Origin of the sequence: Prosthecobacter debontii (assembly GCF_900167535.1) — a bacterium.
Lineage (GTDB): Bacteria > Verrucomicrobiota > Verrucomicrobiia > Verrucomicrobiales > Verrucomicrobiaceae > Prosthecobacter > Prosthecobacter debontii.
Map to the genome: position 1 here is coordinate 112,799 of NZ_FUYE01000001.1, position 115,343 is coordinate 228,141.

Below are 115,343 nucleotides of genomic sequence, written 5' to 3' on the forward strand. Positions count from 1 at the left end.
CCTGGCGGTTTCCCACGGAAGCCGCTTATCCAGTCTCTACGACGATCGACATCAACGATCTAACAATCGGTGCAGGCGGACCTTTAGCCTCCGGTGCTCGCCTTGTCGTTGGGAAGTATCCCAATGGAACCTCGCCCACGACAGGGATTTCTAACTTCGGCCTTTCTGCATTGGATCAACCCTTGGACGTGGTCACCCCGTCAATGATCGCGGGTGGTTCTGTTGGAGTTAGATACGACCAAAAGCTTACGGCTGTAGAGGGGTCTCTCGAATATAAATGGTACCTAATCGGTGGAAAGTTGCCAAATGGCCTCTCGATGAACATTGACGGGGAGATTTATGGCTTGCCGACTTTCGCAGGTATTTATGACTTCATTCTCCAAGCCGTGGATGGTGTATCAAGCCCCGTCAGTAGATCCATCACGATTGTGATCGCGAGCACGCCACTCGTGATCACGACCAACTCTGAGCTGTCTGACGCAGGTTTGGACGCCTTTTACTCCGTTCAGTTGATCTCCAAGGGGGGCACAGGACCTTATGAATGGACATTGATCGATGGCACCTTGCCAAACGGCATGACTTTGGATGAAGATGGACTTTTGACGGGTACGCCGACTGCCGCAGGCGTGAATGAGTTCACTATTGAATGCGCTGATGCCGGTGGTCTTAAAGTCGAGCAGACTTTCCGGCTTAACGTTAGGGCTGTTGAAATCGTTTCAAATGCGACCCTCAACAACGCCTTCTTGAATGTGCCGTTTTCTCAAGCTCTCATCGCGCGAGGAGGTAAGGGCGCTTATACGTGGTCTTTGAAGTCAGGTGCACTGCCTGATGGTATGAATCTGAGCTCGCTCGGGGTTCTGAGCTTCACTCCTGGAGCAACAGGAACCTCCAGCTTCACTTTAGAAGTCAAAGATCAGAATGATGCCACAGCCACTCAAACATTCACGTTGAATGTGCTAGGTCTTCTGGCGGTTCCAGAAGTGAACACTCCCTCCTTTGATCCAGTCGATGTCGGAGAAGAATTCTATTATCAGCTCACGGCATCGAACTATGCCAAAAAATTCAGCGCTAAGGGCCTGCCTTCGGGCCTCAAGTTAAATGCTGTTACAGGGGAGATCAGGGGCCGCCCAAAAATCGCAGGTCAGTTTTCGGTGAAAATTACTGCGTCCAATGAAGCAGGGACCGGCCCGATTCTCACCGCAGGGTTACAGGTCGGTGCGCTTCCTGAGGGCGTCGTTGGTACCTTCCTGGGTAGTGTGGCTCACAACATTAGTATGAACGGTAATCTGGGTGGACGCATCGATCTCACGACAACGAAAGTCGGTGGATACACCATCAAACTCACGCAAGGTGGCAAAGTCTCCACCTTTTCGGGAGCGATGACCGTGGTCCGCAATCAGACTCCGAAAATTGAGGCCATTTCAAAAGGAGTTGAGGTCGAGTTGATGTTCGATGTCGCCAATGATTTGCTGACAGGCACAGTTACCAACTTGAGCAACGGTTCGAGTGCGTCGATTGCAGGTTGGAGGCATGTTTGGAACAAGGCGACGAAGCCAGCGAGCACGCGTGAGGGCTATTACAGCATGGGCATCGAAATTGACGACAACACAGCGACCCCTGGAATGCCTGAGGGCAGTGGCTTTGCCAGATGTGTGGTTGGACTTGACGGTAAACTGAAAATCACTGGTAAGACAGCAGATGGTAACGCTGTCACGACCGCTGGTTTTATCGGGCCTAACGGTGAAGCGCTTTTGTATCAAGTTCTCTACGGGAAGCTAGGTTCGTTGGCTGGTCGACTTACCATCGTTGAGGACGAGAACGGATTGTACTACGATAACGTGATCACGGGTATCTTGACGTGGCTGAAACCGCCGACGAAGACTCGCATCTATCCCGCGGGATTTGGGCCATTCTCCATGGATGTCTATGGCAAATATCTCGCACGTGATTCTAACTTCTGGGGGCTTACAGGAATGCCTAATCCGGCAGGATCTGCGGCATTGAAGTTTTTCGGCGGAGGGTTGTCTAGCGCGGCAATCGACCCAAGTGTGGCAGCTTTCACCTTCACGAATGCGGGTAAGGTTGTGATGCCACTTGCAGGAGGTGTGGACAACCCCGGACGAACCAGCTTGGTGATTCCTTTCAGTGCTGCGCCTACCGCAACCAACGGCATGATCAGGGGTAGTTTCAGACTGATCGATGGCCTCCTGGTGAGAAATGTGAAGTATGAAGGTATGATCATCAGGGCTCCAAACAGCACGGACAAGGCCTGTGGTTTCTTCCTCCTTCCTCAAATTCCAACGGGATCTGAGAAGCCTAAAACCAGCCCGATTTTGTCGGGTCAAGTAACGATCACACAGTAAATGCGGACCATGGGCTGGTGGGAATGTCTCATCAGCCTTCACTTCAAGCTGGGCCGGAGTTTCACAGGATGTTCTGAGGCCAGCAACCAATCTCTCCCGAAAATTACTCATGATGACCTCATCCGCCTCGTGTGCTATGGCCATTGGCAGCCTGATGCTCTCCTTCCGCAAGCAAGCGGGAGCTTGGATGATCCTCTGCATTGTGGCGTGTCTTCCACAGCCTGAGGCCAGTGCTGCACCCTCCGCCTTTGGCCCACCGGATGGCCAGGGAGTCTTTGATATTACGGCAACTGTGCCTCCGGGGCATGGCACGGGCTTTTTCGAGATGTCCACGGACGCAAACTTCGGTCTGGAAGTGACCACGAAAGCGGGCGTCCCAGAGACATCTGGATTGGCGGATGGCGCCGCCGCCTTGGCTAAGTTCAGCAATCCGGCCGCTGTGGCTAAGGATGCCTCGGGCAATCTTTTCATCGCGGACAGTGGTAACAATTGCATTCGCATGGTGAGTCCTTCGGGTGTCGTGAGCACCATCGCGGGTTCATCGATCTATGGTTTTGTCGATGGTCTCGGGAGTGTCTCCAGATTTGCCTTTCCTTGCGGCGTGGCGGTGGGGCCGGATGACAATGTTTATGTCTCGGATACCAACAACACCTGTATCCGTAAATTGATCCGCCCAGCAGTTGAAGGTGGTGCTTGGATGGTCACGACCCTGGCCGGCACGAACTCCTCAGGGTTCTTTGATGGCAGTGGCTCTGCAGCGCGCTTCAGTTCACCTCAGGGCTTGGTGGTCGCGGCGGATGGTAGCATATTTGTGGCCGATGCTGGTAACCACCGCATTCGCAAGGTAACCTCGGGCGGCAGTGTGACCACGTATGCAGGGACGGGTTCGGGTGGTGCTTTTGCTGACGGTGCAGCGGCCTCCGAGGCTCGCTTTAATTCTCCTTATGGCGTGGTTCTGGACAGTGCAGGCAATCTTTTTGTGGCTGACCGTTTGAACCATCGAATTCGTAAGGTCACTCCTGGTGGTATTGTGAGCACCTACGCAGGCTCAGGATCTGCAGGTTCCGCCGATGGCACACTCTTGGCTGCGACATTCAATGGCCCTGTCGCCCTCGCGATCGACGCTTTTGACACCTTGTATGTGTCGGATGAAAACAATCACAAAGTCCGTCGGGTGTCGCCAGCTGGTGGTCCTGATGAGGTGACATCGGTTGCTGGCAGTGGTGTCGAGGGGTTTACCAATGATCGGGCCGAATTGGCCGAGTTTAATTTCCCTGCTGGTTTGGTGGTCGCGGATACCGGCGATATTATTCTCGCGGATAGTGAGAACCATTGCCTGCGTAAGATCACTGCGACGGTGGCTGTGGCTGCGGTGGGAAATCCCACTGTTCCTGAAGTCAAAGCGACCATCAATCCCGCGGCTCTTGGAATCCCTCCGGGCACCTATTATTTCCGCTGGAGAGCAGGCGACTGGACGGCTCAAAACGAGGGCCTGAACAAATACATCACGACCGTCGTGCCTGGAGTGGTCACGGCGGCTGCTAATCCTGTGAATGCTGGAGAAGCGACGCTGAATGCGAAGGTTAACCCACGAGGTCTGCCCGTCACTCAGGTGAAGTTTCAATACACCACCGATGAAGATTTCCTAGCCCCATTGGAAGCTTCTGGCTCGCCTCTTCCAGGCAGTGGCAGTGCCGATGAGGATGTCTCATACGTGCTTTCTTATCCGACCAACACTTTGCCTGGCACCGTCTATTATTTTCGGGCAGTCGCCATCAATGATTATGGCACCGCTGTCGCGACGGATATTCTTTCCTTCACCGTGCCCACCACGAAGGTGGTGACTGAAGCGGCCACCAACATCATCCGCACAGGTCTGCTTAGCCACGAAGCAACCTTGAATGCTACGATTGATCCGAAGGGAAGTGCGATGACGGTTTCCTTTGAATATTCAACGGAGCCTTTGTTGTTTGATGCGTGGCAGGTCAGCACGGCCATCCCTTCTCCGAATGCCAGTGGTGCGCGCGGTTTGGCGGTCGATTCGACCGGTCATGCTTACTATTCACGCCGTGAATTGCATCGGATCGATCAGTCTCCATCCGGCCCTAGCATTGGTTCGGGGGCCGCTGGCTTTGTGAACGGTGATTTTACCACCGCTCAGTTTGATAACCCCACGGCAGTTGCGCTTTATAACCCAGACGTAGCGACCAAAATCCTGTATGTCGCGGATGAGTTTAACCATTGCGTCCGCAAGGTGGACCTGATCAATGGAACGGTCACTACCTACGCCGGTTCCGGGATTGCAGGCTACGTTGATGGCGCGGCGGCTTCGGCCCGCTTCCTCTATCCTTCGGGTGTGGCTGTGGATGCTGCGGGTAACGTTTATGTGTCCGATACAGGCAACCATCGGATCCGTAAGATCAGTGTCGGGACAGATACGGTCGTGACCATTGCTGGCACCGGTGTCGCGGGGCTCACGGATGGCCCTGGTGTAGCCGCTCAACTCAGATCCCCCACCGCTCTGACAGCTGCACCTGATGGCACGCTCTACGTGGCGGACACGGGCAATCATCGCATCTGCAAGATCACCACGGGTTATGATGTCACGGGCATCGCTGGTGATGGCACGGCGGGTTTTGCAGACGATACCGATAGCGATCCTACCACCTATTCACGGTTTTCTTCGCCCAGTGGCATCACGTTGGATTCGGCCGGAGTTCTTTTCGTTGCTGACCGTGGCAACCATCGCGTTCGTCGGATCGCTGTGGATGGTACTGTGACAACCATCGCCGGATCTGGCATTGAGGGTAAGATTGACTCTCCGACGACGGGAACGGGTTTGATTCCTGCGAAGGCTACCCGCTTTTCGTCACCGACGGCCCTTGGTGTGGATGGTTCAGGCAATGTGTTCGTCACCGAAGAAGGTTCCAATCAGGATGTGAGGAAAATCTCTCCGATCCCTGTGACGACGGTCACGGTCACCCCTGATTTGATTGCGCATGGTGATCAAGCGGCGAGCAAGGCAACACTCGTCCTCTCGCCTGGAACGACCTATTATTATCGAGCTGTGGGCGACAACCGATTGGACGGGGTGATTCAAGGCGAGATCGAGAGCTTCACCACTTATACCGAGCCTGCCATCAATGTTTATGACGGGGCGACCACGAGTGCTCCCGTCTTAAGTCAGCCTCAGACAACCACCATTGATTTTGGTATCATGGCAATCGCCACGGATACGGTTCGGCAATTCACCATTTCCAATGATGGTGGCTGGCCGCTGACAGTGAGCTCGATTGATGTTCCTGCTGGATACACCTATACCGGAACGATTTCCGTGATTCCTCCAGGTGAATCTCGCACCTTCTCCGTGACGATTACGGCTGCATCTGCGGGCATTTATTCGGGCAACGTCGTGGTCAGTTGTGACGATCCGACACGCCTCAGCTTTGTGTTCCCGATCACGGGTAAGAAGGTCAATCCTCCGATCATTCACTCCGTTGAACTCCAAAACCTGACTCTGACGCCGACGGGTGCAACGCTGGTGGCTGACGTGGATCCGAATGGCGCGGAAACCACCTTTGAGTTTGAGGTTTCACCCGGACCGGATTTTGAAGGCGTGCGGGTGACGACGACGGCTGGATCAACTTCTGGTTATGCCGATGGTACAGGTGTTGCCGCTCAATTTAACAATCCTAAAGGCTTGGTCGCCGATGCTGATGGAAATGTTTACATCGCGGATACGGCCAATCATCGGATCCGTAAAATGACACCCGAAGGAGTGGTCAGCACTGTTGCTGGCACTGGTGATGCGGGTTTTGGTAACGGCCCTGCTCTGGCCGCTCAATTCAATGAACCGATGGGTCTTGCGTTGGGAAGTGACGGCACGATTTATGTCGCCGATAGCAAGAACCATCGTATCCGGGCGATCTCCTCAGGCGGCACCGTGACAACTTATTCCGGCACTGGCGAAGCGAGCTTTACGGATGGTGTTCGTGACGCGGCTCGCTTTTATCATCCCGTGGGATTGGCGATGGATGCAGCGGGCATCCTCTATGTGGCTGATCGCGACAACCATCGTATCCGTAAGGTGGCCTCAGATGGGAGTGTGAGCACGCTAGCGATCTTAGATCCTGCTTCCACACCGACGGGCATTACCGTCAGCGGAGATGGCTCTGTCTATGTCACAGACACGGCTGAGCATGTCGTTTATAAGATTACGAGTATCGGTGCAGTCACCATCTTGGCAGATTTAGGAACTGGTATTCCCGCTGGCATTGTGGTGGACGATGCCTATGAAAAAATCTTTGTGGCCGACCAAGCGGCACACATCGTCCACAAGATCACTCTGGATGGAACCGTGGCCACTTGGGCAGGCACCGGTGTTCAGGGCACGGTCGATAACCTCGGCACCTCAGCTCGGTTTGACACGCCTTATGCCTTGGCACTTCTGAAATCGAGACATGTAGCAGTGGGCCAACTCGGCAATTCGCTCCTTCGCCAAATCACCCCGACAGTAATCAAGGTGCCTGCAGCATCTGTCCTCACGGATCCAGGCGGGATTGTTTCGCTCGAAGTTACCGGTTTGGACCCTGGTATCATCTACTACTACCGTGCCATTGCGGTGAGCGTGGGGGGGCGCACCATCAGCTCCACACCCCATCTTCCGGTGGGGACGGAGTTCACACTTTGGCAGATTGATCACTTCGGTGATGATGCCGCAGATCCCTCCATCGCCGGACCCGGCGCGAATCCTACAGGTGACCACGTCTCGAATCTGTTGAAGTATGCATTGGGCCTTGATCCGAATGTTTACTTGCAGCCCAACGACCCCCGCTTGCCAACGGTCGGCTATGACACCACCGCCCCCGGCTACCTGACCCTCACGGTTCATCCTGATCCTGCCGTAACCAACGTCCGCCTCTTCTTTGAGTCTTCCGCGGATAAGGTCAATTGGTTCGAAAGTGATGTCATCACCACGACTGACATTTCGGGTAATCTGAAGGGAGCTCTGCCTTATGCGCTCCCGCAGAATCCGCCACCGAAACGGTTCCTGCGCCTTGGCGTCCAACTCTTGCTGCCGTGATCTGTAGAATTCCACTCATGAAATGCTCCCCTAACTCGAACTTCTGGTCTGCCCTTGCAGTCCTGACGGCAGGCATTCTTCTGTCGGTTCCTGCTTGGGCTCAAGAAGTGACTCAATCGGTTACGCTCAATCCAGGTTGGAACTCCATATGGTTGGAGGTTGAGCCGACGGGGGCAGACGGTTACCAGAAAGCCCCCGAGGTGGTCTTCAATAACGCGGCGATCGAAATGATTGCCACCCCTAAGCCCCTGTCGAGCACGGCTGAATTCTTCGCGGAAGATCCTGGAACGATCGGCACATTCAATCAGGATGGCTGGCAGCAATGGAATAAAACCGATGCCCCTGGCACGAGCGACCTCACCTTAGTTTTTGGGAATCGACCGTATCTGATCAAAGTGGCTCAAGGCACGGTGCCTTTTTCGATTCCGATCACTGGTAAGGTGCGCTTCTTCCGCCCAACTTGGACGCCTGATCGTTACAATCTGATTGGCTTCGGTTTGCAAGGAACACGCACCTTTAATGATTTCTTCGGTCCGTCTGGAACCAAGCATGCCGTCAGCAAGATCTTCCGCCTGAAAACCAATGGTGATTGGCAACTGGTGAATGGGAGTGACACGATGGTTTCCAATCAAGCGTATTGGGTCTTCTGCAATGGCGCCTCGAATTATATGGGCCCAGTGGCGGTTGATTTTGATTTTTCCAGCTCAGGCCGACTGGATTTTGGTGGTCCTTCAGATGCTCTCGAGGTCGGTCCTAGTGTTCCTCCTGTGGAACTCGATCTCAAAGAAATCGTCTTCACCAACCTCGGAACTACAAGCGCTGTGCCAGAACTCGATCTTGTGGCAGTCACTCCCGGTTTGGGGTCGTTGGCTCTCTTTGTGGTTAACCCATCCTCCACCGGCTTCGGCTACGTGCGGGGCAATCAGGTGGATACATCCGTGGCCGCTGGTTCGAGCGCGTTGGGAGAAACCGTTGCCAGTCAAACCACACGCACTCTGAGTCTTGGTGCTCAGCGTAACTGGACCACGGGTGGTGTTGGCCGCTTGAATCTCTATCGCGTTAAGACCAGTGCCACCGGCGCTTCCTTTTACCTGCCCGTCACAGCGACTCTCAATAACTCAGAATATACGGCGTCCACGACACCTCTTAGTCCAGCAAGCGAAAGAACGGGACTTTGGATCGGTGAGGTCATCGTTGATTCTGCGACCAGCATTGTCGAAAACGGCGCTCCCGTGAAACCCGCGGCGGTTAAAGCTCCCGCGCGCATTATCATTCACTACAATGGCACGACGGCACGTCTGCTTTCTCAAGTGACTTTGATGCAGACCAAGACGGCAGACGCCGATGTCGCCCCCACGCCGGTGCTCGTCGTTGATCCAGCCAGAATTCCTTTCTTTGAAGGGATCAAGGAACGTAACGGCAAACGCGTGGGCGTGAGGATGGAGAGTGTGGCGTATGACATGCCGCGCAAAATGGATGCGACCAGCCAGGCTGCCATTCTCAGTGATCCTGCTTATCCTGGGCTCACAGCTGCCGGCCTTCCGGCCTTCTTGGTGTCTCGCACCGTCCGCCCACCCTCTTTGAAGGAGGTCTATGCTCTGAGCGTGGATCTTGCTGGCACCCTCGGGGCGAGTGGCACTCTCTCTACGATTTCTGGTTCGTTGCATCTGGATCCGTTCCATCGCAGCAACCCCTTCCGTCATCCTTATCATCACGACCATTCCTTCGGTCCCTTCATCTATCGAGATTTGAAGATCGATTTCGATTCCAATCAACCTCTCGGTGATGTTCTCCGCGGAACTTACACTGAGACGATCAAAGGACTCATCAATTCCAATTTGACCCTGACGGGTCGTGTTGAACTCCGGCGTGTCAGCACAGTCGCCACCCTCGAAGGAACCCCTTAGGACTCCCATGATTTCCCCAGCAATCATTTCACATCCAGTTCACAGTGCGATGAGATACCTCCCATTTCGAAACCTTTGGCAAATCCTCGGGGCTGCCCTTTTGCTGGCTGTTTTTGCCGGTGAAGCTTCTGCTGCACCCATCATTGGACAGTCCGGCAATCCGGCTTTCGGCGATGTGCTCATGGGCTCGACGCTGGATCGGACTTTCACCATCACGAATACTGGTGATGCAGTAGCGAATATCAACAGTGTCAACGTCACTGGCTCGGGCTTCGCTTTACAGGGCGCGGCTCCGACTACGGTCGGCGCTTCAGGCGGAACTGCGACTTTTACGGTTCGATTTTCGCCCACCGCCAGACAGGCCTATTCAGGGAGCGTCGTCATTACGAGTCCTGGTTCCACCGGTTCGCCGATTAACATCTCCTTGTCAGGCACAGGTGTGGCTCCTGAAATTGCGGTGAACCAAGGGGCTACCGTTTTGAGTTCGGGCTCGGGCACAACTAATTTTACAACGGTCACCCTCAACGGTGGTCCCAACACGGCCTCTAGCAGCCTCAGTTTCACCATTACCAATAGCGGCACGAGTGATCTCAGTCTCACGGGTAACCCTAACAGAGTTTCTATCGGGGGCTCCCATGCCAGCGATTTCAGTGTGACAACCCAGCCTGCGGCTACGGTGGCTGCGAATGGTGGCACCTCCGCTTTCACAGTGGTGTTTACTCCATCTGCGCGTGGCACTCGAACTGCCACTTTAAGCATCGATAACGATGATCCAGATGGCGGCGAAGACCCCTTCACTATCAATATCAGTGGTATCGGTCAGGCTCCAGAAATTGCTCTGGAGCAGCCGTCGGGCACCGATATTGCCAATAACGGTAGCAGTAACTTCGGCGATGTCGTCGTGGGAGATACGGTTCAACAAACCTTTACCATCCGGAACTCGGGTAACATGAATCTGAATCTCTCGGGCAATCCACGGGTGACAGTGGATGGCACTCACTCGGTTGAGTTTAAGCTGCTGACCTTCCCCTCGGCGATTGTGGCAGGTTCAGGCGGCACCACGACTTTCGTGGTGGAATTCACTCCTGGCGGTCTGGGCACGCGCACTGCGGCCTTGCATATCACCAACGACGACCCGGATGGTTCGGAAACACCTTTCAATATCTCTTTGAGTGGAAACGGCACGGCTCCACCAACGGGCACTGACGGTTTTGGTTATGTCTTCAACAAGATTCCGGCCACGGCCATGACCCTCAAGGAGACAGATCCAGATGTGGTCAATGCCGGCGCATCGCTGCAAGGGGATGATGTCGCTCAAGTCGTCAATTTGGGCTTCAGCTTTTCGTTCTATGAAAACGTCTATACCAACTGTTCCGTCTCGACCAACGGTCTCATCACCTTTGGAGGCTCTTCGACACGTTATACACCTGACCTGACCTTCCCAAATGCGAACGCGCCAGATAACTTGATCGCTCCGTTTTGGACGGACTTGCAGACCAAAGCTGCCAGCAAGATCCTCTACACCACCCGAGGAACGACGCCTAACCGAGTGTTCATTCTCGAATTCCAGAACATGGCGGAATACAACAATGACAGCGCCAATGTTTCTTTCCAGGTTCTGCTTTATGAAGGGAGTAACGCTATCGAGTTCCAATACAAGGCCTTCAGCGGCTTTTCTCCCTCACGGTCGATTGGGGTAGGAATCGAGGACTCGGCCCACATCAATGGCATTGCCGTTCCATTTCCAACCTCTTTCCCGACGGCTTATAAATTTAGCCGTCCTGTCATCGTCAAGGTCGAGAGCAATTACATTCAGCCTGGCAGTGCGACTCCTGTTCCAGTTGGCACGCCCTCTATCGGTCTTAATCCTGGGATTGGAACCACCAAAGAGCCTTATGAATCCACAAAGAGGTTTGAAGCCCCCAGCTACATCTATCTGAGCCGCTCATTTGCTGAGTTACCCGGAGCTGGTGACGTTAACGATCCGAATCCGAACAACATCGCTTGGTATCGTCTCTCCAATGATGGTTATGCCATCAATGGACAGACTGTGCAAGGCGCACGCACCTTTGTGGAGGTGACCCTCAATCGCGATATGACATTCGTCTGGCGATGGGAGCTCGAATATGCGGTCAATATCAAGTTCGCTGGCGTGGGTAACCCAGTGCCAATCGCAGGACGCTCATGGTATAAGGTGAACAGCCCTCTGACAGCTTCGGTGGATACTTTGGTGGATAGTGAGTCCACGGGGGTGCGGCTTAAAACCATCGGCTATCAAACCACCACCTATGGCCCTTCGGGTCCAGGAACTCCGGAGCAAACTTTGTTTGCTGATAATCCAACACTGAGCGTGGGAACCCGCTCCAGCACGAAACCCCTGACCATCGTTGCTCCTCTCGAGATCGATTGGCTCGTGAGTGGTCAGGTGCGCTACCGTTTCAATGCGACCTCCAATGTCAATGGGCAGGCAGATACGCCCTTTGATGGCTTACCCTTTGTGCGGGTTTACAACGGAACCGCCACGCCCGTCACCACCTATGGTAGCGGCAGTACCACCGATGTCTGGATCAATGTCGGAGCAGACCGTCCTAGCAAAGTCGAGGTCGGAGCCTTTTACCGGACGGCTGACGATGCCTTCACCTTGACCGATTTCATGACTCCTCCTGGAGGTGACCTTGCCCCGTTGGGGACGGATATTTCTGGAATGGAAGATTTAACCATTCCAGAACGCCCACCTCTCACTGGTAGCCGAAAGGCCCGCGTTTACACCTTGAGCTGGGGAATGACCACTCGTCCATCGCCGACGGAAATCCGCTGGATTTATCAGCCTACGATCTTCCGTGCCGAAGTTCCCTTGGGCATGCCGTTTGATCCGACACAAACGATTCCGCCTCTGATTCGCACCGTGGCACCATTGACAAATCGTGTTCTCAGTGATGCGGGTCCCGTCGAGACTTCGTTCCAGCCTGTGGGAGACTTCCCAACGGGCAAGAAATCTGCCGGTGCAGCTCTTCGTTGGGACAAGGTGGATCTTAAACTCTACCCAGTTCATCCCTCGTCCAATCGCCTGACATGGATGGACAAGAATGACCAAACCAAGAGCTACAACATTGAAATTGTCAGTGGTTATCCTGGTCAAACAGTCAACCTGACTTCCGAGCGCGAGACAGCGGATGGCACCCGTGAAGGGACGGCTCCTCTTTACGTCACACAGACAACGCTGCCGACCATTGATGTAACTAACCCTGGGGTTGGATTCCCTGGGCAGGCAGGAAACGCTCACTACAATCACTTGTTTGATACCTCCGTGGTACGGCGCCCACCGACGAAGCTGGATCTCAATCAGACCGATGAGTGGAAATTCCAAGAGGTGAGCTATACGGATAACGGCACGGACGGCACGGCTACCGTTGCTGACCCTGGTGTGCCTTTTACTGTGGCGTCTGCTGGCAGAAGCGTTCTGCTTTACAGTTATCGTCCAAATCCTGACGAGATCGCCGACGGTAACCTCAGCCGTGAAAAACTGGCGGTGCGTGTGATTCGCTCGTCATTGATTACCCAACCTCAAATGGTTCAGGCCGATAGCTCCAAGCTGGTTTTAGGGAGGCGTGCCTTGGAATTGGGTGGCGGTTCAACAGCCAATCGTGGAGCCTTCGGCGTCGTTCAGCCCTCAAGCGCGGGCACCGCCAATGTGGATCTAGGCACAAGTTTCCTGATGGATTTCTGGCTGAATCTGAAGGGCCTTCAGGACATCCCCGTGACCCTCACCAATTGCGTCACGAACGGCACGGACACCGTGACTTGCTCGAGCACATCAGGTCTCGTCGCAGGGATGAGCATCAGTGGAGCAACCATTGCCACAGGGACCAAAATCGCTTCCATTACGAATGCGACAACTTTCGTGCTTAGCGAGGCTGCAAATGACTCGGGCACCGGCCTATCCCTCACCGCAGCAGGGAAGCCCGTGACGCTTTTGACCACGAAAAACGACAAGCTTAAAGTGACGCTGGATCCTGAAGGTCCAACCATCACGGTGAGTTACTTTGGAGCTACCGTGACCAAGGCCTATCCGAAGGCGGGTTCATCCTGGCGTCACCATGTCATTCATGTATTTGCCAATCAGGTGCCGAATGGTCCTCAGGCAACCGTGCTGGACTACTACATCGATGGCGTTCGTGATGAGGAAGGTTTCGTCACCACCACGCTGAAGACGCTCACGGATTCGGCTTCGTTTGACGTGACCGACACCTTGACGGCAAATAGTCTGCGATTTGGAGTGGACGCCGATCCGCTCAGTCAATTGCAGATGGACCAATTCCGTCTCTTCACCAATTTCCCGCTTAGCAGTTCGCCTGCTTCTCCTGTGGATCCTTGGCTCTCGACAGCCGACGTTCATCAGCTCCGAGTCATTCGGCGACTGGACACGGGCCTTCGTGGCAGCATGCCTGCTTTGTGGTTTAACTTCGATAAGGATGCCAAGCTGGGAACATCCACCGCTCTGACCAATGCCTTCGCGAACTCAGGGACCATGGCTAATGTCACTGTTGGGCCAGTTGTCGATGACGTTACGGCTGTCTATGCAGGCACTTTGGCCCGCGTGGATATTCAAGAGGTGGCCACTCGCCTGGAAAGCACCCTGGACGATGCTGGTTTTAGCGGCAGCGGCTACATTTTGAATGAGGTGTCCAACTACAACCCAAACATCTACAATCGGGCTGCCGAAGTGGGTGCTTGGGGCACGGTGTATCCGGTCAATGCGAACCAGGTTTTCACCGAGGCTAATAAGCGTCTCGAAATCGCTTACTACGAGAATCCTTATCGGGCTGACCGTTTCTCCCATCCTAACGTGGCATGGCCATACCAAGTGGCTGCCTACACGGAAATGAAATTCCCTGCCTTCGGTCCGCATAAGGACAAGGCCATCTACATTGCCAGCCGGATCGGATCTGAAGGTGTGGACCAACAGGGCCGTGTGCAGCAGATCTTCAGCCTGGACCAATATGCCGATCTGACGATCTACAATCAGCCGAGCCGAACCTTGCCTGGCTTCAACCCCAACGAAGAGCATGCGCTGGTTTCTGCCTCAGGACGTGCGGCGGTGAAGTTGAAGAATCTGGGTGAAGATGGCGCTAACAACCCTGCATTGGCCGCGTTTGCTCTCCAGTCAGACCTCAATGCCAAGAGCTCCCCATACAGCTCGGATCCCTGGGTGCTGATCCAAGTGAATAACTTGGTCAGTGGCGAGCCTGAGATGGCGGCTTATCAGGTGTTCAAGACGCGAGCTGGCACCATCGACTTCCCGCGTCCTTCGGATACCACCGTGACGGCCACTCCTGGCCTTGCTTATGAAGCAGCATCCACTCCTGAGGCTCGCTTCCTGATCACGGACAAGACAAAGAAGTTTAACTTCAAGTATGAATTCAAATACACCGCTTTTGCCGGTGACCTCTTAATCCCCCCGTATCCGCTCAATATCGTCATTGGCAATGTGGCCATGGCGGATGCTCGTGGTAAGAGTATTCAGATCGGTGGTGTGAATCAGCGAACCCTCTGGCGGGATGTGAATAAGAACGCCTGGGTGGTGTCTGGAAACGGCAAGTTCTTCCATCAGTTTTTCTATCCCCTTCGGGCCGACTTCTATCTGCCTACGTCGTCACCTGTCGGCACCCCAGTTGCCTGGGTGCCTGATGCCAGTGGCGGTGTTCGGAATTTCACTGGAGTTGGCTCGACTCTCAACCCGGTGAAAGTGGTTTATGACACCTTCTGGCGTTCGGACTATCCGAAGTTGAAGCGTGGTGAAACCTTGACCTATCAAGGTGGCGAATACTTCGCGGAGACCCCGGGGGCCAATGGTCTGCCAGCGCTGGTTGCCATGAAAGCATCCGAATTGGTCTATGACAGTGCTATGCCGAGCATGGTTATCGGTGACACTACGACCAACCGCTATGCTTTCGCTGACGCCTCAGCTCGTATCATCCGTCCTTTAGATCGTCGTGAAAAAGCATTCACGGTGGCGAACATGGGTTCGGCAGGGTTTACACCTGCGGCCAATACGAAGATCTTCATCGTGGCTGAGCGCTGGTATTTCAAGGAACTGCCAGGCTCCCTCCAGAAGCGCTTCTACTTCGATTCATTGGCGCAAAAGCTCGTCTTCCGCGGTTATCTGAATGACAAGGACAGTGGCAACAAAGACCTCACGGTCGGTCCTGACCCGCTGAATATCGTCGAGCCTAACGTTCTGACTCCTGGGGATTATACGCTCCTGCGTAGCCTCGGCACAACATCAGCTTGGACCAGCGCCATCGATGATATCTATCTGCTCTCACAGAATCCAGATGGAGCAACAGGTGGAAACACATCGGCTACGGCGGCCATTAAAAACCTCCAGGGTTTCAAGAGTAAGCCTTCGGATTACTCGGCCGATTTGATGGAATTCTGGAAAGAAGACTTGTCTGGACCGGCGACTTCGCCATCCCCAGCTTTGGTGCCCCTGGACAGCTTCGGCGTTGGGTCTGCACTGATTCCTAACCAGAATTTGCTGACCAAGGCTCCAACGGGCTCACTTTATATAACCATCGCTGAGAACAATCGTTCTGAGCTGAACGGTGCGCCTGTGAGCCTCCACATCGTAGAGATCATCCCAGATCGTTATCGCGGTGCCATCAAGGTGATCGAAGCAGCCGATGCGTTTAGTGAGAAGGTCTCCCTTCAACACAACGGCGAGTTCGGCGGCAATACAGGTGACCTCTATTACGAGTGGTGGATCCGTGATGCTTCCTCCTTGGACGAAGTGGCCGGGGAAGTCCTGGCTGATGGCACGCTGAAACAGTACGATGCCAACGGAAACACGCTGTGGCAGGAGTATTTGCCAAAAGAGAGGTTAGAAAACAACTCGCTCTCTCTAGCGCAGAAACACTATGGCCTGAACTCGATCGTGTTTGAAGGTCGCCCAGATGTGGTCTTGGCAGACAAGCTCGTGCTCATGCGCTATCGGCACAAAAATGAGTCGAACTGGACCTTGGTGCCCTTCGAAGTCGCGAACCGCGTGGCAGCTTGGCAGCCTGGAACACCTGCGCCGTTCCAATGGGCCGGTGCTGCCAACTCGCCTCAACTCCAGGCGGACGGTAGCAAGCGCTACATTCCGCAATTGGTGATGGGATGGGTGAAACGTGTGCTCGACCGGATTAACCCTTACGAGGCACGTTACACGGACTTCTTCAGCAATGAGAGCCCGGCCACCTATAGCAGTCAGATCCAGATCGCGGGTGCTCCTTATGTGGGCAACGTGGCTCTGAATCCAGACAAGAATGTCATCGAAAATACGGGCTTGATTGAGCTCTACATGACGGTTCTGAATCGTGCTAAGGCTCTGTCCATTGATAATTCCTCCAATGGCGTAGCCAGTGATGGGATCAAACAGGCGATCCTTTTGGCTGCGACTCGCTTGTCCGTTCTTTATGAACTCTTGGCCAGTGAGGCCTACAGCGACGCTCAAGACTCCACCATCAATGCGGGTGAGGACGGGTCGCTCATGGGCATCGCCTCCTACACGCATGCCTTCCAGAATATGGAAGCGGATCTGATGCATGAGGAACTGGCCCTGCTCCGCGGCACGGACTTCCTCAAGAGCTATCCTGTCTATAACCGCTTGTTCTGGAACTATGCCAAGGGATTGGGCGAGGCGGCGTATAACGTGAACTACAACATTTATGACGCCAACTCCGACGGCTTCATCAATGAGAACGATGCCCGCAAGCTTTACCCACAAGGCCACGGCGATGCCTGGGGGCATTACCTGTCAGCGGTGGGGATGCATTACACCTTGCTTCAGCATCCGGGTTTTAGCTGGAAGACACGTTCTGAGCTCTACTCGCTCATGCAGAATGTCTTGGAGGTTGATTACCTCGATGAAAAGTCGTTCGCCAAACTTGCGGCGGCGAAGGCACGCACGGGCCGTGACATTGTGCGCGATACCTATCGCCTGAATTATACTCAGAATCCCGATGGGCAGTGGCAGGGCTACACGGATGGTGCTGACCCAGCGCGTGCTTGGGGTGTCTCGGAGTGGGCGCATCGCGCTGGTCAGGCCGCGTGGTTTGATTGCGCTGTGGCCAACGCCATCCTGCCGGACCAAGCCGCTGGTAACAATCCTGAGAACCTTGATCTTCTTGAACGTTCAGCGGCGGAAGCTGAAATCGGAGAAATCGCCGGTGGTCTTCATGAGATTCAGGTGGCGATGGATGAAGCGAACAATGGCGTCAATCCGCTTGGATTCGATTCCGATGCTCTTACCTTCGACATCGAACTTCAATTCTACGATAACTCTTCCGGGGGAGATCGCCGCTCTCACTTTGAACAAGTGCTGAGTCGTGCGCAAGAGTCTGCAGGGGGAGCGCTGGCCGCTTTGGAATACGCCACACAGGCCGGCAACAAACTGCGTTCATTGGGTGATGATACCGAAGCCCTAATCCAAGAGGCGATGAGCCAGGATCTCGATTTCCGTAATCGGCTGATCGAAATTTTCGGTCGCCCATACGATGGCACGATTGGTTTTGGGAAAGCCTATCCAGAAGGTTATGAAGGCCCGGATACCTTGCTGTTTGCCTATCTCGATAAGACCAAGATCAACCAGATCGTGCCTGCTATTGAGGTGGCCAATAGCAAGACCATCAACTTCAACATGCTGGTCAAGCAGGTCACTGGTGCAGAGATCATGAACAATGCTGAATTGGTGCGTCTTTATAACAAGATGGACAACAATGGTCGCACCCAAGCATTCCAGTCTTTGTCAAGAGATGCGGCCGAGTTTTATCTCGGTAATCAGCTTACCGATCTGAGCCTGACCTACACCACCGCTTCACGATATGGCTTCCAGGCCGATCCGACCTGGGGACAGCGCACCAGCTACGGCACGTTACAGACAGCCTTGCTCGATATGCTCTCAGACGAGATTGAACTCGACTCTGCAGTGGCAACCTACGTGGCCTACCTGGGCACTTTTGAAGAGAAGATCCATCGTCTCCAGAATGAGCTTGAGATCAATGCTCAGAAGGAGCGCAATAAAGATGTCATCGTTGGGATCAGAGCTGGGTTCACCTCGGCCATCGCCGCTATCGACGTGGGTCTTGCGATCGCTAACATCGTCAAGAAACCTGTTCTGATTACTGCTAAGGCCCTTGAAGCGGCCTTGCCGACATCGATCGGTTTCTCCAACGACGTCACTTCGGCTGCACGCGGTGCCGCCGCTGCGGCATCTTATGCCGCTGTCGAGGCCTACAGCTGGGTGGATCAGGCTGCCACCATCGCCAAGACCATCTTGGAACTCGTTCGGGATGAGATCATCGCTCGAAAAGAGCGTGACAACGAGCAGTTGGATTCCATTCGAGAGATGGAAGGTATCATTGAAGATATCGAAGGGCACATGGGCAGTGAACGTCCTTTGCGAAACGCTATTGGCACCGCTTTGCAGAATCTGGAAACCCATCGCCAAGCCTATGTGACGGCGCAGGCTGCTGGTTTCCGACTGCTTCGTGAGCGTGAGGCCTTCAACAAGATCCTCGCCGCCAAGGTGCAGAAAAACCGCTATCAGGACATGATCTTCCGCTTGTCCCGCAATGAGGCGGTCAGCAAGTATCAAACGGCCTTCAATAACGCAGCCCGTTATGCTTGGTTGGCGGCACGTGCGTATGACTACGAGACCAGTCTGGACGTGGGTCATCCTGCGGCTGCGGGCACCCTGCTCGACAAGATTGTGAAGGAGCGTCAGCTCGGCCTTTGGGTGGATGGAGAACCCCAGGTGGCCAATGGTGGTTTGGCTGAAATTCTCGCTCAGCTCAAAGCCAACTTCGGCGTGCTGAAAGGACAGTTGGGCATCAACAATCCGCAGCCAGAGACAGAACAAATCTCTCTTCGTAGTGAGCTGTTCCGCATCATGTCGTATGATCAGGAGGTTTATGATGCCTTCGACACGGCACCGGCTCAACGCACACCTGAACAGGAAGCCTTGGTCACCGAGAATCCTGATGCTCTGGGTAGCCGTGCCCGCTGGCAGGATGCCATCAAAGCCCGGATCGTCCCTGACTTGAATAAACTGCCTGAGTTTATCAGCCATTGCCGTCCCGTGGGCACAGGTGTCCAGCCTGGTATTGTGATCCGCTTCCCAACTTGCATCGAGCCGGGGCGTAACTTCTTCGGCCAGCAATTGGCCGCTGGTGATCACAATTACAGTAGCGCCAACTTTGCCACCAAGATTCAGACCTTCGGGGTGCAGTTGGAGCACTACACAGCTGCTGGGCTTTCCATTTCCCCGCGTGCTTATCTGGTGCCCGTGGGTAATGATTACCTCCGGACATCGACCTCGACCACGCCGGTTACACGCACTTGGAGCATCGTTGAACAGCGCATCCCTGTGCCTTATACCATTAACTTGAGTAACCTGTCTTCACCGAATTACATTCCATCACTCAATGGTGTGGATGGTGTCTTTGGAGAGCGGCGTCGGCATGGTGATTTCCGCATGTATCACGACGACGGTGACGAGGAGACCCTGACGGCAAGCAATCGCCTCATCGGCCGTTCGGTGTGGAATTCGGAGTGGCTACTGATCATCCCCGGGATTGGGCTTCACTACGATGCCAATCTGGGACTCCAGCAGTTCGCAGACTCTGTTTCCGACATTAAGCTCTATTTCCTGACTTATTCCCACACCGGGCAATAAATGAACTCACGGTCTAATTTCCTTCATCAACGCTATCCGATGAGAACCCTATTTGCATTCCTCACCGCCTTCATCTGCGGCTTCCTTGCCACTCCTCAGGTGGTGCAGGCGCAAGGCTTCACTGAATCCGACGCGGTGTTCTTTGGTGAAGTCCGCAAGGCCTCCGGAGGCCAGACGTTTCTCCTGCAGTCAGGGCAATTGAAGATCACGTTCGTCAATCAGACGGACAGTGTGAATCGTGTGACCTTGACGACCGATCTCCGCCCAACAGGAAATGGCGATCACAAACCCTACTCGTATGCACTGAAAGTGCCTCTGGCTTACTTGCCTGAAGCGGGACGTATGCAGGAGTTCTTGTCGATCAATACATTGGCGACCAAGTTCAAGGTGGAACAGATCACCATTGATGGGGTTCCTGCCACTCTCCCAGATGGGAGTTCCGAGTTTTATGTGCTGAATTTTGCCAGCCGTGCCAGCCAATATCGGTTGGATCTTTTGGTGGCCGGAGAGAGCAATAGCACGGCTAACGATGGCATCCCTGACTGGTGGAAAAGGCTGTATGGTCTTCCAATCAACGCCAATGTGGCCAATGAAGATCCCGATGGCGATGGCTGGTCTAACCTTCAAGAATTTCTTCGCGGAGGTGATCCGACCAAAAGCAATCGGAGTCCCCAAATGGTCACCAGTGAGTTTCTTGTGCCTGAGTCGGGTGAGGCAGGGGTCTACATGCAGTTCTTGGATTCAGACACCGCAGACACAGACGTTCATGTCTCTGTATCGGGTCTTCAGGACAGCGGTTTCGCCTTGAAGTTGGATGGCGTGCTGCTTGCTAGCGGTGCAGCCCAGAATCTCTCTTTCGCTGATCTCAAATCGGGTCGCCTTACGGTGACTCATCAGAATCGACTTGCGAATGAGGCGACGGTCTTGGTCCAATGGAATGATGGTGGCGATGACCAGTTCTCAGGAGAAGTCGTCGTTCGTGCACAGACTCCCAGCACGGAAGACGGCGGAGAGTCCTCTCTGTGGTTGGATGGATATGATCTCCCGGCCGCTGGTAGCAAGATCACCAATTGGAAAGATCGTTCCGGCCGCAGCCGCCCTGCGGTGCAGCCTTCGCCGGAGTATCAGCCGGTGGTCGCAGGTCATGCGGCGGATTTCTCGACCAATCGTTCCGCGCACTTGTTCTTCCAGGACATCAGTTTGCCGACCGGAGATCACACAGTGTTAACAGCCTATCAGGCTGCCGCTTCTTCGGATGAAGCCCAAACAGTGCTTTCGAGCAATCGTGGGTTCCTTCAGGTGGCTCCCACTACCCAGGCGATTTCATATCCCGGTGCTCCTGTTTACCAAATGGATGCCCTCGCCGTTCGTGGTTATGAAAATACGGCGGGCAAGGTGACCACTTCGATCTTCCGTCGTCAGTCCAACGTGATGCAAAACATCTATGGTTTGAGCTATGATGGAGAAGTCTCTTCCAGCACGGAGTTAGAGCCGGTTCTCCCGACATTAGGTGCCAAGCGCGTGGCTGTGCCGACAGGGGGCACTCTCACTGAGGCGGGGCTTTTTGGCCGGATTCAAGAGATGCTCATTTTCCCCACCGCCCTGCCCGAACAAAAATTGCGTGGGGTGAACGACTATCTTCAGTCGAAGTGGAGTAGTGCCGTGATTTGGAATTTCAGCACAGAACTGAAAAATGTGACCCTCGCCGTCGGACAGGGAAATTACTCGCGGATCATTCGCGGTGGATTCGGCACGGATAATCTGAGCGGCGGACCAGGCGACGATATCATCTCTGGGGGTGGTGGTGATGATGTTCTTACTGGCGGAGCAGGCAGCGATACGTTCGTGTTCGGTGCCGTGGATGTGGGGCGTGATATCATTACGGATTTCGACCTCGTCAAAGACACCGTCGATGTCTCTGCGCTATTTTGGGGTCTGAGCGGTGATGCCCGTAACTATATCTCTGTGCGGCAAGAGACCGTGACCGTGAATGGCGTGCCTTCCTTGGATAGTGTGCTGACCGTGAAGCGTGTCGATAATTCGTTGCTTGAAATTGTCCTGCGGCAGAAAGTGATTACCACAGCTCAACTGATCCCTCTGATCACGGAAGGCCGTATTCGCATGGGCAAATTGAGCATTCCTACCGAGGTGCAGCTCTCCCTGGCCTCAGCCACCACCCCGGTGGATAAGTCTTTGAATGGCTCCTTTAAAGTCAATGTAACGCGCAGCGGTGTGGGTGTTCCTGCCGCCATGGATGTGCCTGTGGGCTTCTTCCAGGATGGCGCTGAAGGCCGCTTTGTGGTGGAGGGAGCTTCCTCCTCAGAGGGACAACGTTCGGTGGTGAGCTTCGCTCGTGGAGAGACGACGAAGACTTTGACCGTTTATCCGGTTCAGGATCTCGATGTGAGTGGTCAGTCCAGTCTTCAAGTCTCCGTCTTGCCTAACTATAAGTATTCGATCAATGGGACGGCTGTCACCCAGGCCATCACGGACAACACCAAGGTATGGCTGGAGGTTGCTCAACCGAATGCCATCGCCACACCGGCTCAGTCGGGCCGCATCATGATTCATCGCACGGGAAGTTTGGTTAAGAGCTTGGTTGTCGATTTGAAGATCAGCGGCACAGCCGTGAATGGCACGACCATGACCAAGCTGCCCACAAGCGTCACCATCCCTGCGGGTAAGGATTCGTTTGAGATGCAAGTCGTCGCCCGTTCGGCGGGTTTGACGGGAGGCCCGAAAGTGGTGGCCGTTCAAGTGGCACCTCGTGCACGTTATTTGTTGGGCAATCCGCATGAGGGTATCGTTTACATTGGCAACACCGCTCAAGACACCGAAGGCGTCGGCTTTAACCGCTGGTTGGCTTCGGCAGGGATTGGCGCTGACCAGACCTCGGGTCTCATCGGCCTCTCGGTGGCTCCCAATCGCCTGCGCGACTACGTGCTTGCTTACTCGATGGGACTTGATTCGGTCGCGGATCTGAAGCGTCATCACATGCAGTTCAGCATGGTGAATAAACGCCCCGAACTCTCGAACCTGGGACCGCTGGCTGCCGCGGATCTTCATTGGACGGTGCAGGCATCCCCCGACAAAACGTTGTGGAGTGATGTCAGTTCCACCTTCACTCGGGTGCAAGACACCTCAGGCGTGCGCTTGGTCGGTCCAGCCAAAGGAGCGAATGAAAAGAAAAAATACTATCGTCTCAGCATGACCGTGGATTCAGCCCAGGTGCTGGAAACGAACATTTCTAGCTTGGGAGCTACCCGCTACGGGATGCGCGGAAACGCGGCTTGGACCGCGGATGAATCCTCTGGTGATTTGGTCAGTTCGGGAAGTAGCGCGGGGGACATCAGTCTTCTGATGGTAGAGATCCAGACTCCTCGTGCACTCGACTTTGAGATGGCCATCCCAGGTGCTGGAGCTAAAGATTCCCTGGCCTTTTATGTGGACGGTGTGCTACAGACCAAGACGACGGGAGCCTCGACGAGAGTGCAGCGCACCTTCTCCACGCCGGGGACCCGTCTCCTCATGTGGGAATTTACACGCGGCACTGGCAATGCGTTGATTCGAAATCTTGCTCCGTGAGATTTAACGGCCAAGGATAGCGGCTATCATTCGCTAACCGCCCTCCATGCTCTTCCGCTTACCATCCACTTCACGGTTTCGCCTTCAGACCTGCCATTGGCTCATCCTGGCGTTGATGTTCGGGTTGACCGCCTGTGATCAAAAATCGGAGAAAGCCGAAACCGGCAGCGCAAGGGAAGGGGAGCAGGCGCTCGTAAAGGTCGGTTCTATCTCGATTTTCGAGTCGGACCTTGCTCTGCACTTGAAGGAGAAAGGTATCCTTCGTGCCGATGAGGACATTCGGCTGGAGGCCCTTCGTCAGCTCACCTCGCGTGCACAGCTCGTCCAGGCAGCCTTGGATGCGAAGCTGGATCAAGACCCCGTGGTTCGTGCTGAGTTCGCTCGGATTCTTTCCACTCAATACAAAGAGCACGCGCTTTTCCCGCAACTCAAGAGCATCGCTCCGCCTCTGCCTGAGGCACGTTTACGCGAGTTATATCAGGCGAACGAATCCCGCTACAGATCCAATGAAAAACGGCAGGCCGCCGTGCTTTGGTTGAATGCTGGAAAAGACGTAAATCGTCAAAAGCAGTATGAAGAAAAACTTGCGGCAGCACGTGAGTGGTTCTTCAAAAATAGCGATCTCGAAAAACATCCTGAGCAGGGTTTTTCCATGCTCGGTATCGATTATTCAGAGCATCAATCCAGTCGTTACAAGGGCGGTATCGTTGGATGGATGGAGCGTGAGGGTGGCATGGATGGCTGGACGAAAGCCGTTGCAGAAATCGTCTTCTCTCTCAAAAATCCGGGGGATGTCAGCGGAGTGATTGTGAGAGATGAAGGCGTCTTCTTGGTTCGTTACCTTGCCATGGAGCCCGCCGTTCTTCGTCCTTTCGAATCTGTGTCAGATGAGCTTGAAAAAGCCGAGATCAAACGTCTGCGAGATGAAGCCGAGGCTAGTTTTATGAAGGCTTTGGCCGACAAGTATCCGAGTCAAAAGCTCAGTTCGGCTACTCAGGAAAGCCAGTGATAAGAGCCTTGGGAAAGATGGCTGAACCCCGTGAATGCTCCTGGTTTTGATGAAATCAAAATTCGTCAATACATACCAGCTAACAATGAATAGCTTCTCTTAGATGGGCTGTTACTTGAACAGCTTCTTCGCTTCGGTGGTCATGATGGGCAGTGCAGGATGAGCGAGATTGCGGTCCAAGGTGATGAGATAGCAGGGGAATCCGCAATCCACGGGTTGCCCGATGGCTTGCAGGCCATACCGCTCAGCGGCCTCCTGCAATAGAGTCGCCGTCACTGGGGTAATGCCGAGACCATCTGCGGCGGCGGTTTTCATTAAAGCGGCGTCATCGAATTCGGCGACGAGGTGGGGATGAAGTTGAGTGGCTTCAAACCAGCGGTCAAGTTCATGCCGCCAAGCGGTGCGCCCCGAAGGGAGAAGCATAGGGGCCTCATGCAAGGATGACGGAAAGTGGCGGTGAAACTTTTTAGCCAATGCAGGAACTGCGCAGAAATGCACCTGAGGATGCCCCAAGAGACGGCTGTAAGCTCTGACCGCATGAGAACTGGAAGCTGCTTCGTCAGATAAAATAACGTCTAGCCTCCCTGAAGCTAGATCTCCAAGGAGTTCCTGAGAATGTCCCTCTGAACAAGAAAGCTGTAGATTGGGGAAAGCCTGGACCATCGGGTTCATCAACCGCCAAGCCACTAGCTTGGGAAGGGAATCGGTAATCCCGATGTTTAGCCGCAGGGTTCGTGCCTCGCTGTGACTCTGGAGAGACTGGAGTAACTCGGCTCCCAAGGAAAAGATTTCGTCAGAGCGTTCCATGACGAGGCGGCCTGCCGCAGTCAGTTTCAGCCTGCGGCCAGTTCGATCAAAGAGTGACTGGGCGAAGGTTTGCTCCAGAGCCTTGATTTGGGTACTGATGGTGGGCTGCGACAAATGCAGCTTGGTGGCAGCCGCCCGCAAGCTGCCTGCCCGTGCGACCTCCCAGAAAAGCCGCAAGTGGTGATAATTGAGATCCGCAGGATTCACTTGATTAGATTTTATCTAAAAAACGATTCGAAACATCGAAATTGTCAAACAACCTGCCAATAGTAAATTCGTCCTATCTAGACTACCCCTCGACGCATGTCCGCCACCCCCTTTGCCATTTCCATTCCGCTGCTGGCTAGGCTCGCTGCGATCACGGGTTGTGAATTTGATCCCCAACGTGCGGATACGGCTGTTAGAAACGCCATGAGGGTCGATACAGAGCCACTTGCCCTTCTAGCAAGGGCTGCTGCGGAGGTTCACATGCAGGTTTCACCTGCGCGGATGCCCTTGGCGGAACTGTTGTGGCATGCCAATCACGAGGCACCAGTGGTGTTATGGTCTGAACCAGAAAATCGCTGGTTCATCATCACATTTACGGGATGGTTCAGTCTGCGTGTGGCGGATCAAGAACATCTCTTCCAGCACAGCACGCTATCGAGAGCGGAATTAGTGAGGAAGCTGGGGTTAAAGACGGCCAATGATACCGTAGAGGGAGGCATCGTTCACGCAGAACGACTGGCCCAGGGGATGAGTGCCCGTAAACTGATGGGGCAGTCGGACCATGGTAAAGGCCACGGCATTGGGCACGATCATCACCATCCTGAGATCTCGCCTGCAAAGCGTTTTTTGAGACTGCTGAAAGCGGAGCGGCAAGACATCTTCACCCTTTTGGTCTTTTCGTTCTTCTCGGGCATCCTGTATCTGGCTGCACCGCTGGCTGTCGATACGGTGGTCAGTAGCTTAGCTTTCGGCGGACAATCTCAGCCTTACATCCAAGCGCTGGCTTTTGTCGTTTTAGCACTGTTCGCAGCTCTGTCACTACAGGCGATCGTGAGCGGCTTTCAGTATTATGTGTCGGACATCATTCAGCGTCGTATTTTCGTCCGCACGGCTTCGGATCTGTCTTACCGCCTCCCACGAGTCAAAGCGGAGGCCTTGGATGAAGTGCATGCGCCTGAATTGGTGAACCGATTCCTCGATGTGGTCACGGCTCAGAAAAGCACGGCCCTCTTGTTGCTGGATGGGGTGAACCTCGTATTTGGAAGCCTGATCGGGATGGTCTTGCTGGCCTTGTATCATCCGCTGATGCTGGCTTTCGTCGTGGTGCTGCTGGTATTGATTGCCGTCAGCATGTGGCTTCTTGGAAAGGGCGCGGTCAGCACAAGCATTGCGGAGTCTCGTGTGAAGTATGATGTGGTGAACTGGTTTGAGGAGATTGCAGCCTTTCCGTTCGTCTTTAAAGGCCCGGGTGGCTATCAGATGGCCTATGAGCGTGCCAATCAGCTCGCGACTCAATACTTGCAGTGCCGCTCCAAACATTTCCGAGTGGTCATGCGTCAGATCATTGCGTTGCTGGCTCTCTCGGTCTTCGCTGCGGCCATTCTTCTGATTCTCGGGGGCTGGCTGGTCATCAGTCAGCAGATGACTCTAGGTCAGCTTGTAGCGAGTGAGCTCATCATGGCCTCGATCGTCGTAGCCATGGCGAAGATGGGAAAAAAGCTGGAAGCTTGGTATGATGCCATGGCAGCGATGGACAAGCTGGGGCACATTTTCGATCTCGAAACGGAACGGGAAGATGGTGAACAACCGGCTCCGCGAAAAGAGGGGGTAGAGGTAACCGCGAGTTCGCTCTCGTTTGGTTACCATGAACCTTTGTTTCAAGATTTGTCTTTCACGGTGAAGCCAGGCACTCACGCGGTCATCGTGGGGCCCCATGGTTCAGGCACCAGCTCCATGTTGGATCTTTTGTTCGGACTGCGGCGTCCGACGGAGGGGCACGTCAGTATCGACGGGCTCGATCTCAGGAGCTGGTATCTGGAGGCGCTTCGTGAAAGTGTGATGCTACTCCGTCGTGATGAGATCGTGGATGGCACAGTCATTGAGAACCTACGTCTAGGAAGTATGCACGTGGGTTTGGACGAGATTCGTGCGGCTTTGGAGAAGGTCGGTTTGCTCAGTGTTCTCTTGCGACGCCCCGAGGGGCTTAACCTGCGGTTAAAGATCGGCGGGGCTCCTCTCAGCAGCAATCAACGCACTCGCCTCCTTCTAGCTCGCGCTTTAGTGCAGCAGCCACGCCTTCTATTGATTGATGAGCTCTTCGATAGCTTGGACAAGGAGTCCTTTAATTCTCTCACGAAAGCGATTCTCGATCCAGACCTGCCTTGGACTGTGATTTTGGCCACCCGGGACCGTGATGTCACCGCGCAGTGTCAGCAAGTGATCGAGCTACGCCCTAACCATCCAAGAGATGATACGGGTCGGCTCTCTACCCATTCAGCTTCGTAAGCCCAAGCCATGAACCGCTTCACCCGTTCTTCCATTCGGCCCTTGCCTGCTCTGAGCCTTGCTGGGTCTGTTAAGCTGACGCGTCTCTTCAGCCGCCTGCTGCTGACAGGATTCTTTGTGCTCTTAGTCGGACTCTTGTTCCTCCCTTGGCGTCAGTTTACCTCAGGCATGGGGCGCGTCATCGCGTTCGATCCCTTGGATCGCCGTATCAACATCGAAGCCCAGGTTTCAGGCCGCGTGAAACATCTGCATGTGGTCGAGGGGCAGCGTGTGAAAAAAGGCGATCTGATCGCCGAGATTCAAGACAACGATCCCAATTTGTTAGGCAATCTGAAGGCCCAACGTGAAGCCATTCAAAGTCGGCGTGAGTTTGCTGAAAGCAGAGTCGAGTCATTGATATCTCAAATCACCCAACAAGAGTTGGCCAAGTCTCAAGCGATTGATGCCGCCGAACAGCGGGTGATGGCTGCCAAAATCGCTTCCGAAACGGCGATATTGAATTACGAGCGAACCAAAAACCTGTTCGAAAAGAAGCTGGAGTCACAGCGCAATTTTGAACTGGCAACGCTCCAGCGTGATTCTGCCTTGGCAGAACTGAAGTCAGCACAGGCGACATTTAAACGCACGAGCAATGAGTATGATGCCACCATCGCTGCTACCCATGCTTCGAAGGGAACCGCACTCGGTGAGGTAGCCACCGCAGACCGCGACCTCTCTTCCATCGACATCCAGATCAACCAAAACCTTCGACAGGTGGTGGAAGCTCCGCGCGATGGCATCGTCTTACAGGTCTCCGTCACCGACGGCACCTATCTACGTCCCGGATCACTCATTTGCGTGATCATTCCTGAAACTGATAGCCGTTATGTCGAGGTCTGGGTAAACGGTAATGACATGCCTCTCATTCAAACGCGTAAAACAGAAAACGGTGTGGTGACCCCTGGCAGTCAGGTGCGCATCGCGTTTGAAGGCTGGCCCGCCGTGCAAATGATCGGCTGGCCTCAACTTGCCATTGGCACCTTCAATGGAGAGGTCGTCTTTGTGGATGCGACGGATAATGGCTTGGGCAAATTCCGGGTGGTCATTGGCCCCAGTGTCGATGAAGTGGATCGCGGAGATGGGAAGGGAAAGGTCAAGGTCGGCTGGCCGGACAAGGACCGCTGGTTGCGGCAGGGGGCACGAGCCAATGCCTGGGTTCTGCTCAATGAAGTGCCGTTGTGGTTCGAGCTGTGGCGTCAAATCAATGGCTTCCCGCCTCTTCAGCCGAACCAAGGAGAAAAAATTGATCCTACCTTAAAATAATGAGATCTCTGACGCCTCTTGATCGACTGCAAGCGCTTCTCTGCCTGATCCTCTTAACTGCCGTCACGGCCTATGGCGCGAGCCGAGAGAAGGCTCAACCTCTCTTGCTGTCAGAAGTTTTAGCTTCCGTTCAGACTCAGTATCCACCTTACCTAGCGGCCTTGATTGAGCAAGACATCGCCAACGGGCGGGTGCGTCAGGCGCAGGGGGCTTTCGATTTGAATTTAACTGCGGGAGGTAATCTGACCCTGGCGGGCTATTACGATGGTCACACCGGCTACGCCATGCTCGAACAGCCGTTGCCTTTTTGGGGTGGCAGTATCTACGGCGGGTATCGCCTCAGCAGCGGCTATTTGCCCAACTACAATAAAGACCGCACAGGCAGCGATGGGGAGAGTATCTTGGGCTTTAGCATACCGCTGCTGCGAGGCGGAACGATTGATAGTCGTCGAGCCAATCTCTGGAAGGCGCAAATCGATCAGGAATTGGCCGACCCCTTGATCCGACGCCAATACCTGGATTTTGTGAGAGCGGCGAGTGTGAGTTATTACAATTGGCTAGCCGCAGGCCAGCGCCTGGCCTTGCATGAGAGTTTGCTGCAGTTGGCGAAGGATCGCGATAGTGCGATTGCTGAGCAAGTCTCCAAGGGAGCCTCAGCTCCTATCGTGCAGGTGGATAATCAGCGCCTCGTCGTCAGTCGAGAAATCGCTTTGGTGCAGGCGCAACGTCGTTTTGAGGCGGCCTCCATTGAGCTCTCCTTATTTTATCGAACAGCTTCTCAGGCGGAGCCGATTTTAGCCAAGCGTGACCGACTGCCGAAGAGCTTTCCGGCTCATGAAAAGCTGGATGATAACAAACTGACATCCGACATCGCAAAGGCAGCCATCTTTAGGCCGGAGATGCGCCGTATGGAGTTGCTGATCGAGAAGAGCCTCGTGGATCTTAAGCTGGCCAAAAACAACATGCTGCCGCAGTTGAATGCAGGCATTGAGGCTGGACAGTTCATGGGAGAAAACCGCCCGAAGGATCTTGAGCACAATGAGATTCAGGCCAAAATCGAGTTCAAGCTGCCCCTGCAACGACGGGAGGCTCAGGGAAGCATCGCCGCTACTGAGGCACTTTTGCAGCGATTGGAGCAGGATCGCAAGTTCGCAAGGGATCGAATCGCTGCTGATGTGAGGGACAGCTACAGTGCCGTAGCTGCCACCGAGGGTATCCTCATGCAAACCCGTCGAAATATGGAGCTTTCACGCCAACTCGAGGCGGCTGAGCAGGAGCGTTTGAAAGAAGGTGCTACGGACTTGCTCGCCTTGCAGATTCGCGAGCAAGCCGCCTTCGATGCCCAGGTGCTCGAGGTCGAAGCCCAGGCAGAATATTTTCGTGCACTGGCAAACTACAAGGCGGCGGTTGCCGCAGATTTACCTCCATCAGTGAATCGGGGAAGCAAATAAAGTAGGCGTTAGGATCAAGCGTAAGTGCGGGCCAAACAGGCTGCGCATTTACGCTTTTTTTACGCTTACGGCCCCAGCGTTAACTCACAGCTTTGAAGTTTCTGCGGGAGACTTGGAATGCGATGAATCTTCCAAATCTTCTCTCTCCGTGGAGTTCAGCGGCACCTGAAGCCTCTGAACCTCATGACGTATTTCAGGGCATAAACCTAAATTCCCTCTAACCGATGGATACGATTTTCACCGGTCTCATCGCCTTGCTTCTGCTCGTTTACTTAACCGTGGCGATGCTTTACCCCGAAAAATTTTGAGTTCGCTTGCCATGACTTCAAACGATTGGATTCAATTCGTGTTCTTCCTCGGAGCGCTCACGCTGGTCACGAAACCCTTGGGACTCTATCTCATGCAGGTGCTTGAGGCTGACGGCCACACTTGGCTAGATCCGGTGATTCGTCCGCTGGAAAGATTCACCTACCGTTGCCTCGGCATAGACCCAAGACATGAGCATAACTGGAAGCGCTATCTGGCCTCGGTCTTAGCCTTCAGTTTAATCAGCGGTGCTTTCACTTATGCCATTTTGGTGCTGCAACACCAGCTTCCTTTCAATCCTCAGAGCTTGCCGGGACTAACCCACCATCTGGCATTCAATACAGCCGTCAGTTTCACCACCAATACCAATTGGCAAAGCTATGGAGGGGAAAGCACTTTGTCTTACTTCGCTCAGATGGTGGGCTTGACGTTCCAAAACTTCACGTCTGCCGCTGTCGGGATCTGCATCGCCGCTGCCTTGGTCCGAGCGATTGCGCGTTGCGGGCAATCGACTCTGGGAAACTTCTGGGTGGATTTGGTTCGGACTCTTTATTACCTGCTTCTGCCCCTTTGTTTACTGCTGGCTGTTTTCTTGGTGTCACAGGGAATGATCCAGAACTTCGATGCTTACACGAAGGTGAAGACGTTGGAAGGCGCGGATCAAGTCCTCGCTCAAGGGCCTGTCGCTTCACAGGTCGCGATCAAGATGCTTGGCACCAATGGGGGCGGTTTCATGAATGCGAATGCGGCGCATCCTTTTGAGAATCCCACGCCGCTGACAAATTTCATTCAAATGCTGAGCATTTTCGCGATTGGCAGCGGCCTCACTTACTACTGGGGGCGCATGGTCAAGAACCAAGCCCACGGCTGGGCGGTGTGGGCAGCCATGATGATACTCTTTGTGCTGGGGGTCTGGGGCTGTGCGCATTATGAAGCATTAGGAAATCCGATTCATCAGCAGTTAGGCGTCATGGTGAGCGATGGTAACATGGAGGGCAAAGAGGTTCGGTTCGGTGTCTTCAGTTCGTCACTCTTCGCCACGATCACCACGGCGGCATCTTGCGGAGCCGTGAACTCCATGCACAGCTCTTTCACCGCCATCGGTGGATTCATCCCTTTGTTCATGATTGAATTGGGAGAGGTGGTTATCGGTGGGGTGGGCGCAGGTCTTTATGGCATATTCATTTTCGTCATCATGACGGTGTTCATTGCCGGCTTGATGGTCGGCCGCACCCCAGAGTATCTCGGGAAGAAGATTCAGGCCAAGGAAGTCCAACTCGCGATGTTAGCGATGCTAGTGCTCACTCTCAGCATTCTGGGATTTACCTCTGTGGCGAGCGTTAGTGAATGGGGGACGGCTGGGCTGGGGAACGCAGGACCGCATGGCTTGAGCGAAATGCTCTATGCATACAGCTCTGCCGCAGGGAACAACGGCAGCGCCTTCGCCGGCCTCACGGCCAATACGCCTGCTTATAACATCACGTTGGCGATCGCGATGATCATGGGCCGCTTTGGGGTCATCATTCCGATTCTCGCTCTGGCCGGCTCGTTGGCGGAGAAAAAGACGGCACCATCCAGTGCAGGTTCCTTTCCTGTGAATGGAGCTACTTTCACGACTCTACTCATCGGCACCGTGTTGCTGATCGGCGCTTTGAACTTCCTGCCCGCGCTGGCTCTCGGTCCCATCGTTGAGCATTTCCTCACCCTCACGGGCACTTTGTTTTGAAACCTCAAGTCTTGATGCTTTATGTCTCATCAACCAGCTTCTCTGTTCGATCCTGCGATTGTAATACCTGCAGTTAGCGGTGCATTCAAAAAACTAGACCCACGTTTGATGGTCAAAAATCCGGTGATGTTTGTCACAGTGATAGGTGCCATCCTAACCACGTTGAATAGTCTTGGGAATCATGCTGATCGTGGCTTTACGCTGCAACTTAGCCTTTGGTTATGGTTCACTGTCTTGTTTGCAAACTTCGCTGAAGCCATTGCTGAGGGGCGCGGTAAGGCACAGGCGGAAAGCCTGCGACGAGCACGGCGCGACATCACCGCGAGGCTGCTGAAGGATGGTGTCGAGACGCCTGTGCCTGCGTCCAGTCTGGGGCGTGATGATTGCGTGGTCTGTGAAGCCGGAGACGTCATCCCCTCCGACGGAGAGGTGATTGAAGGCATCGCCAGCGTCGATGAGGCAGCGATCACGGGTGAATCGGCACCCGTCATCCGCGAAAGCGGCGGGGACCGCAGCGCCGTGACTGGAGGTACCAAAGTCATCAGCGATCGTATCGTCATTCGTATCACGGCGGAGCGAGGCAGCAGCTTCCTAGACCGCATGATTTCCATGGTGGAAGGGGCCAAGCGGCAGAAGACGCCGAATGAGATTGCGCTGACTATTTTGCTGACTGCCATGACCCTGATTTTCCTCATGGTATGTATTTCTCTCAAGCCTCTGGGTATCTATTCCGGCGTCGAGTTTACCACGCCTGTTTTGGTCACCCTGTTGGTTTGCCTCATTCCTACAACGATTGGTGGATTGCTCAGTGCCATCGGCATCAGTGGTATCGACCGCTTGATCCGGCGGAATGTCATAGCCACTTCGGGCCGCGCTGTTGAAGCCGCTGGGGACATCGATGTCTTATTGCTGGATAAGACAGGCACGATCACGATCGGAAATCGAATGGCCTCAGCCTTCTGTCCGGTACTGGGTGTGATGGAATCCGAGTTGGCCGACGCGGCTCAGCTTGCTTCATTGGCCGACGAAACGCCTGAGGGACGTAGCATTGTCGTGCTCGCGAAGGAGCAGTTCAATTTGCGTGGACGTGAGTTGGCTTCACCCCATGCGACTTTCATCACCTTCACCGCGCAGACGCGGATGAGTGGTGTGGATCTGGACGGGCGTCAGATTCGTAAGGGTGCGGCAGACTCCGTGCGTGCGTATGTGGAGTCTCTTGGCGGTGTTTATCCCGATGAAGTGAGCCGGAGTGTTGAGGCGGCTTCACGGGCGGGGAAGACTCCGCTGGTGGTTGCAGACGGAGCTCGTGTGCTGGGGATCGTCGAATTGAAGGATGTGGTGAAGGGCGGAATCAAAGAGCGCTTCGCACAACTCCGCAAAATGGGCATTCGAACGGTCATGATTACGGGTGATAACCCCATGACGGCTGCGGCCATCGCCGCCGAAGCCGGGGTGGACGATTTCATGGCACAAGCGACCCCCGAAGATAAACTGAATCGCATTCGGGCAGAGCAAGCCGCCGGGCACCTGGTGGCAATGACGGGGGATGGCACCAATGATGCCCCAGCTCTTGCTCAAGCGGACGTCGGTGTGGCCATGAATACAGGCACTCAGGCGGCACGTGAAGCAGGTAATATGGTGGACCTGGATAGCAATCCCACCAAACTCATTGAGATTGTGGAGATCGGGAAGCAATTGCTGATGACTCGAGGGTCGCTGACTACCTTCAGCATTGCCAATGACGTCGCGAAATACTTCGCCATCATCCCCGCCATGCTGATGGCGACTTTCCCCGTCATCGCTCCGCTGAACATCATGCATCTGACGAGCCCGCAGAGCGCTATTTTAAGCGCTGTGGTTTTCAATGCTCTGATCATCGTCGCCCTGATTCCGCTGGCCCTCCGAGGGGTCGCTTATCGTCCCATGGGTGCAGCGGCTATTCTTCAGCGAAATCTTTTCATCTATGGCCTTGGCGGCATGCTGGTGCCGTTTGTCGGGATCAAGGCTCTGGATGTGATCATCACCACACTTCACCTTGTTTAAATCATGAAGACCTTCCTTTACGAGTTGTTTCCTGCTCTACGTGCGACGGGTGTCCTATGTCTTGTGACTTGTGGCGCTTACCCATTGCTTGTGACAGGAGTGGCAGAGGCTTTTTTCAAGTCTCAAGCTCATGGTAGCCTTATCACCGACGGTTCAGGCACGATCAGAGGCTCTTATTGGATCGGCCAATCCTTCACGAGTGAAACCTATTTTCATTCCCGCCCGAGCACGGCCGGGGAAGGTTATGATGCGGCAGCTTCCGGTGGTTCCAATCTAGGGCCGACCTCACAAAAGCTGCACGATCTCATTGAGCAGCGCATCACAGCTTACCGGAGCATCAATGGCCTATTGAAAGATACTGCCGTGCCAGCCGATGCGGTTACCACCTCGGCCAGCGGCTTGGACCCGCATATCAGTGTGGGTAATGCCCAGCTCCAGGCCCCGCGTGTGGCCCAAGCCCGAGGTTTGTCGCTCGACGACGTGCAGAGATGCATCACGGACTGCTCCGAGAAACGCGATCTTGGTTTTTTAGGGGATGCCAGGGTTCATGTCTTGAAGTTAAATTTGGCCTTGGATGACTTAAAACCCGTTCCCCGTCATGAATGAAGAATTACGCCCGGACCCGGATGCTCTGCTCGCTCAGATGCAGAGCGAGGCCCAGGATTCACAGGCTGGGAAACTATTCCTTTTTCTGGGAATGTGTCCCGGGGTGGGAAAGACTTACTCGATGCTGCAGACCGCGCGCCAGCGACAGAAGGAGGGCAGACGGATCTTGGTAGGGGTGGTCGAAACACACGGGCGAGCTGAGACGGCGGCTCTTGTGGAGGGTTTGCCCGTGTTACCGCGTCGGCAGATAGAGCACCGCAGTTTTCTCGTCGAGGAGTTCGATCTGGATGCGGTTTTACGCCAGAAGCCTGAGCTGGTGCTGGTCGATGAACTGGCCCATACGAACGCCCCAGGCTCCAGACATGCCAAGCGTTATCAAGATGTGTTGGAACTCCTTGACGCTGGCATTGATGTTTATACGACCCTGAACGTCCAGCACATCGAGAGCCAGGTGGATATCGTGCGACAGATCACCGGCGTCACGGTTCAGGAGACCGTGCCTGATTCCTTGTTAGACCGAGCGCATGAAATCCAGCTCATCGACTTGAGTGTGGAAAAGTTGCTCGAGCGGCTTTCAGAAGGTCGCGTCTATCTTGGGGAACGTGCGGAACAAGCGATGGAGGGCTTTTTCAAAGCAGGAAACCTTACGGCTCTGCGCGAACTGGCCTTGAGATTCACGGCCGAGCGGGTGGATCGTGATCTCGAAGACATTCGCCGTGCTGGCCGGGTCAACAGCCCTTGGAAAACGAATGCACGCTTGATGGTTGGGGTTGGCCCGAGTCCCTACGCGGAAAGTTTGATCCGATGGACACGCCGTGCAGCGGGACGCCTGAATTGCCCTTGGCTTGTCGTTTGGGTGGAGGGACTTTCACCTCTGGGCGCCGAAGATCAACGGCGTCTGACACGATCTTTGTCTCTAGCGCGTAAACTTGGCGCGGAGGTGATCACCATCACGGGTGAAAACATCGCTCAAGCTCTGCTACGAGTGGCTCGTGAGCGGAACGTGAGTCAGATTGTCGTGGGAAAACCTGAGTCATCCGCCAGTTGGCACAGGTCTCTGGCTCACCAATTGATCTCGGGCAGCGGCGATATGGATGTGTGCGTTGTGAGGCCTTTGGCATCTCATGATCGGCAGGCAATTCAGACACTGCGTGAACCTTTGTCCACGGAACTCATTGGCGAATACAGTTGGGTGTTGGTCAGTGTGTTCACCATTACCAGTCTTTGCTGGGGGATCGTGGGCTTTACAGGTTATATGTTTGTAGCCTTGGTTTTTTTGCTGGCTGTGGTGCTCATGGCCCTACGTGTCAGCCGGGGGCCGGTTCTCGTGATGGCGACACTTTGTGCGCTGTGCTGGAACTTTATTTTCATACCTCCGCAATTCACCCTCGATATCAAAAAGCCGGAGGATTGGATCATGTTCGGCCTGTTTTTCATTGTGGCCTTGAGCATGGGCAGCCTGACGAGCCAACTGCGTGCCCGTGAGATGGCGGAGCGTCGGCGGCTCCGCCAGACGGATGCTTTATTGCGTGTCACTCAAAGTGCCGCTTTGGCCGCAGAACCAGACAAGGGCCTCGCCGCAGCCTTGCAGACGATCAACCAACTTTTGGAGGTGGAGACCTGCCTGCTCGTGCGTGATGATCAACGGGCTTTGCCGAAAACAGCCCGAGTGGCGAGCGCATTCCAGCCAGATGATCGGGAATGGGGCGTGGCTGCATGGAGTTATACCCACAAGCAAGTCGCCGGACGCTCCACGGAGACGCTTCCTGAATCGGCGGCGACGTGGTTCCCTCTACAAACAGCAACGGCCACCATGGGCGTCTTGGGGATCCGACTCGCCAGAGATCGTCGGTTAGACTTCAGCACGCGGCAAATGATGGAGGCCTTTGCCCTTCAGTTAGCGCTGGTTCTGGAAAAGGAGCATTTTATCCAGGCGGTGAGTCAGGCGGAGATGCTGGCGCGGTCTGAAAAGTTACACCGCACATTGCTGGACAGCCTTTCCCATGAACTCAAAACTCCAATCGCTGTTGTCAATGCGGCCGTCGAGGGGATGGAGGGGCTCCACAACCCTTATGTTCAAGAGATTGCCATCGCTTCACAAAGGCTCCAGCGAGTTGTCGATAGCCTTTTGCACATGACCCAGCTTGAGTCTGAGGTCTTGCAACCACACATGGATTGGTGTGACCTCAAGGATGTGGTGGATGCAGCCAAACGAGCCGTCGGCGAAAGCTTGGCCAAGCATCCGTTTCGTCTGAATTTACCCGAGGGCTTCCCCTTGGTTCGACTCGATCATGCTTTGCTGTCTCAAGCTTTGGCTAATGTGCTGCATAATGCGACTGTTTACACATCTGAGGGAACCCCAATCGAGTTGAACGCAACGCTCCAGCAGGAGACGCTGGTTTTAGGGGTGAGGGATCGTGGATCCGGCTTGCCAGCAGGCATGGAGCAAAAGGTGTTTGAAAAATTCGTTCGGGCGGAGGGAGTTCCTGCGGGCGGCACCGGTCTAGGACTGGCCATTGCCCGAGGTTTCATCCACGCTATGAATGGGGAGATAACGGCCCGCAATCATCCCGAAGGCGGCGCAGAGTTCACTCTTCGCTTTCCAAAGGTTCGGGTGTTTCGAGAAGTCCAACCGCCCTCGGGTGATCCTATTTCGAACTTATGACCGCACTCGTCATTGATGATGAAGTCCAAATCAGGCGCTTACTCCGACTGGCGCTTGAGACAAAGGGCTATGCAGTGCGGGAGGCGGAGAGCGGGTTGTTAGGGTTGCAGGAAGCCGTCTTCCACAAACCCGAGGTGATCCTTCTCGATCTTGGTCTGCCAGATATGGATGGCGTCGAAGTCCTGAAACGGCTGCGAGAGTGGAGCTCGATCCCGGTGCTCATCCTTAGCGTGCGTGATTATGAGCAAGCCAAGCTAGCCGCCTTTGATGCCGGCGCCGACGATTATGTGACGAAGCCTTTCAGCACCGCCGAACTGCTGGCTCGATTGGCCGCGATTCAGCGCCGACATGTTGGGGACGAGTCGGCGAATCTTGAAGTCGGCCCGTTGAGTTTGGACCCTGCTCGGCATGAAGCGAGATTGAACGGAGCCTCTCTAAAATTGACCCCCACCGAGTATGCAATGCTGGCGCAACTGGTCCGGCACGCGGGTAAAGTGGTGACGCTGAAGCAACTGCTTCGAGCGGTTTGGGGGCCACAGGCTGAGCAACAAAACCACTACCTCCGAGTCTATGCTAACCATTTGAGGAAGAAGCTGGAGGGCACAGGTTTGGAGATTCAAAACGAACCTGGCATTGGTTATCGGCTGATCACAGGCGATCGTTAGGCCCGAAGCGCAGCCACTTCATCAGGCCGCAGATGACGCCACTGCCCTTTGGGTAAGGTGCTCAAAGCGAGCGAGCCAATCGAGATGCGGATAAGGCGTAGCGTCTCCAGTCCATGAGCCTCCAGCACCCGCCGGATGTGCCGGTTTCGGCCTTCATCCAGGGTGATTTCCAGCCAACAATTCTTTTCTCCCGAGCGGAGAAGGGTCACTTTACGGAGTGACAGTAACTCTCCATCGTGAATGGCACCTCGGCGGAGACGGGCTAGGCGATCATCGTCCAGTAACTCCGAGACTTGCACATGGTAAGTCTTGTCGACATGGGTGCTGGGGTCCGTGATGCGATGGGCCCAGGCATTGTCATTGGTAAAAAGCAACAGCCCCTCGCTAGCTTTGTCCAGGCGGCCTACAGGGGAGAGATGCGGTAAGGGCGCGCCCTGAAAGCACTGGTAAACAGTGTCCCTCCCCGCTTCATCTTGAGCCGTCGTCACCAGTCCACGAGGCTTATTCAGCATCAGATAAATCGGCTCCGCAGCCGTGATAGGTGCTTCTTTGATCTGAATGACGTCTTTGCCCAAAAAGACTGGCTGCTCGGGATTGCGACAAATTCGCCCATTCAAGCTCACCTGGCCTGCGCGGATCAACACGGTGCCTTGGCTTCTGGAGCAGTGACCGAGCTTAGAAAGTGCGCGTGCAAGGCCGGTGCGAGTCATGGCGAGCGGAGCGTCAGCTCTTCAGACAGAAGATGTAAACATAAAAAAGCGGGCTCCAATGGAGCCCGCCTGCGATCAACAAGACAAATTCGGTGATTGAATCAGGCTTGAAGAGCTGCCTGGTCAATATTGACCCGACGACCATCTTTGTCGAAACGCACGCGCCCATCAACGAGGGCGAAAAGGGTGTGATCGCGGCCAATGCCGACGTTCTGGCCAGGAACCCACTTGGTGCCACGCTGGCGGATGATGATGTTACCGGCGATGACGGCTTCACCACCGTATTTTTTCACGCCGAGGCGCTTGGAATTACTGTCGCGACCGTTTTTGACGCTACCTTGACCTTTCTTATGAGCCATGACTTGATCCTCTTGAGGGGTGGGGGTTGGGTGGGATTACGCGTTGATGGAGACGACCTGCACGCGGGTCAGCGGCTGGCGGTGGCCCTTGGTGAGGTGGTAACCCTTACGCTTGCGGAATTTGAAAGCGGTCACTTTCGGAGCTTTGAACTGCTTCAGCACCTTGAACTCGACGGTAGCACCAGCAACGGTAGGAGCTCCGATTTTGATGTCGGAACCTTCACCAGCGGCCAAAACTTGGTCGAAGGCAGCGGTTTCGCCCTCTGCAATCTCCAGCTTCTCCACGTCGAGCTTGTCGCCCACGGAAGCTTTGTATTGTTTGCCACCTGTTTTGAAGATTGCGTATGCCATAAAGTTATCTGCTGAAGTGTTTCGTCCGGGTGCCGGGCCGGATCTCAGAGATCAGAAGTCCGGCATCGGGGGCGGAGATCATGCCACAGTCCAATGCATGGGCAACCGAATTTTTTTGGGATTCTTGATGTGAGAAACAGATTTGTCAGAGGAAAGGGCGAAATGCAGGTCGCGGCGTTGACATTGGGCGGGCTTCTTGAATATTACAGGTCATTCATGGCCTCTGAGTCACGCTTTTCTTTCTGTCGTCTTTCCGCCCTGGTGCTGCTGGCGTTCGGTCTCGTATCCTGCTCCTCTGCGGTGGTTGGTTCTGGCGGGACGATCTCCAAGGTGAAGTATTATTATATGAATCCCGGTCGGCCGGTTAATACTATTGACCCTGCCGTCGATTTTGAGCGTGATTACCACCTCTACGGGGCCATCACCAAGGCTGAAATCACGGAGCGATTTGGGAACTATTACACCATTTTCTGGAAGGTGGATGACCGTAGTCTGCCAGTGAAGGTGCGTTTTGAATACCGTCAGGCCAACACAGGGCTCGAATCGAAGATTCAGGAGCAAGAGGTCACGGACATCGGGCGATCCAACCAAACTCGTTTTCAGGTTACAGGAAGTGAATATAGTTCAGCGGGACGCGTCACATCATGGAAGGTGACGATAATCCGCGGAAATGAGGAGCTGGTCAGTCAGCAGTCTTATCTCTGGAATTAGGTCACTCTGCGCCTTTCATTTTGTTAATCTCTTCATGAGACCCTCCCCTCAGTCCGCCCTTTGGCGCTATGTCAGCCGACAATGCGCGTGTGCGGTCATGCATCTGACGGGATGTTTGAAGCGAATTGATTTCTGACGAACCCCTTTACCGCTCCCCCCGCCGTGATTGCTCCGTCCACCATCCTCGTAGGCCGAATAGGCAAGGTATTTTGGTTGCGGGTAGAAGGACGTGGCACCTTCCAAAATTCCGTCCAGGTGAAAAAAGCTCTCCAGGCGGTGATGGATCATGGTACCAACGATCTCGTCGTGGACTTGGAGCGTTGTCCCATGATGGACTCGACTTTTCTGGGCACCCTGACCGGAGCTGCCCTGAGCGTGCGGGAAAAGCAGCAGGGGTCTTTCAGCGTGCTCAACGCCAATCCACGCAATCTACAATTGCTCTGTGACCTGGGGTTGGACCACATCATGACCGTGGATACCACGGGCGAATCCTGGCCCGAAGAGCGTGAATTGGCCTGTGCGCAGCTCGCCACCTGTGGTGAAAAGGGGGCCAGTTGCAAGATGGAGCAGACCCAGCATGTGCTGGTGGCTCACAAAGTTTTGGCGGATATGAGTGATACCAACCAGGGCCGCTTCCGGGATGTCATTCATTTTTTGGAGAAGGAGCTTGAGGATCAGCCAGAACTGGCCACTTCCTGAGAGGACGCGCTTTGCGGGTGAAACCGAGAGCTCGGCCTCTGGCCTGCTAATCAAGGAATCATGACTACCTTCATCATTATCGTGCTCAGCCTGCTGCTGGCGGCAGCGACTACGGCACTGGTGCTGGTCTTAAAAAAGAAGGATCAAACCATCACAGAACTCCTGCGGGAAGAGCAGGCCATCGTGGAAGAGGAGCGTCGGATGTTCGGGTTTCTCCATGATTTGGGGGAGTCCATCACGCGCGAGGATAGCAATGCTGCCATGTATCGCTTGATTGTCGAGGGCACCATGCGGGTCTTGGAGTGCAGTGGAGGTGCCCTCTACCTCCTTGATCCGGCCGGGAAGTCACTGGTGCCGCGTTTTCACTCCGACCACTGTGCCCCACTCGTGGATTTGCCTGAGCGAATTGCAGCCATGGGCAAGACGAATGGCTCGGCTCTTCTCAGCTTTCTGCGTCTGCACTCCCTCCGTGTCGATGAAGGCATTGCAGGGGGAGTTTTTGCCAGTCAAAAGGCCGAGTTGATCGAAGATCTGCGCAAAGACATCCGGCTGAAGCAGAGCAGTATCTTTCAAAACAACATCACCGCCATGGTGGGCCCCCTGAGTTTTGGCCCTCGGAAGTTAGGAATTTTAGCGGTCACAGCGCCGAAGGGGGCGAGACAATTCCGTGATAACGACTTCGACGTCTTCAAGTCCATTGTGGAGCAGTCTGCCTTTGCCTTAGCCAATGCCATGGCGCATCAGGCGGCGGCGGAGAAAAAACAAATCGAAGCCGAGCTGCGTGCGGCGAGTGAGATCCAGCGGATTTTGCTGCCGGAGAGTGATCCCAGCGTGCCTAGTTACACCATCACCGGGCGGAATATTCCGGCCAAGGTCTTGAGTGGGGACTATTACGATTTCATTCCCTTGGGGGAAGGTCGGCAGGGCGTGGTGATTGCAGACGTTTCTGGTAAAGGAACGGCGGCCGCCATCATTACCGCGATGTGCCGCAGTATCTTACGCAGCAATGCCTCAATCGGTTCCTCACCAGCGGCCGTGCTTGCTGCTGTGAATCGTCAGCTCGCCCCCGACATTCGTGAGGACATGTTTATCAGCATGATTTACTTGGTGATAGATCCCGGGACGGACTCCGTTACGTTTGCCCGTGCCGGGCACACCTTGCCGCTGCTCTGGCGTAAGGCGACCGGTAATGTGGAAAGCCTGCACAGTGGAGGTCTTGCGGTGGGCATCGACAAAGGCGATGTGTTTGAGCGAGTGACCAAAGATAAGTCTTTTCAGATGGAGCCAGGAGATTGTCTCCTGCTCTACACCGATGGTGTCAATGAGGCTCTCGATGCCAAGGGACTGGAATTTGGTGAAGAGCGCATCCACACAAATATCGCCACTTTAGCGCCTCAGGGGCCGCAAGCCCTCGTGGATGGTATCGTGGCAGACGTGGACAAGTTTCTGGGCGGGAAGCGCTCCCATGACGACATCACCTTGATTGCCTTGCAGAAAAAGGCATAGTCTCCGCCCCCACGTCAGGGTCATCCGACGGTGCCATGCATCCACCCGAGCGTGAGGAACGTCTTTTCTCAGCTTTTTAACCCCTACTTTTATCTCCTGCCTTTATGTCTGAGCCGAGTCCAACCCCCGAGACCCAGCCTGAAGTCCTCCCCCCTGAAACTGAGGCTGCGGCTACCGAGCCTACTGCACCGCTGGATCCCATCGAAGCAGCTCAAGCTGAGATTGCCCAATGGAAAGACCTCGCTTACCGCAATGCGGCTGAGCTGGATAACTTCCGCAAACGCGCTGCTCGTGAAGCCCAAGATACCCGTGCGTATGCCAATGCGGACCTCCTCCGCTCTCTTTTCCCCATCTTGGACAATTTCGAAATGGGGCTGGAAGCGGCTCGTGCGGAGTCCGAGAAATCCATGATTTTCATGGGCATGAACATGGTTCACCGCCAGATCTCTGAATTCCTGCGTGAGCAAGGCGTGCAAGAGGTGGAAGCTCTGGGAAAAGCCTTCGATCCCAATCTCCACGACGCCGTGGCCCAAGAACACCAGCCGGGTGCCGCTGAGGGTGTCGTCCTACGGGTGACCCGCCGTGGCTACAAACTAAAAGATCGCCTCCTGCGTGCGGCGAGTGTGGTGGTCTCCGGTGCCCCCACTCCGGCTGAGACAGCCCCTGCTACCTGATCCTTTTGGCCTCATCCCACTCCCCCAATGGCAGAAAAACGCGATTATTATGAAGTGCTGGGCGTCTCTCGGGATGTCTCTGCCGACGAGCTGAAGAAAGCTTACCGTAAATTGGCGGTGAAATATCACCCCGATAAGAACCCCGGAGACAAGAGCGCCGAGGATAAGTTTAAGGAAATCGGTGAAGCTTACGACATCCTCAGTGATGAGCAGAAACGTGCTGCTTACGACCGCTACGGCCACGCCGCCTTCTCGGCTGGCATGGGTGGCGGAGCCGGAGCTGGCGGCGGCTTCCACGATCCCTTTGATATCTTCCGTGAAGTTTTTGGTGGTGGCGGTGGAGGTGGCGGCATTTTTGAAAGCTTCTTCGGAGGTGCTGGCGGTGGCCGTCAGCAGCGTCGAGATGGTCCTCAGCGCGGCAGCGACCTTCGTTACGGCCTGGAAATCACCCTGGAAGATGCAGCCCGCGGCTGCGAGCGGGAGATCGAGTATGAACGCCTGAATTCCTGCAAGACCTGTAGCGGCAGCGGCTCCGCCAGCGGCGGCGGCAAGAAAACCTGCCGCACCTGTGGTGGTGCTGGCCAGGTCATCTCCTCACGTGGGTTTTTCCAGATCCAGCAGACCTGCCCCGATTGCAGCGGTAGTGGCGAGGTGATCAGCGACCCTTGCAAAACTTGCTCCGGCACGGGCCGCTCCAAGGAGCGCACCAAGCTGCGGGTGAAAATCCCCGCCGGCATCGAGGATGGTTCCCGCCTGCGCTCCGGTGGCAATGGCGACTATGGTTCCAAAGGCGGTCCTGCAGGTGACCTCTACATCGTCATCAACGTCAAACCGCACGATATCTTCGAGCGCGAAGGCGATGACCTGCACTGCCAGATGCCACTCAGCTTCACGACAGCAGCGCTAGGCGGCGAAGCCACGGTGCCGACCCTGGAAGGCAAAGCCAACCTCAAAGTCCCCGCGGGCACTCAGAATGGCACCACCTTCCGCCTCCGTGGAAAAGGCCTGAAGGCATTGGGAGAAGATCATCATGGAGATCTTTACGTGCACGTTCAGATCGCCGTGCCCACCAAGCTCACCGCAGAGCAGCGTGGACATCTCGAGGCCTTTGCCAAGTCTTTTGGAGAGACCCCTTCTTCCACGATGGAGGAGAGCTTCTTTGAAAAGGCCAAAAAGTTCTTCAAATAAAGGTTCCGCGCAGACGTAACCCATCCAAGATTCATATTCCAAAACCCCTCAAAACTCAATTCTTATGAGCCAGCCCAAAATCACCGCCTACTTAAAGACCTACTGCGGATGGAGCGAAGGCGTGCGTGCCATCTTCCGCAAATACAACCTCGACTACGAGGAAAAAGATATCATTAAAAACCCGGCCTTCCGCTGGGAAATGGAACAAAAAAGCGGCCAACCCCTGAGCCCTTGTGTCGAAGTCAACGGCACCATGCTTGCGGATATCAGCGGTGAAGAAGTGGAGCGCTGGATGCTCGACAACGGTCTCCTTGTCGCCAATGACACCGCTCCAGATGCTCCGATCAACTCGTCCTGCACGGACGCACAGCATGCCGCCATGGCCGCTGGACAAGTCGGCAAGATCAGTTTCATCAACTGAGCCTCACCCCTGCTCGCCTTATTTAAGTTAAGCCCCGTCTGCCAGTTGACAAGCTCGGCAGGCGGGGCTTTACTCTTTGCCCTGCTCAGTAGGCAGAATGGCGAGGTAGCAAAGTGGTAATGCACTGGTCTGCAAAACCGGTATGCGCGGGTTCAATTCCCGCCCTCGCCTCCATTCTTTCAAGAAGATCAAGCTTGAAAATGTCTTCTGAACTTTCAGATCAATCCAGCAGCGGCTCCACGCGCTCACGGATGAGCTCGATCAGTGTCGGGTCCATGAATTCGTAGTCGTCGGCGATATCGAGTACTTCGATGTCGAGATCGGGGTAGAGATCGGGGAAATGCTCGCGCAGTCGGCGTTTGTGCGTGTGCTCCATCACACAGACGAGATCGGCCCACTGAAGGAGTTTCTCACTGACGCGAATGCGAGCACTGGAACTGGTGCCCGCCGAGCGCACCTGCACACGCGGATCGTTTTGATAGATCGCTTCCGCAGTGGGGCTGCGCCAATGATTGCGAGAGCAGAGAAATAGAAGCTTCAAGCAAGGTTACAGTTCGGTGCTGTGGGCGAGATCTTCTTCCTCGATGGGCTTTTTGACCTTCCGGCTGAGGACCACGAAGAACACAGGCGTGAAGAGGAGGCCGAAGAAGGTGACGCCGAGCATGCCGTAGAAGACAGCAGTGCCGAGAGCCTGACGAATCTCCGCCCCAGGCCCTCTCGCAATGACGAGAGGAAGCACGCCAAGGATGAAGGCGAAACTGGTCATCATGATGGGGCGCAGACGCAGCTTGGTGGCTTCCACAGCCGCAGCCCATTTGTCCATGCCTGCCTCCTGTCTCTGTCGGGCAAACTCGACGATCAAGATCGCGTTTTTAGCCGCTAGACCCACGAGCACGACGAGTCCGATCTGGGTGAAAACGTTGTTATCCATCTGCCGTAACCAGACACCGGTGAGAGCGCTGAGAAGACACATCGGCACGATGAGGATCACCGCCAGAGGCAGGCTCCAGCTTTCATACTGGGCCGACAGCACGAGGAAGACGAACAGCACGCACAGAGGGAAGATGAAGACGATGGTGTTGCCCGAAAGAATCTGTTGATAGGTTAGGTCCGTCCATTCGATCGCGAAGCCGTCGGGCAGCTTCTCTTGAGCCAGGCGCTCGACGGTCTTCACCATCTCTCCAGAGCTCACCGCGCTGGTGGTGTTGCCATTAACATCGGCGCTCACATACATGTTATAGCGGGCCACACGGTCGGGACCGCCGACGCGCTGGATCTTCACCAAAGCTCCTAGAGGGACCATTTCACCCTTTTGGTTACGCGTCTTCAGCTTGAGCACGTCTTCGGGGCGCACCCGATATTGAGGCTCTGCCATGGCGGTCACCTGATAGGTTCGGCCAAAAAGGTTGAAGTCGTTCACATAGGCCGATCCCAGATACACTTGGAGGGTCTCGTTGATATCGGCCAGCGAGATCCCCATGTTCTTGGCGGCTTGACGATCAATATCGAGATAGAACTGCGGCACGTTAGCGCGGAAACCGGAGATGATGGAGTTAAAGCCAGGCTCGTTACGCATGGCTTCCATGATCTGGTTCGTCGCGGCTTGGAGGGAGGCCAGACCGGCGTTGTTGAGGTCTTGAACTTGGAACTTGAATCCCCCAGCATTGCCCAGACCACGCAGAGCGGGCGGGGGCAGCACGATCACGCGCCCGGCTTGAATCTTCGAGAAGCGTTTGCGTGCCTCAGCTACGAGGCCTTCGGCACTTAGCTCAGGGCTGCGGCGTTTTTCATGCTCGTCAAAGATGAGGAAGGCGGCCCCGACGTTGCTTTGATTCGCCTGAAGCACGGACGAGTAACCCGAGATGGCAAAGGTGTGGGCGATGCCAGGCATCTCCCGAGCGATGGCATCCATCTCACGCACGACGGCATCCGTGCGCTCAAAAGATGCGGCATCCGGAAGCTGGACCACGACCATCATGTAACCCATGTCCATGGGGGGAATGAAGCCCGTGGGCGTGATGCGAAAGAGATGTCCGGCGACGCCGACAAGCCCCGCGTAAACCACCAGCACCACCAGGGAGATGCGCACCAGCTTGCCGACGATGGTACCGAAGAGATTGGAAACGCCATTGAAGAAGGCGTTAAACAGCCGGAAGAACCAGCCGAAGAGCAGGTCAATCGTTCGCTGGAGGATATCCGGTTTCGCCCCATGCGGAGGCAGCAGCAGGGTCGTCAGGGCCGGGCTGAGCGTGAGCGAGTTGAAGGCCGAAATGATGGTGGAAGCGGCAATCGTGAGGGCGAACTGCCGGTAGAATTCCCCAGTGATGCCTCCCATGAAAGCCGTGGGCACGAACACTGCCGTGAGCACAAGGGCCACCGCAATGACCGGGCCGGTCACTTCCTTCATCGCGAGTAAGGTGGCCTGTCGTGGCGAGTGACCTTTGGAGATGAAACGCTCAACGTTCTCCACCACCACGATGGCATCATCCACCACAATCCCGATGGCGAGCACCAGACCGAACAGAGAGAGGTTGTTCAGGGAGAAATCGAAGGCCTTCATCACGGCCAAGGTGCCCACGAGAGACACCGGGACGGCCAGCAGCGGGATGAGGGAGGCACGCCAATTTTGCAGGAAGACCACCACCACAAACACCACCAAGATGACGGCTTCGATCAGGGTATGCAGCACGGACTCCATGGACGAACGCACGAAGCGTGTGGGGTCATAGTTGATGCTGTAAGACACCCCAGGAGGGAAGCGCTTGCTGAGTTCTTCCATCTTCGCATAGACGCCATCGGCCGTTTCCAGAGCGTTGGTGCCCGGGAGTTGGAACACACGCAGGGAGACGGCGTTTTGGCCATCGCGATAGCTTTTCACTGCGTAGTCGCGCGCACCAAGCTCGATGCGGGCGACGTCTTTGACGCGGATCACCTGACCATCAGGATTGGTCTTGATCACGATATCACCGAATTCCTCCGCCGAGATGAGTCGGCCTTTAGTCGTCAGGGTGTAATTGAAGCTCGTGCCTTCTGGGGCGGGCATCATGCCGAGTTGCCCGGCCGCCACCTGCACGTTTTGTTCGCGAATGGCGCGGAGCACATCGCCTGCCGTCAGGTCCCGTCCCGCGATCTTGTCGGGATCCAGCCAGATACGCATGGAGAAATCCAGCCCGCCGAGAGTGGAAGCCTCGGCAACCCCAGGCAAGCGGGCGATTTGATTCTGCACCTGGAGCAACACATAGTTCGCCAGATAAATGACATCCCGGGAATCATCTGGGGAGTAGAACTGAATGGCCAGGGTTAGGTCCGGCGATCTCTTTTGGGCGAGAATGCCTAGACGCCGCACATCCTCAGGCAACCGGGGGAGGGCCGCGTTCACCCGGTTCTGCACCAGCACCTGTGCTTGGTTCAGGTCTGTGCCCAGGCGAAAGGTCACCGTGAGCTGCATGCGCCCGTCGTTGGTGCAAGAGGAGGACAGGTAGAGCATGTCCTCCACGCCGTTGATCTCCTGCTCCAGCGGTGTAGCGACGGTATCCGCGATGGTCTGGGCGTTGGCACCTGGGTAAGTCGCGGTCACCACCACTGTCGGTGGCACCACTTCGGGATATTGGTTGATCGGCAGGCCGAAATACGCCAAGCCGCCCAGCAACGTGATGACGATACTGAGAACGCTGGCAAAGATGGGCCGGTCAACGAAGAAACGGGCGATGTTCATGGGGGGGAGGGGAAGATCAAAACGAGGTCGTTGCCAGTGACTCAATTCACTTACCCACCGGGGCGGCCTGGGCCTGCATGGCGGGTTTCATCTCGCGTTCTTCGGTGACGTTGACCTTGGCACCGTTGCGCACCAGGGCCATGCCCTCGATCACCACACGATCGTCTTTGGCGATCCCCGTTTTGATCACTCGCAGGCCATCGTGCATCGGGCCGATTTCCACCGGCACTTGTTTGATGGCATTGTCCTGACCCACCACGAAGACGAAGGGTTTTCCCTGATCACTGCCAATGGCATTGTCATGCACCAGAAGGCCAGAATACTTGCCACTGCCGGGGATGCGCACGCGGGCAAAGAAGCCGGGGGCCATCAGCCCACCAGGGTTGGGGAAAACAGCGCGGGAGCGGATGACTCCCGTGCCGGGGTCCAGACGGTTATCCACAAAGTCAATCACGCCCTTATGCGGATACCCCTGCTCATTGGCCAGGGCCATCTCCGCCGGGATCTGCTCATCCAGGGCACTGGCACGTTGGCCGAGACGGCGCAGCTCGCGGTATTTCAGAGCGCTTTGCTCATCCACATCCAGATAACAATGAATGGGGTCCACGGCGACGATGGTGGTCAGCACCGTGGCGTTGGAGACGTTGCTGCCGCCGCTGATCAGATTTCCCTGTGTTACCAGGACATCTCCGATACGGCCTGTGATGGGGGATTTGAGTTGGGTGAATTCCAGGTCCAGTTTGGCCTGCTCGAGGGTTGCCCTGGCTGAGCGCAGACTGGCTTCGGCCTCGGCCAGGGCCTGGTTACGCTGCTCGATTTCTTCTACGGCGATCGCCTTGGATTCCATCAGGTTCTTGGCGCGTTTGGCTTCCATCTTGGCCAGCTCCAGGCGCACCTCCGCGCGCTCGGCATCCGCTGCGGTGCGGTCCACCACGGCTTGATAGGGGCGGGGATCGATGGTGATGAGCAGGTCCCCCGCTTTCACGTCACTTCCCTCGCGGAAATGGATTTTTTCCAAGTAGCCGGAGACTCGTGCGCGGATCTCCACGGACTCGGGCGCGTCCAGCCGTCCGATGAACTCATCCCACTCGACCAAGTCCGTGCTCAGGGGTTTGGCGACCGTGACAGGAGCAGGCGGCGGGGCGGCATTCGAGGTTTGTTGGGCGCGTTCGCAGGAAGAAAGCGCGGCCAACACCAGGCTGAGAGCGAGGAGGCGGTGCATGGAGGATGATACGGCGTGGGGGGAAGGTGTTTCGCCGTTCGCGTATTGCATACGTTCGGGATTGGCAAAATCCACCATGAGATTTTGAGGTGGCCGCGGGTTAGAATATTCCCGGGCCAAGAAAAAAGGCCGTCGTTCTTCCCGAATGATCAAACTCTGACCCGCCTCTTGCCTCTCCCCGTCAGCGCGTCATCATGCACGCATCTCCAGCATGAAACGCCTCTACCGCCACGCCCAGATCGCCGCCGAAGACTCGCTCCAACTCATGCGGGGTGATGTGCTTGTGGAGGGAGACCGCATCCTCGGTGTGGCCGAGTCCATCACCGGAGTTTCAGACGTGGAAGAGATCGATTGCACGGGACGCATTCTCATGCCGGCCATGTTTGACATCCACGTCCATGCGCGTGAGCCCGGCCAGGAAGACAAGGAAAACATCGCCACCTGTGCCGAGGCCGCCATCAACGGAGGTGTCACCGGGTTCGTCATGATGCCGAACACCAATCCCGCGATTGATAACGCCGGCATCGTCCGCACGGTCTTGGAAAGCGCCCGCCGCACTCGCATCGGTGCTGGCATTTATCTCGCGGGAGCCATCACCAAAGGGCGCAAAGGGGAAGAGCTGGCAGGCATCGCCGGCATGAAGGCTGCGGGAGCCGTTATGCTCACCGATGATGGTTATGCCGTGGATAATCCCCAGGTGCTACGCCGCGCCATGGAGTATGCGCGGGATTTCGATATCCCCCTGGCCAGTCATTGCGAGGTGAAGGAGCTCAGTGGCAAAGGCAGCATGCATGAGGGGAAGGTCAGCTACTCCCTCGGCCTGCGCGGCATCCCCGCCATCAGTGAGGAGATCTGCATCTCCCGGGACATCCGCTTGGCGGAATACACCGGCGTGCACCTGAACATCCAGCACGTGACCACGGCGGAAGGCATGGGCACCATCAAGCGGGCCAAGGACCGCGGCATCCGCGTCACCTGCGAGATCGCCCCACACCACCTCATGTTCAATCACGAGGACATCGGTGACTACGACACCAACTTCAAAATGAATCCCCCCCTCCGCACCCCGGAGGACAATGCGGCTCTTCTCCAGGGGCTGAAAGACGGCTGGTTTGATGTCATCGCCACCGATCACGCCCCGCACACGCCTTTTGAAAAGAATCAGGACTTCGCCAGCGCCCCCTTTGGCATCACTGGGCTGGAGACGGCGCTGCCGAGCCTCTACGACCATTACATCTCCAAGGGAATCCTCGACTGGAGCTTGATCGTGAAACGCTACTCCGCCGAGCCCCGCCGCCTCATGAAGCTGGACCCCGTGCCGGTGAAGGAGGGCGGCATCGCCGAGTTCATCCTATTCAACCCCAGCCGTAGCACCACCTTCACGCCGGAGTTCATGAAGTCGAAGAGCCGCAACACTCCTTTTATCAATCAGACCCTCCAGGGCCTTGTGGAGCGGGTGATCTATCGCGGGCAGGAACTCCTGGTGAGGTAAATCCAGAGCGGTAATCTGTAACGCCCCATCCTCTCTTGGGTCCACCACCTGCCGACTTGGGGTTTACCCCTATTGCTCCAGTTCCTTCTTCAAACCGGACTTCGGCGGCTGGAGCAGACCTCCACTGGCGGCGCTGCCAGTGTCTGGGGGCAGATCAGGGAGGGTTATTTGGGGGGCGGCGGGTCCGGTTGGAGGCTCGGGCGGCAGCGCTTTTTTGACCGTCGCGGGGGCCGGGCCTGCGGCTGGGATGGCGGGCTTCACTTGCGCTGCGGGTTTCGCCGGAGCGGTGGTTTTACCGGTTTTTAACCAGAAGGCATCCCCGGAAAGGTGGGCCAGCAGGCCGCCCAGAAGCATGGAACCGCCCAGGAAGACGGCGGCACGCAGCCAGAAGGGCACGAAACCCTCCGGCGGCAGCAGCACCTCCTTCGGATGCACGGTCGGTGGGGCATCGGCAGCGGTCTTGGCCCAGTCGTTGGGCTGGCCTTTCTCCATCACGGAGGTATCTCGGAAGAGCACTTCGGCGAAGCCGATGGTGGGCTTCTCCGCAGGCGGGGTGTAACCCTGGGTCAGGGCCATGAGCGGGCCTGTGGCCTCGGCAGATGCGGCGGGGCTCTCGCCAGCTCCGGCAGAGATGGAGCGGGTGCGCGGCGGGGTGGCCTTGGGCTTGGGCTCGACCACGGGAGTGGGCTCTGGCTTCGGGGGGACAGCGGGCTTTACCGCCTCGTGATGCTGGAGCAGGCGGGTGTATCGACCGAGGAAGTCTGCCCGGCTGGGCGAGGCGTTTTTGCCCGAGATCTCATCGTCAAAAAGTCGGGATAGAGCCTCCCGCTCGCGCAGGTGTCCCACGGGCTCCGAGGTGGGGCCGGGCACAGGTGTCAGTCCGGTGAGGAAGCGCCCCACGGCGGAGAGCCAGGCGGAGGTCCAGGGACTCTGACCGGCGAGCTGTGCTGGCGGTGTGAGCACGGCGGGGTCCACACCGCGCCCGGCCATGGCGGCCAGGGTGGGATGAGCCCGCAGCAGCATGGAGAAAGCAGGCCATTCATTGAGGGGCGTCAGCAGCAGTTTGGCCGTTCGGTGGTCCTCGCGGGGGAATCCGGTGAGAATGAAGATGTCCTCCAGGCGCAGCTTACGCACCTGCAGTCCAGATTTCTCCAGGCCATCCAGCGCGCCGTGCAGGCTGGCCAGCACGAGGTAGGTCTCATGCACACTCAGTGTGTGGCGCTCCCGCAGCAGATCCGCCAGGCTCACGCCCTCAGGCACGTCCTCGGCGAGGCAGGTGATGTCCTCCGCCTCTTGTAGCATGACCACGGGGATGAGACCGGCGAAGTCACGGCTTTTGGCCAGTTGCAGCACTTTTTCATCCAGAGGCTTCACCTGGGCACCAACGAGGCGCGGCGGTGGGATCTGCTCGACGAGCACGGTGCGGCCGGTTTTCGTCAGCACGCCACGCATGGAGTAGGGGCTGCTCATGTCCAGGCGCTGGCTCTGGATGCGAACGAGATTCACCACCCCACGGGCCACCTCCTGATAACTGGCGAAGTGGCTGGCCAAAAGCGCCCGCGGTTTATGCGCCGAGGGGATCTCACCGCTGAGCTGAGCGGGGATGAGCTTGTGCAGGGTGCCCTTTAACTCCCGCATCGCCGCCACGGTGCCGCGATCCGCGACCAGCAGGCAAGTCTCCAGCAACTCCGTGAAATCGGGCCCGGACACCATCTGATCCGCCGCGGGGCCGGTGACTCCACGCTCCTGGAAAAAACCGCGCAGAAGCCGGGCAGGTTTCTCAAAGGGGGGCTTCAGCGCCGGTTTCTTCGTCGCGGCCAGGAGGCGGTAGTCGGCCACGATCACGTGGATCTGCTGCGGGGCGCTCTGCACCACCCTCAGGCTGGTAAGCACATCCTCCGCCACAGCATCCGCCCGCTCCACCAGGGCCTGCACAGCCTCCAGCGCCCGGCAGGCCACCATGACTGCCAACCAGCCGGGGATATCCGCCTGCCGACTGAGGTAGGCTCGCAGAGGCTCGCCGTCGACGCTGCCCGTGATGTAAAAAGGATTGCCCTCGTCCTCACCGAAATCCCCCAGCCGAGCTAACAGGGGATGACCTTGGGCCTGAATCGTGCGGCAGGCTTCCTCGAAAGCGGGCTTGTCGGCCAAGGGTTCCAGCAGCACGTGACAATGCACAAACTCCTGGCGCTCGATGTCAAAAGCCAACACAGCGACCTGATTCACATCACGAATCAGTTCGATATTATTTCCGTCCGCGTCCTGGACGATTTGATAGTGCCTGAAGAGACTGGGTTCCGGCATGGGACAGCGTGAGGGAGAAAGGATGGTGCCAAGTGTCCGCCCTGAGTGCAGGTTTTCAAGAGCGGAGTCTGTTTTAATGCATTGGTTTTAAATATAAACACTTCTTGCAGGTCTGGCGCGCCTTCTCTGCCACACACATGCGGCGGCTCCAAAAGTAAGAAATAAGACTTTGGATGGCTCGGGCACGCCATGGGGAATTTGCGGCGTGGAATTGGGATCGACCGGTTTCAGCCCCGCTTGATCATACTGCGCCTGAGTTTCTAAAACGACGGCTCCAGAGACTGCTGAGACCATCTGATGTTGGGCGGCTTCTTGGGCGAGGAGTTGGGTGTCTTTGCCACTCTGGTAGTCGGTCAGGACTTGCTGAAAGACGGCGAGGCGGGCGAGGTGGTCCCACACGGGGTGAGCTTCGGCCGCCGTGGGGGCACTCGACTGCCAAGAGAAAGTCCATTGAGAGTCCTGCTTCCTGCCGAGGGCTGTCTGGAGAATTTTTTCCAAGCTGGCCATGTCAAGGCATCGCCCATGAGTGTGGAGTTGCACGTGGCGATAAAGCTTCTCAAGAAGGCGGTTGGGGCCCGGCTCTAAAGCGATCGCATGGATTTCAGGCACTCGGCTGGAGCGTTCTAAGATTTGTTCCAGACTGGTGGTTTCAGTAAAGCTGAACGGCTGCGGTCCATGCAGCCAGATGACGGAGACGGGATCCGCATGTTCGCGTGCTGAGATGAGCGCTTGAGCCAAAGCGGGAGCGTTGTCGCGGCCACCGACAAAGAGGTTAGAGAAATCGGAGGCAGTGACCTCCTTGACGGAGATTTCCCGGAAGCCTGTATCGTTCGGCAGGATGATGTGCATCGGTTGGTATTCGGAGAATTTGGAAATCACCTTTCCCAGGTCGCTTGCCCACGGATGGAGAGAGGCTGAACTGTCCACGACCCAGATGGTTTTAGCCACAGGCCGGGCCGGTTTGGGTTGCCAACGAGCCACCACGAAAGGAGGCTTGGTTTTCTCATAAGGGTCTTGGGTCCAGACAACCGGGTAAGGCGGTGTGGAGGTATGAAAAGCGAGCTGGGTGATCTGCGCGTCGGGCACATCTTGTCGCCACGTGTGAGTGGCTCCCTCCTGCACCATTGCACCGGGCAAGCTGCTGTCGAACGGCGTCGAACTCTGCACCCACAGGGTATGTTTGATCTGGGTCGAAACAGCGAAGTTGCGCTCAACGAACAGCGGCGAATGCAGGTTGCCACCTTCGGAGAGCGGAGCGGTGATCCCCAGCCGGATCTTCATGATCCCTTGCGCAGGAACGGGAAAACACTGGGTCGTCACCCGATCAGGCCCGACCATATTGACCAAGACTGGATCACGCTGAGCCTGGACCACGGCTTGATAGGCGGCTTTCACTTTGGCCTTGGCGGCGAAGGCAGCTTCACGGGGTTCGCCATTCACCCACAGGGTCAGGCGAGATACAAAGGCATCGGGTGGCAGAAGGATTTGACAGCGTGCCTCTTGGTTTCGAGTCTGTTGATTGGAGAATTCAATCGTCCATTCTCCATAGGCCAAGCCCGAGGGGGCATCCAGGTGCCAGTCCAAGCGCGAACTATGCAGCGAAAGCCCCTTCAGGCGCGCTCCCACTTGATCGCTGCCTTGGTCACTATCCCATTGGAATTCGTCCGCCCACCCTTCCTCATCGCGTCTTCCAGGCAGAAATAGATTTTGGCGGTCTGGAGATTTCTCTGAAAACTGGCGACCATAAACACGAAAGTAAAGATCCCTGGCCAATTCGGGGCCGATGGAGGAACCCTGCCAAGAATTATTGCCCCCGAAAGCCCGCCCGCTGAGCAGCCAGAGTCCAGGGCTGGGAATTTGGAGGGATCGGCCATAAGCAAGTTCTCGCAGTAGTGCTTCATCTCCCCAGGCCCGTAAGGCCTGCGCGCGAGCTCCCTTTTGCTCCAGGGATTCGCTCTCAGAACTGCCCGTCAAGCGAGCGTGAAAAATCGCCAAAGGAGTTTCGATGGCAACGAAGAACACCAGGGCCAGGCCAGCTCCTATCCACGCGAGCGGTCTCGTTTGCTCAGGGGATGGTGGCAAACAACGCCGCGCCTTCCACAGTGCCAACCAACCCAAGAGTGGCCCCAGCGTGGCAAAGGGTAAAATGGTTAGGAGGGGCTCACGATGAAAAAAAAAGATGCTGAACACAGAGAACAAAGCCGCAAAGTGGCTAAGAAGTGCTAAACAACAGGTATAGATGGATCCGCTCACCCACGCTGCGCCTAACAATAGCCGATGCCAAGGTGAGGTGGGTTTTTCAGGATGGTGGGAGCGAAGCCAGGCAAGACCGCAGGCGAGAGGGACGGTAAACGTCAGCAGCAAGTGACCCCAGGTGGGTAAAGGATCGAAGAAGGTGGATCGGCAACTGCGTGACAGCAGTTCCACAATAATCGCCAAACAGGGCCAAAAGACCCCAAAAATCAGCAGCCATACGGAGCGCTTACGGGGTGGCGTCGGCATCGGCGCTGGCGGGCTGGTTTCTTCCATACCGGTCTGTCATGTGAATGAAAAAGATGTTCAATCGGGATCCTCGAAAAAAGAAAGAAAGCCTGGGTGATCTTTCTTAATGCAACCGTGACGGTTTATTCGCATCGGCATGCCTTTTCAACTTGCCGCAGACCTAAGTGCTGCCGCATTGTCCGGGCCTTATGCTGAATCTCCTTCGCCTTTCCTTCCTGCCACAATCCACTGATTTCGGGTTGCTCATCCTCCGCTGTGCTTTGGGATTTCCGATGATGCTGTTGCACGGGTGGATGAAGTTTGAAAACTTCAACACCATGGCCCCGAAGTTCCTGCCTCTCTTCGGTCTGCCTTCCAATGTGAGCTTGGGGTTGGCGATCTTTGCCGAGTTGGTCTGCTCGGGTCTTCTGGTGCTGGGGTTGTTCACCCGCTTCGCCGCACTCAATCTGGCCATTACGATGAGCGTGGCCTTTTTCATGGTTCACAAAGGTGCTTTCACAGGTCCCCAATCCGGTGAACTGGCGTATGTCTATCTCGCGGGTTTCGCGACGCTCTTTCTCACCGGCGGCGGCAAGTTTTCCGTCGATGGGAAATGAGTGAGGATGGCCTCAAGAAAGCGCAGAAGACTCAGAGAAGATGAGATGGAAAGGTTGCGCTGCGAAGACAGGCAAATGCTGCAGATTAACCCTATCCCCTTGCGCCTTTTTGCGGCTGAAAATCTCCCTGCATGACCACAGTCGCTCAGCTCACTGATTTTTCGGATCGGCTTTCGCCCATGGTGGTGAAGGAGCTGCGGCAGGGGCTGCGCACGCGGTTGTTCGGTGGCGTGATGCTGGCTTTGCACGCGCTGCTGGTGCTCATCACGCTCATGACAGCCTCGTCGACTGGTGGGCAGGCGCGTGGGCTGATGGATGGTCTGGTGAGCTTTACGCTTTGCTTGATCTTTCCGCTCTGCGGATTCTCAGCCCTGGCGGGGGAGATGCAGGCCAATACTATGGATATGCTGGTGCTGACCCGGCTTTCCACATGGCGGATCGTATTTGGAAAATGGGCGGCCATCATCGTCCAATCCCTGCTGGTGACGATCAGTGTGGTGCCCTATCTGGTGGCACGCTATGTTTTTGGGGGATCGGAGCTGGGCGCGGATTTGGTATCGCTCTTTCAGCAGTGGATGATCAGCATCGTGCTGACGGCTGCCGTGGTAGCTCTTTCGACGCAGAAGCATTTTTGGTTACGCGCATTGATCCTTGGGTTGCCGCTAGTGATCACTGTGTTTGGTTCGTTCGCTCAGATCATCATCGGCATCATGGGGCGGGCGACTTTCTCCTCGGGAGTGCAGCCGCAGTTTTTAGGCTATGTCTCGGCGGTGGCGGTGACGGCTTGGCTCGTCTTTGCCCTCTTGAGTTTCGGGGCTTCACGCATCGCCCCAGCCTCCTCGATGCTACCCGTGAGGAAGCGACTGGTGAATCTGGCGGCGTTGATCGTGCTGTCAGGTCTGGCTTGGTGGGTGGACCCGGTCGGACTGGTGGGGGTGATGATGATGGTGCTGGTAGTGGCTTCTCTGGATGCCATGACGGATGACGTGAATAATATCCCCTCGCTGTATCTGCCGTTTTACCAGCGGGGTTTCGTCGGCCGACTGGTGAGTTGGTTTCTCGCACCAGGCTGGATGCACGGGTTTCTGTATTCGCTGTTGCTGTTTGGTGTGTGCTCAGGCTTGCTTCTATGGCTGCGGGGTGGGGGGGATGCGGCGAGGTTATGGTTGTTGGGGGGCTGTCTATGGCAGATGGCTTTATTCGGTCATATCCTGGCGATTCAACGCCGGGGGGAATATCTGGGAGCTTTTTTTGCCGGGCTTTGCATTCAGCTTCTATTGACGTTCTTGACGGTCCTGGTGGTGAATGTGTCGAAGTTTAAAACGGACCTCGAATGGGTTGCGTGTGTGATGCCCTGGAATGCCTTTGGTGCTCCTTCGAAACCCTTCGTGGGTCAGTGGTCTTACTTTCAGGTGGGGGTGATGCTCAGCACGCTCTGGCCCATTTTTTTGACGCTTCCGGCTCTGCTGGCTTTTCTCCGCACGCGCACCGCCCGTAGGCAGGCGCGGCAGTTCGCTCTCTCCTCCCATGAATAGCATGCCCGTGCCTCTCCTGCGTGACTTTAGCGACCGCCTCAGTCCGATGCTGGTGAAGGAACTGCGGCATGGTCTGCGCACGCGGATTTTTACCTCCATGCTGATCGTATTCCAGCTCGGCATGATCTTGCTGATCAGCACGGTGATGATGGGGGCACCGATGGAGGTGGTGGGCACCTTGTTCTGGAGCCTCAGCCTGCTGGCGCTTCTGGGGGCTTTCCCTCTGCGTGGGTTCAATGCGCTGACGAGTGAAGTGCAAGGTGGGACGCTGGACATGCTGCGGCTCACGAGCATCCCAGCTTTCCGCATTGTGTGGGGAAAGTGGCTGGCCCTTTTCTGCCAGGTGTTGCTGCTAGCGGCTTCCTTGCTGCCTTACATGGTGGCGCGTTATCAGTTTGGCGGGGTGGAGGTGGCGCAGGAAGCCTTGGCTCTGGCGATGGCGGTGCTGATCTCGGCGATTGCCACGGCGGCCTATGTGGCCCTTTCCTCTCAGCGCTCTCTGGTTCTGCGCCTCTTTCTCGCCGCAGGAGTCATCGGGCTACTGATGCCCGCGACGGGGGTGATCTTTGCCACGACTTACAGCACCTCTGGTGGGCAGCTCATGCAGGCGGTGCTCGGGCTCTCGGGACTGGAGATCGCTGGCCTTTTGATCGGCGGCATGGTGCTGACAGCGTATGCCGTTTTCACCTTGTTAGCGCTGGCGGCCTCCCGCATTGCGTCGATTTCAGAAAATCACAGTACTTGGAAGCGGCTGGTGCATCTCGCCATGATCAGCCTGCTGGTGCTGATCAGCGCAGCCTTGGTATTCCATTCAGAGGCGGTGGCTGCCATGTGGGCTCTGGTCCCGACTTTGATCCTCACGCTGTTCATCGGCATGGATGTGATGACGGAGGACATGCCTCCTTTTGCCACCGTGATAAAAAAAGAAGCGGAGTGGAGGAGATTTCCCCGTTTCTTGGCCCGCTTGTTTTATCCGGGCTGGGCCAGTGGTGTGTATTTTTACGGGCTGTTGATGACGGCAGTGTTGAGCGTCTTCGGCCTGCATATGTATCAGCATAAGTGGCACGCGCCTTCGGAACAAATTTTCATGTTCATCTGCGTCGCCGCCGTTCCTGTGGTGCCGGTATGCGTGCCCCTGAATAAGGACAACCGAATCGCTCAATGGTGCCGGGTGCAGATCTTCCTGGGCATCATCGGTGTGTTGATCAGCATCTTCGGTGACTTGGCAGCTTTGGGCACACTGACGCCTTTGACAGGTCTGATGGCGAGTTTTGCGAACTATGTGGAGAGGGGGAGCACATTGGCGGTCTCGGCAGCCATCGGCGGTGTCTGGCTGATCGTTGCCATGGCCCACGCTAGGATGGAAGGCTTGCATTACCCCTATCTGGAGAGTGTGGTCGATAGCCTTCGTCTGGAGGAAAATGCTTCACCTTCATCCACAGCTTCCCCAATCGCTCCTGCCCCCCCGGTATCATGAGGGCGACCCTGAATACAGATGAATGGCGGGCGCTGTTAATTCAGGCGCGAGAATGGGCGCGGGTGCTGAAGCTGCCGTTCCGCCGCCAACGCTGGCGCGGGCAAAGTGGCGAGTTCCAGGGCACGGGTGTGGGCAGTAGCTTGGACTTTCAAGATCACCGCGCTTACATTCCTGGAGATGATCCCCGCCAGATCAATTGGCAGGCCTATGCCCGCACGGGCACTTACACCATGAAGCTGTATCGGGAAGAGGTGCGTCCTCTGGTTGATCTTGTGGTGGATGTCTCCCCTTCCATGGCGGCCTTTCCTGCCAAAGGCCAACGGGTGCAGGAACTGGTGGCCTATGCTCTAGAGGCCAGCCTGCAAGCTGGGGCTGCAGTCCGCTGTTTCTGTATTAACGGAGCCGACCATCGGCACGTGGAACTGGAGGCGATGCTGGCGGGGCGTTGGCAGGAAGAGTGGGTTGGATTAACCAAAAGCAAGGCGGAGATGCCTCCAGCCTTGTCGCGGGTTCCATGGCGGGCTGGAGCGCTGCGTCTGTGCATCAGTGATCTACTTTTTCCTACCGAACCCGAGCACCTCCTGCTGCCGCTAAGTCAGAACAAGGGTCGCGGGATCGTGTTCGCCCCTGCTGCGGCTGAGGAGGCAAACCCTGACTGGGATGGTAACTATGAGTTCGAGGATGCGGAGACCACCACGCTGCATGAGCGCCGGGTGGAGCCGGATCTGCTTCAACGTTATTTGCAGGCTTACACTCGGCACTTCGAACTCTGGAAAGGCGCGGCGATCAAGCATGGGGTGGCTCTTGCGCCGGTCTCTGCGGAAGGGGATTTTCTCACAGCGTTACGCCGAGAAGGCATGCCCAGCGGAGCGGTCGAGACCGCTTGAAATCGGGATAAATGCCTGATGGCCACACAAGAATCTTACAGGATCGACGGTGGTAGTTCGGCGCGGATGTTTATGTTCGGGATCACTATGGCACCGCTCATTGTCATTGATGATCACCCCTCTGTATTAAATTTGATTTCCTCCGTCTGCCGCGCTGAAGGGCATTCGGTGATGGCTTTCGATAACGGAACCGACGGGCTCGATGCGATCCGGGAGTTTTTCCCGTCTGTCGTGCTCGTGGATCGTGAGCTCGGAAGCGTGGACGGTTTGGACATTGTCCGGGAAGTGCGGGAAATCTCGCCCAGCACACGCTGCGTGATGGTGACGGCATGCTCGGAAACCCGTGATGTCGTTCATGCGATGCGCCGGGGAGTTTACAACTACATCACCAAACCGTTTGAAGCCCAGGCCATCTTGGACGCGGTCCACGAGGCACTCACGGAACCTCAAGAGATCCCCCTGGTGAAGCAAAAGCTCGTCATCGTCTATCCAAAGCAGGCGGCCTAAAGACTGACGTTGGAGAAGGAGCGCATCATTCCTTAACGGTGCGTGGACGGTCGGTGTAGAAAGTCATTTGCAGACTCAGGTTTTCCTTCGGACCCACAGGAATAGCAACGAGTGGCAGCGGCACTTTATAGGGGAAGCCGGGGCGGGCTGGGAACTCACGGTCAAAGGCTACCATGGGGCCGCGGAAAATGAGATCCGGCCACTCGCGATAGGGGCCACTGAGGGCCTCATGCACATACTCGACATGACTGCTGATGGGCGTGATGACGAAACCCGCGACTTTAGCCCCTTGCGCTTCGGCGAGGGTCTTCATGGGCTCAAATTCATCCCGCTTGATGGGGATCCACACCGAGGGAACATCCACATACCACGCGGTAAACCATGGCGCGTCGGCAAAGAGGATTTCTCCTGGATCGAGCAGTTTGTTCAACAGCGACACATTGGCGGGGACATAAGGGGGCCAATGTGGGTAGATACGGTTGCGCATCGTCATGCCCAGCTTGATTTGGGCGGGCAGGACATTCAACAGGGGCAGTGAGCTGATGCCCACGGCCATGAAGGCGTATCCCAGGCGCCCCCAGGTTCCCCCAGCCATGGGATTCAGCCGAGCCCAGAGCACCGCCAGCATGGCGGCACCGTAAATGCTGAGTGCAGGCACTAACGTGAGGTAAAGTTGGTTATCATCCAGTCTCCCTTCTGGAAGGCCGATGAAGCCCATGCCGAGGGCGGTGGCCAGGAGCAAAGCGCCGAGAGCGCGTTTGACGGCGTTCGTCTCAGCCCGCCGGAAGCGATGCATGAGGGCGAGGAAGAAACAGACCGCAGGAAAGCTGTAACCGAATTGCGTGCCCAACTCGCCGAACTGGGTCTGCCAATTCAGCAGCAGCTTGCGCAGCATCTCGGTCACCTGCACTGGCGGCATGCCCAGGGAAAATTGGCGTTGGAGTGCCGTGGCATCCAGATTCAGCAGATGGGTCTGAAAGATCGCCTTCGCACCTCCCAGGGGATCACCGCAGGCCTGTTGAATCCACCAACCCCAACCGGTCAGAGCCAAGATCGGGATTAATGCCACCCTTATGGAGAGGGAGCGCTTTTCGGGTAGCGCCAAAACGACGGCGAGGACCAAGCCGAGCACGAGCCAGATAGCCAGCCAGTGGGTGAGCGCCATGAGGGCAGCGACCATGCCCAGCAGAAAGAGCGTTCCCCCGGAGGAACGGTCCTGGTGAGCGGCTAGGGAGGCGGACACCAGCAGGCGCACCGCCAGAGCCATGAGAGGCATCAGCAAGGCGACCGCGCTGCCGCTGACGGCCAATTCCCAGAGCGGTTCACATACCAGCAGAACGGCCACCGTCACTCCAGCGATGGTGTCATCGAACAGCTTCCGGGCTGAACCGTGAGTCCAAAAAAGAGTCAGTAACAGACCTGCGGCTCCGATGCAGGCCACGGCCCTATCCAGCAAGAAAATGGCGCCATTTTTACCAGGTTCATAAGTCTGATGGCGATGCAAGAGCTTGAAGACCGGAGCCAAGAGCAGAGGCTGAAGTGGCGGCTGAGTAATGTCCGGCATAGCGGCCGGGGCAGGGGACCTGCCCGCCTGCGTGAGCACGGCCCAGGCATAGGGGCGGATGACTTTGGTCTGGAAGGGGTTTCCTCGCGCCATCTCTCGGGCCATCTGTGCCTGCTCCATGCCGGTGGCGCTGCTGAGGCCTCGAAAGGTGATGAAGACATGCGTGAGGGCCATGCCGATGGCGAGGGCATAGAACGCCAACCGAAACAGCGGATTGCTGGAAGTAGGCGATGGGTTCGGCATGGTCCGGCAAAGATAGCCTTGGTTAAGGTGAGTTGGCAATCCTGCCCCGCAAACAAAAATCCCTGATCCACGTGGGTGGACCAGGGATGCTGAGTGGAATGAGAAGCGGTGAGGCGGATCAGGAGTACGAGGACTCCACGCGCTTAGCCACATCGCGGTAGCCGTAGTCGGCGTTGTAGATTTCCTTCAGGGCTTCCAGATACTGCTCGGCTTTGCCCATCTTCTCGCTGACCAGGGCCAGTTCATAGAGGATCTCTTTCTTGGTGTTGTCCATGATGGCCAACTCCTTGGAGGCATCCAGGAAGGCGCTTTGAGCCAAGTCGTTCATGTTCTTTTTCTCGAAGCAACGACCCAGCAGCAGCATCGCCTTGATGCGGATGTTGGGGTTGCTCTTCGCCTGCTGAAGCTCAGGGATGGCTTCAGTGAACATGGCGGCATTGAAGTAAGCCTGACCCAGGTCATAACGCAGGGCCTTGTCAGTGGGGTTGCGCTCCACCCTGGCGCGGCACTCATCAATGACGGAAGAGGCCCGCTGACGACGGATTTCAGCGAGTTGAGCCCGTTTCTCTTCAATGTCAGGTGCTCCTGGATTGGACTCAATCTCGGTCTCCATCTGCTGGATCTGTCTTTCCTGCGCCTTGTCACGCACCATCTCGGTGCGGCGTTGCAGGGCCACATCCCCAGGATTCAGGGTCAGCGCGTAGTCGTAGAACATCAGGGCGCTGTCGATCTGATCCAGCTCTTCATAGAGTTGCGCCATGCTCTTCACCGAGTTGATGTTCGTCTGGTCCTGGTTGTAGAGATTGATGAAGTGAGCCAGCAGCGATTCCGTCTGCTCCTGTGTGCGGCCCTGCTTGTTGAGCATTTCCAGCAGGTTGGCTTCGTCGGAGTTCTTTTTGACCTTGTTAAAGTCACCATCCGAGCCCCAGCCCTGACGCAGAATGGAGGAGCGCGCGGCTGCATCCTTCTCCCCCTTCATGGCGTTGAGGTCGCGTGGGTCAAGCTTGACGATGGCACGATAGACTTCCCCCGCCTTCTCCGGCTCATCGTGGGCCATGTAGTGATTGGCCAGGTTGTGCATCAGCTTGGTGTTATCCGGCTGACCCATGCGGATGGTTTCCAGCGCAAAGGCGGCTAGCTGCGGGAATTGCAGCTTCATCGCGATATCGTAAAGCTGCTGATTGGCCGAGACGTTGAAAGGGTCCTTTTGGAAAACGTTCTCTTCCAGATCGGCGATGGCTTCCCATGGATCCTTCTTGGAGCCACCTTTGAAGAGGCCGCCGCCGAAGCTAAATTTACGCCCGCCTCCTACCGATTCCCCCTCAGCACGGCGCAAGATCATGCGGCCATCCAAGAAGCCGGGCTCTTCTTTGACAATCGGCAGCACGAGGCTGACCGCATATTCCCAGTTCTTCTGTTCAACGGCGAGCAGGCCCTTTTTCCACAGGTTCTGGTGCTTGGGTTGCAGTTCAGTTTCCTTGACGATCATGATGCTATTTACGAGGCGGGGGGTTGACTGGGGTGTCCTTGCTGGCAGGCGCTTCCTTGGTGGAAACCATTTCCGTCAGAGTCTGCCACTCTTCCTGCACGCCATGACTGAAGCCCTTCATGCTGAATCCGTGCTCAAAGAGCACCATCCAGCAGAACGAAGCAGCCAGGAAAGCAAGAAGCCAGAGTATTTTAGAGAGCAGACGCATGTCCGGAGAAAAATTGAGATTACAAATAAACTGCCCTCAGCGTCCAGCACAGAGTTTTTTGTTTCGAAAACCCACACTTGCATCCCTGGGGCGGGCTGCGGCAGCATGCGGGCATGACTCCTCTCCACCACCTGCGCGCCGGTATCATCGGCACCGGCTTCATCGGCCCCGTCCATATTGAGGCCCTAAAACGCCTTGGCGTCCAGGTCACCGCCATCTGCGCCTCCACCTCCAGCGCCCGTAAAACCGCCGAACAGTGGGGAATTGACGAAGTTTATGGAGATTATGACCACGAGGCCATGTTTGCCAGCCCTAACGTGGACGTGGTGCACATCACCTCCCCTAACAATGTCCATGTCGAGCAATCCCTGGCTGCCCTGGACATGGGCAAGCACGTGATTTGTGAAAAACCACTCGGCATGACCAGTGAAGAAACCGCCCGCGTGGTGGCAGCGGTGAAAAAGGGCGGGAAAAAAGGCCCCGTCTTTGCTGTGAACTACATGTGCCGTTTTTTCCCTGCGGTGCTTCAGATGCGTGCCCTGGTGGAGCGAGGAGACCTGGGCCAGATCATCCATGTGCAGGGTCACTTTTTCCAGGACTGGCTGCTGCATCAGACCGACTTCAACTGGCGTGTGCTGGCGAAGGAAGGTGGAAAACTGCGCGCCGTGGGGGACATCGGCACCCACTGGATCGATGCCGTCAGTTTCATCTTGGGGGCCAAAGCGCAGAGCGTGTTTGCCCACATCGAGACCTTTCACAAAACCCGCCTTCGCCCGAAAGGCCAAGTGCAGACCTTTGCCAAAGTGGACCCCAAAAAGATGGAGCCCTACAAGGTGGATACCGAGGACTTTGGCAGCGTGCTGCTGAAGTTTGGCAATTCCAAACATGGTTATGCCAACGGCGTGCATGCCAATGCCAGCATCTCCCAGGTGGCTGCCGGATGGAAGTGCAGCCTCGCGCTCGGCATCTATGGCACTAAGGGCAGTGTGCAGTGGGATCTTCAGCAGCCGAATGAAATCATCGTCGGTCGGCGCGATCAGCCTAACCAAATCTTGCAGCGTGCCACTCCGGGCTTCGATGTGGATGTGGCGAATTTTACCGACTACCCCGGCGGTCACCCCGAGGGCTTTAGTGATGCCCATAAGATGCACTACCGCGCCGTGTATGAGCACATCGCCAGTGGCAAAAAGATCCCGGCTCTTTTCGCCACCGCCGAAGACGGACATCACGAGGTGAAACTGTGCGAGGCCATCCTGCAAAGCAGCAAGACCCAAGGCTGGGCTAAGATTTAATCGATTCCGACGGCTTATGAAACTCGGCTTCGTATCCAATATTCTCCTCGAACTCTCCCTCAGCGATGTCCTTTCCTTCGCGGCTCATGAGGGCTTTGCCTCGGTCGAGATCTGCTGCTGGCCCGTTGGCAAGGCGGATCGCAAGTATGCCGGTGTGACACACCTAGACGTCACCACCCTCACCCAAGCTCAGGCGGATGATACCCGCTCGCTGTGTCAGGATCACGGTGTCAGCATGAGTGCCTTGGGTTATTACCCGAACATCCTCGATCCGAATCCCGGGGTGTCCAAAGCTGCCGTAGCTCACTTTAAAAAGGTGATCAAAGCCGCTCCGATGGTGGGCTTGGACACCGTCACCGGTTTCATTGGCAAAGATTGGACCAAGACCGTGGATGATAACTGGCCTCGCTTTCTGAAAGTGTGGAGGCCCATCCTCCAATACGCTGCCGACCATGGCGTGCGTATTGCCATCGAAAATTGTCCCATGCTCTTCACCCAGGATGAATGGCCTGGGGGTAAGAACCTCATGACCACACCCGCCATCTGGCGCCGGGCCTTTCATGATCTAGACATGCCTAACTTAGGATTGAACTATGATCCCTCTCATTTCGTGCTTCAAGGCATGGACCCCATCAGCCCGTTGGCCGAGTTCAAAGATCGCCTGTTCCATCTGCATGCCAAGGACATGACCATCGATCACAAAGCCCTCAATGAAGTGGGCCGTTTTGATTTCACCAAGAACTGGCACCTGCCGCGCATCCCCGGCTACGGCGAGGTCAATTGGGTTGCTTTCATGGCCGAGCTCACTCGTATTGGTTACGAAGGCCCCGTGTGCATTGAGGTCGAGGACGAAACTTTCGGCAAACACCTTGATGGCCGCATGAAAGCCCTCAAAGTCAGTCGCAACGTGCTCGCGCCGTATTTTGGGTGATGAAGTGAGAAATTTACCCCTGCTCCAATCCCTTCCCATAGGCCATCTGAGCACGCAGCAGATCATGCAGGGTGACTACGCCTAGCAGGGTGTCTTTTTCATCCGTTAACACCACGATGCCTGCATTGGACTCTAGAAGGCGGGTCTGAATATTGACGATGCTTTCGCGTGGATCGCTGCTAATAGCGGGCTCAAGGTCCACTGGTGTATTGGTTAGCAATGCATGCTCCATCTCACGCCGCGTGAGAATCCCACTGAGACGCCCTTCCTGCATCACGGGAAAATTAGCAAAAGGATGTTGGTCGAAGGCGGCCTTCAAAGTCGTGGCGGAGAGATCCGAGATGACAACCGGGTGAAAGTTGGCAATCGCTGAAACGGGTAGTTGCTGCCATGTCTCCAAATCCCTGGGGGGAATGATGCGTTCCAGATGATGTCCGTCTTGCTCCAGAATGGCTTCATAAAAATTGCTTCGCTCAAGGCGGCGACTGATGGATTGACTGACCAGCACACCGAGCATGAGCGGGAGCACGAGGGAAAACTCATGCGTCATCTCGAAGACGATGAGAATTCCCGTTACAGGTGCACGCACCACAGCTCCCAAGCAGGCACACATACCTACCACGGCGAGCACCAAAAGATCGCCACCCTCCAAGGGAACGACTAGGCTTGCGACACCAGCGGCGGCGAGGCCCGCCATCCCTCCGAAGAACAACGTGGGGGAAAAAATGCCGCCACAACCCCCACAGCCATAACAAAGAATAGTTGCGGCAAGTTTTGCCACCAAAAGTAAGAATGCTATCTGCCAGCCAAGATGGCCTGAAAGTGCATCCGAAAGATCTCGATATCCCAATGAGAAGACTCCCAGATGCCCTGTGTATCTCCATACCAAGATGCCGATCACCCAGGTCAATAGTGCTCCGATAACAGGCAGGCACCAGCCTGGCACGCGTCTCTGTTGACGACTCCATTGACGCAGACCTAAACTGGATTTCTGAAACAGTAATCCCGTCAGTGCTGCGCAAGCCGCCGCCCAAGGTGTAACGACATAAACCACCCAGCTCACAGATTCTCCAGGGATATCCATGTTAAAGGCAGGCTCTGCACCGAGTAATCCATGAGCCACAAGGGCTCCCACTACGGAGGCCATGAGGATGTTGCCCAGAAAACGGCTGTTGAGATCGCCAATGATTTCTTCCAACACAAAAGTCACCGCAGCTAAAGGAGTATTGAAAGCCGCTGCCAGACCTGCGGCTGCCCCAGCGGCCGCAGGCATTCGATGTTTTATTTTCGCGACTCCGAGCCGTTCGGCGATCGTCGAACCGAGCACCCCAGCCAACTGTACGGAGGGCCCCTCCCTCCCAAGGCTCATGCCGCCACCGATACTCGTGACGCCTGCGATGAATTTCACCAACATGATGCGCGGCGACGTCCAGCCAAACTCTTTCCAAAAGGCCAGCTTAAGCTGGGGAATGCCGCTGCCAGCCGCTTCAGGGCAGATCTTCACGAGCCAACCCGAGAGCAAAGCTACCCCTAACATCAAAACTAGCGTTCGCCACATGAAGGTCTCTGGGGCGAGTTCCGCCCACGCTTCAAAGGTATGCAAATAGAGTTCATGAATCCCTGTGTGAAACGCCACTGCAATACCTCCTCCGGCGAGGCCATAAAGGACTGTTGCCAGATACAAGCGAGTGCGAGGTGGCAAATGAGCCAGCAGTCGAGCAAAGTTCATCTTTTACCCCAAGCACAACCTGCCCCTGAGTCCACCATGGATTATGTGCGTATTCCCCCGATGAGCTAAAACGGCCCCCTCATCCTCATCTCAAATTAAAGGAGGGTGTTGGTCTTGAATGCACAAACCCGTCCAGACCAAACGCGGGATTCGTTAGGCCATAGGGGAGTTGACTGGAAAATCTGTCAAGGACACTACATGCGCTCTGTGGTCTGGATGCCGAGCAGGCCCAGGCCAGTCTTCAATACGCGACTGGTGGCTTCACAAAGCGTGAGACGGGTGTTACGCACCGTGCCCTGGCTATTGAGCACGTGGCAGGCTTCATAGAAGCTGTGGTAGGTATTGGCCAACTCATAGAGATAGGTAGCCAGGGTATTCGGACGGTGATCGACCAGCACGTCATGAGTTGCCTCAGCGAACTGGGCCAGCTTCACCGCCAGAGCGATCTCCGCAGGTTCGGTCAGGACGACATCTGCCGTCAGGGTGACATCGCTGCCCTCTAGCTTGCGGAAGATGGAGCGAGTGCGCACATAAGCGTTGATGAGATACGGCGCGGTATTGCCCTGAAGGGAAAGCATCTTATCCCAGCTAAACTTGTAATCGGTGAGACGATTCTGGCTCAGTTCCGCATACTTCACAGCACCGCTACCGATGATGTGAGCGATCTCGTCTTTCTCACTATCGGTTAGGCCTTGATCCTTTTCATCCGCAGCAGCGCGAGCACGCTCGATGGCTTCATCAATGACTTCCAGCAGACCGACGGTTTCGCCGCTGCGGGTTTTGAACATCTTGCCATCAGGTCCCAGAATGCTGCCGAAAGCGATGTGCGTCATCGCGGTCGTGTGGCCCATGCGATGAGCCGTAGCGAAGACCTGACGGAAGTGAAGCTGCTGCGGAGCACCGACGACATACCAGATCTCATCGGCCTTCCATTCTTTGACGCGGTAATCAATGGTGGCGAGGTCCGTGGTGGCATACAGGAAACCACCATCGCTCTTGCGAATGATCGCGGGTGTGGGTTTCCAGCCATCGCCTTCTTTGACCAGGAAAGGATCGTCCTTCGGATCGCACTGACCATCGCTGAAGATGACCGTGGCCCCTTCACTGATAGTGGCGATGTCGCGTGCTAGCAGATCCTCGACGAGAGGTGCCAGCGCATCGTTGTAAAAGCTCTCGCCCAGGTAGTGATCAAACTGGATGTCCAGGGTGCCATACACTTTCTCGAGCTGCTCCAGCGTCAGGCGCACGCACTCCTTCCAGATGCCGAGGTTTTCCTCGTCACCCTGCTGGAGCTTCACCAGTTCACCCTTGCACAGCACCAGCACGGATTCGTCTTCCTTGGTCTTGGCATTGATGAGCTTGTAGGTGCGCACCAGTTCATGGATGGGGTCCTTCTTCAGCGCTTTATGATCCAGTTCGGTCTTCCAACCGTGGATGATCATACCAAACTGCGTGCCCCAGTCCCCCACGTGATTGTCGGTGATGACCTTGTGCCCGACGAAACGTGCGACACGGGCGAGGCAATCACCAATGAAGGTGCTGCGGATGTGACCCACATGCATGGGTTTGGCGATGTTTGGTGCGCTGAAATCCACGACGATGGTCTGCGGCTGCGTGACCTGGATGACATCGCACTGAGCGCCCTGCACCACAGCCTGGATCTTCGTGCTCAGGGCCGCAGGGCTGATGCGGAAATTCAGGAAACCGGGGCCGGCGATGCTGACGTCACTGCACAAGTCCTCGGCGGAAAAGGCAGCCTTGATCTGCTCCGCCAGTGCACGTGGATTGGTCTTCAGTTGCTTAGCCAGGATCATGGCCGCATTGCTCTGGTAATCGCCAAATCGAGTATCCGAAGCCAGCTCAACGGTGACCTTAAAGCCCTCGGGCAGGGCGATACCTGCGCTGGTGAAGGCGGCTTGAAGACGATCAGTGAGAACAGAGCGAAACATGGGGTGGCGAAGATAGCCACATCCGAGAAAAGTCGAATGGGGATTGCAATAGCCACTCAGAGTCACTCGCCGAGTAGTTTTGTTTGCGAAGGATGATCTAGATCGAGTGCTCTACTTCTGACAGGGCTAGATCGATCTTCATCCATGTCATAGAGCGGCGGCCAGCACCTGCTCCTTCAGACCCGGGATCTGCTCCAGAGCTTGCGCGGGGGAGAGGCGCATGCCGGGGACGTGCAACCCCTCTTTGGCCACCGTGGTAATCAGGGCCTCCAGGGCCTCGGTGAAGGAGCGGATGGCAAAGGATTCGTCGGCTGGGTCAAAGTGCAGGCCATTCACCAGCGCCACATGCTCATAGCGCTGCATCCACTCCGGGGCACGATGATGGGAGTAACGCTCCAGCACGAGGCGCAGGAGAGACTCGGCGGCGCGCTCCTCGGCGTCTCTCAGGATCTGAAAGGTGAGGCAGCGGACCACATCTGCAGCAGCGGCCACGAGGCCGGGCTCCAAACCAGCGGTGCAGAGCTGGCGGTGGCGGTGCTCGAAGTGGAAGCCGAGGTCCACCTGACACTGCTGGGCGGGACTGAGGTGCCGCTGAGACTCACACAGCATGGCGATCTCCAATCCCCAGGCGGGCGGCAGGCTGAAGCGGCTGATGGTGTCGAGATCACCGGCAAACTCCCCCGAGAGGGGATACCGGAAACTCTCCAGGTGTTGCAGCAGCGGCTTCGCGCCGAGCACGTCCTGAAAGGCCTGAATGAGGGGGAAGATGAGCAGACGGGTGACGCGGCCGTAGAGCCGATCCGCCACACGGCTGTAGTAGCCTTTGGCAAAGCTGTAGCCCAGACGCGGATGAGCGATGGGGAAGGTCAGCTTCGAGAGAATGGAGGAGCTGTAGTTCAGGATGTCCGTGTCGTGACTGATGACGATGCGGCTGCGGCCTGCTGCGCGCAGGTAGGTGAGGCCCATCCAGATGTTGGCCCCTTTCCCCGTATAAGTGCCATCGAGGCCGGCCTCCTTCAGACGGTGATGGGCGGCCTGAAGAGCGGGGCCGTCATTCCACAGCAGGTGCACTTTTTTACCCCCGGTAGCCTCCCGGCATAGGTCCAGGGCAGCAGGCACCTGATCCTCCGTCATGCCATTCATACTCAGAACCAGCTCATTCAGGTAGGGAACCTGGGAGACCTGCTCCAGGATGGCCGGTAGGGCGGGCCGCTGAGTCTCGGCAAAGAGCGCGGGCAGCAGTAGCGCTACGGGTTGATCTTGAGTGAGGTCCACCAGCTCAGCATCCCGAGCCGTGGTATCTGGAGTCGCCAGATGATGGAGAGTAGGGAGTCGTGCGTGCTGGTAAAAATCCGCCATCCTTCAGTGTGTCTGTCCTATGCGCAACGGAACGGGCTTGTCGTATCGTCTCGGGGGGTTGAGAAAAAAGGTAAAAAGAGAAGCGCAGAGAAGAGACTAGAAGCGCGAAAAATCCAAATCAAATATCCGCGGCAGGGTCCTGAGGCACCTTTTCCTGCTCTTTTTTGGTGGCTTTAGAGGGCTCCGCCTCCGCCTCCTCGTCCACGAGCGGACCAGTGATGGGGTCATCCGGCGTATCCGCCGCCTCATACTCGATTTCGATCTCTCGGCGCCAGCGGCGGGAGATCCAGGGGCGGAAGAGACCGTAGAGCAGGTAGCTCACGAAGAGCACGGAGGGCATCCACTGCCAGTTCCGCACGGCAAAGGCCACCACGATGATGGAGATGAGCACCCAGATGGGGGAGCGGCGGGTGCGCCAGTTAATGGACTTGAAGCTGGGATACTCCAGGTCACTCATCATGAGGAACGACAGCAGCACCATCAGCACCGCCAAACCGTATTTCCAGTGGCCGATCTCCTTGTTCCCCTCGTTCAGCCACAGCATCAGCAGAGTGAGAGAAGCCGTCACGCCCGCCGCCGCCGGGATGGGGCAGCCGCGGAAGTGCTTGCTGTTGGTCTTCTCATCGCTGGCGGCGATGCAGTTGAACCGCGCCAGCCGCATGGCACCGCAGACGAGGTAGGTGCAGGCGATCAGCCAGCCGAGACCAGCAGGTTTCTCGATGCTGGAGAGCACGATGTCATGCACCAGCAGAGCCGGGGCCACCCCGAAGGAGACGATATCTGCGATGGAATCCAACTCCCGACCAAACGGGGACTCCTGCCCCCCCAGGCGCGCCACGCGGCCATCCAGCACGTCAAAGAGACAGGCCGCCAAAATGGCAATGATGGCCCAGTAGTAATGCTCGGTGATCGCTCCCTCCCGCCCCTTAAAGATCTGCAAAATCGCGACGAAACCCGACAGGATATTGCCTGCGGTCATCATCGTGGGCAGCACATAGATGCGGGGTTCTCGCTCGATCATAAGTATGAATCGAAGATTGTAATGCAGACGCGCCCTTTGCCCACCTGAACTTTCCAGTTTCGTCACTTGTCACACGGGGTGGAGGATGTGCATCTCCTACTCGCATGATTGTTGCTGGCATGCTGCCTCATTCCGCAGATCCTCGAGAATCTGCGTTCAGGGGGAGTGTGGGCTACTCTCCCTGATTCCTGGAACGCACGTTATTGCGATATTCGGAATTCATTCTCCCATCCGCATGACTTCACCAGAGATCAATCGGCTCATGGACATTCGGGCGGAGGATCTCGGTATCTTTGCCGAGGGTCTCGGCGAAGCGGGCGCTGAACCAAGCCTGGGAGGCCTCTTCACCGTGCACCATGAGCAGCTTCTTCGGCTTCACCTTTTCCACGTAGTCGGCGATTTGCTCACGGGTGGCGTGGGCGCTGAGGTCAAAGCTTTCGATCCGGGCCTGGAGTTCCACCGGAGGCAGGTCAGGTGCCAGCTTCACCTTTTCTCCGGACTTGGCTACGCGCAGGCGATAGCCGGGAGATTCGGGATCGGTATAGCCGACGAAGGCCACGGCGTTGCGGGGGTTATCAATGAACCGGGCGGCGAATTGGTTGGAGGTGGTGCCCTCCGTCATCATGCCACTGGAGAGGGCGTAGATGGTCTTCGGCTCATACTCCACCTGGCCACGGCCACCACGGCGACGGCGCGGTGGAACGAGCATGTCCACGTCTTCCAGAAGGCGGAAGCCCTGATAATTCCGACGGGTGCGGTCCGTGTAGTGATCGTAAAGCACGGTCACCTTCGTGCCGAGGCCACCGATGCGCAGGGGCATCTCTGGGATCAGGCCTTCCTCATGCAGTTCATGCATCATCAGCATCACTTCCTGGGTTTTGCCCAGGGCGAAGACGGGGATGAGCACGGAGCCATTGGCATCGTAGGTATCTCGAATCAGGGCGGCGAGGCGCTCCTTTTCAGCCTTGCGGGAGTAGTCGGCAGGGCGTGCGTAGGTGCCACGGGTGGTCTCGACGACCAGCACATCAATGTCCTTCGTGGGGAAGTCCGCTGCACGTGCGATGGTCTGGTTTTCAAAATTCACGTCTCCCGTATAGAAAAGCGAGTTGCCGTTCTGTCGGATCATGATGCCGGCGGACCCCATGATGTGCCCGGCATCGTGAAAGCTGGCTCTCAGGTCGGTGTTTGGCAGTTCAAAGGGGCGGTCCAGATCCCGGTAGATATACTGGGCCCGGTTTTCATCCAGCTCCTTGTGGGTGAAAAGCGGGTATTCGTGGATGCTCTGCTCCTCACGCTGGGCGGTCATCACATTCACCGAGTTGTGCAGCATGGCGCTGGTGATCTCCCCCGTGGGCTCCGTCATGAAGACCGGCGTATTCGGCTGTTTACGCATCAGCACGGGAAGGGAGCCGATGTGATCATGGTGGGCGTGGGTGATGAGGATGGAGTCCGCCGTATCATGGGGCAGGGGGCCGAAATCTGGCAAGGCCTCAAAACCTACCTCCTTCGGGTGCATCCCTGAATCCAGGACCACACGGTTTTTGCCAGACTCGAGCAGGTAGCTATTAGCCCCGATCTCGCGGCGGCGGGTAAGATTACGAAAACGCATGTGTCAGAATGAAAAAGAAGCGGAGGCGAAAGATGAACCTAGGGGCTTGTGACGAAACTGCAAGCTCTCAAGAAACGGGGTCCGTTGCTGAACTGGATGTCCCGGAGTCAGCCACCGGTGCGGGGGCTGGCGAGTCGCTGCCCGGCTCAGAGCGGATCTCTGCCTTGGTCTCAAGGGGAGCCTTCGGCTCCGTGGGGGTGTCGGCTGGAGTGGGCGGCTTCACGTGTTTGCGCTTCTGCGGGTGGAAAAACCACGCCATAGCGGCTGCATCGGTCAGCAGAAAAAACGGCACGCAGGGAGGGCACCAGATCAGCAGGCCCTGAAACAGCAAGATGCTCAGCACAAAACCAGCGAAGCTCAGAGCTAGCCACGCCGGGAAGACACGATCCCGCTCCAGCCGCAGCATCAGCGCCAGGGCCCCGCCACCCAGCACCAGCCACACCGCCCATTGCATTGGCAGCGCCAGCACGGTGATCCGTGGCAGTGCCAGGGCCAGCGCCAGTGCATCCGCATGCAGTTGCGTCAATGACGGCGGCGCACCTGCAGCCTGCGTTGGGCCGATGACCAGCACTCGTGCTTTTTCCAGCCGGGCCTCGTCCACCTCGGAGACACCATCCGCCAGATCTCCGACCATCAGGTCCAGAGCATTGATGCGCGGCACCTGGCTCGGGGAAGGCACCCGCAGTTCTCCCGTTACCTCCAGCGGTAAGAAGACACCCCCCAGCAGATGTGCACCCGCGCCCGGGCCTAACCGCAGCCGGTGTCCGTTGCCATACGGAGTCAGCGTGCAGTGGGCCAGCACCTGAGCCAGCACCGTCGGCAGCAGCCGCTCCTGATCTCTCAGCGCATAGGGCAGCAGCCAATCCTGCCCCTGAGCACGCCCACTCAGCAGTCCCAGCTCACTCGTGCCTCGTGCGACCGGATCCGGTGCCGTCACCAGCGCGGAGAGCTGTGGAGCCAGCCGGATGTCTCCCACCACCTGCTGAAAGGGCGGGATGGCCTCCTCCAGATTTCCCAGGAAAGCCGGGGCCTCCGTTAGGGCAGAGCCCTCCTCCACCCTCCGAGTCTCCACACCCAGCACCACACTGGGAAAACCCACCAGCATCTCTCCCACCGCCCCAGCAAACTCCGGTGTTGGCCGCCCCCAATTCAAGGGGGTGGGGATCACCAGCACCTCGGGTTCATACTCCCGCAGCGCCTTCAGCAGCATCTGCCAGTCCAGCGGTGGAGGTGGCCAGCCAGCATACTCCTCACGCTGCTCTTCCCGCATCTCCACCAGCATCACCTCCTCATGCGATGAATTCACACTCGGTTGGAAAGAATCACGGGAGTTGGCCAGCAGGAAATCCAAAAACCCTTCATTCACCTGTTTAAAGGTCCCCTGCTGCTGAAGATGATCCAGCGCCCAGCCCAGAGCGGCGAGGAAAGGGAAGATCAAAATAAAACGACGGGGCATGAGGCGAAACAAAAGAGAAACAAGGCGGAGCAGGTCAAGTCAGCCAAGCGACCCAACAGCATAGCCCAGGGGGGAGAGGTGGAAACCTTCCGCCCACCTTGAGCGAAGGAAGACGCTCTGCCAAGAAATCAAAACGAGACTCGCGTCAATTCCTAAACCTCCCCTTGCGCTGGGGGAGAATCATGCCAGAATGGTTATCCCATATTTACTACCCCTTAGTGTAACGGTAACATTACAGATTCTGACTCTGTCGTTCATGGTTCGAATCCATGAGGGGTAGCCACTCAAGAAGCCTCGCCAATGGCGAGGCTTTTTCGTGTCTGGGGTATAGCGAGTCGATGTTTCTTTGCCGAAGAATGGTGTTGTTGGGTCAGGCCTTGAGTGTCTCATAGATGGGGATGAAGTTTTATGATGACCTTGCTCTCCCTCCAAACCTCCGCCATTCAGGATATTCCTTCCCAAGACACGAGTTCCTGGTGGGATAAACCCTGGAGTACGGGTTTCTACAAACAGCCTGTTTTGGAATCCCTTTGGTTAGGTTATGAAGGGCTCAAAGGCGATCAACAGGCGGATCGACGCTACCATGGCGGCTCTGAGAAAGCGGTCTGTGTTTACCCCAGCGAGCACTACCCTTACTGGTTGGAAAAGCTCGGGCTGCAAGACATGCCCCCGGGGGCCTTTGGCGAAAATTTCACCTCGGTGGGACTCGTCGAGACGGATGTCTGCATTGGCGATACTTACGAGATCGGCGAAGCTCGCGTGCAGGTCTCTCAACCTCGCCAACCCTGCTGGAAGTTGGCTCGGCGCTGGCAGGTGAAGGACCTCACCGCGCAGGTGGAGCGCACGGGTTACACAGGTTTTTATTTCCGCGTGCTGAAACACGGTCAGGTGCAAGCGGGGGAAACCTTCACGCTTTGTGAGCGACCCTTTCCCGAGTGGACCATCGCTCTCGCCAATGAGATTATGCATCATCGGCGCTCCGACAAAGACGCCGCCCGCGACTTGGCCTCCTGTCCCCTGCTCTCCTCCAGTTGGAAGGACTCGCTCTGGGCTCGTGGTCAACTTTCCGCCAAAGAGCAAGAAGCAGCCCGCACGCTACGCACCGGACTGTAGGGTGGGTTTGTCCGGCTAGGGATATGTTTCTCTGGCGCAACCTCGTTGCCGGATTACCCGCCTTTCGATGGACGTTGTTAGGCCAAGCAACGCCCAATGACATTCAACGTCGTCATCAAGGCGGGTTATTCTGCAACAGAGTTGAATAAGGTTGCGGTTTCGCCCGCAGAACAAACCCGCCCTTGTATGTTGAGGGCAAGAGATCGCTGCCCAACGATTCCTTATCAGCCCCTTTGCCTGGAGGGAGTTGAGTAGAGATCGGAGCCGAGGGGTGACAGCCCCTTTCTCGCGTCCCTCCAGGACGCCTGATCCATGTATGCACACACTCGCTTCGTAGATACGGGGGTTGCGCTCGTGCCTCGCTCCACCGCCCGGCTAATCTCTTGCGTCCTTCCAGGACGACGGGGATGGTCCGCTTTCAGGAGGCTCGCCCGACCTCATGACCGAAGACAGTTCCGCCCCTTCCGAGAAGCATGGCAAGCCCCTCCCTAGCCGAACAAACCCGCCCTACGGCAGAGTCACCTCACCGCTCCTCCACCCAGCCGGGAGCGGGGTAGCTGCCGAGGACTTTCACTTTGGCACCTTGTTGAGTCAGATCCTGGATCACCTCGCACAGCGCAGGCTCTTCATGGTGACCGCTGATCTCCAGGAAGAAGCGGGCTTGCTCACCGGTGAGATCTCCGGGCACGGGGCGATTTTCGATCTGGCGCACATTCACATTCCGGCTGGCGAAGACCTGCAGCACCTCCAGGAGAGCGCCTACGCGGTCGCGTGCATGCACCATGAGCATGGTGTTGTCATGCCCCGTCGGAGCACCGCTGCGGCGACCGAGGATGATGAAGCGTGCGCGGGTGGCATTCTCACTGGGAGAGGTGGAGAGCACTCGGAGATGATGAAGCTCGGCACTCAGAGGTGTGCCCAAGGCCGCCGCCCCAGGTTCATTCTCCGCATGCGTGGCGGCGAGGCTGGAGGAAGCAGACTCCACCAGAGCGGCCTGAGGGAAGCTCTGGCCTAACCAAGAACGACACTGCGCCAGCATCTGCGGGTGGCCATAAATGACCTTCACCGACGCGGCATCGCCACGAGCCATCACGACCGTCTGCACCTTCCACAGGATCTCGGCGTAGATCTGGAGATCCGAATCCACCAGATGATCCAGGGTGTGATGCACGGCGCCTTCGGTGGAGTGCTCGATCGGCAGCACCCCATAGTCCACACCTTGGCTGGCCACACGCGAGAAGACACCTTCTGTGCTGGCTTCAGCCGCATAAGAGACGCTGTTGCCAAATTTATTGATGGCCACCTGATGCGTCCAGGAACCCGCAGGTCCGAGATAGGCGATGCTCAGGCTGTTTTCCAGCGCCAGAGCCGCACTCATGATCTCACGGAAGATCGCGCGAATGGCCTTCTCCGTCAGCAGTCCCTGCTGAGCAGAATTCAGTTCACAGAGCTTGCGCAGCAGCTTTTCTTCCCGGCCGGGGACGTAGATATCCAGCCCGTCTTTCTTTTTGATCTCACCGATCACATGGACGAGTTCGGCGCGTTCGTTGAGGAGGCGGATGAGCTGTTGATCGATGGCATCGATCTTGATACGGACGTCGTCGAGGGACATTGAAGAAAGGCGGGGCTACGCGGAGGCTGAAGGTTCCACCGGAGCCAGAGAGAGCTGAGTTTCCTCCGGCACGGCGGCCCCTGGTTGTTCATCCTCCGGCGTCGGCAATTTCACGCGGCGGAGCTCTGAAGCATTGGGCAGCTCATCCAGAGTTTTGACATTGAAGTGATCCAGGAAGGCATCGGTGGTGCCGTAGAGCAGCGGGCGGCCTGGGAGATCGGCGCGGCCTTCGATCTTCACCAGACCGCGATCCACAAGCTGCTGCACCATGGCATCCACACTGACGCCGCGCACCGCCTCGACACCGGCTTTGGTGATCGGCTGACGATAGGCAATGATGGCGAGTGTTTCCAGCGCAGGCTGGCTGAGGCGCTGCACCTTTTTGCCGGGGTAAAGCGCCCGGCACCATTCGGCATACTCGCCCTTGGCACAGAGGCGCCAGCCATTGGCCCGCTCCACGAGGGTGAAGGCGCGGCCATCGGCATCGTAATGCGCCACGAGTTGGTCAATCGCTTCGCGCACGCTGAGTTCATCCACGGTCAGCAGGGGCTCGATCCACTCCGGCACCGACTCCCCTTCCGGGGTGGCTTCCTTGATGTCCTTGGCCGTATCCTTCACCGCCACGGCCATTTGCGTCAGGGGCAGGGCCTCCTGAGTGGCAAAAAGCAGGGATTCAACGATGGCGATCAGCTCCATGGAGATAGTCTCCTCATCCAAGCGAGGCAGCGGGGGGAGTCAAGCCAGCGTTACCCGCAGCCAAGGCCGCAAAATTTGTTCAAGGAGCCCGGCTCAAGCCGCGTTCTACTCCGTCCCCAACCCTTCTTATGCGCCCCACCGTGCTCCTTCTCCTGGCCCTCTCAGGCTGTCTCCATGCCGCTGAAACCTACTTCCCGCCACCCGACAGCGCAGGCGGCTGGCGCGAGGCCAAAACCGTGAAGGAAGGGCGCGACCTCGCCAGTGTGGATACCCCCAAGCTGGACACCGCCTACCAACTCACCGAGCGCACCACGGCCAATGGAGGCCTCGTGGTCGTGCGTCGGGGTTACCTGGTGTTCGAGCGTTATTTCGGCAAAGCTTCCCGCAATGCCAACCCCGACATGGCCTCCACAGGCAAGGGCTTTTGCAGCATCGCCTGCGGCATCATGCTGAATGAGTTCAAAGACAAAATCCCTGAGGGACTGGACACCAAGGTCTTCACGGAAAAGTATCTGCCCCAGGCCTTTCCGCTGAATGATCCCCGCAAAGCCGACATCAAGCTCGGCCAGCTCCTCAGCATGACCGCCGGCTACTGGGGCGAGGGACAAACCCCGACCGGTTATGTCCAAGGCGACCCGAAACCCAAGGCGCTGAAACCCGTCAAAGGCCAGGACGTCAAAGCCATCGACCAATCCTCACTACAGGTGCCCCTCTGGTGTGATCCCGGTGCCGGTTACTCCTACTCCTCCCCATCGCCCCACATCGCCAGCATCGTCCTGCGCAACGTCAGCGGCATGGAGCTCAAGGACTACATCCACGAGCGCCTGGCCAAACCGCAAGGCTGGGGAGCCTGGAACTACTGCCTCTACCGCGGGGATGTGGTGATGGAGCACGCCAATGGCGCCGGCAGCACCGCGCTGCATGCCACGGATGTCATGCGCTTTGGCTACTGCCTCGCTCACGAGGGAAAATGGAAGGATCAGCAGCTCGTGCCTGCCGACTACATCCACAAATGCCAGACCTGGAGCCCCTACAACCCACATGTGCCCTTCAGCCTACAATGGGAACACAATGCCGATGGTCACATCGCCGGAGCGCCCAAAGATGCTTTCTGGAAATCCGGTGCCGGTGGCTTCTGCCTCTACGTCGTGCCCTCCCTGGACCTCGTGGTGTATAAGCTCGGGGGTAAGGATCAGCAGTATGATGAAAAGCTGACCCGCATCCCCCAGCCCCCACCCACCAGCGACCGCAGCGGCTGGCAGCCCCCCGTGGGCAATGCCTTCAACGACGCCTCCATCAGCCTCGGCCGCATCCTCGAGATGGTGTGTGCCTCGGTGCGAGGGGAGTGAGTTAAGACAGCATCATCGCTTCCACATCAGCCCATGGCTTTTCGAGATGGTATTGGCGAATCAAGGTCAGCAACTCTTCTCGAGACCAAGAACTCCCCAGACTCAAAAGCATGCGGCTGATGTCTCGTAGGTGCTTGGCGGAACTGCCTTCTTCATAAAACTGCAGCTTCCGCACAATGACATATTCTGGAGGAGCGAACGATACGGTGTCGCCCTCCAGATCGGTCACTTGGATGTGAGCTTGCCCCCAAGCATGCAGTGCATCTTGGCCTGAGAGATAAATATCGGCTTTAAAACCAGTCTCGTGATGGATCAGGTTAAAATGCCCTCTTTGTTCACGAGCCAATTCCATCTGAATGACCTCTTGAGGCGGGCAATAAAAGTCATCTCCATCAAACGCTCTGACCAGCTTCATCACATCCGTTGCCTTTAAAAAGGCAATGATATCCACATCATTGGTCATACGTGGTTCACCATAATAAATGGCTGCCACACTCCCCGTCACCATATAGCGAATGCCAAGTTCGTTCAGCTTTCGGGTGAAGATTAAAAATGGCTCAGGTGACTGCATGCATGAAGATTTCTTTCACTCGCTGCTGAACCTGCGCCTCCGTCCACTCAGGATGCTGCTGGCGCAGACGGGCCGCCTTCAACTTACGCGCCGACCAATACAAGCCAAATGCCGTGCGTAGCTTTTGTGCGCCGGTCATTCTCTGCAAAGAAGCGATGTATTCGGGACTGAGGTCCGAGGCCATGAAATCAGTCTAGCGATTTTTCCTCCTCCAGCAATGGAGACCCACACTTTCTCTTGCACACGCATCGCCCCGCATTGAGTTCGGAGCATGCGCATGCTTCACACCGCAGATTGGCACCTCGGCGCCCGGCTCATTGAGCGGGAGCGGCTGGAGGAGCATGCGGCTTTTCTGACGTGGCTGTTGGAAGTGTTGCGTGCGGAACGCATCGACGTCCTGCTGATCAGTGGAGATGTCTTTGATGCCGCCAATCCGCCGCAGAATGCCATCGCCCTGTATTTCGATTTCATCCGACGGCTGGCAGAGTTGAAGACGGTTAAGACCGTCATCACCGGAGGCAATCACGACTCCGCCTCTCACCTCAATGCGCCGCGTGATCTTCTGCGCCACTTTGATGTGCATGTCTTTGGTCATGCCAGCCATCCTCACCTCGTCGATCTCGGGGATGTCGTCGTGGCCGCCGTGCCTTTCCTGCGTGAGCGGGATCTGCGCCAAGCCACGCCGGGAGAAACTCTCCAGACCGTGCATGACCATATCCGCTCTGCCATCCGCGATCACTATGCGACCCAACTCCATGCCGCACGTGAGCTCGCTCAGGCACGCCCCATCATCGCCATGGGGCACCTCACCGCATTGGGCGCCACCGCCAGCGATAGCGAGCGCGACATCCACATCGGCAATCTCGGTGCTGTGGGGGCCGATGTCTTCGCCGGGTTTGATTACACGGCGTTAGGCCATCTGCATCGTCCTCAGAAAGTCGGTGGCCTTGAGCACGTGCGCTACAGTGGATCCCCCCTTGCGCTCAGCTTCTCAGAAGCTGCGGATGCCAAGTCCGTCGCCATGGTGGAGATCGCCCCCCAAGCAAACGGCCTGACGATCGAACTCCTGCCCATTCCCACCCCACGTCAGCTCAATCGTGTGAAGGTCAATCGCGCCACGCTCACCGAAGATCTCGCCCTGGTGCCTGCGGGATGCTGGGCGGAAGTCACCGTAAAAATGGATTCCCCTGAACCGGATCTGGATCGCCATGTCCGCGAGGCTGCGACAGGCCGATTTGAAGTGCTCAAAGTCCTGGCCGATCTCCCCGCTTCTGAGTCGGCACCATGGCTCGTCACCGTCCCGGCTCTTCACGATCTGCAACCCCGCGATGTCTTCCGCGAGTTGCTGAAAGACAAGCAAATCGAGAACGAGGAACTGGAGCCCGTGTTTGATGAGTTGTTAGCGCTTCACGAAGCTGCCTCCCTATCATAATTCGATCTTCCCCACATGCGTCTCCTTGCCGTTCGGCTTCAGAATCTTAACTCCCTCAGTGGCACGCACGAGGTGCGGTTCGATGAAGCGCCGCTGAATGCTGCGGGGGTGTTCCTGATCACCGGTCCCACAGGCGCAGGTAAGTCCACGCTGCTGGATGCGATGACCCTGGCTTTGTATGGGCGCGCCGCACGCTATGGCAATGAAAAGGCGGATGAAATGATGAGCCGCCAGGCCACGGAATGTTACGCCGAGGTGGACTTTGAAACCGGTGGTCGGCACCTGCGCTCGACATGGCGATTGGGCAAAACCAAGACGGGCAATTTGAAACCGGTGCAGCGCACACTGGCGGATGCGCTCACGGGAGAAATCCTGGCGGATAAGGGGCGCGAAGTGGACCCGATGATCGAGTCCTTCACCGGGCTGGATGTGCAGCGTTTTTTACGTTCCGTGCTGCTAGCGCAGGGGCAGTTTGCTGCCTTTCTCAAAGCCAAGCCGAATGAACGTGCCGAGCTGCTGGAGCGCATCACCGGCACGGAGATCTATCGCTCTCTCTCCATCCGCGCTCATGAGACCTATCGGACCAAAGAAGAGCAGGTGAGTAAGCTGAAAGCCAGCCTCGGCGCGGTGACCGTGCTGGAGGAGGAAGCACGCGCGGCGCTGGAAACGACTCTGGCGCAAACACGCACGGTTGCGGAGGAGCTTAATGCGCAGAAAGACCGCGCCAGCACTCAGCTCCATGCCCAGCGTGAGCATGCTCAAATTGTCAAAGACCTCGCCCACGCAGCCGATACGCTGACACAGCTTCAGCAGGCGGAAGGCAAGACCACCCAGGCGGTCAAACGCGATCACGATGCTTGCGAAGAAGCCAAGCGACAACGCGCTCTACGCGAGCCCATCTGGGAACAAGTCGCAGGCATGGCCGCACAGAGTGAGCAGTATGAAAAGCAGCTCGAAGAAAGCCGTGCGAACTACAAGGAATGGGCCAAACAACAACTCGAGGCCAAAACCAAACTCGAAGCGGCTGAGAAAGCGCTAAAAAGTCATGTGCAGACCAGCCAAGCCCTGGAAACCTGGCTGCGTGAACATGCGGAGGATCGCACCCTGGGTGAAAGCCTGCCGGCCTTGAGCCAAGGTATCCGCCTCTGGCGCAGCGCCCATGAAAAACTCAGCGAGGGTCGCACGCTCCATGAGGAAGCGCAGACGCAGAAACAACGACTGACCGAGCTGGAGGGCCAGATCTCCACGCTGACAGATCAACTTACTGCCATCACCACTCAGGCCCAGCAAGCCCGGGCTGAGCAGGAACGCTTGACCCAGGCCCTCACCGCCCAGCGTGCGCTGGAGGAGCAGGCGCAGCTCGTGGCCAGCTTTGAGGAGCATCGCGACGATCTCGCTCCCGGCCAGCCCTGCCCGCTCTGCGGCGCCACCGAGCACCCTTACTTGAGCGGCAGCCTCAATGCCGACTCCCAACTGCATACTGCTCGCAAACTGCGCGCCGCTCTGGAAAAGCAGAGTCAAGACGCTAATCAACGATTCAGCAAATCGGAACGCGAGCAGGTGAAGCTGGAGGCCGAACTGAAAGCGGAGACGAAGCGGCGCGATGAACTGCACAAAACGCTCGCCGCCATCCGCGTGCCGGATCTGCCCGCTCTGGAGGCTCAGGAGATCCAAGCCCGCCAGAGTCTCACCTTCCCAGCCTCCAAGTCGAAGTTCAGCCCGCAGCATCCGAACGAAGCTGAACAGGCCCTGGATGACCTGCAACTCCGCGCCTCCACCTTCACCCGCCAGCAGCAGACCTTCACCCTCCGACAGCAGGAGCGTCAGAAGATCGAGACGGACATCTCCCTCTTCCGCCAGGACGAGACCGATAAAACGAAACGGATGGAAGAGCTGAAGGCAGAAGGCATTTCGCTGCGCTCGAAAGCCGACGCGCTGAAAGCTCAACTGAATACCTTGTTAGGTCAAAAGACCCTTCAGGAAGACCGTCAACAGCATGATCGGCAAGTCGCCAGCCTGGAGAAAGCCTGGCGCGATTCCGAAGCGGTTCACCAGCAACTGCAAAACAACCTCGCCGCAGCAAAGGCCAAGCAGGAGCAACTGGAGCAACGCCGCCAACCTTTTGCCCAAGCTCCCGTGCCGACTCCCGAGAGCCTGCAGGAGCTCAGCACGCAGGTCCAGCAGCTCACCAGCCTGCTTGCACAGAAGCACACTGAACTCGGCACCCTCAGCCAGCAGCTTCGTCACGACGACGAGGCCCGCCAGCGGCGCGACTCCGGCGGTGCTGAACTGAAAGCCGCTGAGGAGGAAGCCCTGCGCTGGGGGCGTCTCCGTGAGCTGATCGGCTCCGCGGATGGGGCCAAGTTCTCCCGCTTTGCCCAATCGCTCACCCTGCGCCAGCTCATCGGTCTGGCCAATGAGCATCTCCAGGTTTTGGCCGAGCGCTACCGCCTCATCGCCGCGCCTGGAGATGATCTGGATCTGCGCATCGTCGATCTTTACCAAGCCAATGCCGACCGTCCCATGGAGAGCCTTTCCGGTGGCGAGAGTTTCTTGGCTAGCCTCGCGCTCGCCCTAGGCCTGAGTGAACTCGCGAGTCATCATCACCCCATCGATTCGCTGTTTATCGATGAAGGCTTCGGCACCTTGGATTCCGAGACCTTGGAGATCGCCCTCAGTGCCCTGGAAAACCTGCGCTCACGCGGTAAAACCATCGGCCTCATCTCCCATGTGGAACTACTGAAAGAACGCCTCACCACACAGATCCAGGTGACCAAGCTTACCGGGGGCTCTAGCCAGTTGAAGGTGGTGAGCTGATGGAAATGTGAGAATAGCCTGTGCTAGGGATACAATATCGCTCCACCTTGTCTCTTGAACATCATCTGCTTTTCGGCGCTGCCGCGACGGCATCGCAGCAGATTGATCTGATCCTCGAAAAGCTCATGCAGGACTGCATTCTTCACATGCAAGCCTTGAGGTTGTGGGAGGGCGATCTGGAAATACAGCACGAGGGTGGGATCGCCTCTCTTGGTGCTCTCCGATTCGAGTTCACGCCCCACCCATTCGATTTTCGCAGGGATGCCTTCAGCATCAGTGACGATGAAAGTTGTGGTGAGGTAGGTTAAGACGGCGGTATCAAATTCAGCCGCAGGTGTCTTTTCCAGAAACAGCAGCTTCTCAAACCGACGGATGAGGGCGAGTTCGATATCGTTGACGAAGACGGTGAGGCTGACTTCCCACTTCTGAGTCTCCGCATTCCATTCCATCTCACCGGTGGATTGATGCAGATCGTGAGCCTGTAGAGAGGTTGGGTTTACAAATGAGACAACCCAAAGAATGCAAAACATTCTCCACCCGAGAATGATCGGGTGGAGGGATGAGGTAAGCAGGTCCGACCTCATTTCTTGGCCTCACTTGTCTCCTTCTTTTTATCGTCGTCTTTCTCGGGCTTGGTGATTTCCCGCATGGGATTGGCAGCCTTCTCATCTTTGTAGAGCTGGAATTTGCTTTTGACGAGACGGCGTGGCCAGAAGTTGTTCTCCACATCGGTATCAACCAGTTCCTGGCGGGGGTCGAAGGTCGCGGCTTTCAGTTCCTTTTTCGTGAAGAGAAGCTTGGAGGCTTTCTCGGTGTTGAAGCGCCAGATCTCCGCAGGCAGATTCATCTCTTCGGTGCTGCCGTCGGCGTAATCCAGCTTCAGAGTGACGGGTGTGACTAAACCCCCGACGTTGCTCATCTCAATGACATAGAAGTTGTGTGAGGTCTTGAGCAGAGCTGGGTCAATCTCGGCTTCCTTCAGCTCTTTGATCAAGGATTCGAACTTCTTCTTATCGCTGGGGAGGACGCTCGCTTCGTCGAAGCTGTCGTAGAAATCCTTCAACTCTGGAAAGCGATCCACACGCTTCGGGAGTGAGGCATTGCGCTCCTCGGTGAGTGTTTTCGGGAGTTCGTCTTTCTCCTGTTTCTTCTTCGGTTTCTCAATGGCGGGATCGCGGCTGTCGAGCTGGAGCCAACGCACTTCATCAATGGAGACATCCACGTGATCCACGCTATAAAACCAGCCTCGCCAGAACCAGTCGAGATCCACGCCACTGGCGTCCTCCAGGGTGCGGAAGAAATCCGCCGGCGTAGGGCGCTTGAACATCCAGCGTCGTGCATAGGTCTTGAAGGCGTGATCGAAGGCTTCTCGACCGAGCACATGCTCGCGCAGGAGATTGAGCGCCACCGTTGGTTGGCCATAGGCGTTGGGGCCGAGATCGGCGATGGATTCGGAATTGGTCATCACCGGCACTCGCTCCGTGAGCCGCATGTAGTCCACCATGCCACGTTCATCTCGGCGATGATTCCAGTCATTTTCCCAGGCCTCCTCAGCGAGGTATTCCATGAAGGAGTTCAGTCCCTCATCCATCCAGGTCCACTGGCGTTCATCGCTGTTGACGATCATGGGGAACCAGTTGTGACCGACCTCATGGATGATGACGCCGATGAGGGCATACTTGGTGCGTTCAGGATACGTGCCATCCTTCTCGGGTCGGGGGCCATTGAAAGAGATCATGGGGTATTCCATGCCAAACACAGGGCCATTAACGGACCACGCCACCGGATACGGGTAAGCGAAGGTATGCTTGGAATAAACCTGGATGGTGTGGGCAATGGCGTGGGTGGAATATTTCTCCCACAGGGGCATGCCTTCCTTGGGATAGACGGACATGGCCATGACCGGTAGCCGATACATGCGGTCGGCAATGCCGCCTTTCCGCTCAGGTGTCGGTGGGTGCGTGGCTCCTTCCACCGCCATGGCATCCCAGATGAACTTACGTGAAGAGGCAAAAGCAAAGTCACGAACATTGTCAGCCTGAAAAACCCAGGTCTTCTTGCCTTTGGGTTGGGCTTTCTCCGCGGCTTTGGCTTCCTCAGGAGTGACAATGAAGACAGGCTTCTGGGTTTCTCCCTGAGCTTTCTTCAGACGCTCGCGTTGAGGTTCGGTGAGCACCACGTCCGCATTCTGAAGGGCGCCCGTCGCCGCGACGATGTGATCGTCTGGAACCGTGAGGTGCACGGTGTAGTTACCAAACTCCAGGGTGAACTCTCCGGTGCCGAGAAACTGTTTGTTAATCCAACCCGCGTAGTCGGTGTAGGCGGCCACGCGCGGATACCACTGTGCGATGGTGTAGATGCAGTTGCCGTCCTCTTTGAAGAACTCGTAACCCGTGCGCGCATTGATGCGTTCACAATCATTGATGGGGTAGCTCCAGGCGATCTTGAACTGGAAATCTTGGCCTGCATCGAGAGGCTCCGGCAGATCCAGGCGCAGCATGGTTTTGACAAGGGTATGGGGCAGCTCATGGCCTTGTGTATTCGTCAGGCTGAGGATCTTCATTTCTCCATCGTAATCTTCATAAGCGAGGAGTCGGTCCAGGGCTTTGTAGCTGAATTTGGTGAGATCCACGCCGCGCTTCGTGTTGGGCACGCTGCGGGAGTCGGCGTTGTGGGAAAGGTAGTTTTGATCGAGCTGCACCCATAGATACGTCAGTGTATCAGGAGAGGCATTGTGATAGGTGACGGTGGCCTCTCCCGTGATGGTGCGTTTCACATCATCCAGCTCGACTTGGATGTCATAGTCCGCACGGTTTTGCCAATACGTCTTCCCAGGTGCTCCCGAGGCGATGCGTTGAGGTGAGGGCGTGGGCAGCAGCTGATCAAGCTGCTGAAACTTCCCCACCGGCAATCCGGGTTCTCCAGCCATGAGGGGCAGGACTGCCAACAGGAAAAACAAAACGTGTTTCATCGTGCCTGCATTGTTTCGATGCGGATGTGATTGGCAATCTCAGAATCGTGGGAAAGCAGAGGCACAAAAAAACCCGGAAGCGAAAGGCTTCCGGGCTCGGTTTAGATCGAAAAGGCGATTACGACGTCACTTCGCGATTTTCTCATCGCCATGGCTGGCGTCATCCTTGGTCGCTTTCTTGTTGCCCTTAGTGCGGCTGGAGAGGTAGGCGACGAGATCGCGCAGGTCCCGAGGCTGGAGAGCCGTGCCGAGCGGAGGCATGGCCGAGACAGGGGGGGCGATGGTGGCGATGTCGGCACGGGAGATCGTGCTGCTCTTGCCATCCAGGCCGACCACTTCCACCTCGGTGGGGGTTTCCTTCGCCAAGCGAGCCATGACAAGCTGGCCATCTTTCTTGGTGATGGCGGCGAGGCCATATCCAGGAGCGATGACCGCATTCGGATTCACCAGGGATTCGATCAGTTTTTCAGGCTTCAGACGCTCACCCACTTGAGTGAGATCGGGGCCCTGAACGCCGCCTTCCCCACTGATCTTGTGGCACTGCATGCAGGCCCCTTGATTGCGGAAGACGAGTTCACCGAGTTTTGAATCACCCCCGGTTTCGCTGAGACGATAGACGGCGTCAGGTGCGGTGGCGGCATAGGCGGTTACGAGGGTTTGGCTGCTCGGTGTGTTCAGCGCTTGGAGGGCGAGGTAAACATCCAGCCAGAGAGCGTGGCGCAGTGATTTGTTCTCACGATCCTTCCATAGCTGCTCGATCTCTTCAGGATGGGTGGTGGCGAGTCCGGTGATGCCAGCACGTGCTTTAGCCAACGGACCTTTTGAGATGGCTTCACGTGCAATGTCGGTGAGGCCGTCCAGCTTCAAGTTGAAGCCATGACCCAAGGCAGAGGCGGAGACTGTGGCGGAGCTGTCTGCCATGAGGTCTTTCACCACAGGTGCGGCCTCCGTCGGATAAGCGGTGACGAGGCTGTCCAGCGCAGCGACGCGAACCTCTGCGGCGACGGTTTTGTTTGTGGCAAAGTTGCGCAGCGTTTTGGCTTCCAAGCGAACTCCCGTTTCCGAGGCCAACTTCAGGGCGAGAGAGGCGAGGTGGGGATCGAGATCCCCTGCGAGCAAAGCGCGTAGATCGGTCTCGATGGCTTGGCCGAGTGCCGCGAGGGTGCGTTCGGCTTTGGGCAGCGGACGGTAGATGCCCAGGACAGGATCGGTGACGATTTGTTTCTCCCAGAGGCGTAGCGCATGCAGCGCTGCCGTGCGGGTGGCTTCATCGAGCGTGACGTCGCGCACCATCTGGATGAGATGGCGGGCATGGTCAGCCGTGCCGCGACGGTAGTTCGCAGCGACGATACGTTGCTGAACGGTCGGTGGGAAAGCCGCCGCTTCCTTGGCTAGAGCCGCGACAGCATCTCCGGCAGGGCCATCCACTACGGTCGTGTCATAGATGGCACGCACCGCTTCACGGCGGATCTGGGCATCGCTATCGCTGAGGAATGTGGCGCAGTCGGGGCTCTCATGGCGGCGCAGGTAAAGCAGGGCGGTGAGGCGCACCTCCCTGTCTGCATCTGTGCTGTGGGCTTTTGCGGCAGCTTCGGTGCCAATCAGATCCAAGGCCGAGAGGGCGGAATGGCGCAGGACCGGGTCCACCTCGGTTTTGCCGGTTTGGGCCGCTAAGGTGTAGAGTGCCTCAGTTACTTGCTCATCGCCGGGCTTCACAATGCGGCGCAGTGCTACAGCCGCGAGGGAGCTGACATGAGGTGAGGTGTCGTTCAGCAGAGTCAGCAGAGCATCCCGGCTCTCCACCACACGCACACTCCCCAGAGTGCGGGCGGCATTGGCACGGATGTCGGCTTCCTTATCTGTCGTTAGGTCAAGAAGGGCTTCGCTAACAGCGATTCCTTGGCGTCCGAGCTGATCCAGCCCCCAAATGCCATGCAAGCGGCTTTTGACAGGTTTGGTTTCATCTTTAGCGATGGCGATAAGCGTATTGATCTCCTTGCGCTTCACCAGCTCGAACTGCGCCGCCTGACGCACACGCTTGTCGGTGTGAGCAAGTAGGGTGACAAGACCTGGAATCGTTTCCTCTTTCAGGCCACGCGCAAACAGGGCTTTCACTTCTGCGCCTGCTTTTTGTTGGGCAGGTTCTTTGGGGGTTAAGACTTCAATGGCACCGTTGGTATTGATGCTCCAGCCTCCTCCGAAGTCGCACAGGTAGATGTTGCCATCGTAGCCCAGTTCCACATCACTGACTCCCACGCCCTCGACAAAGATGTCTTCGGAGTTGGCGGCAAAGCCGGCGCCTTTCGCTTCAAGGCCCACCGTTAGCACCGTGCAGCCCTGAGAGGCACCTCGGTAGTTGGCCAGCAGGAACTTGCCGCGCAGATCTTCAGGCAGGGATTCACCGGTCAGCCAAGTGACGCCGGAAGGCCCACGCGCCACATGCGAGGCGGGAGGATACACCCACTGAGGCTGCTCTTCATTGAAGAGGTCATACATGCGCTCAGCCACCCACATGGATTTCTGGGGGTGAAAGTCTTCCCAGTCGAGATTAGTCACATACTGATGGGCGGACTGATGGCTCATGTCCCACCCCGAGTCACTGCCCTCCAGCGCATACACCATGCGGGCGAGGTCACCGATGTCACCCGTGTTATCGAAGGTGAAAAGATTGCCCGCTTCATCAAAGGCCAGTTCCTGTGGATTGCGCAGCCCCTTGCAGAACACTTCAAAACCGCTGCCATCGGATTCACAACGGAAGATGGCTCCGCGTCCACCACCCGCATGGACTTGGCCGTCCTTCGTAGTCACATGATATCCGCGATCTCCTACGGAAAAATAAAGCCGCCCGTCTGGACCCCGAGTGATGCCGTGCAGGTCGTGCCCCAAGAAAGACACACGCACGCCGAACCCTTTGACGATGGCTTCCTCCGCATCGGCCACGCCATCATCATCTTTGTCGGTCAGTTTCCACAGGTTGGGGATGCAGGTGAAATACACCGCATCCTCCTCCGCCAGCACCGAGAAGCCCAGGCCATCCAGCGCCTCATGGAAGCGATCTGAAAACAAGGTGCGATGATCGGCAGCCCCATTGCCATCGCGGTCTTCCAATCGGATGAGCCGATCTGCGGTGTTGGTGAAGAAGCCCACCGGGAAGCGTGCTTCCCAGGTTTTGTAAAGATTGGCGCGATCGTCCAAAGTCTGTGCCTGGAAGTCCCCACGGATCAGTTCATTGGCTCCGCGAAGATCCGGCACGCCGCGCCAGAAGCGGTTGGCCTCGACGACGAATAGCCGCCCTTTCGGGTCGAAACCAAAGCTGCCGGGGTTTTCAATAAAGGGAAAACGCACCCAGGTGTGAGCCTCGAACCCTGGATGCTTCACGATGCCCGGGAAGGGCTCCGGAGCATTTTTCAAGGGGGGTAAATCCTTCTCCGGCACCGTCGGGATGGGTTGCTGCCGTTGGTTCATTTCATCCAGCGTGAGCGCGGATGCCGAGGCTGTCAGAAAGCCCAGGGTCGAAAAAAGAAGGAAGGTTCTCTGCATTGGTTAGGGTGGGGGAATCCGCTTTATGCGGCATCTTTGGGATACGTCAACTGCACGTGCTTTTAGCGTGGGGAAATGATCACGCCACAGATGGAGAGTCCACACGGACCTGTCTGAAACTCCATTTGTGCTCCATCTTTGGGCAAAATCTGTCACTCCATCGTGAGAATTGGGTAACTGTGGTTAAGTCAAAACCTCCGAGAACACCATGAAGGATATCGAAAAACTGCAGGACGGCCAAAAGGGAATCGTGTTCAAAGTGACCGCTGACGACGGCACCCAAAAAGTGATCAAGCTGCAGCAGGAGAACCCCAGCCGAGCCGTCGTTGGCACAGCTCTCCTCATGCAAGCAGGAGTTAACACAGCTGCGATTTTACCGGTTAAGGACGAGAAGTTGGGCCAGTTGCAGCAAGACGTGCAGGCTTATCTGGATGCAAATGAAGGAAGTGATGTCGATTTGTCTGCTGCACAGCAACTGACGCAGGCCCTAGCGGCAGTCTCTAACCCGGCAGCAAGCCCCCCATTCGGCAATGTCGTCGAAATGGATTTTGTGAGGGGTCGAGATTTGCAGAAAGCCGTTCAGGAACCAGACTTCAAGCAGTTGTTGACCAACCCGTCCTTCCAGAGACAGCTTGGCCAGATCATGGCTGCTGATGCTTTTACAGGTAATCCTGATCGTTTTGCCGCTCGTGCAGATACGGGAGCCAATCCGGGCGACAGTGTCAAAGGATGGTATAACCAAAACAATCTGATCATCGAAGGCAGGGGTGATGATGTGCAGCTCAAGGCCATCGATAACGACTTTAGACCCGGGGCGAATGTGGACTCTGAAAATGTGTTCGGTGGAGCTGCGCATGGCGGGCAGTGGGGCAGTGTAGCGGCCGCCAATTCACAGCAGTTCAAGCGTGAAGTCTTCGCCGTCATTGAACGTTTGGAGACTGAGGCCAATGTGCGATTGAGCCCTCAGGAAATAAAAGATTTCATCACTCAGGCGACCGAAGGCGCTCAGGAGACGATGGACACTCTTTTAGCAGCAGACATCACACCGGAGAGGGTGGACCAGATGCTAGATGTGGCAGGCGAGGCCGGTCGAAGCAAAAGGGAGTGTGTGCAGAACTTTTCCAAACATGTTCAGATGATTCAATTGCTTCGTGATGACTTGCAAAAGAGTCTGGCGGTGAAACCAACGGTCGCAGAAATGGCGGGGATAGCGAGCGCCAAAGGACCGCTGACTATGGAGAAAGTTCTCGAAGGTTTAGGGGTCTCAAAAGAGGATGCCGCAGAGATAGCACAGTCGCGGGAGAAGCTGGATCGCTTTAACAAGCTAATGCAGGGCGAGAAAGGTGCACACGTTCCCAAGGACTTCAAAATCACCACCCGTGAAGCGGCAGCCATGGCCAAAGATGAATCGACCTACAAGCAGTTTACTCAGAAGGTTGGGGGCCCCAAAGTTTAGCACAGTTTGTTAGCTGAAGGGGTCTATCTTGATCCCAATGCCGAGAGGTAGCACATTAAGGCATCCAACCGGGAAGCTTAGCCGCCTGCTTGATCCACTTCTCCATCTGCTTCACATCTAGCGGCTGGTTTTCGTAGATATCCAACCAGCGATTCTCTTTGCTCTTGGGTGTAAAACCTGGAGGCTCGGGTTTCAATGAAGTGCCGTCAAAAAAGGTCACTTTCACATACTTGGTGAGAACGTGGAATGACACGAACCAACCCTGATCCGCACTGCCATAGAAAGGCGAATTCCACTTCACCGCTTTGCGAACATCGGGAACCACCCGAACAATGAGTTCATCCAGCTGCTTGCCCAGCTCGCTTTTCCAGCCGGGCATCGCGGCGATGTAGGCCTGAACGGGGGCATCGCCATCTCCTTTGGCAATCTGTGGATTACCGCCGGAGAGCAGGACGACGCCTTGATCGTTTTTCTTCAACTTGGTCGAAGTCTTTCCTCCCATGCCCGACTTGGGCTTCTGAGGTTTGGTCGCGTTTTGGGCGGCGGCGGCTTTCACCAGTGCCTTAAAGGCTTTGGCATTCACCTCCTCGCCTTCCAGAATGTCGATGGCCCGCCGCATGTTGCCCTCCAGGCTGGCATTGAAGAGGCCTGTGGGGTCAGGGAGGCTGGCGCCTTTGGCGAAGGTTAGCTTGACCGCTTTTTTGTAGTTCTCGCCTGTGCAGAGGATGCCGCCGCTGGACCACACTGGAACTCCCCGCCATTTTACTTCTTCAACGACATCCGGCACGGCTTCATGAATCAGCTTCCGCATGCGCGTTAGGGTTTCCGCCTGCCAACCTCCGATCTCCTGGATTCGCTCATCAATGAGTTGGGTCGGCGACTTTCCTTGAGTATCGGAGGGTGCGGATTTCATAGCGAACGATTCTCTGTAGCAGTCCATAACCGATACCTGCCCTCGATTCAAGACGGCTCGCTCGAAAGTCTCCAGACATAAGCCCGGCCCTGACCTTTCACTCGCACCAGACCGATTTCCTGTTCTAAGTCCTTGGTCCATTCCGGACAAGGTCGGGTGTAGGGAAGGTCAAGCCGTTCGCGGAGTTGGTTCCAAGTTAGACCGGAGGAACTCCGGCGAAGTTCCGCCTGGATGCTGTCTCGAAATTCGATGTAGCGCATAAGGAGGGGAGTGGAGTTGGAAGGGAGTGTCAGTCATCCGCAGCAATAGGGCTATAAACTTGATGGAGTTCTGTTGCTTCGGCTAACGATTGGGGGGTAATCATTTCACGATCGAGAGGAACATCGTTCTCGATGGTTCGAATGATTGTTTCAAAGGGCTTCCAGTTCAGGTCGCTTAACTTTTGAATCTTACCTATTGTTCGGCCTGTGGCGCCGCGAATCGCTTTTTGGATGAGTTCTGAACAATAAATGGCTTCGTCATCGAAGCTGTAATGAAGGTCATAGGGGCGTCCTAGGTAGGATCGAGCCCGAGTGACAATGTCCGAAGTCTGGTTGGAGAAAGTTAAGTCTAGTCGATAGACTGTGAAGTGTTGTTTGCGCCCCCTCTGAGCCCATTCTGGCCAGGATGTTTCACGGACTGTTCCCAGCGCCTCAATGACGACCCACTCGTTGGCTTTAAAGGCTAAGATGCCGCAGTGAGAATAAGGAGAATGAGTGCAACCTTCGATCGCATCTACCAGTGGAGAATGAGGCAGGGATTGAAACACGATGTCCGCTTCGCGTGGAAGGTAGCTCTTTGGAGGTGAAGGAGAGCAGGTGCTGAGCGCAACAATGAGACAGGTAAGCAATGGCTTCATTCCGGTGTGGAGTGGGAATTTGCCAGGGTGGCTGCGGCTCAGCGCCTTCCTACTCATCGGCAGGGAAGGGCGTTGCGGATAAACGTAGGAACGCTTCTTCGTGCGGTTGTTGGGCCTGCTCCTCAGGCTTGCGAATCCCCAGCCAAGCGCAACTCACAGCGAAGGCGAGGATCACCATTGGAACGGTTAAGCGTTTTAACCAAGATCGCTCGGATGCGGAGGTTTGATGGGGGGATAACAGCACGCGGATACGCTGCTGAAGCCCCACATGTGATGATCCTAAAAAACCGAGACCGGTAGCGTGTGCAGATAGCTGCTGAAGTCTTGCGATGCTAAGCAGAGATTGGGCGTAATCGGCAGGATTGCTGCTGCCGACCGCAGCCAGATCAGCCTCATACTCACACGCATCGGTCCAGGCTTTGACCGACATCGCAGCCAAAGGATGAAACCAAAAGATGGGACGGAAAAGATGCAGCCAAACATTCCAAAGTGCATCGTGATTCCTTAGATGATGCCATTCGTGGCGGAGAGCACTCGCCTGCAAATGTACTGGCCATCCATCCCATTCCACGGGTAGCAGAACGAGGCTGTTCAGGCCGGGTAGAACCAGAGGCGTTTTGATTTGTGTAGAGACACGAAAGCTTTGACAGATGGTCGCTTCGGGCTGTGAAAGACAGGCTGCAATTTGATGAACACACTCCTGGCTGAGAGGGTGCGCTGTGGCTTTAAGGTGCTGAACAGAACGTAGGCGACGGACAAGAGCCACTCCATGAATCAGCATTCCCGTGACCCAAACAATGGTGAGCAGTTGCACGAATATCGAAGACTGTCCGTGCCCATCCAGCCCTTTCAGCGGAAGAGCAGGGTGGGGAAGTGAGGGAATGAAGGTCTCAAGCGCCAGTCGTATGAGTGGCAGGAGAATAACGAGGAGCGTGACTCCTTCGATGCTCCGACGCCGGGAAAGTCCAGCCGTGGGTAGAATCAAGGCTGCGAGAAGAAGTACTGTGGTGGAAAGGTGAAACCACAACATAGAGGTCAGACTTTGGGTTGGGCTCGATGAGCATCAATCATTTGCTGGAGTTTATCGATCTCCTCTACAGTCATCCGATTTTGGTCCGGGTCCAAGAGGTTCATGGCGAGTTCCGCAGGGGAATTGTCAAAGAAGGTAGACAATAGCTTTTTGAGAGCACCTTTGCGAGCCTTGTGAGCGGATTCTTTGGGGGAGTAGAGGTAATGGCGAGCTCCCTCGGCTTTCGCCACTTTGGCCAATCCTTTATCGACTAGCACCCCCAGTAGAGCTCGTGTGGCTGAATAGTTAGGCTCATCCGGCAGTTCGGTCTGCACTTGGGCAACAGTCGCCTCTCCTAGGCGGTAGAGGATTTCCATCGCTTGGCGTTCTTTTTTGGAATGAGTTTCAGAAGCGATCTGCGGCATGGAGGAAAATGGTGCCAGAAATTAGGTGCGACAAGTTAAATGCAGAAAAATCTACATTTGTATTGACGCGTTGATTTAAGTGTAGAAAAATCTGCACATGAGACTTTCCTCATTCCGTTTTCTCCTGGCTCTAAGCGTCCGCTCGTTGGGTATTCTGGCCATCGCCGCACTGCTATCTCATTGCAGCAGCCCACAATCGCCAGAAGTCGCCATGGCTCCTGCATCGGCGGGGACTCATCGCTCTTACAGCACCTCTGGCAGCGACGCGGAAAGTATCTCGCCAGCGAAATCCCGGCCGGGTCTAGGCACCCAACTCGGACGTGAGATTCACGATGATAGCACATCGGAAACTTTTTACCGCAAATCCGGCAGTGTTCCAGACGGTGTCAACTCGTTCCACTACAACGACAAAGAGGGCGCTGAATTGATGGTCAAGCTGGTGGGTGATGAGGTGCGTCATGGGCAAGGTAGCTTCGAGCTTATACCTGACAAATTGCGTGTGGCGGTGATGAGTGGCTACTGGCGTAGTAGCGATAAGCTGGGATATTTCCGGTCTGGAAAAGAAGTCTATGTCATAGGCGCTCCGGGTCATGCCTATTCGCTTAAACTCGAGAATCTCACCTCTGATCGTATGGAGGCAGTGGTCTCGGTGGATGGTCTTGATCTGCTCGATGGTCAGCCAGCCTCAGTTAAAAAACGTGGTTATGTCATCCCCGCCAACTCTGCAGTCTTGATCCAAGGCATGCGGGTGAATGGTAAACTGTTTTCGCTGAAATTTGGTTCGGTTAGTCAATCGAGGGCCTCGACTGCTTTCGGTGAAAAAGGTGCTCGCAATGTGGGAGTCATCGGTGTCGCCTATTATGCGGAAGACAGTCAGGCACGTCGTCGGGCGCAAGTCGCGGAAAACTATGTGCGGCAGGGGGCCAGTGCTTTTGGTAACTAACCACGTCTTGTAAAGGGATCCAACTTTATGGGATCGGGGCTGCCTATTCACGCAGCCCCCTTTCAAGTCCGACCAAAAGTCAGATACGCCGTGATCGTCAGCATGGACAGCACGGTGGAGCCGATGATGACCTTGGCGGTGACGCCGGCGTCGCGCTGATAATACTCCGCCAGCATGAAGGGGCCTGTGCCCGTGGGCAGGGCGGCTATGAGGATGGCGGGTTGAGCTAGAGCAGGGGGCAGGGCGAAAACATGCACGGCCAGCACCCAGGTAATGAGAGGTTGCAGCAGCAGCTTCAGGCCAATGATCAGGACGGCTGGACCAAGCTCATTTTGTGATGCCTGAGGTGCGCGCTTTTCTGCCAAGAACAGTCCCAGGCCAACCAATGCACAGGGCGAGGCGGCATGGCCCAGCATTTTTAGAAAGCTGTCCATGGGGGCTGGAATTGGCGTGCTCCTCAGGGGAAACAGGGCTCCCAGAGCCGGGGCGAGCAGTAGTGGGTTGCGTGCGAGTGATGTGGCCACTTTCAGGATCAGCCGCGATGGCTGACGCTCGCTTTGCAGACTGATCTCGATCAGCACGATGGCCACGGCAAAGAGAGCGCACACCGTCACAAGGGAGGCGATCAAGGTGGGTGCCATGGCGGACGAGCCAAACACGGCAAGGGCCAGGGGGAAGCCCATGTAGCCGGTATTGGCATAACTACTTGCGAGGGCATCGATGGCCGCATCCGCCAGAGGTCGCTCACGCCGCCAACACAGAGCTAGGGTGAGCCCGAAAAGGATCACACAACTCAGCGTGAAGGTGGCGATAAATCCAGGCTGCCAGATCTCGGCAAACTTAGCGTGGGCGGTGATGTCGAAGAGCAAGGCGGGTAGCGCCAGATAAACCACGAATCGGTTGAGCTCGCTGGCTGATTGTGGCCCCATGACTCCAACCTTGCGGACCAACCAACCCGCAAGAATGAGGGCAAACACGGGTAGCACGATCAGCAAGGTGGAGAGCATCCGGGGGGAATGAGAAGCTACGACGAATTTATTGATTTCAACTGATTCCATCCAATGCTATCTCGTGCTCTGATTGATACCTTTTCCGTATCGTGGCTGATATCCGACAGATGCGTTATTTCGTGGCCCTGGCCGAGACTCTGCACTTTGGCCGGGCGGCGGAGCGTCTGCATCTAACTCAGCCGCCGCTCAGTCGGCAGATCGCGGCGTTGGAAAAGTCGTTAGGCGTCAAGCTGCTGGAGCGGCACACGCGCCACACTCAGCTTACCCGCGCTGGGCAGCGGTTTCTGGAGGATGCCAAAGCCACCTTGATTGCTTTTGATCAGGCCTGTCAGAATGCGCGGTTGGCTGAGTCGGGCGAACTGGGAGAACTGAAGATCGGTTTCATGATGCACGCGGCTTTCACCGTGCTGCCCAGGCTGACTCGGCGTCTGATCTCCAGTCATCCGCAGGTGAAAGTAAATCTTCGAGAGAGTCTGCCGAGTGCTCTCCCCGACGATCTTTTGAGCGGGCGCTTCGATGCGGGTATCATGTTCCCACCCGGGCGCATTCGCGGGTTGGATTTTCAGGTCATCCATACGGAGAGCCTGTGTCTTGCGGTGCCTGCCAGCCATCGTCTCGCTCGCAGATCGCGCATCACCCCGAATGACCTTTTGCGCGAGGCGCTCATTGCTGCGCCTGAGGAGGTTTCTCCCGCGCTTCGTGAAACGATTGCGATGTGGTTCCGTGCCGAAGGCATCACACCGACTTTTCGCTTGGAGACCCAACTCCAGCAAACCATCATCACGCTTGTCGCGGAGGAACTTGGTGTTGCTCTCGTCCCTGAGTCCATGAAAAAACTCGCCATCACAGGAGTAGTCTATCGTTCTCTGGCCAGTGCACCGCAGATCGAGCACGTCATCGCCTGGCACACGGGAAATCTGAACCCGTCCCTACCATTGCTCTTGAAAGCCTGCGCTTGAGACAAAAAGCAGCGTGATTCACACAATTGGAGAAGCGAATGTAGCGCTTGTCTCAACGTTAGATGGATTCGCTTACATCGTGGCGTCCCATGAAATTTCCAGCCTGTAAACGCCGCTCACCAAAACCTCCAGAGGTTACGGGTTTGGCTTGGCTCGCTGCGGAACCTTTTCGGGTCTTCTTTTTCAGTGGCGCGCTGTGGAGTATGATCGGCGTGTCGTTGTGGCCGATGTTCTATGCCGGAGGGCTGGGTTACTTCCCCGCTTACAGCCATGCGCGGATCATGATCGAGGCTTTTGGCGGAGCCTTCGTGGTCGGCTTTCTCGGCACAGCGGGACCGCGTATGGCCTCGGCTCCAAAACTGAGCCCCTGGGAGCTGGCTTGGCTTTTTGTGGTTCATCAGGCGAATGCCCTCTGTCATCTGCGGCTTCTGCATGCCTGGGGAGATGCGCTATTCGCGCTCTTGCTGATGTCGTTGCTGGCTAGCCTGGGTCTGCGTGTTGTCCGCTACCGTGAGGCCCCCCCACCGCCACAGATGTTGCTGGCTCTGGTCGGGCTACTGTGCGGGGCGGTGGGTGCCCTGCTCATGATCATGCCTGTGACGTTGACCGATCCCTGGCGATTCCGATTTGCCAGTCTGCTCCTGAATCAAGGGCTGCTCTTGCCACCGGTTCTGGGCATCGGTTCCTTCCTCTTTCCACGCATGTTGGGGGGCAGCTTTGGGGAACCAAAAACGACTCTGCAAAAGCAGGCCGCTTTGATCGGTGCCGGGCTCACCTCGCTGCTGCTGGTCGCGAGCTTTGCCCTCGAGGTGTGGGTGGATGCACGTGCGGGTTGTGGGCTTCGTGTCACCGCCTCGGTGATCTATCTACTGCAGGAGATCCGGTGGAGTCGTGCCGAAGGGGCAGCTCCCCGTGGCACCTTGGCCACCGGGTTACGGGTGGCTTTGATCTGCGGTGAATCGGGTTTGTTGCTACCCGGCTTCTGGCCTCTTCAACGCGTGTCCTTGGAGCATTTGCTCTACATTGGTGGTTTTGGTCTCCTGATACTCGTGGTGGCCAGTCGAGTCTTGTTTGGTCACAGTGGCGATCTCGCAGGCTTTGATCGACGGGGCGGCATGGCCCGCTGGTTGATCGGTCTTGCTCTACTGGCTGCCACCACCCGCGCCGTCACTGGTTTCCTTCCGCAACTCACCGTGTCACATCACATCTACGCCGCGCTCACCTGGGCTGCCGTGGCATTGATGTGGCTGGTCTGGCATCGTCAACGGTTTGTTGGGCGAGATGAGGATTAATCACGACTCTTCAAAACTCCGGCGGCCCGTTCAGATGCTCGCATTTCTCCGGCATGCCTGGGATGAAATCCACGACCTGCTTCTGTGCCCGCAGCTTGTCCTGCAAGGCGGAGACATCCACATGATGAATATCGCCATCACCTTTCACCGCCATCGCGGCAGCGATGCCTGCGGCATGGCCGGTGATCATCCACACGCTCTCCAGTCGCAGGGTGCAGAAGGCCACATGAGTGTAGCTGGCAGCTCCAGGGACGAGCAGATTGCGGCACTCCTCAGGCAGCGGCGTGAGTGAGCGATAGGGGATCTGGTTTGCATAACCCATGCGCCAAATGCGGCCTTCATTCACAAACTCGTTTTCATTTAACGCCACACGCTGCACGTGATGGGAGTCAATGAAGTGACTGCTCATGCCGATGCTATCCGGCTTACGCCGATCCGTCTGCACATCCTGCTGCTTCATCACATACACACCCCGCATGCGGCGGGCCTCACGCACGTAGAGCTGATAGGGTAGGTGACCGTTATCGGCGAATTCATCCTTGTGCAAACCCATGGCTTTCATCTCCGCCTGCACATTGGCAGGGACGGACTCATCCTGAGCCAGGAAATGCAGCAGACCGAGGGTGTAATCCAGATGATCTTCATAGATGCGGGCACGCTTAGCATAGCTGGCATCTGGCCAGTCAAACTGACCGCCGAAGTGACCCATGGAATAAATGGCCGACTGCTTGTTATTCAGCTCAAACTTACCGTTCCGGCGTTTGTAGGGGTCCACAATATCCTTCAGTTTGACCGGGAGTCCTTGAGCAGTCTGATTGCGCAGCCAACCTGCGAGCAAGGCATATCGCGAAGCATCGTAATGCTTGGGTGCAGGGATCGGCACCTGGAGTGCAGGGTCCTTTGCCACCGTGAGGCGGAAGTTGTAGTTCATCGGGGCACGATGGGCATCCCCTTCCTTCAGGTCCTTGGCCCAGGCACTGATGCCGGGCAGCAGCTTGCCTTCAGTATCCACCGTGCGTGCCTTGCGCGATACCTTGTCAAAGCGGATGCCTGCCGCTTCCTCACCAAACTCCGCCTTCGACTCGCGTCCCACGGCATACTTCACACCCGCCCGAGCCATGAGATCGCCTTCATAACCTGCATCCACAAAGACCTTGGCCGTCAGCTTGGCGCCATCGGTGAGGGTGATGCCAGTGATCTTCGGGCCATCCTTCGTCACAGTCTCCACACTGGCTCCATAGAGTACCTCCACCTGGGCTTCTTTCAGCATGTCCAGATACACCTTTTCGGCCACGGACGACTCAAAGAAATACTCCGGTTGGTTCGTGCCATAGTGCTTGCCTAACTGACGATAAAACTCATCGGCAAAACCGCCGATGGTCCACTTCAGCATGTGTTCACTCTCGGCTGTATTGATCCCACTCGTGCTCAGTCCGCCCACGTGTTTCGTCGGCTCGATGAGCAACACTTTCGCCCCCTCCCGCGCCGCCGTGATGGAGGCGGCAATGCCACAGGGCACACCGCTATACACCACGATGTCCACCTCCCGAGCATCCGCGGCCCGAAGGGACGGAGCCCATGTCAGTGACCAAGCAGTCGCCACGCAGCCTGCATAAAAAGCCAAGGTTCTTCGATTCATAAAAACGAGTGAAGCAAGAAAGAGATCGGCCGGCAAGATGAAGTGGCTTGCATACTCCTCTCAGGCTAAGCTGCCTCACGCCCGCAAGATCTTCTCCATCGCTTTGCCTTTCGCGAGTTCATCCACCAACTTATCCAGGTAGCGAATCTCTCGCATCATCGGTTCTTCGATGTCCTCCACGCGCACGCCACAGACGGTGCCTTTGATCAAGGTCCGGGCAGGATTCATCTTCGGGGCTTGTTGGAAGAAGGTTTCAAAATCGGTCTGCTTCTCCAACTCCGCTTCCAGTTCCTGCGGGCTGTAACCCGTCAGCCAACGGATGATCTCATCCACCTCCGCCTTCGTTCGTTCCTTCTTCTCTGCCTTCGCGACATAGAGGGGATAAACACTCGCGAAGGGCGTGGTAAAGATGCGGTGTTTCGTGGGCATGGGAGTCAAACGCAGGTGGCGGCTTTATTTTTCCATCACCCGACGTCTTGAAAAGAAGTGCGACATCCTTTTCATCACCGGCGCATCCATCTCCGCGTGCGTGAAATCGGCTGACAGACCTCGCCTCACCCATCCGTTGCCGCATGCACCATACACTTCTCATGACACGTCTTTCCCACACGCTTGCTTTGGCGGCTTTCGTTCTGCTCTCCCTCCCCAGCGTTTCCACAGCTCAGGATGAAGCGGAAAAGAAAACGCTGAACGTCCTCTTCATCGGCAATAGCTACACGGCCCGGCATAACCTCTCCACCGTGGTCAAGACCATGGCTGAAGCTGGCCAGCCTGGCCTCACGTTTAACCGAACCGACGTCATCTACGGTGGTCGCACCTTGAAGGATCACTGGCGGTTGGGCACGCAAAACATCGTCAGCCAGTCCACCGTGACCGAGGCTGAGGAAAAAGCCACCATCGCCGCCCTGGAAAAAGCCGTCGCCGCAGATCCCAAGGACAAATATGCCCCCAGCGCCCTCGCTCGGCATCGCGCCCTGCTGCCTGAGCTGGAATCCCACCGCCAGCCCTGGGACATCATCGTCCTTCAGTCTTACCGCGACGACCTCACGGGGGATCCCACACTCTATGCCGAATACGCGCCGAAGTTTGCCGCCCTTGCCAAGGCTCAGGGAGCGCGGGTCGTGCTTTATGAAACGACCCCCACCACGCAGAACGAAAAACCCTTGGCAACGCCGCCGGACCCCGCCCCGGTTCTGGCCAAGACCCGCGCCATCGCCGCGCTGGCCAATCGCATTGACGCCTCCGTGGCCCCGATGGCCCTCGTGACCCAGCGTTGTCAGGAACAGCGTCCGGACATCACCACCCGCTTCATCAATGACGCCCATCTCAACCAGAACCTCGCCTACCTCACTGCCTGCACCCTCTACGCCGCCCTCTTTGAAACAAGCCCTGTTGGCCTTCCCGTGGATTCCATCACGGACATCCGCACCTTCGAGGGCAAACCTGCCGACAAGACCAAGGACCGCGATGGCCTGCCTCTCACCCGCACCTTCTCCGCCAAAGACCGCGCCGATCTCCAGCGCATCGCCTGGGAAGGCTGGAATGAGTTTCAGAAACTGCGGTGAGAATCCCATGAGTGTTCCGCGATCCCGGGGTGTTTCGATACCACGCTTTATCCTCAAGCCTGCCACGCTGACTTGGGCGATGGAGTTCGCGCTAAGGCGAGGGTAAAATCAGAACAGGTTAGTCGTCATGCATTCACTCTGAAAGGTCCAGATCCCGGCGGGATCGCAACCGGTAAACTGGGATAGCGAGATGAAGATCAGAAGGTCTCCTTTTCAGGTCGTGGATGTTGCTTCACCCACTCCGCCTTCGCTTGCAGGCAATTGGTGCACTGCCACACAGCCACCTGTTTGGGGGCGTTCTTCATCACCATGCAGCCCCCCTCGGCCTGCACGGTGGAGTGCGGAAAAGATCGCGCAGCTTCCTCCATCATCTTCCGGTCATAGTTCGACCACATCGGCATTCCGTAGATGATCGGGACCTTCTTCTTTTGCAGCGGCACCTGATGCACGGCACAGATCTTGTTGGCGCTCTTCGTGGCGGAGCAGCCAGTGAACGCGAGCACCGCACCCCAGACGAAAATCAAGACGGTCGCCAGTCGTTTCATGAGGCCAAATCCTGCCGGATAAAGACTGCTAAATCAAGCCTTGAAAAGTGGCGTGGGCATTTTGTCTTTCGGCCCCGCTAGGGTATCATCGCCACCGTGAGGCTCAACACTGCAAGCATCCTTCCAGGATGCGCCCTCGACGGGCGATGTCTATCCTTGCCTAACCAGGGGGTGCGGCCGTCCCGCATGCGGGACTCCCTTACTGCCTAGCTACTGGCTGGGATGCCTCCGGCATCTGGAGCACTTCGCTAACCATCGTTAGTGAGGTTTGTTGTATTTATGCAGGCGTGGCAAACATGCGGATCAAGTTATCGCAACTCCAGTGCTTCCGGTCGGAAACCTGTCCATCACCAAGCTCAATGATGCTCAAGGCACCATCACGACGAGTGGCAATATCGACGGAGAAGAATGGGCTTAAAACTCTGCTGGCAGCCTCGGCTACTATTTGGGGGACTTCACCTGAGTCAGAATGAGCGACTCCATTCCAAACAAAGTAACGTCGCTCGGTGGAAGCATCGTATTCTTCGATGCGCCTGGCACACAATCCACCCTCAATTTGACCTCGATACTTCCGCATCTTGGCGATCACGTTAGGAATCGTCGAAAGATCGTGAACCAAAGAACCCGCATCGGTAGAAAGAGACTTCACATAGTCCTTCAGGAAGCAGCCCTTCCAACCAGCTTCAGTGAGTGCCAACGCTATGTCATCGGACTCGGAAAACGTCATCGTCTCAGAGGTGAATTCCGTAAGTAGTGGATACCACCGGGGAAGGTGATGGCAGAGGGTATAAGATGAGACATCCGTGACTGGCGTGCCTCCTACAGCGCTGATCGCCTCGTGAAATCTGGCGTAATCATTGGGAGGTAACATCCAACCACGATATAAAACAGGCTCTCCATCCTGGATCGCTGGTCGTGGGCAGAACCGTCCTTCTTGAAAATCCTCGAAGTTGAAAATAGAAATAGATAGTCCTGCTGTTTGAGCGGCTACGAATTCATCGGCATAAATTTCGTCGACGACCTTTGGATTAAAAGTATCGGCTGGATAAATCAGTCGCATGAGCGATTCAGTTCGTTGGCGGGGCATGTTAAGACGATCTCATCAAAGACAGAGGATGCAGATGAGTTAGAATATCGTGCTCGCTACCGATAGGTTTATTCCATTTGTTCTTTCATAGTGCCATAACCTTTTCGGTGAGAGACTCAGGTCCTTCGTTAGGCACTTCGTGGCGATAGAAAAAGGCGTCGACTTCTCCACGCACTTTCTGGATGGAGAAGCCCATGCGTTCTAAAACTCGGCGAAGCTTCAAATTGGGCTTCGCACAGGTGAGTGCATGAACGATCCAATCGACATGGCCAAGGCCTCTTTGCTTGGCATACCGTTCTGCCAGCGACCACAAGACTGGCAGCACACCTTCACCTCCACCATTGATTTGAGCTAACTCAATCTCTAAGCGACTGTCCACTAAGCGAAATTCGCCAAGGATCTCTGCACTCCCCGCACGAAACACGAGAGGCTCCCCGCAAAGGACGAATGTTTCCATTTGTTCGTCGCTAAGAGCTAAAATCTCTTCCGAGGTGTATCCCTCAATGATCATTTCGCGTGGCATTCTAGTCGAGTCATCGCGATAGTCGTATCCACTTGCAAACCTATAGGTTAATCCATCCGGTCAGAGGATGAGCATGCATCGCTAACAGCGTTCTTTGAGGTATCGGCAGAATTTACAGGCTTGGGGGGAGAGGATGCGATGGGGGAAGGGCTTCTCAACAAAGAGTGAGGCCAAGATAGTCTCACACTCTCACTTCCCACCAGCCCACTTCACGGCGTTGCTCAGGAGCTTCTTGAAGGCATCCAGATCATGCACACGCTGATCGTGGCCGAGGGCGATGCCCACGACACGAGCTTTCGGATGTTTCGTGATCCAGACGCTGGGGTGAGGTTGATTGTATTTATCGCTCGGGCTGGTTTCCGCTAAGACCTCGATGGGATTTGTGCCTGCGGGAATGTTTTCTGGCTCGGCATTCACATAGTAGAGTTCATCCTCCACGGTGAAGCTGGCGGGCACGCCGTCCATGATCGGATGGGCTTTCACCGTCTTCACGTCAAAGGGATGGATCTTGTCGTGACCACGAGCTCCACCACCAACGATCTGAGCATTCAGCTCTGGCCAGTTGGCATAACCATACCAAGTGCCGGGGTGATACATGATGATGCCCTTGCCGGCGTCGGCAAACTCGAACAGCGCTTTGCGATAAGCGGCGGTATCGAAGAACTTCCGGTTCACACTGATGACGGCCACATCGGCGTTCTTCAGCTCCGCAGCAGCTTGATCGCGATCCTCTGTGTAATGAACCGTGAAACCTGCGGCCTTCAGAGTCTCCACATCCGTGGTTCCAAAGAAGGTGGCGAAGTTGTGAGATGAACCACCGCCAATGACCAGGACGCGGGTCTTGCCTGCCTCCCATTTCACGGCATTGGCTGGGACCAGAGGGCCATCGCCCTTACCGCCTTCCTTGGGACCGCTCAGGGCCGTTTCAGCGGCGGCATTGCCCGTCCCTTTGCCTTTCTTGCCTTTTTTTGGACCTGCTTTTTCAGCTGCAGGAGTGGGTTCTGGGCGGGTGGAGGTATCGGTGGCGCCTGGGGTTGGGCCCTTGCCTTCGATATCGGCTGTGATGGCTGCAATCACTGGCACCGTGCGGCTGTCCGCCGGGGTTTCCAGGATCAGCGTCTTCACGATACCGGGCTTTGTCAGCTCGATGGACAGAAGACGCATCTGCTGCCCTTCGGTGAGGCCGCTCACGTATTTGGAACCCGGCACAGGCACATCCCGCACGTAGTCGGAGAAGTGAACCCCATTGATGAAGGTGAAGCTCTCCTTCTCGCCATTGTCATAGACCACGGTAGCGATCAGTGCAGGCACTTCTTCCTTCACCGCAGGCCAACCCCAACCGGAGATGCCGCTGAGTAATTGAAGACGCTTGGTGGCCACATTTACGGGCACTTCCACTTCCTGGGCGAAGGTCTGGCTCTGGCTCTCGGGCGGACCACCTTTCAGCACAATCAGGTTGGCTCCATTCACACTCTTCTCTGGAGATTGCAGGAAGAAAGGCACGCCTTCGATTTTGACATCCCCGAACTTATTCAGACGGACACGTCCTTGGTTAGGTCCAGGTCCAGCGAACACACCAGCGCGACTATCCGCCGTGAAGGCCTCGCCCAGATTGAGGATGCGGAAGTGCTTGGTGGCATCTCCCACGATGAAGGCCAGGATGTCGCGCATGTTCTCGGCACCCAGACCATCCAGGCCTTCGGGCATTAAGCTGCGACGGGTGTTTTCACGCTTATCAATATCCGCCTTGGCGATTTCACGCACTCCCACCTGAGTGGCCAAGGTAACCGTGGCGCTGTTTTCGCTGGTGATGACACCTTGTAAAGCTTCCCCTTTTTTCGTGATGATGTTGAAGGCCCAGAAGCTGGGGTCCACCTCACGATTAGGATCCACGATGTGCACCAGCAATTCACCGGGCCCATGAGCGCCCATGCCATCCAGAGGCGGGCCAACGGCGGCCCCGATATCACCCAGCTTGTGGCATACGGAGCAGGCTGCCGTGAAGAGCATCTTGCCATTGGTCACATTCCCTGGTTTCTCCACCTCAGGGAGTAGTTTGGCAATGATGGCGTCTTTGGCCGCACTGTTGATCTTGAAGAGATCATTGGCGCGTTTGGCGATGGGCTTGTTCGGATGAGAACGCAGGCGAGCGACATCTCCAGGCGCGAAGATCGCCCGGTCAATGCTGCCGACTTTCACTCCGTCCAGGAGCGCATGCGTTGCCTGAGGGCGCTTCAAAATGGCTTCGAAAGCTTGGCTCTGTTGGGCAGGCTTTAAATGATTCAAAGCCGCGACCAGAGGAATGACGTTTGAGCTTTCATCCAAGGCTTGAATGATGGCGACCTGAAGTGCTTCCGGCGTGTCCTGACTCGTCAAGACAGGCATCACGGTCTGACTCAGATCTCCACCGACGGCGACCAAGGCCTTTGCGGCATGGATGCGTGCATCCACCGAAGCGGCTTTGTCCGAGAGGGTTGCGGTGAGCTTATCAAGCTGGGTTTTGACCTCAGAAGCCAGTGAGCCGTCTTTGTCCCACTTCGTCACCAGAGGCAAAGTCGCCGCCGCTAGGGATGGCTGGGCGAGCAGTTTCTTCAAAGCTTCCGTAAGCTCGGGAGAAAGCTTGGGAAGAACCGCCTCTTCCTGAGCAATGCTGCGGAGGAGGGTCACTCTGAGCGAGTCAGCCTGAGAGGCGGCAGAAGCGCTGGCAATGATCAGCTTGGTAGCATCAGCCCCAGCATTCGGACCTTTCAGCAGCCCTTGGACAGATGCCTCGACGAAGAGATCCAGCTTGGAAGCATTGGAGGAAGCCAGCGCCGCAGTGATGGCTTCCAAAGAATGATCCGCTGCCGCCGCGATCATGGCGGAACGCACCCAGGGATCGTCACTGTTAGCAAACTGCTCCAGCAACACTTCAATATCGCCTTCACGTTTGCTGTAGGCCCGCATCGCCTTGCTTCCCATCACACGAGACAATGAAATCTCCGTGCTGATTTCGGAAGAGGGGAACTGTTCGTTGAGGATGCGCCAGGCGTTCTGTTTCTGGTGAGCGTTGGAGGTGGTCTTTACCAACTCCTGCAGGCTCTTGAGATCAGACGGTGCTTTCATCACCTCCACCTTCTTCGCCTCCTTATGCTGCACCTTCCAGATGCGGCCGTAGTAGTGGTCGCGGTCAGGACGGACGGCGGCATTGGCAGGACCGTGAGTTGGGCCGCGGGTATCGTTGTGAATGACGGCTTGGTTGCAGAAATCCACAACATAGAGGGCACCATCAGGGCCGGTGCGAACTTCAATGGGGCGGAACCACAGGTTCTTACTGCGGATGAACTCAGTCTGCTCAAAGCCGGCCTCACGTTGGGCTTTGTAGGTGACACCATCCAGTTCCACCATGAACCGGCTGACGATGTTCAACGTGGGCTCGGTGGTGAAGTAATTGTAACGATACTTCTCCGGCCAGGCTCCGCCTTCGTAGATGGCGCAACCGGCGGCGGCGGTATAGCTGCCGACTTGGTCAATCTGCACATACGCCTGCTGCTCCCAGTGCATCGCTGGATACGTGGGTTCACGGGCCAACAAGCCATTGCTGCTGGTCAGACCTGGGAGCTTACCTTTGGCCAACACATACTCAGGCAGCACCACATGATGAAATAGAACGCCGCTGGTGGGTTGGGTGTAAAACACCTGACCGTCCGTGGTGATGTCGAGGCCCCAGGTGTTACCACCGCGGGAACAATACTGCTCAATCGCACTGCCGTCAGGCTTGAACCGAACGACCCCGCTCCCGATAGGACCAAAGCTCTTGGAGCCATCCCCCGAAGTCACATTCTCGCTACTGGAATAACCATGAGTGGCGTAAACCCAGCCATCCAGGCCCCAGCGCATGTTATTGATCACGGCGTGAGTGTCACGAGTGCCGAGATTGGTATAAAGCTTCGTGCGTTTATCCGCCTGATCATCGCCATTGGTATCTTCAAAGAACCAGATGTCTGGCGCGGCACAAACGATGATGCCGTTCTTGTAAAACACACTGCTGGTCGCCAGCTCGATCTTATCAGCAAAAACGGTTTTCTTATCCATCACACCATCGCCATCGGTATCGGTCAGGATGGAAACACGATCCAGGGGATCACGCTGATACTGGCCCGGCTCCACCGAGCCGCTGTCTTTCCAGGCTTCCACATTGGCTTGGCGTAAACCATTCGGATACTCGGGTGTCTCCACCACCCACAGGCGGCCCTTGGCATCCCAGTCAATGTTCATGGGCTTATTGATCAGCGGCTCCGCAGCCACGAGGGTGAGATCGAACTCAGGATGCACCTCCAGGTTTTTCGGCATTTCCTTCGGTGCAGGCACGCCGCCTTCCGCATAGCGCAGGGCATCGCCTAACTCCTCAGGCTTGCAGAGTTCATCCACGTTCTGGCGTTTGCCTGCCCAGGCGATACCGCGCAGGATGGAGGTGCGCAGACCCACGTGACTGAAGTTTTTATACCAGTGCCCAGGGATGCAGGTGAAGGCGCGATAGTTGTCCTTCTCATACGTCCACATCTGCGGCTGGATGTCGTAGATGTTGACGCCTTTGTTTTTAGCTACGGCTTCGGCGGCGCGTTGCTGAGCTTCCTTGTTGCCCTTACCCCCGGTATCGATGGCCTTAGGTGTGTAGGCTGCGGCCAGGATTTTCGCCTCAGGCAGCAGGTCCATGTCATAGTAGATCTCGTCATCGAGATCGAAGTTGGAGATGTCCTTCGTGATCGGATTTTCACGATCCGTGAAGTACAAGCTCAGCGGCGCCTCCAGCCACTTGGTTTGATCAAACTTCCAGGAACCGCCGATGATGTTCTTATACCAATCGTGATCGCGTGAGACCGCTGCGGCGTGGATGACCACCAAACCACCGCCACGCTTCAAAAACTCCATCAGGTTCTTCCGCTCTTCACCGATCTTGATGTTCCCGGCCTCCTGAGCATGCAGGATCAGCACATCGGTGTGATCCAGTTGCTCCTTGGTGGGAAATTCCAGGCTGCCCTCGGCTTTGGCACCGCGCTCGTTCAGCATCGGCACCCAGTCTTTCAGAAATTGGGGGAAATCATGGGCACCGGGCGCATGCGATTTTTTCCCGGCGCGAACGAACACACGCAGGGGCTCTGCGGCAAAAGCTGAAAGCTGGAAACTGAAAGCTGAAAGAACAGCAGCGGCGAGTAGGAGTCGCTTCTTCATGGTTGTGAGCGGATGCTAGGCGATAACAACGGCGCTTGTGAAGCCCATTTACGCACCGGGCACTATCGGGAATGCACATGGTGGAAAGTGCCTGAAGGTGACATTTCGATTGCCAAGGCTCCCAGGCTAAAGAGAATCGGCCCGCGTCGTTTTTTTCCGACCCACCTTTAACCTCACGAACCTGAACCTACCGACCTCCTATGGGCAGACCCGTCACTCTCTTCACCGGCCAGTGGGCCGACCTCTCTTTTGACACCATGCTGCAGAAGGGCAAGGCCTTTGGTTACGATGGCCTGGAACTCGCCTGCTGGGGCGATCACTTCGAAGTCGCCAAAGCTGACCAAGCTTATTGTGATGCCAAGCGCGCTGCGCTGAAGGACGCTGGCATGCAGTGCCACGCCATCTCCACCCACCTCGTCGGCCAGGCTGTTTGCGATAACATCGACCCACGCCACGCTCAGATCCTGCCTCCTCACATCTATGGCGATGGCGATCCTGAAGGTGTGCGCCAGCGTGCCGCTGAGGAAATCATCAAGACCGCTCATGCCGCCAAGCGTTTCGGTGTGAGCGTGGTGAATGGTTTCACCGGCAGCTCCATCTGGCACCTCGTGTATTCCTTCCCACCGAACCTGCCTGGCCAGATCGACGCGGGTTATGCCGACTTTGCCAAACGCTGGACGCCGATCTTCGATGAGTTCCAGAAACTGGGCGTGAAGTTCGCTCTCGAAGTTCACCCCACCGAGATCGCTTTCGACATCGCCAGTGCGGAGCGTGCGCTCCAGGCCGTGGATTACCACCCTGCCTTCGGCTTCAACTACGACCCAAGCCACTTCGGCTACCAGGGCGTGGACTACGTGAAGTTCATCTACAAGTTCAGCGACCGCATTTTCCACGTGCACATGAAGGACGTGGCCTGGAACCTGGGCGTGGACGCTGGCGTCTTCGGTGGTCACACCGACTTCCACCGCCCGAACCGCTTCTGGGACTTCAAGTCCGTGGGCCGTGGCAACATCAACTTCGAGAAGATCATCCGCGCTCTCAACGACATCAGCTATGCCGGCCCGCTGAGCGTGGAATGGGAAGATGGCGCGATGGACCGCGAATTCGGTGCCACCGAGTCCGCCGCCTTCGTCAAGAAACTCGACTTCCCACCTTCGAAGATCATCTTCGACGCGCAGTTCGCTGAGAACAGCAAGTGATCTGACGACCTGATGCTTCAGTTTGGAACCTGGAAGGTGCCCTGTGCTTTCCAGGTTTTTTATGCCCATCATTTCTTCAGCTCCGCAATCGAGGCCACCATGATGCGGGCGAAGATGTAGTTTTGCAGGGGGCGTTTGCGCAGGGATTCCACCTGCCGAGCCCAGGCCTGTTCGAGCTCAGCGACAGCTTGAGGGGTCTGGTCATGGACTGCCTTGGTAATGCTGACGACCATGGCATCAATGTCGCGGCGGATCTGGATTTCGTCCACACCGCCTTTGAAGCGCTGATTGATTTCCTGAGCCAGCTTTTTGGCTTCCTCTTTCTTGCCTTGGCAAAGCAAGGAGAACAGGCGCGCATACTCCATGTAAGAGACCCAGTTGCGCCGCTGCCCATCCTCGGAAAAGCGGGTCGCCTCCGGCCACTTCTGCATGATTGAGCAGGCCATGGAGAGCTTGTAGGTATCAAAGGTGTATTTGGGGAATTGCTTCTTCATTTCGTCTTGGCGGCTGATGGCAAAGCTGACTCGTGCAGCCGCCTCGAGTTGCTGATTCAAAGCCATGTAACAGGCGGCGGCATCCAGGATGGCCTCGATCTCGCTACCCTCCATGCTAGCCTCTTGGGCACGCTTTTGGTTATCTGAGAAAAGCTGGGCAGCCTGAGCATAGTTCCGCAAACCAAACTCCGCAGCCCCCAGGGCACGATAATACGGATACACATCTCGTGGGTTGTTCGAGGCTGGCAAATAGGGCTGCACCTCGGCCAGAGTGGCTTTGGCTCCTGCGAAGTCACCGCGATCCGATTGACTCTCCGCATAGTCCGTGCCGATCTCAAAGAGCTTGGCTGTGTCGCCTGACAAATGCGCCTTCGCGGCGGTGTAAGCCTGCTGCTGCCAATCCGCCGCACGTTCATAGCTCAAGGCATACCCTCGCAGCTTGCCCATTTCACTCATCGCATAGATCGTCGGCTCGGAGTTTTCGCCGTAAAAGCTGATGGCATTGTAGAGCGCGTATTGTTCCTGGGCGCTGGCCATCTGCTCCTGGCCACTGAGCAGGAGGTGACGGTTAAAGTGGGCGGAGCGCATGGCAAAATCGCGCATCTTTGACCGCAGGAACGGACGGAACAATCCTACTCCCTGTGTGCGCACGCCGGAGCCCAGATGCAGGCCGGTGAGATACCAGCCCCCTGCCCTCTGTCGGGATAGGAAAGCGGCTCCCACTCCCTTTTCAGGCAACTTCACGCCGAGGGCTCGCGGTGAAAACGCAAACCCTTGGTTAGTCGCATAAGCCGAACCACTATCATCCAGCACCTCCATGGCTGAGGGTTGTAGCCGTGCTTTTTTCCAAAATGGATTGTCTTTAAAGGAAATCTCCACCCCCGATGTCGGCAAGGTCACAGGGGCTGACGCTCCTGGAATATCGAATTCCGAAATGTCCTTCATGTTGGCGACCACGAAGCTCTTGAGATCATCGCCAAACCAAAAGATCACCACGCCACCGTTGTTGTAATCCACCCGAATGGCTCCAGGCTCCAAAAGCGAAATGTTGATCAGGCCCCCGGTAATCTTTCCATCCTGGCCGAGCAGCTCGATCTTCTCCGGCCCAAATCGCAGGCGCTGGTAGCTGTTGAAGGAGCATTCCCAGTCCACCCCTTTCAGGGCCGCCCAAAAGTTCTCGGGGCTTTGCAGAGCTTCTGAGACCTGAGCCTTGGCCTCAGACCAAGCATTGAGCAGTATTAAGAAGGAGGCAACAAATGGAGACAGCCAGGTTTTCATCGTCGGGGAGACCTGCATTTTGGATCAGGAAGGACAGAAATAAAAGATTGCCGGATGGGGGTCAATCCTGAAACCTTAAGCGATCACCAATCTGCACGGAACGATTATGAACGAAAAGACGGAAAATGCGGATCTTGCCGGAGCTGAGTTTATCAATACCAACCTCAGCGATGCTAAATTTGAAGATGTCAATCTGGGCGGCGCTCAGTTTAAAGATGTCAGCCTCATTGGGGCTCTCTTTGAGGATGTCGCCCTCACGGCGGCTACGATCCGCAACGCCAACTGCACCGATCTCACGCTCGAAGACGCCAACTATGAGGGCATGCGCATTGACGGCATCCTGGTGACCGACCTCCTCCGAG

General features: G+C 56.5%; 78 protein-coding genes and 2 tRNA genes (2 of these 80 running past the window's edge). 42 read left to right on the forward strand and 38 right to left on the reverse strand.

The window, feature by feature from the left end; genetic code table 11:
• The 6 genes from B5D61_RS00515 to B5D61_RS00540 form a co-directional block, all read left to right on the forward strand.
• A protein-coding gene (locus tag B5D61_RS00515; RefSeq protein WP_176159147.1) for an Ig domain-containing protein crosses the window boundary here: on the forward strand, positions 1-2,363 show its 3' portion. Its footprint begins 172 nt before the window's first position; only the last 2,363 of its 2,535 coding nucleotides appear in the window; its start codon lies off the left edge, out of view; the stop codon is at positions 2,361-2,363.
• Positions 2,364-2,472: 109 nt separating this feature from the next.
• Complete coding sequence (locus tag B5D61_RS00520) at positions 2,473-7,446, forward strand: choice-of-anchor D domain-containing protein (protein ID WP_078811346.1); 4,974 nt, start codon at positions 2,473-2,475, stop codon at positions 7,444-7,446.
• 17 nt (positions 7,447-7,463) lie between these two features.
• Positions 7,464-9,353, forward strand: a complete 1,890-nt coding sequence (locus B5D61_RS00525; RefSeq protein ID WP_078811347.1) for a hypothetical protein — start codon at positions 7,464-7,466, stop codon at positions 9,351-9,353.
• A 49-nt stretch (positions 9,354-9,402) separates the two neighbouring features.
• Positions 9,403-20,070, forward strand: a complete 10,668-nt coding sequence (locus B5D61_RS00530; RefSeq protein ID WP_176159148.1) for a choice-of-anchor D domain-containing protein — start codon at positions 9,403-9,405, stop codon at positions 20,068-20,070.
• A gap of 39 nt (positions 20,071-20,109) precedes the next feature.
• Positions 20,110-23,655 carry a calcium-binding protein gene (locus B5D61_RS00535; protein ID WP_078811349.1) on the forward strand — a complete coding sequence of 1,182 codons (3,546 nt, stop codon included), beginning with the start codon at positions 20,110-20,112 and terminating at the stop codon, positions 23,653-23,655.
• A 46-nt stretch (positions 23,656-23,701) separates the two neighbouring features.
• Complete coding sequence (locus tag B5D61_RS00540; protein WP_078811350.1) at positions 23,702-24,664, forward strand: peptidylprolyl isomerase; 963 nt, start codon at positions 23,702-23,704, stop codon at positions 24,662-24,664.
• A gap of 111 nt (positions 24,665-24,775) precedes the next feature.
• On the opposite strand, the gene B5D61_RS00545 is transcribed toward B5D61_RS00540, so the two are convergent.
• A complete protein-coding gene (locus tag B5D61_RS00545; RefSeq protein WP_078811351.1) occupies positions 24,776-25,678 on the reverse strand; it encodes a LysR family transcriptional regulator in 903 nt (300 codons plus the stop codon).
• A gap of 96 nt (positions 25,679-25,774) precedes the next feature.
• Between B5D61_RS00545 and B5D61_RS00550 the strand changes: the two genes are divergently transcribed.
• The 9 genes from B5D61_RS00550 (at position 25,775) to B5D61_RS00590 (ending at position 38,728) form a co-directional block, all read left to right on the forward strand.
• A complete protein-coding gene (locus B5D61_RS00550; RefSeq protein ID WP_078811352.1) occupies positions 25,775-27,964 on the forward strand; it encodes a peptidase domain-containing ABC transporter in 2,190 nt (729 codons plus the stop codon).
• A gap of 9 nt (positions 27,965-27,973) precedes the next feature.
• Positions 27,974-29,266: an HlyD family secretion protein gene (locus B5D61_RS00555; RefSeq protein WP_078811353.1), complete on the forward strand. Its 1,293-nt coding sequence runs from the start codon at positions 27,974-27,976 to the stop codon at positions 29,264-29,266.
• Positions 29,266-30,717 (forward strand): TolC family protein, encoded by a 1,452-nt coding sequence (locus tag B5D61_RS00560; protein WP_078811354.1) that lies wholly within the window; start codon positions 29,266-29,268, stop codon positions 30,715-30,717. The genes B5D61_RS00555 and B5D61_RS00560 overlap by 1 nt, the downstream gene beginning before the upstream one ends.
• Positions 30,718-30,941: 224 nt before the next feature.
• Positions 30,942-31,025 (forward strand): K(+)-transporting ATPase subunit F, encoded by an 84-nt coding sequence (gene kdpF / locus B5D61_RS27165; RefSeq protein ID WP_078811355.1) that lies wholly within the window; start codon positions 30,942-30,944, stop codon positions 31,023-31,025.
• An 11-nt stretch (positions 31,026-31,036) separates the two neighbouring features.
• The gene (gene kdpA, locus B5D61_RS00570) at positions 31,037-32,749 is read left to right on the forward strand and encodes a potassium-transporting ATPase subunit KdpA (protein ID WP_078811356.1); all 1,713 of its coding nucleotides are present in this window, start codon (positions 31,037-31,039) and stop codon (positions 32,747-32,749) included.
• A gap of 21 nt (positions 32,750-32,770) precedes the next feature.
• Complete coding sequence (gene kdpB, locus B5D61_RS00575; protein ID WP_078811357.1) at positions 32,771-34,792, forward strand: potassium-transporting ATPase subunit KdpB; 2,022 nt, start codon at positions 32,771-32,773, stop codon at positions 34,790-34,792.
• Between the two features lie 3 nt (positions 34,793-34,795).
• A complete protein-coding gene (gene kdpC, locus B5D61_RS00580) occupies positions 34,796-35,398 on the forward strand; it encodes a K(+)-transporting ATPase subunit C (protein ID WP_078811358.1) in 603 nt (200 codons plus the stop codon).
• Entirely contained in the window at positions 35,391-38,063 is a 2,673-nt protein-coding gene (locus B5D61_RS00585) for a sensor histidine kinase (RefSeq protein WP_078811359.1), read from the forward strand. Before kdpC ends, B5D61_RS00585 begins: the two co-directional genes overlap by 8 nt.
• The gene (locus tag B5D61_RS00590; protein ID WP_078811360.1) at positions 38,060-38,728 is read left to right on the forward strand and encodes a response regulator; all 669 of its coding nucleotides are present in this window, start codon (positions 38,060-38,062) and stop codon (positions 38,726-38,728) included. Before B5D61_RS00585 ends, B5D61_RS00590 begins: the two co-directional genes overlap by 4 nt.
• Here the strand turns inward: B5D61_RS00590 and B5D61_RS00595 are convergent.
• From B5D61_RS00595 to rplU, 3 genes are all read right to left on the reverse strand, one after another.
• Positions 38,725-39,438: a pseudouridine synthase gene (locus B5D61_RS00595; protein WP_078811361.1), complete on the reverse strand. Its 714-nt coding sequence runs from the start codon at positions 39,436-39,438 to the stop codon at positions 38,725-38,727. The genes B5D61_RS00590 and B5D61_RS00595 overlap by 4 nt on opposite strands.
• 101 nt (positions 39,439-39,539) lie before the next feature.
• Complete coding sequence (gene rpmA, locus B5D61_RS00600; protein WP_078811362.1) at positions 39,540-39,797, reverse strand: 50S ribosomal protein L27; 258 nt, start codon at positions 39,795-39,797, stop codon at positions 39,540-39,542.
• A 36-nt stretch (positions 39,798-39,833) separates the two neighbouring features.
• Positions 39,834-40,148, reverse strand: a complete 315-nt coding sequence (rplU, locus tag B5D61_RS00605) for a 50S ribosomal protein L21 (protein ID WP_078811363.1) — start codon at positions 40,146-40,148, stop codon at positions 39,834-39,836.
• Between the two features lie 216 nt (positions 40,149-40,364).
• Here rplU and B5D61_RS00610 point away from each other — a divergent pair, with 216 nt between their 5' ends.
• From B5D61_RS00610 to B5D61_RS00640, 7 genes are all read left to right on the forward strand, one after another.
• The gene (locus tag B5D61_RS00610) at positions 40,365-40,859 is read left to right on the forward strand and encodes a hypothetical protein (protein WP_078811364.1); all 495 of its coding nucleotides are present in this window, start codon (positions 40,365-40,367) and stop codon (positions 40,857-40,859) included.
• Positions 40,860-41,021: 162 nt separating this feature from the next.
• Positions 41,022-41,558, forward strand: a complete 537-nt coding sequence (locus tag B5D61_RS00615) for an STAS domain-containing protein (RefSeq protein ID WP_139372974.1) — start codon at positions 41,022-41,024, stop codon at positions 41,556-41,558.
• A gap of 60 nt (positions 41,559-41,618) precedes the next feature.
• A complete protein-coding gene (locus B5D61_RS00620; protein ID WP_078811366.1) occupies positions 41,619-43,064 on the forward strand; it encodes a PP2C family protein-serine/threonine phosphatase in 1,446 nt (481 codons plus the stop codon).
• Between the two features lie 104 nt (positions 43,065-43,168).
• A complete protein-coding gene (locus B5D61_RS00625; protein ID WP_078811367.1) occupies positions 43,169-43,738 on the forward strand; it encodes a nucleotide exchange factor GrpE in 570 nt (189 codons plus the stop codon).
• 27 nt (positions 43,739-43,765) lie between these two features.
• Positions 43,766-44,926, forward strand: a complete 1,161-nt coding sequence (gene dnaJ, locus B5D61_RS00630; protein WP_078811368.1) for a molecular chaperone DnaJ — start codon at positions 43,766-43,768, stop codon at positions 44,924-44,926.
• A 64-nt stretch (positions 44,927-44,990) separates the two neighbouring features.
• Positions 44,991-45,347 (forward strand): glutaredoxin family protein, encoded by a 357-nt coding sequence (locus B5D61_RS00635; RefSeq protein ID WP_078811369.1) that lies wholly within the window; start codon positions 44,991-44,993, stop codon positions 45,345-45,347.
• A 99-nt stretch (positions 45,348-45,446) separates the two neighbouring features.
• Positions 45,447-45,521 (forward strand) — tRNA-Cys (locus B5D61_RS00640).
• 46 nt (positions 45,522-45,567) lie between these two features.
• On the opposite strand, the gene B5D61_RS00645 is transcribed toward B5D61_RS00640, so the two are convergent.
• From B5D61_RS00645 to B5D61_RS00655, 3 genes are read right to left on the reverse strand one after another with little or no spacing between them, the layout of a single operon-like run.
• Positions 45,568-45,888 carry a low molecular weight protein tyrosine phosphatase family protein gene (locus tag B5D61_RS00645; RefSeq protein ID WP_078811370.1) on the reverse strand — a complete coding sequence of 107 codons (321 nt, stop codon included), beginning with the start codon at positions 45,886-45,888 and terminating at the stop codon, positions 45,568-45,570.
• 6 nt (positions 45,889-45,894) lie between these two features.
• Positions 45,895-49,062, reverse strand: coding sequence for an efflux RND transporter permease subunit (locus tag B5D61_RS00650; RefSeq protein WP_078811371.1), 3,168 nt, complete (start codon positions 49,060-49,062; stop codon positions 45,895-45,897).
• A 46-nt stretch (positions 49,063-49,108) separates the two neighbouring features.
• The gene (locus B5D61_RS00655; protein WP_176159150.1) at positions 49,109-50,284 is read right to left on the reverse strand and encodes an efflux RND transporter periplasmic adaptor subunit; all 1,176 of its coding nucleotides are present in this window, start codon (positions 50,282-50,284) and stop codon (positions 49,109-49,111) included.
• A gap of 211 nt (positions 50,285-50,495) precedes the next feature.
• Here B5D61_RS00655 and B5D61_RS00660 point away from each other — a divergent pair, with 211 nt between their 5' ends.
• Complete coding sequence (locus tag B5D61_RS00660; protein WP_078811373.1) at positions 50,496-51,776, forward strand: dihydroorotase; 1,281 nt, start codon at positions 50,496-50,498, stop codon at positions 51,774-51,776.
• A gap of 69 nt (positions 51,777-51,845) precedes the next feature.
• Here B5D61_RS00660 and B5D61_RS00665 read toward each other — a convergent pair whose 3' ends face one another.
• Entirely contained in the window at positions 51,846-54,080 is a 2,235-nt protein-coding gene (locus B5D61_RS00665; protein WP_078811374.1) for a protein kinase family protein, read from the reverse strand.
• Between the two features lie 87 nt (positions 54,081-54,167).
• Entirely contained in the window at positions 54,168-56,582 is a 2,415-nt protein-coding gene (locus tag B5D61_RS00670) for a VIT domain-containing protein (protein WP_176159151.1), read from the reverse strand.
• Between the two features lie 188 nt (positions 56,583-56,770).
• On the opposite strand from B5D61_RS00670, the gene B5D61_RS00675 reads away from it, so the two are divergent.
• The 5 genes from B5D61_RS00675 to B5D61_RS00695 all read left to right on the forward strand — a co-directional run bounded on the left by B5D61_RS00675 (position 56,771) and on the right by B5D61_RS00695 (position 61,584).
• Entirely contained in the window at positions 56,771-57,178 is a 408-nt protein-coding gene (locus tag B5D61_RS00675) for a DoxX family protein (RefSeq protein ID WP_078811376.1), read from the forward strand.
• 131 nt (positions 57,179-57,309) lie between these two features.
• On the forward strand, positions 57,310-58,713 hold the full coding sequence (locus tag B5D61_RS00680) for an ABC transporter permease (RefSeq protein WP_078811377.1): 1,404 nt from the start codon (positions 57,310-57,312) through the stop codon (positions 58,711-58,713).
• 1 nt (position 58,714) lies between these two features.
• Positions 58,715-60,190, forward strand: a complete 1,476-nt coding sequence (locus B5D61_RS00685; RefSeq protein WP_078811378.1) for a hypothetical protein — start codon at positions 58,715-58,717, stop codon at positions 60,188-60,190.
• Positions 60,187-61,077: a DUF58 domain-containing protein gene (locus B5D61_RS00690; RefSeq protein WP_078811379.1), complete on the forward strand. Its 891-nt coding sequence runs from the start codon at positions 60,187-60,189 to the stop codon at positions 61,075-61,077. Before B5D61_RS00685 ends, B5D61_RS00690 begins: the two co-directional genes overlap by 4 nt.
• An 87-nt stretch (positions 61,078-61,164) precedes the next feature.
• Positions 61,165-61,584 (forward strand): response regulator, encoded by a 420-nt coding sequence (locus B5D61_RS00695; RefSeq protein WP_176159152.1) that lies wholly within the window; start codon positions 61,165-61,167, stop codon positions 61,582-61,584.
• A 25-nt stretch (positions 61,585-61,609) separates the two neighbouring features.
• Here the strand turns inward: B5D61_RS00695 and B5D61_RS00700 are convergent, their stop codons facing one another.
• The 3 genes from B5D61_RS00700 to B5D61_RS00710 form a co-directional block, all read right to left on the reverse strand.
• Positions 61,610-63,391, reverse strand: a complete 1,782-nt coding sequence (locus tag B5D61_RS00700; RefSeq protein WP_139372975.1) for a hypothetical protein — start codon at positions 63,389-63,391, stop codon at positions 61,610-61,612.
• A gap of 118 nt (positions 63,392-63,509) precedes the next feature.
• Positions 63,510-64,880, reverse strand: a complete 1,371-nt coding sequence (locus B5D61_RS00705; protein ID WP_078811382.1) for a tetratricopeptide repeat protein — start codon at positions 64,878-64,880, stop codon at positions 63,510-63,512.
• Positions 64,881-64,884: 4 nt separating this feature from the next.
• Complete coding sequence (locus tag B5D61_RS00710) at positions 64,885-65,088, reverse strand: hypothetical protein (protein WP_078811383.1); 204 nt, start codon at positions 65,086-65,088, stop codon at positions 64,885-64,887.
• A 113-nt stretch (positions 65,089-65,201) separates the two neighbouring features.
• On the opposite strand from B5D61_RS00710, the gene B5D61_RS00715 reads away from it, so the two are divergent.
• Both B5D61_RS00715 and B5D61_RS00720 read left to right on the forward strand, forming a co-directional pair.
• Complete coding sequence (locus B5D61_RS00715; RefSeq protein WP_078811707.1) at positions 65,202-66,380, forward strand: Gfo/Idh/MocA family protein; 1,179 nt, start codon at positions 65,202-65,204, stop codon at positions 66,378-66,380.
• A 16-nt stretch (positions 66,381-66,396) separates the two neighbouring features.
• Entirely contained in the window at positions 66,397-67,311 is a 915-nt protein-coding gene (locus B5D61_RS00720; protein WP_078811384.1) for a sugar phosphate isomerase/epimerase family protein, read from the forward strand.
• A gap of 13 nt (positions 67,312-67,324) precedes the next feature.
• Here the strand turns inward: B5D61_RS00720 and B5D61_RS00725 are convergent, their stop codons facing one another.
• The 6 genes from B5D61_RS00725 to B5D61_RS25545 all read right to left on the reverse strand — a co-directional run bounded on the left by B5D61_RS00725 (position 67,325) and on the right by B5D61_RS25545 (position 76,434).
• Positions 67,325-69,040: a chloride channel protein gene (locus tag B5D61_RS00725; protein WP_078811385.1), complete on the reverse strand. Its 1,716-nt coding sequence runs from the start codon at positions 69,038-69,040 to the stop codon at positions 67,325-67,327.
• A gap of 194 nt (positions 69,041-69,234) precedes the next feature.
• Positions 69,235-70,989, reverse strand: coding sequence for an arginine--tRNA ligase (gene argS, locus B5D61_RS00730; RefSeq protein WP_078811386.1), 1,755 nt, complete (start codon positions 70,987-70,989; stop codon positions 69,235-69,237).
• A 147-nt stretch (positions 70,990-71,136) separates the two neighbouring features.
• Positions 71,137-72,348 carry a glycosyltransferase family protein gene (locus B5D61_RS00735; protein ID WP_078811387.1) on the reverse strand — a complete coding sequence of 404 codons (1,212 nt, stop codon included), beginning with the start codon at positions 72,346-72,348 and terminating at the stop codon, positions 71,137-71,139.
• 118 nt (positions 72,349-72,466) lie between these two features.
• On the reverse strand, positions 72,467-73,369 hold the full coding sequence (pssA, locus tag B5D61_RS00740) for a CDP-diacylglycerol--serine O-phosphatidyltransferase (RefSeq protein ID WP_245846414.1): 903 nt from the start codon (positions 73,367-73,369) through the stop codon (positions 72,467-72,469).
• 241 nt (positions 73,370-73,610) lie between these two features.
• Positions 73,611-74,978, reverse strand: a complete 1,368-nt coding sequence (locus tag B5D61_RS00745; RefSeq protein WP_078811388.1) for an MBL fold metallo-hydrolase — start codon at positions 74,976-74,978, stop codon at positions 73,611-73,613.
• Positions 74,979-75,045: 67 nt separating this feature from the next.
• The gene (locus B5D61_RS25545) at positions 75,046-76,434 is read right to left on the reverse strand and encodes a RuvC family protein (protein WP_139372976.1); all 1,389 of its coding nucleotides are present in this window, start codon (positions 76,432-76,434) and stop codon (positions 75,046-75,048) included.
• 209 nt (positions 76,435-76,643) lie between these two features.
• Between B5D61_RS25545 and B5D61_RS00765 the strand changes: the two genes are divergently transcribed.
• Positions 76,644-76,717: transfer RNA gene (locus B5D61_RS00765), tRNA-Gln, on the forward strand.
• Positions 76,718-76,842: 125 nt separating this feature from the next.
• Complete coding sequence (locus B5D61_RS00770) at positions 76,843-77,547, forward strand: MOSC domain-containing protein (protein WP_245846415.1); 705 nt, start codon at positions 76,843-76,845, stop codon at positions 77,545-77,547.
• A gap of 523 nt (positions 77,548-78,070) precedes the next feature.
• Here B5D61_RS00770 and pheA read toward each other — a convergent pair.
• Together pheA and scpB are read right to left on the reverse strand one after the other, a co-directional pair.
• On the reverse strand, positions 78,071-79,159 hold the full coding sequence (gene pheA / locus B5D61_RS00775) for a chorismate mutase (RefSeq protein WP_078811392.1): 1,089 nt from the start codon (positions 79,157-79,159) through the stop codon (positions 78,071-78,073).
• A 15-nt stretch (positions 79,160-79,174) separates the two neighbouring features.
• Positions 79,175-79,855 (reverse strand): SMC-Scp complex subunit ScpB, encoded by a 681-nt coding sequence (gene scpB, locus B5D61_RS00780; protein ID WP_078811393.1) that lies wholly within the window; start codon positions 79,853-79,855, stop codon positions 79,175-79,177.
• A gap of 128 nt (positions 79,856-79,983) precedes the next feature.
• On the opposite strand from scpB, the gene B5D61_RS00785 reads away from it, so the two are divergent.
• A complete protein-coding gene (locus tag B5D61_RS00785; RefSeq protein WP_078811394.1) occupies positions 79,984-81,204 on the forward strand; it encodes a serine hydrolase domain-containing protein in 1,221 nt (406 codons plus the stop codon).
• Position 81,205: 1 nt separating this feature from the next.
• Here B5D61_RS00785 and B5D61_RS00790 read toward each other — a convergent pair whose 3' ends face one another.
• Together B5D61_RS00790 and B5D61_RS00795 are read right to left on the reverse strand one after the other, a co-directional pair.
• Positions 81,206-81,775 (reverse strand): hypothetical protein, encoded by a 570-nt coding sequence (locus B5D61_RS00790; protein ID WP_078811395.1) that lies wholly within the window; start codon positions 81,773-81,775, stop codon positions 81,206-81,208.
• Entirely contained in the window at positions 81,762-81,959 is a 198-nt protein-coding gene (locus B5D61_RS00795) for a hypothetical protein (RefSeq protein WP_078811396.1), read from the reverse strand. The genes B5D61_RS00790 and B5D61_RS00795 overlap by 14 nt, the downstream gene beginning before the upstream one ends.
• Before the next feature lie 87 nt (positions 81,960-82,046).
• Between B5D61_RS00795 and B5D61_RS00800 the strand changes: the two genes are divergently transcribed.
• Positions 82,047-83,207: an exonuclease SbcCD subunit D C-terminal domain-containing protein gene (locus B5D61_RS00800; protein WP_078811397.1), complete on the forward strand. Its 1,161-nt coding sequence runs from the start codon at positions 82,047-82,049 to the stop codon at positions 83,205-83,207.
• 15 nt (positions 83,208-83,222) lie between these two features.
• On the forward strand, positions 83,223-86,024 hold the full coding sequence (locus B5D61_RS00805; RefSeq protein ID WP_078811398.1) for an AAA family ATPase: 2,802 nt from the start codon (positions 83,223-83,225) through the stop codon (positions 86,022-86,024).
• A gap of 23 nt (positions 86,025-86,047) precedes the next feature.
• Here the strand turns inward: B5D61_RS00805 and B5D61_RS00810 are convergent, their stop codons facing one another.
• From B5D61_RS00810 to B5D61_RS00820, 3 genes are all read right to left on the reverse strand, one after another.
• Positions 86,048-86,554, reverse strand: coding sequence for a DUF6702 family protein (locus tag B5D61_RS00810; RefSeq protein ID WP_139372977.1), 507 nt, complete (start codon positions 86,552-86,554; stop codon positions 86,048-86,050).
• Positions 86,555-86,604: 50 nt separating this feature from the next.
• Entirely contained in the window at positions 86,605-88,995 is a 2,391-nt protein-coding gene (locus B5D61_RS00815; RefSeq protein WP_078811400.1) for a M1 family metallopeptidase, read from the reverse strand.
• 126 nt (positions 88,996-89,121) lie between these two features.
• Positions 89,122-92,535, reverse strand: coding sequence for a PVC-type heme-binding CxxCH protein (locus B5D61_RS00820; protein ID WP_078811401.1), 3,414 nt, complete (start codon positions 92,533-92,535; stop codon positions 89,122-89,124).
• A 208-nt stretch (positions 92,536-92,743) separates the two neighbouring features.
• On the opposite strand from B5D61_RS00820, the gene B5D61_RS00825 reads away from it, so the two are divergent.
• Entirely contained in the window at positions 92,744-93,991 is a 1,248-nt protein-coding gene (locus B5D61_RS00825) for a protein kinase family protein (RefSeq protein WP_078811402.1), read from the forward strand.
• Positions 93,992-94,046: 55 nt separating this feature from the next.
• Here the strand turns inward: B5D61_RS00825 and B5D61_RS00830 are convergent, their stop codons facing one another.
• Genes B5D61_RS00830 through B5D61_RS00845 form a run of 5 tightly spaced genes read right to left on the reverse strand, consistent with a single transcriptional unit; the run spans position 94,047 to position 97,236 of the window.
• A complete protein-coding gene (locus B5D61_RS00830; RefSeq protein WP_139372978.1) occupies positions 94,047-94,904 on the reverse strand; it encodes a DUF1801 domain-containing protein in 858 nt (285 codons plus the stop codon).
• Between the two features lie 47 nt (positions 94,905-94,951).
• The gene (locus tag B5D61_RS25550; protein WP_139372979.1) at positions 94,952-95,164 is read right to left on the reverse strand and encodes a hypothetical protein; all 213 of its coding nucleotides are present in this window, start codon (positions 95,162-95,164) and stop codon (positions 94,952-94,954) included.
• Between the two features lie 29 nt (positions 95,165-95,193).
• The gene (locus B5D61_RS00835) at positions 95,194-95,802 is read right to left on the reverse strand and encodes a YiiX/YebB-like N1pC/P60 family cysteine hydrolase (protein WP_176159153.1); all 609 of its coding nucleotides are present in this window, start codon (positions 95,800-95,802) and stop codon (positions 95,194-95,196) included.
• A 49-nt stretch (positions 95,803-95,851) separates the two neighbouring features.
• The gene (locus tag B5D61_RS00840) at positions 95,852-96,832 is read right to left on the reverse strand and encodes a M56 family metallopeptidase (protein WP_078811405.1); all 981 of its coding nucleotides are present in this window, start codon (positions 96,830-96,832) and stop codon (positions 95,852-95,854) included.
• Positions 96,833-96,837: 5 nt separating this feature from the next.
• The gene (locus tag B5D61_RS00845) at positions 96,838-97,236 is read right to left on the reverse strand and encodes a BlaI/MecI/CopY family transcriptional regulator (RefSeq protein WP_078811406.1); all 399 of its coding nucleotides are present in this window, start codon (positions 97,234-97,236) and stop codon (positions 96,838-96,840) included.
• Positions 97,237-97,333: 97 nt separating this feature from the next.
• On the opposite strand from B5D61_RS00845, the gene B5D61_RS00850 reads away from it, so the two are divergent.
• Positions 97,334-98,179 carry a hypothetical protein gene (locus B5D61_RS00850; RefSeq protein ID WP_139372980.1) on the forward strand — a complete coding sequence of 282 codons (846 nt, stop codon included), beginning with the start codon at positions 97,334-97,336 and terminating at the stop codon, positions 98,177-98,179.
• Positions 98,180-98,241: 62 nt separating this feature from the next.
• Here B5D61_RS00850 and B5D61_RS00855 read toward each other — a convergent pair whose 3' ends face one another.
• On the reverse strand, positions 98,242-99,186 hold the full coding sequence (locus B5D61_RS00855; RefSeq protein ID WP_078811408.1) for an AEC family transporter: 945 nt from the start codon (positions 99,184-99,186) through the stop codon (positions 98,242-98,244).
• Positions 99,187-99,278: 92 nt separating this feature from the next.
• On the opposite strand from B5D61_RS00855, the gene B5D61_RS00860 reads away from it, so the two are divergent.
• Positions 99,279-100,148 carry a LysR family transcriptional regulator gene (locus tag B5D61_RS00860; protein WP_078811409.1) on the forward strand — a complete coding sequence of 290 codons (870 nt, stop codon included), beginning with the start codon at positions 99,279-99,281 and terminating at the stop codon, positions 100,146-100,148.
• An 89-nt stretch (positions 100,149-100,237) separates the two neighbouring features.
• Positions 100,238-101,440: an NnrS family protein gene (locus B5D61_RS00865; RefSeq protein WP_176159154.1), complete on the forward strand. Its 1,203-nt coding sequence runs from the start codon at positions 100,238-100,240 to the stop codon at positions 101,438-101,440.
• A gap of 10 nt (positions 101,441-101,450) precedes the next feature.
• Here B5D61_RS00865 and B5D61_RS00870 read toward each other — a convergent pair whose 3' ends face one another.
• Positions 101,451-103,079 (reverse strand): FAD-dependent oxidoreductase, encoded by a 1,629-nt coding sequence (locus B5D61_RS00870; RefSeq protein WP_078811710.1) that lies wholly within the window; start codon positions 103,077-103,079, stop codon positions 101,451-101,453.
• A gap of 75 nt (positions 103,080-103,154) precedes the next feature.
• Entirely contained in the window at positions 103,155-103,508 is a 354-nt protein-coding gene (locus B5D61_RS00875) for a DUF2200 domain-containing protein (protein WP_078811411.1), read from the reverse strand.
• 161 nt (positions 103,509-103,669) lie between these two features.
• Between B5D61_RS00875 and B5D61_RS00880 the strand changes: the two genes are divergently transcribed.
• Positions 103,670-104,644: a hypothetical protein gene (locus tag B5D61_RS00880; protein ID WP_078811412.1), complete on the forward strand. Its 975-nt coding sequence runs from the start codon at positions 103,670-103,672 to the stop codon at positions 104,642-104,644.
• Positions 104,645-104,841: 197 nt separating this feature from the next.
• Here B5D61_RS00880 and B5D61_RS00885 read toward each other — a convergent pair whose 3' ends face one another.
• The 4 genes from B5D61_RS00885 to B5D61_RS00900 form a co-directional block, all read right to left on the reverse strand.
• Positions 104,842-105,189, reverse strand: a complete 348-nt coding sequence (locus B5D61_RS00885) for a hypothetical protein (RefSeq protein WP_078811413.1) — start codon at positions 105,187-105,189, stop codon at positions 104,842-104,844.
• Between the two features lie 277 nt (positions 105,190-105,466).
• Positions 105,467-106,249, reverse strand: a complete 783-nt coding sequence (locus tag B5D61_RS00890; RefSeq protein ID WP_078811414.1) for an ATP-grasp domain-containing protein — start codon at positions 106,247-106,249, stop codon at positions 105,467-105,469.
• Positions 106,250-106,361: 112 nt separating this feature from the next.
• Positions 106,362-106,799, reverse strand: a complete 438-nt coding sequence (locus tag B5D61_RS00895; RefSeq protein ID WP_078811415.1) for a hypothetical protein — start codon at positions 106,797-106,799, stop codon at positions 106,362-106,364.
• 189 nt (positions 106,800-106,988) lie between these two features.
• On the reverse strand, positions 106,989-112,010 hold the full coding sequence (locus B5D61_RS00900; protein WP_078811416.1) for a PVC-type heme-binding CxxCH protein: 5,022 nt from the start codon (positions 112,008-112,010) through the stop codon (positions 106,989-106,991).
• Between the two features lie 200 nt (positions 112,011-112,210).
• On the opposite strand from B5D61_RS00900, the gene B5D61_RS00905 reads away from it, so the two are divergent.
• Complete coding sequence (locus tag B5D61_RS00905) at positions 112,211-113,209, forward strand: sugar phosphate isomerase/epimerase family protein (protein ID WP_078811417.1); 999 nt, start codon at positions 112,211-112,213, stop codon at positions 113,207-113,209.
• A 68-nt stretch (positions 113,210-113,277) separates the two neighbouring features.
• Here the strand turns inward: B5D61_RS00905 and B5D61_RS00910 are convergent, their stop codons facing one another.
• On the reverse strand, positions 113,278-114,981 hold the full coding sequence (locus tag B5D61_RS00910; protein WP_078811418.1) for a hypothetical protein: 1,704 nt from the start codon (positions 114,979-114,981) through the stop codon (positions 113,278-113,280).
• A 106-nt stretch (positions 114,982-115,087) separates the two neighbouring features.
• Between B5D61_RS00910 and B5D61_RS00915 the strand changes: the two genes are divergently transcribed.
• Positions 115,088-115,343, forward strand: partial view of a pentapeptide repeat-containing protein gene (locus B5D61_RS00915; protein ID WP_078811419.1) — the 5' portion only. Its footprint extends 32 nt past the window's final position; the window shows 256 of its 288 coding nt (coding positions 1-256); the start codon lies at positions 115,088-115,090; its stop codon lies beyond the right edge, outside the window.

Excerpts from the sequence above, each read along its gene's own strand:
- B5D61_RS00905 (WP_078811417.1), top strand. The coding sequence starts at position 112,211 with ATGGGCAGACCCGTCACTCTCTTCACCGGCCAGTGGGCCGACCTCTCT.
- B5D61_RS00660 (WP_078811373.1), top strand. The coding sequence starts at position 50,496 with ATGAAACGCCTCTACCGCCACGCCCAGATCGCCGCCGAAGACTCGCTC.
- B5D61_RS00795 (WP_078811396.1), bottom strand. The coding sequence starts at position 81,959 with ATGGCCTCGGACCTCAGTCCCGAATACATCGCTTCTTTGCAGAGAATG.
- B5D61_RS00650 (WP_078811371.1), bottom strand. The coding sequence starts at position 49,062 with ATGAACATCGCCCGTTTCTTCGTTGACCGGCCCATCTTTGCCAGCGTT.
- B5D61_RS00710 (WP_078811383.1), bottom strand. The coding sequence starts at position 65,088 with ATGCGTCTGCTCTCTAAAATACTCTGGCTTCTTGCTTTCCTGGCTGCT.
- B5D61_RS00910 (WP_078811418.1), bottom strand. The coding sequence starts at position 114,981 with ATGAAAACCTGGCTGTCTCCATTTGTTGCCTCCTTCTTAATACTGCTC.
- B5D61_RS00715 (WP_078811707.1), top strand. The coding sequence starts at position 65,202 with ATGACTCCTCTCCACCACCTGCGCGCCGGTATCATCGGCACCGGCTTC.
- B5D61_RS00560 (WP_078811354.1), top strand. The coding sequence starts at position 29,266 with ATGAGATCTCTGACGCCTCTTGATCGACTGCAAGCGCTTCTCTGCCTG.
- B5D61_RS00845 (WP_078811406.1), bottom strand. The coding sequence starts at position 97,236 with ATGCCGCAGATCGCTTCTGAAACTCATTCCAAAAAAGAACGCCAAGCG.
- kdpF (WP_078811355.1), top strand. The coding sequence starts at position 30,942 with ATGGATACGATTTTCACCGGTCTCATCGCCTTGCTTCTGCTCGTTTAC.
- B5D61_RS00670 (WP_176159151.1), bottom strand. The coding sequence starts at position 56,582 with ATGCCGACGCCACCCCGTAAGCGCTCCGTATGGCTGCTGATTTTTGGG.
- kdpC (WP_078811358.1), top strand. The coding sequence starts at position 34,796 with ATGAAGACCTTCCTTTACGAGTTGTTTCCTGCTCTACGTGCGACGGGT.
- B5D61_RS00590 (WP_078811360.1), top strand. The coding sequence starts at position 38,060 with ATGACCGCACTCGTCATTGATGATGAAGTCCAAATCAGGCGCTTACTC.
- B5D61_RS00855 (WP_078811408.1), bottom strand. The coding sequence starts at position 99,186 with ATGCTCTCCACCTTGCTGATCGTGCTACCCGTGTTTGCCCTCATTCTT.
- B5D61_RS00835 (WP_176159153.1), bottom strand. The coding sequence starts at position 95,802 with ATGAAGCCATTGCTTACCTGTCTCATTGTTGCGCTCAGCACCTGCTCT.
- B5D61_RS00520 (WP_078811346.1), top strand. The coding sequence starts at position 2,473 with ATGATGACCTCATCCGCCTCGTGTGCTATGGCCATTGGCAGCCTGATG.
- pssA (WP_245846414.1), bottom strand. The coding sequence starts at position 73,369 with ATGATCGAGCGAGAACCCCGCATCTATGTGCTGCCCACGATGATGACC.
- B5D61_RS00830 (WP_139372978.1), bottom strand. The coding sequence starts at position 94,904 with ATGAAATCCGCACCCTCCGATACTCAAGGAAAGTCGCCGACCCAACTC.
- B5D61_RS25550 (WP_139372979.1), bottom strand. The coding sequence starts at position 95,164 with ATGCGCTACATCGAATTTCGAGACAGCATCCAGGCGGAACTTCGCCGG.
- B5D61_RS00890 (WP_078811414.1), bottom strand. The coding sequence starts at position 106,249 with ATGCGACTGATTTATCCAGCCGATACTTTTAATCCAAAGGTCGTCGAC.
- B5D61_RS00895 (WP_078811415.1), bottom strand. The coding sequence starts at position 106,799 with ATGCCACGCGAAATGATCATTGAGGGATACACCTCGGAAGAGATTTTA.
- B5D61_RS00840 (WP_078811405.1), bottom strand. The coding sequence starts at position 96,832 with ATGTTGTGGTTTCACCTTTCCACCACAGTACTTCTTCTCGCAGCCTTG.
- B5D61_RS00785 (WP_078811394.1), top strand. The coding sequence starts at position 79,984 with ATGCGCCCCACCGTGCTCCTTCTCCTGGCCCTCTCAGGCTGTCTCCAT.
- B5D61_RS00850 (WP_139372980.1), top strand. The coding sequence starts at position 97,334 with ATGAGACTTTCCTCATTCCGTTTTCTCCTGGCTCTAAGCGTCCGCTCG.
- B5D61_RS00805 (WP_078811398.1), top strand. The coding sequence starts at position 83,223 with ATGCGTCTCCTTGCCGTTCGGCTTCAGAATCTTAACTCCCTCAGTGGC.
- B5D61_RS00620 (WP_078811366.1), top strand. The coding sequence starts at position 41,619 with ATGACTACCTTCATCATTATCGTGCTCAGCCTGCTGCTGGCGGCAGCG.
- B5D61_RS00800 (WP_078811397.1), top strand. The coding sequence starts at position 82,047 with ATGCGCATGCTTCACACCGCAGATTGGCACCTCGGCGCCCGGCTCATT.
- B5D61_RS00625 (WP_078811367.1), top strand. The coding sequence starts at position 43,169 with ATGTCTGAGCCGAGTCCAACCCCCGAGACCCAGCCTGAAGTCCTCCCC.
- B5D61_RS00530 (WP_176159148.1), top strand. The coding sequence starts at position 9,403 with ATGAGATACCTCCCATTTCGAAACCTTTGGCAAATCCTCGGGGCTGCC.
- B5D61_RS00900 (WP_078811416.1), bottom strand. The coding sequence starts at position 112,010 with ATGAAGAAGCGACTCCTACTCGCCGCTGCTGTTCTTTCAGCTTTCAGT.
- B5D61_RS00820 (WP_078811401.1), bottom strand. The coding sequence starts at position 92,535 with ATGCAGAGAACCTTCCTTCTTTTTTCGACCCTGGGCTTTCTGACAGCC.
- B5D61_RS00585 (WP_078811359.1), top strand. The coding sequence starts at position 35,391 with ATGAATGAAGAATTACGCCCGGACCCGGATGCTCTGCTCGCTCAGATG.
- B5D61_RS00810 (WP_139372977.1), bottom strand. The coding sequence starts at position 86,554 with ATGTTTTGCATTCTTTGGGTTGTCTCATTTGTAAACCCAACCTCTCTA.
- B5D61_RS00675 (WP_078811376.1), top strand. The coding sequence starts at position 56,771 with ATGCTGAATCTCCTTCGCCTTTCCTTCCTGCCACAATCCACTGATTTC.
- B5D61_RS00825 (WP_078811402.1), top strand. The coding sequence starts at position 92,744 with ATGAAGGATATCGAAAAACTGCAGGACGGCCAAAAGGGAATCGTGTTC.
- kdpB (WP_078811357.1), top strand. The coding sequence starts at position 32,771 with ATGTCTCATCAACCAGCTTCTCTGTTCGATCCTGCGATTGTAATACCT.
- B5D61_RS00865 (WP_176159154.1), top strand. The coding sequence starts at position 100,238 with ATGAAATTTCCAGCCTGTAAACGCCGCTCACCAAAACCTCCAGAGGTT.
- kdpA (WP_078811356.1), top strand. The coding sequence starts at position 31,037 with ATGACTTCAAACGATTGGATTCAATTCGTGTTCTTCCTCGGAGCGCTC.
- B5D61_RS00690 (WP_078811379.1), top strand. The coding sequence starts at position 60,187 with ATGAGGGCGACCCTGAATACAGATGAATGGCGGGCGCTGTTAATTCAG.
- dnaJ (WP_078811368.1), top strand. The coding sequence starts at position 43,766 with ATGGCAGAAAAACGCGATTATTATGAAGTGCTGGGCGTCTCTCGGGAT.
- B5D61_RS00595 (WP_078811361.1), bottom strand. The coding sequence starts at position 39,438 with ATGACTCGCACCGGCCTTGCACGCGCACTTTCTAAGCTCGGTCACTGC.
- scpB (WP_078811393.1), bottom strand. The coding sequence starts at position 79,855 with ATGGAGCTGATCGCCATCGTTGAATCCCTGCTTTTTGCCACTCAGGAG.
- B5D61_RS00550 (WP_078811352.1), top strand. The coding sequence starts at position 25,775 with ATGTCCGCCACCCCCTTTGCCATTTCCATTCCGCTGCTGGCTAGGCTC.
- B5D61_RS00735 (WP_078811387.1), bottom strand. The coding sequence starts at position 72,348 with ATGGCGGATTTTTACCAGCACGCACGACTCCCTACTCTCCATCATCTG.
- B5D61_RS00745 (WP_078811388.1), bottom strand. The coding sequence starts at position 74,978 with ATGCGTTTTCGTAATCTTACCCGCCGCCGCGAGATCGGGGCTAATAGC.
- B5D61_RS00655 (WP_176159150.1), bottom strand. The coding sequence starts at position 50,284 with ATGCACCGCCTCCTCGCTCTCAGCCTGGTGTTGGCCGCGCTTTCTTCC.
- B5D61_RS00695 (WP_176159152.1), top strand. The coding sequence starts at position 61,165 with ATGGCACCGCTCATTGTCATTGATGATCACCCCTCTGTATTAAATTTG.
- B5D61_RS00815 (WP_078811400.1), bottom strand. The coding sequence starts at position 88,995 with ATGAAACACGTTTTGTTTTTCCTGTTGGCAGTCCTGCCCCTCATGGCT.
- B5D61_RS00880 (WP_078811412.1), top strand. The coding sequence starts at position 103,670 with ATGACACGTCTTTCCCACACGCTTGCTTTGGCGGCTTTCGTTCTGCTC.
- B5D61_RS00770 (WP_245846415.1), top strand. The coding sequence starts at position 76,843 with ATGATGACCTTGCTCTCCCTCCAAACCTCCGCCATTCAGGATATTCCT.
- B5D61_RS00555 (WP_078811353.1), top strand. The coding sequence starts at position 27,974 with ATGAACCGCTTCACCCGTTCTTCCATTCGGCCCTTGCCTGCTCTGAGC.
- B5D61_RS00680 (WP_078811377.1), top strand. The coding sequence starts at position 57,310 with ATGACCACAGTCGCTCAGCTCACTGATTTTTCGGATCGGCTTTCGCCC.
- B5D61_RS00875 (WP_078811411.1), bottom strand. The coding sequence starts at position 103,508 with ATGCCCACGAAACACCGCATCTTTACCACGCCCTTCGCGAGTGTTTAT.
- B5D61_RS00535 (WP_078811349.1), top strand. The coding sequence starts at position 20,110 with ATGAGAACCCTATTTGCATTCCTCACCGCCTTCATCTGCGGCTTCCTT.
- B5D61_RS00705 (WP_078811382.1), bottom strand. The coding sequence starts at position 64,880 with ATGATCGTCAAGGAAACTGAACTGCAACCCAAGCACCAGAACCTGTGG.
- B5D61_RS00790 (WP_078811395.1), bottom strand. The coding sequence starts at position 81,775 with ATGCAGTCACCTGAGCCATTTTTAATCTTCACCCGAAAGCTGAACGAA.
- B5D61_RS00725 (WP_078811385.1), bottom strand. The coding sequence starts at position 69,040 with ATGAACTTTGCTCGACTGCTGGCTCATTTGCCACCTCGCACTCGCTTG.
- rpmA (WP_078811362.1), bottom strand. The coding sequence starts at position 39,797 with ATGGCTCATAAGAAAGGTCAAGGTAGCGTCAAAAACGGTCGCGACAGT.
- B5D61_RS00885 (WP_078811413.1), bottom strand. The coding sequence starts at position 105,189 with ATGAAACGACTGGCGACCGTCTTGATTTTCGTCTGGGGTGCGGTGCTC.
- B5D61_RS00525 (WP_078811347.1), top strand. The coding sequence starts at position 7,464 with ATGAAATGCTCCCCTAACTCGAACTTCTGGTCTGCCCTTGCAGTCCTG.
- B5D61_RS00665 (WP_078811374.1), bottom strand. The coding sequence starts at position 54,080 with ATGCCGGAACCCAGTCTCTTCAGGCACTATCAAATCGTCCAGGACGCG.
- B5D61_RS00610 (WP_078811364.1), top strand. The coding sequence starts at position 40,365 with ATGGCCTCTGAGTCACGCTTTTCTTTCTGTCGTCTTTCCGCCCTGGTG.
- B5D61_RS00870 (WP_078811710.1), bottom strand. The coding sequence starts at position 103,079 with ATGAATCGAAGAACCTTGGCTTTTTATGCAGGCTGCGTGGCGACTGCT.
- rplU (WP_078811363.1), bottom strand. The coding sequence starts at position 40,148 with ATGGCATACGCAATCTTCAAAACAGGTGGCAAACAATACAAAGCTTCC.
- B5D61_RS00540 (WP_078811350.1), top strand. The coding sequence starts at position 23,702 with ATGCTCTTCCGCTTACCATCCACTTCACGGTTTCGCCTTCAGACCTGC.
- B5D61_RS00685 (WP_078811378.1), top strand. The coding sequence starts at position 58,715 with ATGCCCGTGCCTCTCCTGCGTGACTTTAGCGACCGCCTCAGTCCGATG.
- B5D61_RS00720 (WP_078811384.1), top strand. The coding sequence starts at position 66,397 with ATGAAACTCGGCTTCGTATCCAATATTCTCCTCGAACTCTCCCTCAGC.
- B5D61_RS00700 (WP_139372975.1), bottom strand. The coding sequence starts at position 63,391 with ATGCCGAACCCATCGCCTACTTCCAGCAATCCGCTGTTTCGGTTGGCG.
- pheA (WP_078811392.1), bottom strand. The coding sequence starts at position 79,159 with ATGTCCCTCGACGACGTCCGTATCAAGATCGATGCCATCGATCAACAG.
- B5D61_RS00635 (WP_078811369.1), top strand. The coding sequence starts at position 44,991 with ATGAGCCAGCCCAAAATCACCGCCTACTTAAAGACCTACTGCGGATGG.
- B5D61_RS25545 (WP_139372976.1), bottom strand. The coding sequence starts at position 76,434 with ATGCCCCGTCGTTTTATTTTGATCTTCCCTTTCCTCGCCGCTCTGGGC.
- argS (WP_078811386.1), bottom strand. The coding sequence starts at position 70,989 with ATGTTTCGCTCTGTTCTCACTGATCGTCTTCAAGCCGCCTTCACCAGC.